At 63.7% G+C, this 85,051-nt stretch carries 76 protein-coding genes, 1 tRNA gene and 2 pseudogenes (2 of these 79 only partly in view); 62 read left to right on the top strand and 17 right to left on the bottom strand.

Annotated elements, in window-relative coordinates; translation table 11 throughout:
• The 8 genes from E5222_RS12670 to E5222_RS12635 form a co-directional block, all read left to right on the top strand.
• On the top strand, window positions 1-1,143 hold the 3' portion of the coding sequence (locus E5222_RS12670; RefSeq protein ID WP_246021762.1) for an oligosaccharide flippase family protein. Its footprint begins 426 nt before the window's first position; only the last 1,143 of its 1,569 coding nucleotides appear in the window; the start codon falls outside the window, past its left edge; its stop codon occupies window positions 1,141-1,143.
• A complete protein-coding gene (locus E5222_RS12665) occupies window positions 1,140-2,336 on the top strand; it encodes a glycosyltransferase family protein (RefSeq protein WP_136694148.1) in 1,197 nt (398 codons plus the stop codon). Before E5222_RS12670 ends, E5222_RS12665 begins: the two co-directional genes overlap by 4 nt.
• A gap of 33 nt (window positions 2,337-2,369) precedes the next feature.
• Entirely contained in the window at window positions 2,370-3,323 is a 954-nt protein-coding gene (locus E5222_RS12660; protein ID WP_136694147.1) for a retroviral-like aspartic protease family protein, read from the top strand.
• A 75-nt stretch (window positions 3,324-3,398) separates the two neighbouring features.
• A complete protein-coding gene (locus tag E5222_RS12655) occupies window positions 3,399-5,228 on the top strand; it encodes an ABCB family ABC transporter ATP-binding protein/permease (protein ID WP_136694146.1) in 1,830 nt (609 codons plus the stop codon).
• A gap of 21 nt (window positions 5,229-5,249) precedes the next feature.
• The gene (locus E5222_RS12650; protein ID WP_169053586.1) at window positions 5,250-5,783 is read left to right on the top strand and encodes a cytochrome c; all 534 of its coding nucleotides are present in this window, start codon (window positions 5,250-5,252) and stop codon (window positions 5,781-5,783) included.
• A gap of 139 nt (window positions 5,784-5,922) precedes the next feature.
• Window positions 5,923-7,416, top strand: a complete 1,494-nt coding sequence (locus E5222_RS12645) for a SulP family inorganic anion transporter (RefSeq protein WP_136694144.1) — start codon at window positions 5,923-5,925, stop codon at window positions 7,414-7,416.
• 61 nt (window positions 7,417-7,477) lie between these two features.
• Window positions 7,478-7,981, top strand: a complete 504-nt coding sequence (locus tag E5222_RS12640; protein ID WP_136694143.1) for a hypothetical protein — start codon at window positions 7,478-7,480, stop codon at window positions 7,979-7,981.
• Complete coding sequence (locus tag E5222_RS12635) at window positions 7,978-8,523, top strand: hypothetical protein (RefSeq protein WP_136694142.1); 546 nt, start codon at window positions 7,978-7,980, stop codon at window positions 8,521-8,523. The genes E5222_RS12640 and E5222_RS12635 overlap by 4 nt, the downstream gene beginning before the upstream one ends.
• Here E5222_RS12635 and E5222_RS12630 read toward each other — a convergent pair.
• Genes E5222_RS12630 through E5222_RS12610 form a run of 5 tightly spaced genes read right to left on the bottom strand, consistent with a single transcriptional unit; the run spans window position 8,520 to window position 11,787 of the window.
• Window positions 8,520-9,182, bottom strand: a complete 663-nt coding sequence (locus E5222_RS12630) for a phytanoyl-CoA dioxygenase family protein (protein ID WP_246021761.1) — start codon at window positions 9,180-9,182, stop codon at window positions 8,520-8,522. The genes E5222_RS12635 and E5222_RS12630 overlap by 4 nt on opposite strands.
• Before the next feature lie 12 nt (window positions 9,183-9,194).
• The gene (locus E5222_RS12625) at window positions 9,195-9,401 is read right to left on the bottom strand and encodes a DUF1737 domain-containing protein (protein ID WP_136694141.1); all 207 of its coding nucleotides are present in this window, start codon (window positions 9,399-9,401) and stop codon (window positions 9,195-9,197) included.
• A 14-nt stretch (window positions 9,402-9,415) separates the two neighbouring features.
• Window positions 9,416-10,717 (bottom strand): ATP-dependent protease ATPase subunit HslU, encoded by a 1,302-nt coding sequence (hslU, locus tag E5222_RS12620; protein ID WP_136694140.1) that lies wholly within the window; start codon window positions 10,715-10,717, stop codon window positions 9,416-9,418.
• 14 nt (window positions 10,718-10,731) lie between these two features.
• A complete protein-coding gene (hslV, locus tag E5222_RS12615; protein WP_136694139.1) occupies window positions 10,732-11,292 on the bottom strand; it encodes an ATP-dependent protease subunit HslV in 561 nt (186 codons plus the stop codon).
• Between the two features lie 45 nt (window positions 11,293-11,337).
• A complete protein-coding gene (locus E5222_RS12610; RefSeq protein WP_136694138.1) occupies window positions 11,338-11,787 on the bottom strand; it encodes an outer membrane protein assembly factor BamE in 450 nt (149 codons plus the stop codon).
• Between the two features lie 229 nt (window positions 11,788-12,016).
• Here E5222_RS12610 and E5222_RS12605 point away from each other — a divergent pair, with 229 nt between their 5' ends.
• A complete protein-coding gene (locus E5222_RS12605) occupies window positions 12,017-12,535 on the top strand; it encodes a ubiquinol-cytochrome C chaperone family protein (protein ID WP_136694137.1) in 519 nt (172 codons plus the stop codon).
• A complete protein-coding gene (locus E5222_RS12600; RefSeq protein WP_136694136.1) occupies window positions 12,532-13,059 on the top strand; it encodes a YceD family protein in 528 nt (175 codons plus the stop codon). Before E5222_RS12605 ends, E5222_RS12600 begins: the two co-directional genes overlap by 4 nt.
• A 73-nt stretch (window positions 13,060-13,132) precedes the next feature.
• Here E5222_RS12600 and E5222_RS12595 read toward each other — a convergent pair whose 3' ends face one another.
• The 6 genes from E5222_RS12595 to E5222_RS12570 all read right to left on the bottom strand — a co-directional run bounded on the left by E5222_RS12595 (window position 13,133) and on the right by E5222_RS12570 (window position 18,444).
• Window positions 13,133-13,921 (bottom strand): hypothetical protein, encoded by a 789-nt coding sequence (locus E5222_RS12595; protein WP_136694135.1) that lies wholly within the window; start codon window positions 13,919-13,921, stop codon window positions 13,133-13,135.
• A 187-nt stretch (window positions 13,922-14,108) separates the two neighbouring features.
• Window positions 14,109-14,660, bottom strand: coding sequence for a single-stranded DNA-binding protein (gene ssb, locus E5222_RS12590; protein ID WP_136694134.1), 552 nt, complete (start codon window positions 14,658-14,660; stop codon window positions 14,109-14,111).
• 93 nt (window positions 14,661-14,753) lie between these two features.
• A complete protein-coding gene (gene feoB, locus E5222_RS12585) occupies window positions 14,754-16,601 on the bottom strand; it encodes a ferrous iron transporter B (RefSeq protein WP_136694133.1) in 1,848 nt (615 codons plus the stop codon).
• Window positions 16,598-16,837 carry a FeoA family protein gene (locus E5222_RS12580; RefSeq protein ID WP_136694132.1) on the bottom strand — a complete coding sequence of 80 codons (240 nt, stop codon included), beginning with the start codon at window positions 16,835-16,837 and terminating at the stop codon, window positions 16,598-16,600. The genes feoB and E5222_RS12580 overlap by 4 nt, the downstream gene beginning before the upstream one ends.
• Window positions 16,838-17,152: 315 nt before the next feature.
• Window positions 17,153-17,812, bottom strand: a complete 660-nt coding sequence (locus E5222_RS12575) for a COQ9 family protein (RefSeq protein ID WP_136694131.1) — start codon at window positions 17,810-17,812, stop codon at window positions 17,153-17,155.
• Complete coding sequence (locus E5222_RS12570; protein WP_136694130.1) at window positions 17,812-18,444, bottom strand: ankyrin repeat domain-containing protein; 633 nt, start codon at window positions 18,442-18,444, stop codon at window positions 17,812-17,814. Before E5222_RS12570 ends, E5222_RS12575 begins: the two co-directional genes overlap by 1 nt.
• Window positions 18,445-18,530: 86 nt before the next feature.
• Here E5222_RS12570 and E5222_RS12565 point away from each other — a divergent pair, with 86 nt between their 5' ends.
• From E5222_RS12565 to E5222_RS12540, 6 genes are read left to right on the top strand one after another with little or no spacing between them, the layout of a single operon-like run.
• Entirely contained in the window at window positions 18,531-19,139 is a 609-nt protein-coding gene (locus E5222_RS12565; protein WP_136694129.1) for an SCO family protein, read from the top strand.
• Window positions 19,136-19,567 carry a YcgN family cysteine cluster protein gene (locus E5222_RS12560; protein WP_425456258.1) on the top strand — a complete coding sequence of 144 codons (432 nt, stop codon included), beginning with the start codon at window positions 19,136-19,138 and terminating at the stop codon, window positions 19,565-19,567. Before E5222_RS12565 ends, E5222_RS12560 begins: the two co-directional genes overlap by 4 nt.
• A complete protein-coding gene (locus E5222_RS12555) occupies window positions 19,564-20,304 on the top strand; it encodes a M48 family metallopeptidase (protein WP_136694127.1) in 741 nt (246 codons plus the stop codon). Before E5222_RS12560 ends, E5222_RS12555 begins: the two co-directional genes overlap by 4 nt.
• Window positions 20,305-20,352: 48 nt before the next feature.
• Window positions 20,353-20,841 carry a hypothetical protein gene (locus tag E5222_RS12550; RefSeq protein WP_136694126.1) on the top strand — a complete coding sequence of 163 codons (489 nt, stop codon included), beginning with the start codon at window positions 20,353-20,355 and terminating at the stop codon, window positions 20,839-20,841.
• Window positions 20,825-21,796 (top strand): bifunctional diaminohydroxyphosphoribosylaminopyrimidine deaminase/5-amino-6-(5-phosphoribosylamino)uracil reductase RibD, encoded by a 972-nt coding sequence (gene ribD, locus E5222_RS12545; protein ID WP_136694125.1) that lies wholly within the window; start codon window positions 20,825-20,827, stop codon window positions 21,794-21,796. The genes E5222_RS12550 and ribD overlap by 17 nt, the downstream gene beginning before the upstream one ends.
• 14 nt (window positions 21,797-21,810) lie before the next feature.
• Entirely contained in the window at window positions 21,811-22,443 is a 633-nt protein-coding gene (locus E5222_RS12540) for a riboflavin synthase (protein WP_136694124.1), read from the top strand.
• Window positions 22,444-22,468: 25 nt separating this feature from the next.
• On the opposite strand, the gene E5222_RS12535 is transcribed toward E5222_RS12540, so the two are convergent.
• A complete protein-coding gene (locus E5222_RS12535; RefSeq protein ID WP_136694123.1) occupies window positions 22,469-24,133 on the bottom strand; it encodes a GGDEF domain-containing protein in 1,665 nt (554 codons plus the stop codon).
• Between the two features lie 409 nt (window positions 24,134-24,542).
• Between E5222_RS12535 and E5222_RS12530 the strand changes: the two genes are divergently transcribed.
• The 3 genes from E5222_RS12530 (at window position 24,543) to E5222_RS12525 (ending at window position 25,283) form a co-directional block, all read left to right on the top strand.
• On the top strand, window positions 24,543-24,794 hold the full coding sequence (locus E5222_RS12530; RefSeq protein WP_136694122.1) for a cold-shock protein: 252 nt from the start codon (window positions 24,543-24,545) through the stop codon (window positions 24,792-24,794).
• A 66-nt stretch (window positions 24,795-24,860) separates the two neighbouring features.
• Window positions 24,861-25,034, top strand: a complete 174-nt coding sequence (locus E5222_RS16580; RefSeq protein ID WP_169053585.1) for a hypothetical protein — start codon at window positions 24,861-24,863, stop codon at window positions 25,032-25,034.
• 39 nt (window positions 25,035-25,073) lie between these two features.
• The gene (locus E5222_RS12525) at window positions 25,074-25,283 is read left to right on the top strand and encodes a hypothetical protein (protein WP_136694121.1); all 210 of its coding nucleotides are present in this window, start codon (window positions 25,074-25,076) and stop codon (window positions 25,281-25,283) included.
• Window positions 25,284-25,555: 272 nt separating this feature from the next.
• Here E5222_RS12525 and E5222_RS12520 read toward each other — a convergent pair whose 3' ends face one another.
• On the bottom strand, window positions 25,556-26,734 hold the full coding sequence (locus E5222_RS12520; RefSeq protein WP_136694341.1) for an amino acid aminotransferase: 1,179 nt from the start codon (window positions 26,732-26,734) through the stop codon (window positions 25,556-25,558).
• 78 nt (window positions 26,735-26,812) lie between these two features.
• The gene (locus tag E5222_RS12515) at window positions 26,813-27,631 is read right to left on the bottom strand and encodes a DUF1134 domain-containing protein (protein ID WP_136694120.1); all 819 of its coding nucleotides are present in this window, start codon (window positions 27,629-27,631) and stop codon (window positions 26,813-26,815) included.
• Between the two features lie 268 nt (window positions 27,632-27,899).
• Here E5222_RS12515 and E5222_RS12510 point away from each other — a divergent pair.
• The 31 genes and pseudogenes from E5222_RS12510 (at window position 27,900) to E5222_RS12365 (ending at window position 67,336) form a co-directional block, all read left to right on the top strand.
• Window positions 27,900-27,991, top strand: a tRNA-Ser gene (locus E5222_RS12510).
• 113 nt (window positions 27,992-28,104) lie between these two features.
• Window positions 28,105-28,425, top strand: a pseudogene (locus tag E5222_RS16890) (Arm DNA-binding domain-containing protein); the annotation flags it as partial.
• 12 nt (window positions 28,426-28,437) lie between these two features.
• Window positions 28,438-28,965: a tyrosine-type recombinase/integrase gene (locus E5222_RS16775; protein ID WP_246021757.1), complete on the top strand. Its 528-nt coding sequence runs from the start codon at window positions 28,438-28,440 to the stop codon at window positions 28,963-28,965.
• Window positions 28,966-29,579: 614 nt separating this feature from the next.
• Window positions 29,580-29,699 (top strand): annotated as a pseudogene (locus tag E5222_RS16770) (Arm DNA-binding domain-containing protein); the annotation flags it as partial.
• A 239-nt stretch (window positions 29,700-29,938) separates the two neighbouring features.
• Complete coding sequence (locus tag E5222_RS12490; protein WP_169053584.1) at window positions 29,939-30,661, top strand: LuxR C-terminal-related transcriptional regulator; 723 nt, start codon at window positions 29,939-29,941, stop codon at window positions 30,659-30,661.
• Between the two features lie 228 nt (window positions 30,662-30,889).
• Window positions 30,890-31,246 carry a hypothetical protein gene (locus tag E5222_RS12485; RefSeq protein WP_136694118.1) on the top strand — a complete coding sequence of 119 codons (357 nt, stop codon included), beginning with the start codon at window positions 30,890-30,892 and terminating at the stop codon, window positions 31,244-31,246.
• Between the two features lies 1 nt (window position 31,247).
• Complete coding sequence (locus E5222_RS12480) at window positions 31,248-31,838, top strand: Pvc16 family protein (RefSeq protein WP_136694117.1); 591 nt, start codon at window positions 31,248-31,250, stop codon at window positions 31,836-31,838.
• Window positions 31,838-32,920, top strand: a complete 1,083-nt coding sequence (locus E5222_RS12475) for a hypothetical protein (RefSeq protein ID WP_136694116.1) — start codon at window positions 31,838-31,840, stop codon at window positions 32,918-32,920. Before E5222_RS12480 ends, E5222_RS12475 begins: the two co-directional genes overlap by 1 nt.
• 63 nt (window positions 32,921-32,983) lie before the next feature.
• Window positions 32,984-35,050 carry a phage tail sheath C-terminal domain-containing protein gene (locus E5222_RS12470; protein ID WP_136694115.1) on the top strand — a complete coding sequence of 689 codons (2,067 nt, stop codon included), beginning with the start codon at window positions 32,984-32,986 and terminating at the stop codon, window positions 35,048-35,050.
• A gap of 13 nt (window positions 35,051-35,063) precedes the next feature.
• Window positions 35,064-35,513, top strand: a complete 450-nt coding sequence (locus tag E5222_RS12465) for a phage tail protein (protein WP_136694114.1) — start codon at window positions 35,064-35,066, stop codon at window positions 35,511-35,513.
• Between the two features lie 12 nt (window positions 35,514-35,525).
• Window positions 35,526-37,862, top strand: a complete 2,337-nt coding sequence (locus E5222_RS12460; RefSeq protein ID WP_136694113.1) for a phage tail sheath subtilisin-like domain-containing protein — start codon at window positions 35,526-35,528, stop codon at window positions 37,860-37,862.
• A complete protein-coding gene (locus E5222_RS12455) occupies window positions 37,859-38,377 on the top strand; it encodes a phage tail protein (RefSeq protein WP_136694112.1) in 519 nt (172 codons plus the stop codon). Before E5222_RS12460 ends, E5222_RS12455 begins: the two co-directional genes overlap by 4 nt.
• 12 nt (window positions 38,378-38,389) lie before the next feature.
• Window positions 38,390-38,572 (top strand): hypothetical protein, encoded by a 183-nt coding sequence (locus tag E5222_RS12450; protein WP_136694111.1) that lies wholly within the window; start codon window positions 38,390-38,392, stop codon window positions 38,570-38,572.
• Window positions 38,572-39,297: a CIS tube protein gene (locus E5222_RS12445; RefSeq protein WP_136694110.1), complete on the top strand. Its 726-nt coding sequence runs from the start codon at window positions 38,572-38,574 to the stop codon at window positions 39,295-39,297. The genes E5222_RS12450 and E5222_RS12445 overlap by 1 nt, the downstream gene beginning before the upstream one ends.
• Complete coding sequence (locus E5222_RS12440) at window positions 39,294-40,592, top strand: phage late control D family protein (RefSeq protein ID WP_136694109.1); 1,299 nt, start codon at window positions 39,294-39,296, stop codon at window positions 40,590-40,592. The genes E5222_RS12445 and E5222_RS12440 overlap by 4 nt, the downstream gene beginning before the upstream one ends.
• Window positions 40,589-41,104, top strand: a complete 516-nt coding sequence (locus tag E5222_RS12435) for a phage baseplate assembly protein V (protein ID WP_136694108.1) — start codon at window positions 40,589-40,591, stop codon at window positions 41,102-41,104. The genes E5222_RS12440 and E5222_RS12435 overlap by 4 nt, the downstream gene beginning before the upstream one ends.
• A 12-nt stretch (window positions 41,105-41,116) precedes the next feature.
• On the top strand, window positions 41,117-41,887 hold the full coding sequence (locus tag E5222_RS12430) for a hypothetical protein (RefSeq protein WP_136694107.1): 771 nt from the start codon (window positions 41,117-41,119) through the stop codon (window positions 41,885-41,887).
• On the top strand, window positions 41,884-42,300 hold the full coding sequence (locus E5222_RS12425; RefSeq protein ID WP_136694106.1) for a GPW/gp25 family protein: 417 nt from the start codon (window positions 41,884-41,886) through the stop codon (window positions 42,298-42,300). Before E5222_RS12430 ends, E5222_RS12425 begins: the two co-directional genes overlap by 4 nt.
• Window positions 42,290-44,290, top strand: a complete 2,001-nt coding sequence (locus E5222_RS12420) for a putative baseplate assembly protein (RefSeq protein WP_136694105.1) — start codon at window positions 42,290-42,292, stop codon at window positions 44,288-44,290. The genes E5222_RS12425 and E5222_RS12420 overlap by 11 nt, the downstream gene beginning before the upstream one ends.
• Before the next feature lie 197 nt (window positions 44,291-44,487).
• Window positions 44,488-46,479 (top strand): phage tail protein, encoded by a 1,992-nt coding sequence (locus E5222_RS12415; RefSeq protein ID WP_169053583.1) that lies wholly within the window; start codon window positions 44,488-44,490, stop codon window positions 46,477-46,479.
• A gap of 7 nt (window positions 46,480-46,486) precedes the next feature.
• Window positions 46,487-49,030 (top strand): WD40 repeat domain-containing protein, encoded by a 2,544-nt coding sequence (locus tag E5222_RS16680; protein WP_211196150.1) that lies wholly within the window; start codon window positions 46,487-46,489, stop codon window positions 49,028-49,030.
• Window positions 49,031-49,043: 13 nt separating this feature from the next.
• Window positions 49,044-50,789, top strand: coding sequence for a hypothetical protein (locus E5222_RS12405; protein ID WP_136694103.1), 1,746 nt, complete (start codon window positions 49,044-49,046; stop codon window positions 50,787-50,789).
• 30 nt (window positions 50,790-50,819) lie between these two features.
• The gene (locus tag E5222_RS12400) at window positions 50,820-52,898 is read left to right on the top strand and encodes a hypothetical protein (protein ID WP_136694102.1); all 2,079 of its coding nucleotides are present in this window, start codon (window positions 50,820-50,822) and stop codon (window positions 52,896-52,898) included.
• Window positions 52,899-52,900: 2 nt separating this feature from the next.
• Window positions 52,901-54,571 carry a hypothetical protein gene (locus E5222_RS12395; RefSeq protein WP_136694101.1) on the top strand — a complete coding sequence of 557 codons (1,671 nt, stop codon included), beginning with the start codon at window positions 52,901-52,903 and terminating at the stop codon, window positions 54,569-54,571.
• Complete coding sequence (locus E5222_RS12390) at window positions 54,571-56,601, top strand: ATP-binding protein (protein WP_136694100.1); 2,031 nt, start codon at window positions 54,571-54,573, stop codon at window positions 56,599-56,601. Before E5222_RS12395 ends, E5222_RS12390 begins: the two co-directional genes overlap by 1 nt.
• 692 nt (window positions 56,602-57,293) lie before the next feature.
• Window positions 57,294-63,749, top strand: a complete 6,456-nt coding sequence (locus E5222_RS12385) for a hypothetical protein (protein ID WP_136694099.1) — start codon at window positions 57,294-57,296, stop codon at window positions 63,747-63,749.
• A gap of 5 nt (window positions 63,750-63,754) precedes the next feature.
• Window positions 63,755-65,014, top strand: a complete 1,260-nt coding sequence (locus E5222_RS12380; protein WP_136694098.1) for a hypothetical protein — start codon at window positions 63,755-63,757, stop codon at window positions 65,012-65,014.
• Window positions 65,015-65,415: 401 nt separating this feature from the next.
• Window positions 65,416-65,736, top strand: a complete 321-nt coding sequence (locus E5222_RS12375) for a helix-turn-helix domain-containing protein (RefSeq protein ID WP_136694097.1) — start codon at window positions 65,416-65,418, stop codon at window positions 65,734-65,736.
• Window positions 65,733-65,891 carry a hypothetical protein gene (locus tag E5222_RS16675; protein ID WP_211196149.1) on the top strand — a complete coding sequence of 53 codons (159 nt, stop codon included), beginning with the start codon at window positions 65,733-65,735 and terminating at the stop codon, window positions 65,889-65,891. Before E5222_RS12375 ends, E5222_RS16675 begins: the two co-directional genes overlap by 4 nt.
• Window positions 65,885-66,316, top strand: coding sequence for a mobile mystery protein B (locus tag E5222_RS12370; RefSeq protein ID WP_246021755.1), 432 nt, complete (start codon window positions 65,885-65,887; stop codon window positions 66,314-66,316). The genes E5222_RS16675 and E5222_RS12370 overlap by 7 nt, the downstream gene beginning before the upstream one ends.
• A gap of 345 nt (window positions 66,317-66,661) precedes the next feature.
• Window positions 66,662-67,336: a response regulator transcription factor gene (locus E5222_RS12365; protein WP_136694096.1), complete on the top strand. Its 675-nt coding sequence runs from the start codon at window positions 66,662-66,664 to the stop codon at window positions 67,334-67,336.
• Window positions 67,337-67,457: 121 nt separating this feature from the next.
• Here E5222_RS12365 and E5222_RS12360 read toward each other — a convergent pair whose 3' ends face one another.
• A complete protein-coding gene (locus tag E5222_RS12360) occupies window positions 67,458-70,112 on the bottom strand; it encodes a TonB-dependent receptor domain-containing protein (RefSeq protein WP_136694095.1) in 2,655 nt (884 codons plus the stop codon).
• 123 nt (window positions 70,113-70,235) lie between these two features.
• Window positions 70,236-71,810, bottom strand: coding sequence for a hypothetical protein (locus E5222_RS12355; protein ID WP_136694094.1), 1,575 nt, complete (start codon window positions 71,808-71,810; stop codon window positions 70,236-70,238).
• A gap of 313 nt (window positions 71,811-72,123) precedes the next feature.
• On the opposite strand from E5222_RS12355, the gene E5222_RS12350 reads away from it, so the two are divergent.
• The 12 genes from E5222_RS12350 (at window position 72,124) to E5222_RS12295 (ending at window position 84,742) form a co-directional block, all read left to right on the top strand.
• Window positions 72,124-72,498: a tetratricopeptide repeat protein gene (locus E5222_RS12350; protein ID WP_246021753.1), complete on the top strand. Its 375-nt coding sequence runs from the start codon at window positions 72,124-72,126 to the stop codon at window positions 72,496-72,498.
• A 192-nt stretch (window positions 72,499-72,690) separates the two neighbouring features.
• Window positions 72,691-73,326 (top strand): lytic transglycosylase domain-containing protein, encoded by a 636-nt coding sequence (locus tag E5222_RS12345; protein ID WP_425456257.1) that lies wholly within the window; start codon window positions 72,691-72,693, stop codon window positions 73,324-73,326.
• A 2-nt stretch (window positions 73,327-73,328) separates the two neighbouring features.
• A complete protein-coding gene (locus E5222_RS12340) occupies window positions 73,329-73,625 on the top strand; it encodes a TrbC/VirB2 family type IV secretion system protein (protein WP_136694093.1) in 297 nt (98 codons plus the stop codon).
• A 7-nt stretch (window positions 73,626-73,632) separates the two neighbouring features.
• Window positions 73,633-73,917 carry a VirB3 family type IV secretion system protein gene (locus E5222_RS12335; RefSeq protein ID WP_136694092.1) on the top strand — a complete coding sequence of 95 codons (285 nt, stop codon included), beginning with the start codon at window positions 73,633-73,635 and terminating at the stop codon, window positions 73,915-73,917.
• A 51-nt stretch (window positions 73,918-73,968) separates the two neighbouring features.
• Window positions 73,969-76,392, top strand: a complete 2,424-nt coding sequence (locus E5222_RS12330; protein ID WP_136694091.1) for a VirB4 family type IV secretion/conjugal transfer ATPase — start codon at window positions 73,969-73,971, stop codon at window positions 76,390-76,392.
• Window positions 76,389-77,591, top strand: coding sequence for a TrbL/VirB6 family protein (locus E5222_RS12325; RefSeq protein ID WP_246021751.1), 1,203 nt, complete (start codon window positions 76,389-76,391; stop codon window positions 77,589-77,591). Before E5222_RS12330 ends, E5222_RS12325 begins: the two co-directional genes overlap by 4 nt.
• On the top strand, window positions 77,588-78,370 hold the full coding sequence (locus E5222_RS12320) for a TrbG/VirB9 family P-type conjugative transfer protein (RefSeq protein ID WP_136694090.1): 783 nt from the start codon (window positions 77,588-77,590) through the stop codon (window positions 78,368-78,370). Before E5222_RS12325 ends, E5222_RS12320 begins: the two co-directional genes overlap by 4 nt.
• Before the next feature lie 11 nt (window positions 78,371-78,381).
• Complete coding sequence (locus tag E5222_RS12315; RefSeq protein ID WP_246021750.1) at window positions 78,382-79,518, top strand: TrbI/VirB10 family protein; 1,137 nt, start codon at window positions 78,382-78,384, stop codon at window positions 79,516-79,518.
• Between the two features lie 12 nt (window positions 79,519-79,530).
• Window positions 79,531-80,571 carry a P-type DNA transfer ATPase VirB11 gene (virB11, locus tag E5222_RS12310; protein WP_136694089.1) on the top strand — a complete coding sequence of 347 codons (1,041 nt, stop codon included), beginning with the start codon at window positions 79,531-79,533 and terminating at the stop codon, window positions 80,569-80,571.
• A 111-nt stretch (window positions 80,572-80,682) separates the two neighbouring features.
• Entirely contained in the window at window positions 80,683-82,830 is a 2,148-nt protein-coding gene (locus E5222_RS12305) for an RNA degradosome polyphosphate kinase (protein WP_136694088.1), read from the top strand.
• Window positions 82,827-84,353: a Ppx/GppA family phosphatase gene (locus E5222_RS12300; RefSeq protein WP_136694087.1), complete on the top strand. Its 1,527-nt coding sequence runs from the start codon at window positions 82,827-82,829 to the stop codon at window positions 84,351-84,353. The genes E5222_RS12305 and E5222_RS12300 overlap by 4 nt, the downstream gene beginning before the upstream one ends.
• A gap of 101 nt (window positions 84,354-84,454) precedes the next feature.
• A complete protein-coding gene (locus E5222_RS12295) occupies window positions 84,455-84,742 on the top strand; it encodes a hypothetical protein (protein ID WP_136694086.1) in 288 nt (95 codons plus the stop codon).
• 19 nt (window positions 84,743-84,761) lie between these two features.
• Here the strand turns inward: E5222_RS12295 and E5222_RS12290 are convergent, their stop codons facing one another.
• Window positions 84,762-85,051: the 3' portion of a nuclear transport factor 2 family protein gene (locus tag E5222_RS12290; RefSeq protein ID WP_136694085.1), read on the bottom strand. Its footprint extends 265 nt past the window's final position; 290 of the gene's 555 nt are visible here — the last part of the coding sequence; its start codon lies beyond the right edge, outside the window — the gene reads right to left on this strand; its stop codon occupies window positions 84,762-84,764.

The raw sequence follows: 85,051 nt of genomic DNA, 5'->3' as shown, positions 1-85,051 counted from the left end.
CTCTTCCTGCCCATGTCGGTCGTACCGCTGGCGCTGATGGCGCGGAGCATGCGCTTCACCGGGCACTTCGCGGTCAATGTGGGCGGAGCGGCGGTGCATGGCGTGGTCGCATTGTCGCTGGCGTGGTGGGGTTTCTCCGCCTTCTCACTCGCCTGGGCGGTGCTGGCGACGGGGCTGGCACGCGGGGTGATCGCGCAGGTGATCCAGCCGGCGAAGACCTTCCCGCTGCGGCTCGACGGGCTGAAGCCGGTGCTGAGCTTCGGCGGCAAGGCATCGACACTCTATATGACCGGCGCGCTGGGATCGCGCTCTCCAGACATGATCGTGGGCAAGCTGGTGGACCTGTTCGCGGTCGGCCTGTTCAGCCGCGCCACCTCCTTGGCAGAGCAGTTCCGCGCACTGATCGCGGGCGCGATCGGCGGCGTCTTCTATCCCGCCTTCGCTCGCCTGCGCGACAATGGCGAGCCGCTGGCCCCCGCATACCTGCGCGTGGTGGCGGGCTATACCGCGCTGGTGTGGCCGGGCATGGCCGGCCTTGCGCTCGCCGCGTGGCCGCTGGTGATGCTGCTTTATGGCGAGGTCTGGATCGAGACCGCGCCGCTCCTCACCATGATCGCGCTGCAAGCCGCCCTGCTGATGGCGCTGCCGCTGGTGAGCGACTTGCCGATCCTGCTGGGGCGGATGAACCGGCTGCTCGCGCTCAACATACTCGAGACTGCGGTGTCCATCGCGCTGCTGGTGGCGGGATCGCTGCTGGCAGGAGCATGGGGCGCGGCGGCATCGCGCCTTATATATGCGCTGGCGTTCATGGCGATCTATCTCGGCTTCATGCGAGGGCTGGTCGGCTTCAGCTGGCGCGGCTGGCTGACGATCCTGGCGAAGAGCCTTGCCGTGACTGTTGCCGCGCTTGCTCCACTGGCGCTGACATATCTCTACTGGATGGGGCCGCACGAGATCACGTTCCCGGTACTGCTGCTGGCCGTGGCTGGAGGCGCGCTAGGCTGGCTTTGCACCATGTTCGGCACCCGTCACCCCGCGCTCGACGACCTTTGCCGCATGGCCGCGCCGCTGGTGAGGCCCTTGCTGCCGCGTTTGGGTGCTTGGCTGGAGGGTGAGCGCAAATGGGCGGGCAAGGCGCCATGACGATCACCCTGTCTTCGGTCACGCTCGATCCGGCCACCGGCCTCAAGCGCGATGCCGCACGCCCCGCGCATCTGCGGAACGAGAGCTATGCAGAGCGCTATGACTGGGACACGCTGTTCTACGACGTCTATCGCGCCGGGAAGCACGTCGTCTTCCAGGGTCCGCCTTTCCTCAACCTGCTGGAGCCGTTGCGGCAATCCGCGCCCTTCAAGGGAGCCTTCGGCCTGCCCTTCTTCCGCGCGCGGCATTTTGGCGAGAAGAAGCGCGGCGAGATCTGGCTGCGCAGCGATGCAAGCGAGATCGCGATCAACGGGCCGATCGGGCGCTACAATATAGACGTGCAGCCCGACATGGCGGAGAGCTTCGCCGGTCGCCGCGTGATCACCACGCTCTCCAAGGACAATGACCTGCGCTGGATCGCCGACTGGGTGCGCTTCCATGTCCGCATCCACGGCGCGGATGGCGTACTCTTCTATGACAACCGCTCCACCGCCTATGCGCTGGAGGAATTGCAGGCCACGCTAGACGAAGCCGCTGGGCCGGACGTGCGTGCCGTCGCTGTGAGCTGGCCTTTCGCCTATGGCCCGCAGGGCGGTTTGGCCGGAGCAGTGAACGGCGTCGAAGCCGATTGGGACAGCGACTTCTGCCAGACCGGATCGCTGCAACATGCGCGACACCGCTTCCTGAGGCATGCGCGCAGCGTGCTCAATGTCGATGTGGACGAGCTGGTGCTGGGCACGAACGGCGAGTCCATCTTCGCCGCCACCGAAGCCTCTCGCGCAGGCTTCACCAAGTTTCCCGGCCGCTGGATTTCCGGCCATACGGATCATCCGGTCACCCGCGAAACATGCCGCCATGCAGACTTTATATATAGGGACGCTGTGGGAGACGGGGGCGAGGACCTCACCTGCCCGCCAAAATGGTGCGTGGTGCCGGGTCGGGGAGACCGGCTGCGCGATAGCTGGAGCGTCCACAATCTCTTCGGCGCGAAAGCCAACCTGCGCTTGAGCGACCAATTCGTCTATCGTCACATGCGCGCCATCTCCACCAGCTGGAAGGAACAGCGCTGGGAAGGCGATGCGGCAACCGATCACGGGCCGCGAGACGAGGAACTTGGGGCCGCTTTCGCCGCCGCCGGCCTGACTACCTGCGAAGGTCCCGTTTTGGCGGAAGGCGCGCGCGTGCTATTATAATTCTGTGGCCGCAAGTCGGCCCGGGAGAGAAATATGGCCTGGATGAATTTCGCGGGCGCACTGGCGCTCCTCGCTTCGGCATCACCCACAACCGTTGGACAGGCGGAAATCGCCGCCTCGGCAGAGGAAGCGGCGTCGGAAATCCTGCAAATGGAGGATGAGCGCTATCGCCGCATGACGGTGCCCGTCAGCATCAATGGCGAGGGGCCGTTCAATTTCATGATCGACACGGGCGCGCAGGCGACCGTGCTCAGCAATGTGCTGGCCGACCAGTTGCAGCTGGGCGAGCGGCGCACGGCGACGCTGGTGGGCATGGTCAGCAGGCGGCAGGTGCAGACTGCGATCATCCCCGAACTGACGCTTGGACGGCACAGCCTGTTCGATGCACGGGCGGCGCTGGTCGAAGGGGCGAATATCGGCGGGGCGGACGGGATTCTCGGCCTCGATTCATTGCAGGACCGGCGCGTGCTGCTCGATTTCGAGAACCGGCTGATGGAAGTGGTGCATGAGGACGATGATGCCAGCAATCGCGGCTATGACATCGTCGTTCGTGCACGCCGCGTCGGCAGCCAGCTGATCATCGCCCGCGCACAGCTGGATGGCGTGCGCACCGCGGTGGTGGTGGATACGGGCGCGCAGGGATCGGTCGGCAACAGCGTGCTCTATGATCGCATGCGCCGTGCGCGGGAAAACATCGCCTCGCAAATGACCGACATCAACGGGGTGGAAGCAACCGGCACGGTGCGCGTGGCGCGCAGCCTGGAATTCGGGCGCGCGCAGGTGACCAATTTCCCGGTGACCTTCGCCGATACGCCGGTCTTCGCAGCGCTGGGGCTGGAGGATGAGCCGGCCCTCGTGCTCGGGATGAACGAGCTGCGCCTGTTCGACCGCGTGGCGATCGACTTTTCCAGCCGCCGCGTATTGTTCGACCTGCCCGACGGGTCGCGCGTGCCCAGCCGCGACGCTTTCGGGCGGTTGGGACACTAGCTCCAGCGACCGGCTTGCAGCGCTGAAGCGCGAATTGCATTGCGCCCGGCGCGGTGAGGCCCCACCTGACGATGCATGATCCGCGGGACCGGCAGGCAATATGAAGGCGAGTTGAGCGAACAGGCGGGCTGGGCCACCGTCCGCCGCTTCCTGCCCTATCTCTGGCCCAAGGGCCGTCCGGACCTGCGCCGCCGCATCCTGATCGCGGCGCTGTTCGTGATTATCGCCAAGGCGATCGTGCTCTCCATCCCCTTCGCCTATGCCCGCGCGGTGGACGCGATGGCGGCAGAAAGCACCGATGAGGCGCTGTGGGCCGCCCTCGCCCTGGTCGTCGCCTATGCCGCCGGGCGCTTTGCCACCACCTTCTTCGACCAGACGCGCAACATGGTTTTCAACCGCGTGGGGCAGGATGCCGTGCGCGACCTGTCCGAGGACGTGTTCGAACGGCTTCACAAGCTCAGCCTGCGTTTCCACCTCTCGCGCCGGACGGGGGAGATCACCCGCGTGATCGAGCGCGGCACGAAATCGATCAGCAACATGATCTATTTCCTGCTGTTCAACATCATGCCCACCGCGATCGAACTCGTGGTGGTGGCGGCGATCTTCTACGCGCTGTTCGGCTGGGAGATCGTCGCGGCCACGGGCGTTACCATCGTCGCCTTCATCTGGATCACGCAGGCGATCACCGAATGGCGCACGCGCCTGCGCGCGAAGATGAATGAGCTGGACGGCACGGCCATGGCGCGCGCGGTGGATTCGCTGCTGAATTACGAGACGGTGAAATATTTCGGCGCCGAAAAGCGCGAACGCCGCCGCTATGCCAGCGCCGCCAGCGCCTATGCCGAAGCGGCGATCCAGACCGACAATTCGCTCGGCCTGCTCAATATCGTGCAGGCTTTCATCCTGCAGCTGATGATGGGCGGCGCGATGGCCTGGACCGTGTGGGGCTGGAGCCAGGGGCGCTTTTCGGTGGGCGACCTGGTGCTGGTGAACACCTATCTTCTGCAGCTCTTCCGCCCGCTCGACATGCTCGGCTGGGTCTATCGCACGATCCGGCAAGGCCTGGTCGACATGGCGCAGATGTTCCAGCTGATGGACACCAATGTGGAGGTGGAGGACACGCCGGGCGCGCCCGCGCTGGTGGTGAACCGCCCCACCCTCGCCTTCGAGGACGTTCATTTCGGCTATGACAAGGATCGCACGATCCTCCACGGCCTGACTTTCGAAGTCCCGGCGGGCCAGCATCATGCGCTGGTCGGGCCGTCGGGCGCAGGCAAGTCCACCATCGGGCGGCTGCTGTTCCGCTTCTACGATCCGCAGCAGGGCCGCATCCTGATCGACGGGCAGGATATCGCCAGCGTCCAGCAGGAAAGCCTGCGCGCGCATATCGGCATCGTCCCGCAGGACAGCGTGCTGTTCAACGACACGATCGGCTACAATATCGGCTATGGCCGCGAGGATGCGAACGAGGAGGAGATCATCCGCGCTGCGCGCGATGCGGCGATCTGGCCGTTCATCGAGAAGCTGCCCAAGGGCCTCGAGACCGAAGTGGGCGAACGCGGGCTGAAGCTGTCAGGCGGCGAGAAGCAGCGCGTCGCCATTGCCCGCACGCTGCTGAAGAACCCGCCGATCCTGTTGCTGGACGAAGCGACCAGCGCGCTCGATACGCGGACCGAGCAGGACATCCTGACTACGCTCCACCGCGTGTCCGAAGGGCGCACCACCATTTCCATCGCGCATCGGCTTTCGACCATTGCCGATGCCGATTTGATCCATGTCATTCAGGATGGCCGCATTTGCGAGCAGGGTCATCATGCCGAATTGCTGCGTCGCGACGGGCTTTACGCCGAGATGTGGAACCGGCAATTGAGCGAAGAGGCGGAACTGGAAGACGCCGCCGAGTAAAGAGGATCGACTCTCATGCGCATGACCATTGCCCTCGTATCCCTTGCCGCCCTCGCCGCTTGCGCCGTGCAGGCCGAAAGCGCCTCGACCACGGCAAGCGCCGCTGCCGAACCGCTCTATGTCCGCCATGCCATGCAGGCTGAAGTGAACCCGGCGATCGTGGGCATCTGGGAGGTGACCAATAACGTCTATACCGATGCGGGCGAGCAGGACGCATCGCTGATCACCGATGCGCAATGGGCGAGCCTGGCCGAGAATGCCGGTACGCTCGCCAGCGTGGGTGAGCGCATGGCGGCAGCGCCGGTGATCCATGCCGCCTCTGCCGGGAATATGGCCACCGACGAATACGAGGTGGCGATGGCGGATGTGCAGCGTTTCATTGACAACGATCGGCAAGGCTTCCGCGACATGTCGGCAAGCTTTGCCGTCCTTGCTCGCAATCTTGAGGCGGCGGCCATGGCGAAGGATGGCGATACGGCGCTGGAGCTGGTGGGCCAGATGGATGCCGAATGCTCCGCCTGCCATGCGCAATTCTGGTATGCCGAGGCGCAATAGCGCGACCGTAGCCCCTCGGGGCTCACGGCAAAATCTGGGACCGCCCCCTTGCCCTTACGCGGCAAGGCGTGGATAGGGGCGCGCGAAGCACAATTCGTTGCATTGCAACATTGCAGCGCCAATCCACGGATCACAAACCATGTTCGATACTGCAGCGCTCCGGCGTGACTGGCTGGCCAATCCGCGCAAGGACATCCTTGCCGGCATCGTCGTCGCCCTCGCCCTCATCCCCGAAGCCATCGGCTTCTCGATCATCGCGGGCGTCGATCCGCGCGTGGGCCTTTATGCCTCTATCGCGATTGCCATGGTGATCGCCTTTACCGGCGGCAGGCCCGGCATGATCTCCGCCGCGACTGCTGCCGTCGCCGTGGTGGTGGTGCCGCTGGTGCGCGATCATGGCGTGGAATACCTCTTCGCCGCGACGATCCTGATGGGCATTTTCCAGGGCATTGCCGCGATCATGCGGCTGGACCTGCTGATGCAGTTCGTCAGTCGCTCCGTCATCACCGGCTTCGTCAACGCACTGGCGATCCTGATCTTCATGGCACAGCTGCCCGAGCTGATCGGCGTGCCTTTCATCACCTATCCGCTGATCGCGGGCGCGCTGGCGATCATCTACCTGCTGCCCAAGCTGACCACGGCAGTGCCCAGCCCGCTGGTGGCCATCATCATAGTAGGTGCGATCACCATCGGCATGGATCTCGACGTCAATACGGTGGGCGACATGGGCGAGCTGCCCGAGGGCCTGCCCTATTTCGTGTTGCCTGATGTGCCGCTGACCTGGGAGACGCTGCAGATCATCCTGCCCTATTCGCTGACCATGGCCGCTGTCGGCCTGCTCGAATCGTTGCTGACCGCGCAGATCGTGGACGACATGACGCATACGGACAGTAACAAGAAGCGCGAATGCGCCGGCCAGGGCGTGTCCAATGTGGTCGCCGCGCTGTTCGGCGGCATGGGCGGCTGCGCGATGATCGGCCAGTCGGTGATCAACGTCACTTCCGGCGGGCGCGGACGCCTGTCCACTTTCACTGCGGGCCTGACGCTGCTGGTGCTGCTGGCCGTGCTCGGCCCGATTGTCGGGCAGATCCCGATGGCAGCGCTGGTGGCGGTGATGATCATGGTCTCCATCGGCACGTTCAGCTGGAACTCGATCCCCAATCTGCGCCATCACCCCTGGCCTTCCAGCGTGGTGATGCTGACGACAGTGGTCGTCGTGGTGGCGACGCACAACCTCGCCATGGGCGTGCTCGCAGGCGTGCTGCTGTCGGGCATCTTCTTCACCGGCAAGGTGCGCCAGATGTTCAGCGTGGAGCGCGTGCGCGAGGCGGAACAGGCCGTCTATACGGTGAAGGGCCAGATCTTCTTCGCCAGCGTCGACCTGTTCGAACGCGCGCTCGGCCCCGAAGGCAATTACGAGGACGCTTCGGATCACGTGGTGATCGACGTGACCGGCGCGCATTTCTGGGATATTTCGGCCACCGCCGCGCTCGACAAGGTGGTGGAGCGCATGCGCCGCCACGGTCGCAGCGTGCAGGTGCGCGGGCTCAACACCGCAAGTGCAGACCTGGTCGACAAGTTCGCGCTGACCGACAAGACCGGCGTCGAAATCGGCCTTGCGCCCCATCCCTGAGACGAAGGCCCGCCTGAAACTATATCGTCATCATCCGCTTGCGTGCTAATCGCCGCAGCGGATGATGGATGCCCTCGCCTGGATCGAGCAGACCGGCCTTAGCCGCTTCGTGCGGGAGGATTTCTACGCCTATTTCGTCCTGCTGATATTCCATGCCTGGGGCATGGCGCTGCTGGCGGGCGGCGGCGTGGCGGTTAGCCTGCGCGTTCTGGGCGTGGCCAAGCAGACCCCGCTACCGCGCTGGCGGGCGGTCTTCCCGTGGATGTGGCTGGGCGCGGCGCTGGCGATTATCTCGGGCCTCGGTCTTCTCGCCGGCTATCCGGCCAAGGCGCTGACCAACTGGGTCTTCGCGCTGAAATTCGCCTGCCTGTTCGGCGCGAGCTGGCTGGTGGTCCACATGGCCAAGGTGAGCTTCAACAAGGGGATCGAGCCGGTCGGCCTCGTCAAATTGCAGGCGGGCCTTGCCCTGCTGCTGTGGCTGGGCGGTATCGCGAGCGGCAAGCTGCTGCTCTACACGAATACGATGTTGATGACCTCCGACGTTCTCGGGGGTGTGATGCCATGAGCGCGGCCTATCCCACCGACAATGTCCTCGATCCCGTCGCCATAGTGAACTTCGCGATCGACACGGGGCTTTTCGATATCGCCTATTCCGCCTGGGGCTGGCCGATTGCCGAGATCGTCCATTTCACCGGCCTCGTCCTGCTGATCGGCACGGTGGGCGTGGTGGATTTGCGCATGCTCGGTTTCTTCCGCGGCATGCCGCTCAGGAACCTGCACAAGCTGATCCCCTTTGGCGTGCTGGGCTTCATGCTGAATGTGCTGAGCGGGACGGTCTTCGTCGCCAGCTCGCCCGACCAGTATCTCTACAACCCGGCCTTCCAGATAAAGATGGGGCTGATCGCGCTGGCGGGCATCAACATGGTGCTGTTCTACACCACCACCGCGCGCAAGCTGCGCCAGCTGGGACCCATGGACCGCGCCCCGCAGGCCGCGAAAGTCTTTGCCGCGGTGAGCCTGACCAGCTGGATGCTGGTGATCGCCGCCGGCCGCGTGATCACCGCCTTCCGCCCGCCAGCATGGTTCTGGTGCGGGTGGTGTAGTTAAACACCTCGCCATTCAAGACGGTCCGGAAGATCGTCAGCGGAATAGTCGACCTGCAGGACTCGCCTGTGACCATCTGACCGGGAACGGGCTGAGCGGTGCAAGATGGGCGTGCGATAGACCCAGCAATCACCCGAAAGCGCCGGACAGCTTACGACGGGGCCTTCATCGACGATCCGTTTCACCTCTCTCTCGGCGATACGGCCTCTCTTGTGCGAGCCGGGGATAACCTCCAGCACGCCATTACTCTCATCGACTGGATCGAGGTGGATGCGAACCGTAAGCATTCGCTCCAACAAGCGGAATGGCGGCTCCACATGCACGATGCCTTGCTTGACGTTCCATCGCGCGAAACCGGCGACTTCGCTTCTTTCCTTTACGGCAATGGTGCGGTCCTGATGCCAATCGAGCCCCCAGTTGGCGTGCGGATTCTTGTCAAACAGGATGGCTCGAACGGAGCGAGGCGTGGCACCCATCTTCTCCGCAACAACCGCCCCTATCGCGTAGTCGACTGACAGAATATCTGCGATAACAGGTTTATCGGCGAGCCGCGTTCCGGCGCGGTCCATGGGGATTCCGGCAAGAGCATTCTCAAGCTCAGACAACATGCTCGATGCAAGTGCAGGAAAGCGCTCAGCACCATCCCGATCGAGCTTGAGCAACGTCGATAGCCCTTAGTCGTTGGTCGTCTGGTATCCCGGCCAGACCACGGCTTGCGCTACTTTCATCACGCCCTGCTCGCTGTCGAAGGCCAGCGATGGTGATCCGTGCAGCCGCCAGCCTTCCTCAAGAGCTTGCGACACGCGTTCACAAAAGGCCTTGTCGTCCTTGCCGGTGAGGCAGCGGTAGATCAGCTTGCCGTCAGGTGGCGTGTTCGACATCTCTCAGTGCTCCGTCACAGGATATATTTGGACAGGTCGGTATCCTCGGCGAGGTCGGTCAGCTTGTCGCGGACATAGGCCGCATCCACCGTCACGCTCTCGCCCTTGCGGTCCTCGGCATCGAAGCTGAGTTCCTCGAACAGCTTTTCCATCACCGTCTGCAGGCGGCGGGCGCCGATATTCTCGACGCTCTCATTCACCTGCGCGGCGATCTTGGCGACTTCGGCAATGGCGTCTTCGGTCATGGTGACCGTGACATCCTCGGTCCCGATCAGCGCCTTGTATTGTTCGACAAGGTTGGCCTTGGTTTCGCTGAGGATGCGGACGAAGTCCTCCTCGGTCAGGCTGCGCAGTTCGACGCGGATCGGCAGGCGGCCCTGCAATTCGGGCAGCATGTCGCTGGGCTTGGCGACATGGAATGCACCGGACGCGATGAAGAGCACGTGGTCGGTCTTCATCGGGCCATACTTCGTGGCGACCGTGGTTCCCTCGATCAGCGGCAGCAGGTCGCGCTGCACGCCTTCGCGGGAGACGGAGCCGCCGCGCACGTCGCTGACGGCGATCTTGTCCACCTCGTCAAGGAAGACGATGCCATTGGTCTCGGCATTCTGGAGCGCCACGCGGGCGACATCTTCCTGGTCCATGCGCTTTTCGGCTTCTTCATCGACCAGCTTGTCCCACGCATCGGGGACCTTGAGCTTGCGCTTCTTCTTCGGCGGGCCGCCAAAGGCCTTGCCCATCATCTCGCTCAGGTTGATCATGGTCGCCCCGCCGCCGAGGCCGGGAATGTCCATCTGCGCGGCAGGCGCATCGGCGACTTCGACCTCGACCTCGGTATCGTTCATCGAATTCTCGACAATCCGCTGGCGGAAGCTCTCGCGCGTCGCGGCAGAGGCGCTGGGGCCGACGAGCGCATCAAGCAGGCGGTCCATCGCCGCCTGGCTCGCCGCTTCGCGCACCGCCTCGCGGCGGCGGTCCTTTTCCAGCCGGATCGCCTCTTCGGCCAGGTCGCGGGCGATCTGCTCCACGTCGCGGCCGACATAGCCGACTTCGGTGAACTTGGTCGCTTCCACCTTCACGAAGGGCGCTTGGGCGAGCTTGGCCAGCCGGCGGCTGATCTCGGTCTTGCCGCAGCCGGTGGGGCCGATCATCAATATGTTCTTGGGCGTCACCTCGTCGCGCAATTCGGGCGCAAGGCGCTGGCGGCGCCAGCGGTTGCGCAGCGCCACGGCCACGGCGCGCTTGGCGTCCTTCTGGCCGATGATGTGCTCGTCGAGCGCGGCGACAATCGCCTTCGGGGTCAGGGTATCAGTCATGTCGTTCCGTGAAATCAGATCGTTTCCAGGGTGACCTGGTCATTGGTGAAGACGCAGACTTCCGCCGCCACCGCCATCGCGCGGCGGGCGATCTTTTCCGCATCATCCTCATAATCGGAGAGGGCGCGGGCGGCGGCGAGCGCATAATTGCCGCCCGATCCGATCGCGGCGATACCGCCTTCGGGCTCCAGCACGTCGCCATTGCCGGTCAGCACCAGCATGACTTCCTTGTCTGCCACGATCATCAGCGCTTCGAGGTTGCGCAGGTACTTGTCCGTGCGCCAGTCCTTGGCCAGCTCCACCGCGGCGCGCAGCAGCTGGCCGCTATGCTGTTCCAGCTTGCGCTCGAGCCGCTCGAACAGGGTGAAGGCATCGGCGGTGGCCCCGGCGAAACCACCGATCACACTGCCGCCATCCCCGATCCGGCGAACCTTGCGGGCATTGGGCTTCATCACCGTATTGCCCATGGAGACCTGGCCATCGCCGGCAATCACCGTTGTCCCGCCGCGCTTGATGCCGACGATGGTGGTGCCATGCCACTGGACCAGGCCGTGGCCGTTATTCGTATCAGTCATGAGCGGCGATATGGGACCACATGCCGCGCTGTGCAAGCAAGCGGGTCAGCGCGCCCCGGTGCCCGGCGCTCCGACAGTGCCGATATTGCCGAACAGGTCCTGCAACAGCGAGCGGTCGCGGCCCAGCGTCGGCGTGGCATCGCCATCGGGATCGAGCCGGACAACCTTGTCCATGCCAGTACGCTCGGCCGTTGCAACATTGCCCGCCTCGTCGAAACGGATCGCCAGCACCGAATGCGCATTGATGCGCGGCGTGGTGAAAGGCGCCTGCGCCGTGCGGCTGGAGATGTAGTACCACACCGGCTCACCAAACTGGCTGGTCAGCGTGGGCCGGCCCAGCGTCTGTTCCACCGATTCGCGATTGTCGATGCCCGGCTGGACCGATGCGACCAGCACCTCGTCCACCAGATAGCCGCGCGAATTCCGGATAGAGGAGCAGCCCGTCACCAGCGCCAATGCGCCCAGTACCGCTGCAATCCGCATAGTGGCATGCATCTGTCAAACGTCCTTCAAACCTGGCCGAAGCGTGGCGCACCCGCGCCCTGGCGATATTGCGGCAATCGCCCCACTTCCTATATGTCTTGGGCAATGCCTTACGGGCTGGTGCGCCCCCATGCAATCCCGCGTGCCACGCGCTTGCCCACAGGGCGTTGAATGCCTGCTTAACGATGCCCGCGGCCCTCGCGGGCGGATACGACCAACAGCGCCGGAACCCTTAGCAACCATGTCCTTCCTATCCCGCCTTCTCGGCCTCGAGGCCGATCCGCGCGATGCGCTTCGCCCCCTATGGTTCCGCGTGGTGGAGATCAGCCGCCTGCCCGAATACTACGCGAAGAGCGGCGTGGCAGACAGCGTTGACGGGCGTTTCGACATGGTGGTCCACGTGCTCGCCATCATCATGCTGCGGATGGAAAAGAGCCGCGGCCTCAACCGCAAGAGCGCGCATCTGACCGAGCTGTTCGTGGAGGACATGGACGGCCAGTTGCGCGAAAGCGGCGTGGGCGATGTGGTGGTCGGCAAGCATATGGGCCGACTGATGGGCGCCCTCGGCGGCCGCATGGGCGCGCTGCGAAGCGTCTTAGGCACGGGCGATACCGAACAACTCGCCGAAGCGCTCGAACGCAATGTCCATTGGGGCGACAATCCCGATCCGCAGAGCCTCGCGACGCGGTTGCAGGCACTCTATGACGACCTGTCCCGCCGCAGTGACGAGGACGTGCTGGCAGGACGGATCGCGCAATGAGTGCGGAGAACGGATCGCCCGAATTCCGCCGCATGATGGACCGGCGCGAGATTTCGGACGGGCCGGTTGCGCTGGAAGCGAACGAGGCGGAGCGCGCGGCGCTGGCCGAACGCTTCGGCCTGATCGCCATCCATGCGCTGACAGCGGAACTCACGCTCGAACCCGAGGGCGATCGCATCGCCGCCAAGGGCACGCTCGCCGCCGATATCGTGCAAAGCTGCGCCATTTCGGGCGACGACCTGCCGCAACGGATCCGCGAGAATATCGCCTTCACGTTCGTCCCCGACATCGCGCCTGCCGCAAGCGAGGAGGAGATCGAGCTGGAAGAGGGAGAGCTTGACGAAATCCCCTATTCCGGCATCGCCTTCGACCTCGGCGAAGCCGTGGCGCAATCGCTGGCGCTGGCCATCGATCCCTACGCCACCGGCCCCGATGCCGATACCGTGCGCGAAGAACACGACCTTGCCGAAAAGGCGCCGAGCGGCCCGCTGCAGGACGCGCTGGCGAAGCTGAAGAAGGGGTGAGCTTCCGTAATGCTGCAATTGAATCTCGTGTAAGTCGCCCTCGTCGGGATGCAACCACAGCGCTTCTTGTCACTCATTCCAAGTGTATCTGAACATCCGTCTCAGTTGGTTCCTTCGCCCGGATTGAGATTCCCCTCATGCTAGGCACGCTCAGAAGCTCGAGCCAGACAGCTTCCTCTGACGAACCGCCAGCGCCCGTCATCGCCATACCCTCTGTAAGGAACCCAACGCCCATTAGGTTACGACCAATGACCGTCACCCTAACCTTTGAAACCATGCCGGGGTTCGTAACACGCATTTCCAGATCTTTGTAAAATGCACCATCTCGTTCATACCATGGGGAATGACGCCCTTGCTCCACGCTCGGCTCCGCCTGATTGACATAAAGGCCAGCAGTTACTCCGCCACTTTGGTTATTGCTTGTCACATGAAACTGCCTGTTCTTGGCCATGTCTGGGCTATTGAATTTGCTATTCGTCACTGAAACATCCTGCCCATCAATCTGCATCGGTTGTTCAAATCCGTCGAAATCGCATTCATCAATCCAAATTCGACTTGCACCTGGCCCCACTCCAATTGCCGGAGCTGACAGTTCGGATTGGGAGATAGGTTTTTTCTTCTTCATATAAAACTTATCCCAAATCCACGAAAAGAAAGCAAAAATACCGATAACTGCGAATGTGAAACTTGCGATCGCTAATGTATTGTCAGCCGCAGATGTCGCCAAGAACTGTGGGGGATCGTCCCAACCCAACCATTGAAGGTTAGTCGCTAGGATTCCATCAGCCTCTTCAATTGTGTCGGGAATTGAGTTGGTTGCAAACCAAAGCGTCCCTGCTCCTATAGTGCCGCCCAGCATCATGGCGAACCGAACGTGCTTCCTCATGCCTTCTTATATCAGTGACGTCCCTTTGTGAGGAGTCTGGTGCTGTGGACACGTAGCAAGCGGATTAGCCGCAAGTCTCTTTTACATTCTCGCCCTTTCGCGCAGAAAAAGCCCCGGAGAATCGCTCTCCGGGGCCCTTGAAGTTCGCGAAATTGGCGAAGGCTCAGAACGGGATATCGTCATCCAGATCGTCGCCGAAGCTGGAGCCGCCACCTGCACCGCCTGCGCCGCCGCCTGCAGAGCCTCCGCCGCCCTGGTTCCAGCTGGAGTCACCGCCCCCGCCGCCTTGGCCGCCACCGCCCTGATCCCAGCTGCCGCCGCCCTGGCCGCCGCCTCCACCGCCGCCACGGCTACCACCGCCGCTGGCACCGTCGAGCATGGTCAGCGTGCCGTTGAGGCCGCGGATTACGACTTCGGTGGAATAGCGGTCATTGCCCGACTGGTCCTGCCACTTGCGCGTCTGCAGCTGGCCTTCGACATAGACCTTGGAACCCTTGCGCAAGAAGCGTTCAACCACGCCGACGAGGCCTTCGGAGAAAATGGCCACGGTGTGCCATTCGGTCCGTTCCTGCCGTTCGCCGGTATTGCGGTCCTTCCACGTCTCGGTAGTGGCAAGGCGCAGGTTCGCCACGCGGCCGCCATTCTGGAAGCTGCGGATTTCCGGGTCGGCGCCCAGGTTACCGATAAGCATGACTTTGTTGAGGCTGCCGGCCATCGAATCTCTTTCCTCTAATGGTGTTCGGCCAAGAGGCTTATCGGATGGTCGGTCGAGTCGCCACCTCGCAAGGCGGCTTTCCACCGTTTGCGGTCAGAGCCCAAGCGCCGTGGCCGTCCAATAGGTGATGCCGGCAAAGATATAGGCAAGGCCGAAGAGGTATCCGACCATCACCAGCGGCCATTTCCAGCCATTGGTCTCGCGCCGCGCCACCGCGATGGTGGACAAGCATTGCGGGGCGAAGACGAACCAGGCGAGGAAGGCGAGCGCGGTGGGCAGGCTCCAGCCCGCCTGCAGGCGCGGGATCAGCCCTTCGGCCTGCGCATCCTCGTCATCGGCATCCACGGCATAGGTAGTCGCCAGTGCGGAGACCGCGACTTCACGCGCAGCCATGGCCGGGACCAGCGCCAGGCTGATCTCGCGATTGAACCCGATGGGTTCCATCACGACATGCAGCCCGTCGGCAATCTGGCCGGCGAAGCTCGCATCGACCTGACTCTCGCCCGGCTCTGCCTTGGGGAAGCTGAGCAGCAGCCACAGCACCACCGTGGCCATGAAGATGATCGTACCGGCGCGGCGCAGGAACACCCAGGCGCGCTGCCACAGGCCGATGGCAAGGTCGCGCAGCGGCGGCCACTGGTAGCGCGGCATTTCCATGATGAAGCCCGATGCCTCACCCTTGGTCACCGTGCGGCGCAGCACCAGCGCCGCCAGCATCGCGCCGACAATGCCGAACAAATAGAGGCCGAACAGCACCAGCCCCTGCAGCCCGATGCCGGGTCCGACAGTGGTTGCGGGGATGAAGGCGCCGATGATCACCGCATAGACGGGCAGGCGCGCCGAACAGGTCATTAGCGGGGCAATCAGGATCGTCGTCAGCCGGTCCTTGGGATCGGCAATCGAACGCGTCGCCATGATGCCGGGAATGGCGCAGGCGAAGCTGGAAAGCAGCGGGATGAAGCTGCGCCCGGACAGGCCGACATAGGCCATCAGCCGGTCCATGATGAAGGCGGCGCGCGCCATATAGCCCGATTGCTCCATCGCCAGGATGAAGGCGAAGAGGATCACGATCTGCGGCAGGAAGACCACGACCGATCCGACGCCGGTCAGCAGGCCCTGCGTGATGAGGTCGCGGACGAAGCCTTCGGCCATGGTCGCCTCGACAAAGCCGATTGCCGCCTCGATCCCGCCTTCGATCAGACCGATGAAGGGATCGGCCCAGGCAAACACCGCCTGGAAGATCACGAACAGCAAGCCGAACAGGATCACGGGGCCGAGCCAGGGATGCAGCAGAACCTTGTCGAGCTTTGCATGCAGCTGGTGCGCCGCACTTTCGGTGATGATCGCCCCCTTGGCGATATTGCGCGCTGACAGACGCCGTTCGGGCAGGGTCAGCCGCGCGACCTGGTGGCGGGCGGACATGTCCTGCGACCCGGCACCTTCCATCGCTTCGGCGAGCGGTTCCAGCCCGCGCTTGCGCACGGCCACGGTGGGGACAACCGGAACGCCAAGCGCATCGGAAAGGGCGGCCGGGTCGATGACCAGCCCGTCCCGCTCGGCCAGGTCGACCATGTTGAGCGCGATGATCGTGGACTTGCCGAGGCCGATCAGCTCCTGCGCGAAGACGAGATGCTGTTCGAGGTTCGCCGCATCGACCACGATCACGAAGAGGTCGGGCGTTGCCTCGCCCTCGAACTCGCCCATCACCACGCGGCGGGTCACTTCCTCGTCCGGGCTGGACGGGTCGAGCGAATAGGAACCGGGCAGGTCCACCAGCTCCACCGGCTCACCCGAAGGCAGGACCATGCGCCCGCTCTTCCGCTCCACCGTGACGCCGGGATAGTTGGCGATCTTCTGCCGCGCGCCGGTCAGCGCATTGAACAGCGCGCTCTTGCCCGCATTGGGATTGCCGACCAGCGCGGCGGTGCGCAAAGTGCTCATACTTCCTTCACCGTCATGGCCTGCGCATGCACGCGGCGCAGCGCCACCGTCATCCTCCCGATCATGATCGCGATCGGGTCCTTGCCCAGGAAGATGCCGCGATGGGCAATGGCGACGCGCGCGCCTACATCGATGCCCAGCGCGCGCAGGCGCTTGGCCTCATCGGGCGCGAGCGTATCCCAGTCGACGCTGGTGATTTCGGCTCTGGTGAGCGGGGGAAGTGTATCGAGTGTCATGGGCTTTCGAATCTGTGGCAGGCGGTGCCAGAGACGAAAGCTAATTGCAACTGGTTCTCAATATTATTGCCTCAGGCGCCGGCGGCCCGTTTCCAGTGCAATTCTCTCTTTCGTCATTGCGAGCGAAGCGAAGTAATCCAGGGCGGGATGGCACGGCCCTGGATTGCCGCGTCGCTTCGCTCCTCGCAATGACGGAGATTTGAAGTCACGGCAGTCATAGGCCGAACGGCCGCCTGCAGGTGCCCCGCACCCTGAGCTTGTCGAAGGGGGAGGGAATAGCACCGAGGACGCTCGCCCGGATGGGCGAGCGAAACATCAAGAAGAGGGATACCGCAGCCGCCCCAGAAAACGCGCCACGTCGAAATGCTCACGCTCGCCACCAAGCCATTTGGCCTTGGCCTTCTCGAACTTCATCACACCTTCGATCCGGCGGTCGAGGAAGGCGCGGCTGTCGGCCTTGCCCTCGCTCTCGTCATTGACGAAGACCGCCAGCGTGGCGGCATAGATCGAGGCGAGGATCGCGCGCTTGGTATAGTGGTTGTAATCGGTCGCCGTATCGCCAGCGAGGCGCCACATCCTGTCCGCGCTGGCCCAGCCCATTTTCAGCGCACGCGCGACGTTCTGCGGCATGGCCTGGATGGCGAGTGCGCGGCTGAAGGCTTCCTCCAGCCCCATCACCTGTTCCAGCCGGAACCAGACGAGGTCGCGAATGCGGTCGCGAATCTTCACATTGTCGAGCGCGCCATTGCCGAAGCGCGCTTCCATCCTGGCATCGACGCTGCCAACCCAGGCCTCGATCATGTCCATTGCGCCGCCGGGAAAGGCGAGCCGGGCGAGCGCAGGATCGACGCCCTGCGCCTTGGCGGCAGCGAGCAATGCATCGTCACTCCAGCCATCGAATACGGCGGACAGCGCGATTTCGGGTGCGAGCCGCAGCCGCAGATCGTCCAGCGTTTCCTCATCCGCCTGCGCCATCAGAAGCTCGGCCCGTAAGTCGTGCCGCTGCTCGCGCGCTCTCCCTCGGGACGCTCATAGCGGGTGATTGTGCCATTGGTGACGTCGTTCGCACCGCGCAGTCGCGCATAGTCGCGCGCCGAGCGGCCCGAATTGTCATAGCGGTCCGGATCCGCCCCCGCTTGCAGCAGCACGCGCATCAGCTCCGTATTGCGGCCATGCACGGCATACATCAGCGGCGTTTCGCCGGAGGAGTTGGTGACATCCACCCGCGCGCCATGGGCGATCAGCTTCTCCACCCCTTCGACATAGCCGAGCTGTGTCGCCAGCATCAGCGGGGTCATGCCGTCATTGTCGGCGATGTTCACATTGGCGCCTTGCTGGTAGAGGAAATCGATCCACGTACCGTCGCGCCGCGCCACCACGATATGCATCGCGCTGCGCCCGGTGGAGAGGTCGCGCGCATTGACGACGGTGGAGCCTGGCGCGTCGAGCAGCTCGGTCACCTTGGTGCCGTCCTTTTTCTCGACCGCTTGCAGGAACTCGTAGCCGTCCGAATAAAGCTGCGCCGCTGCCGGCATGGCCAAGCCGATGGACAGGCCGGCAAGGCCGGTGAGGATGCCGGTGCGAAGAATCGTTCGAAGAGGAGCCATGTCGCCCCGTGCCCTCCTTGAAAAACGCTGGGGACAGCACAATTGCAGCCCCGCTTTCACTCTTGTCGCCTGCCCGTTAGCAGAGCATGAACCGGATTGTCATGTCCATGCGCACCATTGCCCGTATCGCCGCCTGCCTCGCACTGCCGCTCGCTGTCGCCTGTCAGGAGGCTCCAGCCGTGCCGCCGCCGCTTGAAGGCGCGGCCATTGGCGGGCCGTTCGAACTGGTGAACAGCGCGGGCGAGACCGTGCGCTGGAGCGATTTCGACGGAAGCTATCGCATGGTCTATTTCGGCTATACCTGGTGCCCGGACGTGTGCCCCTTCGATCTCAACCGCATGATGTCGGGCTATCGCCAGTGGGCGGAAGGCAATCCGGATCTGGCCGCCCAGGTCCAGCCGATCTTCATCACCATCGATCCGGAGCGCGACACGCCCGAGAAGATGGCCGAATATACCGCCAATTTCGGCGATAACCTCATGGGCCTCACCGGCTCGCCCGAAGCGATCGCCGAAGCGGCGCAGAATTTCTCCGTCTTCTATGAGCGTGGGCCGGATGACGCGAATGTCGGCTACCTGATGCAGCATTCCAATGCCGGTTACCTGATGGGCCGCAATGGCGAGCCGATCGCGCTGCTCTCGGTCGACGAATCGCCCGACATGGTCGCCGCCGAGCTGGGTCAGTGGGTGCGATGAGGGAAGGTTTCTGGGACCTCCCCCTCGATGCGCTGACGCGCGAGGAGTGGGAGGCCCTGTGCGACGGTTGCGGCCGCTGCTGCCTGCACAAGCTGGAGGATGAGGATAGCGGCGAGATTGCCGAGACCAATGTCGCGTGCAAGCTGCTCGATACCACCACTGCGCGCTGCAAGGACTACAAGCATCGCAAGGCTTTCGTGCCCGATTGCCTGCGCCTCACCCCGGCGCTGGTGAAAAAGGTGCCATGGCTGCCGAAGACCTGCGCCTATCGCCTGCGCGCAGAAGACAAGCCGATCCCCGAATGGCACTATTTGCGCACGGGCAGCCGTGAGGCCATGATCGAGGCAGGCATCAGCGTCGCCCATCGCGTGATCAGCGAGGACGATGCGGGTCCCTTGGAGCATCACATGGTGGAATGGGGTATATGATCGACTGGCTGCGCGCCGATCTCCAGAACCCCTCGGTCACGCTCGATGATGACCGCACCCTCCCCATCGCAATTCGCCGCCACTCACGCGCCCGGCGGCTGGTCATGCGCCTTGCGCCCGACGGCAGCGAGCTCAGGATAACCCTGCCGCCATGGGGCCGCACGCGCGATGCGCTGGTCTTTGCCGAGGCGCGCAGGGAGTGGATTGCCGCGCAGCTCGACCGTATCCCGGGCCGCGTCTCTATCGAGCCGGGCACGCGCCTGCCCTATCGCGGCGCACCCGTGCTGATCGACTGGCGCGAGAAGGCGCCGCGCCGCCCGCGCCTTGCCGAGGACAGGCTGGAGCTTGGTGGCCCCGAACATTTGCTGGAAGGCCGCGTGCGCCGCTGGCTGGAGGGCGAGGCGCTGTCGCTGATGCGCGCGGACCTCGCCTTCTATTGCGAGCAGGCCGAGCATGACGACGTACCCGAACTGCGCCTCAGCCGCGCGAAAAGGCGCTGGGGCAGCTGCACCGGGGAACGCGATACAGGCCGCACCATCCGCATCAACTGGCGCCTTGTCATGGCGCCCGACCATGTCCGCCGCTCGGTCGTCGCGCATGAAGTCGCCCATCTCACCCATTTCGACCACTCGCCTGCCTTCCACGCGCTGCTCGGCGAATTGTTCGAGCATGACATCGCCAAGGCCGACCATTGGCTGAAGCATGAGGGGCGCGGGCTCTACGCTGCTTTCGGCTGATCGCGGCAGGGCTGGCACTTGCGCCGCCCAGCGCCTATCTAGCCGCCCATGAAGCAATTCCTGCGCCGCATTTCCCCCAAGCGTGCCCTTGTCGACCTGTGGCAGGTATGGACCGCGCCGGAACAGTCCCACCGCTGGCCGGTGCTGGGCGTGAGCATTGCGCTGACCTTTGCCATGTTCATGCTGTTCATCCCCGAAAGCCAGCGGATCGAGCCGCGCCCGCCGGAGGTGACCTGGATCTCCACCTTTTCGGAAGACCGGACCGAGCAGCAGATCATCGCCTCCAATTGCCGCAACCAGCAGTTGAAGGATGCGTTGCAGGCACGGCTGGACCAGCGTGCAGAGATCCGCCGCGATTTGTGGATGGCGCTGGGCCGCGCGACCTTCATCGATGTCGATGCAATCGAGGCGGAGGCCGAGGCGACGCGCGCCACCGCGGAGCAGTCTGGCAACGCTCCGATCCGTTCCGATTCGCCGCTCGCTGCGCTGACGGTGGAGGAATATTGCGCCAGGGCCCTTGATGCCGCGCTTGGCTGAGGACAATCGCTGGCTCGACGCCGCGGCCAGCATTGCCACCCGCAGCAGGGCGCTGAGCGCGCCCAACCCTGCCGTCGGCGCGATCATCGTGAAGGATGGTATCGTCGTGGGTCGCGGCTGGACCGCCGCCGGGGGTCGCCCGCATGCAGAAGCTATCGCGCTGGAACAGGCGGGAGAGGCCGCGCGCGGCGCGACGCTTTACGTTACGCTGGAACCCTGCGCCCATCACTCCGAACGCGGCCCGGCCTGTGCCGATATCGTCACCGAGGCTGCTCCCGCCCGCGTCGTTATCGGTTGCGGCGATCCCGATCCGCGCACCAATGGGCGCGGTATCGCGAAACTGCGGCAGGCGGGTATTGCGGTAGAGCTGATCGACCATGCCGCCAGCTGCGAAAGCCTCGCCGGTTTCCTCACCCGCCAGGTCGAGGGCCGCCCGCATGTGACGCTGAAGCTGGCGGTGAGCGCGGACGGCTTCATCGGTCCGCTATCGGGAGAGCCGGTCACGATTACCGGCGAAGCGGCACGCGCGCATGTCCACCGCCAGCGCGCTTTGTCCGAAGCCATCGTGGTGGGTGGCGCGACCTTGCGAAACGACGCCCCGCGCCTCGACGTGCGGCTGCCGGGGCTGGAGGACCGCTCCCCCCGCCGCTTCGTTCTGACGCGCGGGAAAGCTCCCGAAGGCTGGGGCAAGCTCTCCAGCCCGCAGGCCATTCGCGGACTCCTGCCGATGCAGCATGTCTATGTCGAAGGCGGCGCGGCCACCGCCAATGCCTTCCTCGAAGCAGAGTTGGTCGATTGCCTGCATGTCTATTGCGCCGATCACGAGTTGGGCGACGGCATTCCCGCCTATGGCGCGCTGGGTCCCGCTCCGGATGGCGCAGCCCCGCCCGGCTTTACCTGCGTTGACCAGCGACGCATTGGCGGCGATAGGCTGTTCACCTACCGACCGGACTAATCAGGGGAACACGGATGTTCACCGGCATCGTCACCGCCATCGGCACGATCGAAAGCATCGAACAGCGCGGCGATATGCGCGTGACGATCAGCTGCCCGTGGGATCCCGCCACCATCGATATCGGCGCCTCGATCGCCTGTTCGGGCGTCTGCCTCACCGTGGTGAAACGCGCCCGTCGACAGGCTCAGGATGAGCGGGGTGGAGCCTCCTTCACCGTAGACGTCTCGGCGGAGACCGTCTCGCGCACTGCCGCCGGCATGTGGACCGAAGGCCGCAAGATCAATCTCGAACCCTCGCTGCGCATGGGCGACGAGCTGGGCGGCCATATCGTCACCGGCCATGTCGATGCGGTCGGCCGCGTCCTCCATTGGGAGCCGCGCGGAGATTCGCACCACGTCACCATCGAAGCCCCGAAAAAGCTCGCCCCCTTCCTCGCGCCCAAGGGATCGGTGACGGTGGACGGCGTCTCACTGACGGTAAATGCGGTCTTCGACCAGCCCGACGGCAGCGTCCATTTCGACCTCAACATCATCCCGCATACAGCGGAAGTCACCACGCTGGGTGACCTCGACAAGGGCAGCGAGGTGAACCTCGAGATCGACGTGGTTGCGCGCTATTTGCAGCGGATGGCGAGCTTGCGGGGGTAGGCAGGCTCAGCCCGGCACCCCACGGTCAGGCAGCTATCGCAACTCTGTTGCGGCCGTGCTTCTTGGCGGAATAAAGAGCAGCATCGGCATCGCGATAGGCCGCCGCCATACCGCGCTCATCGATCATGCCGATCCCGAAACTTGCCGTGATCCTGTGACCTTTGAGGTCGATTTCGGCATTGGCGCCAAGTTCGATCTGCGCCCGGACAAGGTCCGCCTGGCCTTGCGCGTCGGATATCGTCGCCGCCGGCAGCAGCAGGGCAAATTCCTCTCCGCCGATACGATAGGCAGCACAGTGATCGACGGAGCTCAGTACTTCGTTGAGTATCCTGGCGACCGACCGCAACACATCGTCGCCTGTTTGATGCCCGTAAGTGTCGTTGATGGACTTGAAGTGATCGAGATCCAATATTGCCAGCGCGCGGCCTGACGCAGGAGGGTCGACATCATCGAAGGCACGCCGGTTCAACAGCCCAGTCAGGCCATCCCGCTCAGCCAGGCGAATAAGCTTGGCCTCCTCTTCCTGCGCCCTATCCCGTTCCCGTCGCAGGGTCATGAATCGATCTGCCACACCCAGGGAGGTCACGATAATTTCAATGCATAATGCGATGTACATCATGTCATCCAGCGCTGCTGGCGCTTCGGAAAGACCCAGCCCCCGGGTGGCCCGCTCGAGACCGGCGAAGACAATCCCCGCCCAGCCCGCGACAAGGAACTTCGCTGAACGGCTTCCCTGCTTAAGCGCCGCGGAAATGGCGGCAAACAAGACCGCAACCACCGGAACATAGGAAATAAAGTAGAGTTGGTTGCCCCAATATCGGGTTGCTTCGCCGCCAAGATCGACAAAAGCCGTGACACTAACCAGGAAGACTGCGGTGACGGCCATGGAGCGCTTCATCCAGCGCCCCAGCAATCCCGGCTCGATAAAAGACCGGGCAAACATCATTGCCATGGCAACGCAAATGGCGAAGCCCCACAAGCTGATGGACCAGCGTGTGCGCAACGCAATTTCCGGCAGCAGGATGAACAAGAGGCCAGACGAAGATGAAACATAGGCGACCATCGCCACGGCCATACCCAGATGGAGCAGGTTGAAACGCTCCTTCAGCACATAGAAGAACAGGCAGTCGTAGAGAATTGGCAGAAGGAGCAATGCCAGCATCAACATGTAGAGCAGTGACCGGTGATAGTGCAGTTGATCCGCCGTTTTCCGGTCGACGATCCTGGCAGACGAGAATGTCGCCCGCGCCTGGGCTCGATCGAAACCAAAGGCAATGCCGGTCAGTCGCGCATCGCGATGAGGGATATCGACGCCAAACCTGGTTCCGGCAAACCAGTTCGCAACCGCGATCCGAGGGCCGTATTCCTGGCGAATGCGTTCACCGTCCGCGTATTCGAATACTAGCGTCAGTCTTTCAAAACTTGTCGGGTCCGCTTGCCAGACGAGCGGCCCATCGGGCAGCGACGTTGAAGAAAGGTCGGAATATGACCACACATGCGCCGATCCGTCAGAAAAGCGATCATCGCCGCAATTCAACGTTCTCTCGCTAGCCTCAACCCAGGAAATTGGCTGGTTGCTGCCCACGGTACAGGCGATCGGGCCGAGGGGAAGGCTTTCGCCTGGCTCTGCATTGAAGGAAACAGGTGCAGCGGCAACCGCGTTCGCTCCAAACAACGCAGCCAAAAGCATCAGAAAGACAAGTATTTTACGAGTTAGTGCTCTCACTTGCCCCAAATCCCAGCCCGCCAGCAGGTTCCGGGTTAAAAGACCTTGGTTTCTTTTGAGTTAAATTAAATATATTGCCGAATATAGAGATTCGAAGTCTTTATTGGCGCACCAGCCGGGCAGACGCCATGGTCATCGCGCAGGGCGAAGATCTTCTGCAAGAAAAGCGGCAGGATGGCGATCAGGCTCCGTGGAAAGAGCACTTCTTCGCTGACGCTTGTAATCACCGCGCGGCGTCACCATCTTTATATGAGCTACCAGTCGCAACCGACGGTCTAAGCGCTCACGATCGAGCGCCCTTTCCTTCTCTTTCGCCTCTTAGCCGCGGCCCTGGCCAATCCCGGCAAGCTGCACAGAAGGAAAGGAACGGGAAATGACCTATCTCGGTCACATCAAGTCATACGACAACAGCAATGGCATCGGCCTGATCAGCCCCGACGATGGGGGCGACGATCTCCCCTTCAAGCGGGCCGACCTCCAGGAACAGGAACGGGCCCCCGTGACCGACCAGCGCTTCTGCTACGAAACCAGCGAGGTCAATGGCGCCAACAGGCGGGCGATCAACCTGCGTGAACCCGACGGCGCCCGGATCAAGATGGAACAGGCCCGCAGCCAGCGCGGATGACGGGAATCGGCAGCTGCGTGTCCTGACACGGGCTGCCGCATCCTTGAACTCAAGAGAGGCACCGCAATGGACATGAACCAGTTGCTCTACAATCATGAGTTGGCGAAGCTGAATGCGAAACGGGCCATCCTGCTGGATGATCGCAAGACCTATTTCGACCTCGTGAATCACTATGCCAAGCGGATTGCCGAATACCGCACCGCCCGGGGCTTGCCCCGAACCGGCTGGCCCGAAGAATAGCGTTTTCCCTCATACCCGGATTCAAACAGGAGCAAATGCATGACCGATGGCCCAGTTCGTCCCTTCCTGATCACCAAGGACGAAAGTGGTGCGTTCCGACTGACCGTGCGCGACACCCGCTATAATTCGCAGGATTATCCCGTCGTGACGTCGCATCTGCAGGACGAGATCTTTCCCACGGCAGGAGCGGCAAAGGCCTTCGCGAAAGAGAAGTTCAACGCGAAGACGGGCGAATATGCGATGAAGTAGACCTTGCGCGGCAACCATGCGCTGCGCCGCCCCTCTCCCGTCAACGGAACGTCTTCGGAGCTTTCCTACACTGTGACTTATCTGGCGCAGATGCAGCCATGTCGCCGCATCCGTCCTTTACGTCCGGGCCTGTCACGGCCGTCTCAGACCGCGATGTGCGGTTCGCGAAAGGTCACACCCCTTCGCTCCGAAAGCACGCGCGAAGCTGCCTCCCGCGCGGGATTGGCGCGGAAGGTCACAGTCGCCTGAATGCGCTCCCGTGTTCCGCGCGGTCAGCCGCTGACGGCTGCGAGCGCGCTCACGAACTTGTCGATATTGCCCATGGTCAGGCCGGCCACGTTGATGCGGCCCGATCCTGCCATGTAGACGCCATGGTCCTCGCGCAGGGCAAGGATCTGCTCCTTGGAGAGCGGGAGGATCGCAAACATGCCCTGCTGCGTGCCCAGCGGGGCGAGGTTGACCGCGCCTGCATTGGAGCTGGCAGCCAGCTTCTCACGCACCTGGCGGATGCGCGCGCGCATGGAGTCGAGTTCATCGGTCCACTGCTTGGTCATCGCCGGGTCGGTCAGCGCCAGCCGCACGGCGGACGCGCCGTGATCGGGCGGCATGGACCAGTTGGCGCGGGCGAGCGCATAGCCGTTGGACATGGCCTTGGCGGTGTCCTCTGCATTGGCGGTGAGCACGTAGAAGGCGCCCACGCGGTCGCGATAGAGGCCGAAGTTCTTGTCGCAGCTATAGGCGATCAGCACTTCGGGAACGGCGGCCACGACCTTGCGGGTGCCATAGGCGTCCTCCTCCATGCCATCGCCCAGGCCCTGATAGGCGAGGTCGACGATCGGCAGCACGCCGGTCTCCGCCAGCAGGCTGGCAATCTCGTCCCACTGATCGTTGGTGTAATCGACGCCGGTGGGGTTGTGGCAGCAGCCATGCAGCAGCACCGCATCCGTGGAACCGGCTCCGCGCAGTGCATCGCGCAGCGCATCCATGTCCGCCGTGCCGTCCGCCTTCGCATGGTTGAAGCCGACCATCTCGACGCCAGTGTCTGCGAGGATCTGCGCATGGTTGGGCCAGCTGGGCGTGCCCATCAGGATGCGGGTGACGCCGGCCTTGCGCGCCATGGCGACGGCGAGGCGCACCGCGCCCGTGCCGCCCGGCGTCTGCATGCCATCGATCCGCCCGCCCAGTGCCGGGTCGGACCCGCCGAAAATATGCGGCATCAGAGCATGGACGAAGCCCATATCGCCTTCGGGGCCGAGATAGGCCTTGGTGTCCTGCTCCGCGACCAGCTTGGCCTCCGCCGCCTTGATGCAGGCGAAGACCGGCGTGCCGCCTGTCGCGGTGCGGTAGACGCCCACGCCGAGGTCGATCTTGTCCTCCCTCGGATCGGCATCGTGGAGCTTGATGAGCGCGAGCAGCGCGTCGGCGGGTTGTTGTTCGAGTCTGTCCAGCATCACGGCGCGCTCAATGCCGCTGCATGCCTCCTACCGCAAGATGGAATGTGCCGTAGCGGACGGCTTTTTGCGCAATCTTCAGAAAGGCAGCCAGCGCTGCTTGTGCGAAAAGCGCATGTAACCGGCATTCACGCCAAGGCGCAGGCCCGCGCCCACGCGGATCGGGATCAGCACCGTATTGCCCTTGCGAAGGTAGGATGCGTTGAAGCCTCCGACGAGGTAAGCTTGTCCCTCACCCGCCGGGAAACGCTCATAGAGCTGCTCGGTATCGTCGACATTGTAGACGAGGACAAAGGTGTTGCCGGCATTGGCACCCGCATCGAAGCCGATGGAGGGGCCGGTCCAGTAGATCGGCTGGTTGCCCTCGATCCGGTGGTACAGCGTGCCCGAGCCATAGCGCACGCCGAAGACGAAGGCGCCGCCGCCCTCGCGGCCGACGATATAGGCATCGGGTTCGCCCTGCTCTTCGAGGATGTCCTCGATCAGGCGGGCAAGGCCTTCCGCGCCGCGCCCGAACAGCCCCTCTGCCGCACCGATCAGGTCATCCTTGGCATAGGTGGTTTCGGACTGCGTGGTGGCCGGGACCGGCTGGGGCGCCGCAGTCGTCGCCGAGACTGGAGCGGGATAGACTTCCGGCGGAAGTTCGTTCGACGCATCGGGATAGGTGGGCGTGGGCTGCTGCGTGTAGCGCGCGGAGGGGCCATCGACCTGGTAGGGCGTATCCGCCGTCGCACCTGCACGCGAGGATGGCTGCACAAGGTCCGCATCAATCGCCATGTCGGGATCAACGGTCTCGATCTGCTGCGCGCTCGCACCGGCCGCGCCGGTGACGGCAAGTGCTGCGGCAGCAAGCGCCACGACACCCTTGCGGCAGATATCGGCAAAACTCTTCGGCATGTCGGCCCCCTCTTTCCACGGGCGGATTGGCTTGGTGTCCGGCATCGGGCGCGAGGCGCAGCGCGCGGACCACTTCTGCGGCAAACAGAGTCCTCTGCGCGTGAAGCGGCAATGAACGCGCGGCAAGGTGAGTCCGTTTTGCGGCGAAGCGAATCGGAAAGCGGGGCAAAACGCCGAAATGTGGCAATTTCCGGTGGCTACTTGCGGCGGACCGACACCCCCGTTATAGCGCGCCCCGTTCGCCCCTTTGGCACATTGGGGCGAACGTGGAGACGTGGGTGAGTGGCTGAAACCAGTTCCCTGCTAAGGAACCATACCTCTATCGGGGTATCGAGGGTTCGAATCCCTCCGTCTCCGCCACCTCACCTTTCCCAGAAAGTCTGATATAGTCCCAAAAACCCCGGAATTGCGGGACTTTTGGCCACACTACTGTCCCAGATCTTCCCAAGAGTTCTTGCTGATTACCACACCACTTGTGGGGCTACGCGTGGGTCAGAAAGGAATCGGGATTGGGAAACTTGACCGCATCGGGAATCAAAAACCTGGAAAAGCCCAGCCGATATTCGGATGGTGACGGTCTGATCCTGAAGTTTCGTGGGTCTGGGAAGGGCAGCTGGATCCTTCGGGTTCAGAGGCAAGGCAAGCGCCAGACACAATGGATAAGAACCCTGGAAACCTATGCCTTCCCCAAGCTGGGTGACCGATTGGTCTCGGATATTGGGGTTCCATTGATTCGGGATACGCTCGCTCCGATCTGACTTACCAAGCCGGAAACCGCTCGCCGCGTGCGGCAACGGATAGGTTCAGTGCTGGACTGGGCGCGTGCCAAAGGGTTCAGAGACTCAGAAGCTCCGATGCTCTTGGTCATGAGAGGGCTCCCGCGCCAGCAAAAGAAACCCAAGCACCATGCAACAATGCCCTACCCCGAGATTCCCCAGTTTCTGGTTTCTCTACGAAAACGATCTTCGGTTGGACGATTAGCGCTGGAATTTCTCATCCTGACAGCGGCGCGATCAGGTGAAATGCGTGGCGCAACCTGGAACGAGATTGATCTTGCAAAGAAGCTTTGGACGGTCCCCGCGGAAAGGATGAAGGCAGGCAACACTCATGTTGTGCCGCTCTCGCGCTCAGCGATTAATGTCCTCCGGCGTGCCAAGCAATTCCGATCCCCCCGCAGCGATCTGATTTTTCCCGGGCAGGTCTCTCGAAGACAAATGTCAGATATGACCTTGCTCAAGATTCTTCGGGACAAGGGTGAGGATTTCACAGTTCATGGCTTTCGTTCCTCGTTCCGTGACTGGGTCGCAGAAAAACTGACTATCCAGGAGAGGTAGCGGAAGCGGCTTTGGCTCATACGATCGTAAATCGGGTCGACGCCGCATATCGGCGCACCGACTACATCGGCAAGCGCCGCCCCATGATGGAGGAATGGGCCGAATTCTGCGGCGGCAAATAAGCGCTCGTCAAGCAAACCATACGCGAGTTCGACGAAGCTTGCCTTGCACCTGCGCCAGTCCTTTCGCCCGACAAAATCAGGGCCATCCGCGAGGCAGAGCATGTCTCCCAGCCTGTGTTCGCACGCTATCTCAACGTTTCGAAGAACCTGGTGTCGGACCGGGGGCGCGGGGGAAAAACCGGGAGGTTCAGCACTGCGCCTGCCGTCGATAATCCAACGCAATGTGCTGGACGCTGTCGCTTGAGTAGGCAGCTGCGGCGGGGTCGACCCATGTGTCGCATCGGCTGTGTCCGAAAAATGTAGCAGAATTTCGGACAAGGGCCGGGAGCGCGATCATTGTTGGCTGCGAAACCAAGGAGCTGGAATAGCCGAGAACTATAGTCGATCGTGCAACGGCTAGTATTCCCTTCTGAAAGCGAGTCTGCGTTCGGTCCGGTCAACAGCACCCTTGTCTGGTCCCGTTGCGCATGCACCAGATAAAGGTCTGAAATCATGGCGCTAACAGAGGTTGCAATTCGCAAGGCTAAGGCTGGTCCGAAAGACTACAAAATGGGCGACTCGTTAGGCCTATTCCTTTTGGTGCAGCCAAGCGGCGGAAAACTGTGGCGGATGACCTAGAGCAAATCCTCCCTTCGTCCCGCAGTCTATGCAATCCGGCGCTTTCGGTTCCGAAAGACCATTGACGGAACAAGCAGATTCGTGGGAGTTTTACAGAACAGCAAAGTAATGACTCTCGCGATTCGTTAACTAACGGAATAACCGCGAGAAAAATTCATTCAGATGCGAGTTCGCGGGTCGCACTGGGAGGATGGCATCAGATGCTTCCTCGCAATCGGCAGGCCGGAGACTCGATGATGCAATCAGACCACTTACGGTTACCCGAACTCACTTTGGGTTCGCGCGAAAAGCCCGCCTCACACACTGTTCTGATCGCCAGCGAAGTGGCGCTGGTTTCCGAAGGCCTCAGTCTCCAGCTCACCCGAACCGGGACGGTTCAAGTGCTGGGTCACGGCAAGCCCGACAGCGCCATGCTCCATCGCATTCTTGAATTGCAGCCCGATGCGGTGATCCTCGATTTTGGTTCGCGCAGCAGTGGTCTGCTTGCCGAACAGCTTCGTCAGGCCCAACTCTCACGCCGCATCGTAGGCGTCGCAATTGCCAATGGTGCGATCGAGGTGGCGGACTGGGCGAGACTGGGCGTGGCGGGGTTCGTCGATAACGAAGGCACTGTCGAAGATGTCATTACTGCCATCGACCTGGTGGCGAGGGGTGAATTCAGTTGTTCGCCCCGTACCGCTGCCCGGCTGGTCTCGCGATTGGTTTGCAACAACGGCCCGCGCGCCAATCTCTTGCAGCGCCCGCATCTTGGCACCGAAACCGACCTGGGCCGATTGACCCCGCGCGAAACCGAAATCCTGTTCGATCTCGAACGCGGCGCGACCAACAAGGAAATCGCCAGGCGGCTTGGGGTGAGCGTCTCGACAGTGAAGAACCATGTCCATCACGTGCTCGAAAAACTGAACGTCGATAGGCGGCAACAGGCTGGTGCATTGGTCCGCTCGGTCGCAGACTGACGCGCCGCATTTCCTTCTGATATTGTCGGACTGTGCCGCGACCCGGCGGAATCGATACTGCTGGGCGCGGTGCTGAGTCGGTCGGATCAATGGTCCGGGCCAGTTGGCCAGAAAGCGATCTAGATCCTGGCGGTTGGGGTTCAGATCACATTTGAACCGTTCGGACCATTTTCAGAAGCATCTCCAGCAAAGACAATCCGAACCTCGTTGAGACGGAGGCAGGACGATATGGAAGAGGTGCGGGTCCTGGCCGACAGCATTCTCCCCATGCGCTGGGGCCTGGTGGCGGAAGCGATCGACCAGTGCCCGCAAACCCGCATTGTAGCGCACGGAATTTCTCCTGAAGGCATTCCCGCGGCGATCGAGCAGCATCGACCGCAAGTGGTGATCCTGGGATCGCAGGAGTCCCTTTCCCGCGGCAACGACTTCGCGGAAACCCTCGGTCATCTGGTCAGTGTGCGACGCGTCATCACCCTGTTCGATCGGGGCGGAGTAGCGCAGCTGCGCGAGTGGCGGCAATCGATCAACACGATCGAAGAACTATCCATCGAGAGCCTGTGCGCAGCCATCAGGGGGAGCCACTAGGATGGCGGACTCTGCCGGGATTGGTCATGTGACGCAGAGCCTTGAGGGTGCTTTGCGCGCCGCGGTTAGCAATTCCGGGCCCTTCTCGGGGACAGTGATCGACCTTCGTTGCCCCACCGAAATCGACACCCCGGCTGCGGGGGCGATGACCCTGTCGCTGTGGCTTTACCGTGTGCGCCGGTTTGACGACATGGAGAACCGCCCGCCCAGCGTCGATGCCAACGGGCGGCTGGTGCCCGCACCCCTGCCCCTTGTTCTGCATTACCTGCTCACTCCCTTTGCAGCCGGAGAGTTGGCCCGGCAGCGTTTGCTCGGTCACGCGATGCAGGCGATGCACGCGCAGGCGCAACTCGGAACCGAATTCACCCGCGCAGCCCTTCTTGGACCTCTCGATAGCGCGATCGGGATACATCTCGAACAACAGAGCTTCGAGGAAGCAACGCGTGTCTGGCACGCGTTGAACGAGGTCTACCGCCTGTCTGTCTCCTACTTTGTCCAATACGTCCCGATCGAAGCGTCCCGCAGTTTTGCCCAAGGCAGCCCGGTGCTCGACCGCAGCTTGCGTACGGCAGCAATCGAGGAGGTCCTGTGATGGACGCGCAGATCTCTGCCGGTGGCCGAACCTATGCAGTTTGCCGCGACGGGGAAGGACGCCGACTCGCCTTTGTTGTTGGCCAACTACTCGACGATGCCGACGGTACGGGTCTTGCCCGTCAGGCAATCCTTTCCTGCGACGAACCATTGCTGGGAATTGCCCAGTCGGACAAGGAATATGCGCTGGCTGGTGAACGCGGGGTCGCGCTGGTTGACGAGAGTGTTGCGCACAACTTGCCAGTAACGGTGCGCGTTCCCGGATACCGCGACGCGAGCACGACGATCACGGTTCCCGCGTTCGCTGCCCGTCCGATACGCCTCGATCTGGCGCTGCGCCGACGCCCACAAACCATCCGCGGAAGGGTGTTGGGCCATGGAGCCGGGGCCAATCCCCCGCTGCTGCCGGTCGCGGGGGCCAGCCTGACCATTTCCGGACCATCACTGCCAGGCGGCGAATTGCCGCTGTTGCTGCGGCAGCCTTTGCCCGTCGACCCGGCTCCCGGCGCAACGCTGCGAAGCCGCGCACTGGCTGCGCAGCCGGAACTGTCGCTGATCGAGCCGGCGGAGCGCGATTCACAGGCGATCTCGATCGCCGATCCTCAGGCAGCAGGGCCAGGGACGATAATCCGCTTGGGTCCGGCCGAAGGCGGATTCTGGGCAGAGATTGCGCAGTTGGTTGCCCACCCGGACCGTGCAGCACCTGCGGTTCTGGCCCTGCTGACCGCCCCCTTGACTGGATCGGCCCCGAACGGATCGACCATCGATGCCTTTTCACTGGCGGGATACTCTGGGTCCGTTGCGACGCCGCAGGGCCCCTGTCACGCGGGCGAGGCAGTCATCTGGGTCAACAGCCTGCCCGCAGCAAGCGCGGTGCTCGTTCTGCGGCAGCCGGGACAGCCGGACCGATACTTTGACCGAGATGCCATCTCCGGCCCGCTCGGGGACTACACAATTCACGGCTTTGCCCGGATGGATCTGCCGGAGCTACGCGTTTCTGCCGCGGGGTTTGCGACACAAAGCCGCACTCTGCCGGTCGCACGCGCGCTGTCCGGCGACCTGGACTGGGTCCTGGCGCCATGACCGTGCGCTTCACCCCCAACCCGAAATCGTACCGTTCACGCTTTGCTGAAAGGACCGCTGACCATGGCTGAGTATCTCGCACCCGGGGTCTATCTGGAGGAAAAGGACCTCAAGGCTCCTTCGATAGAGGCCGTCAGCACCAGCACGACCGGGATGGTCGGCCATGCCCAGCGCGGCCCGACCAACGGTCCGCCGGTGCTGGTAACCAACATGCTGCAGTTCCGGCAGCACTTTGGGGGGCCTCTGCCCACCACGACGGCGGATTCGGAAATGTTCTATGCCGCGCAGGGCTACTTTGCCAACGGTGGACGCCGGCTCTATGTCATCCGCGCAATCGGCGGCGGGGCCGGAGCAACCCAGTTCGCCACGCAAGGCGGCATCATCACCCGGCTTGCTGCGGGATCGGACGCAACGGTCGACACTCCGAACGCCCGGCTTGCCAGCACCCTTGGCCTTCGCGACGGGACCAACCTGACCTTCTCCTTCGTGCAGGAAGGCGTCACGCACACCTCGAGCGCGCGTGCGATTGCCGCCAACGGAGTGAATTCGGCGACCGGCGATATCACCCTTACCGCCAATCTCGACGTTTCTCCGGCAGGACCTGCCGTCTTTCCCGCTCGTGCCACCGCAGTTGCGACCGGCATTGGCAGTCTGAACGCGGCAGGCGTTCCCACCAATGCAGGCCGACCGGCCAGCGTGACCTTCGCAGCGGTCGATCAGGGCAGTTGGGGGGACGCCATTGTCATTACCACGCGGCACGTCGCACCGGCCCGCAGCACCTCGGTTGCTCTGGTTGGACCAGGCGCGGTGGACAACAACCGCCTGCGCCTCGCGTCCGCCGCCGGCTTCTATCCGCTGGCATGGGTCCAGATCGACAGAGGGGCGGGTGCGGACAAGATCTTCCGCCAGGTCCTCGCGGTCAACGGCACGATAGTGACACTGTCCGGCCAGGCGATGAACGCGGCGTCGATAGCCCCCGCAGCACCGGCTACCGAGACAGTGGTTTCGGTCTGCGAATTCGCCATGACAGTCAGTTACGACGGCGTGACGGAAACGTACAATTCGCTCACCCTAGCCAACGTTCCCGGCAAGTTCGTGATCGACCAGATCAACAATCGCTCATCGATCATCACCGCGCTTGCCGCATCACTGCCCGCGCAAACGCACCCGATCAATTTCCCGGTCGGCGACGACGGTCTCAATCTCAGACCGACCACGGCCGGAGTGGATGCCGCGCCGAATGCTGCGGCGATCCGCGGTACCGATGCAGGTCCGGGCGCAAGGACGGGGCTGCGGGCGCTTGAGGAAGTGGAGGACATTTCGATCATTGTTGCACCCGGGTGGGGAGACGCGAGCGTGCAGGCCGCCATGATCGAACAATGCGAGCGCCTGCGTTACCGCGTGACCTTGCTCGATCCGGACCTGGTCGGCGGTGTGGCCCCGACCTTGCCCCAGATCCAGGCGCAACGACTGCGCTACGACACCAAGTACGCAGCGATCTATTATCCCCGCATCCTCGTCCGCGACGCGAATGACCAGCTCCGTGCAATTGGCCCGTCGGGTCACATGGCAGGGCTATGTGCCCGGATCGACAACGAGCGCGGGGTATTCAAGTCGCCCGGCAACGAGACGATGCGCAATGTCGAGGAACTGGAAGCCATCGTGACCAAGGGCGAGCACGAAGTGCTCAACCCACAGCCCAACAATATCAACGTGATCCGCGATTTCCGCCCTAACGGGCGTGGTATCCGCATCTACGGCGCACGGTGCATCACGAGTGCCAGCGACTGGAAATATCTCGCCGTGCGGCGGTTGTTCATTTTCATCGAACGCTCGATCGACATCGGCACCCAGTGGGCCGTGCTGGAACCCAACGACCAGCGGCTTTGGGACCGCCTGATCGATAGCGTGGATGGTTTCCTGACAACCCAGTGGCGAGAGGGAGCCTTGCTCGGGTTCGAAAAGAGCGATGCCTTCTACATCCGCTGCGGCACCAGCACCATGACCCAGGACGATATCGATAACGGCCGGTTGGTGATGGAGATCGGTATCGCGCCAGTGAAGCCAGCCGAATTCGTCATCATCCGCATCAGCCAGACGGCGAGCGGTTCCTTCGCAACCGAAGCTTGAGAGGGGCAGAACCATGCCTGACAGAAATCGTGCCGATCCTTTCCGCGGCTACAACTTCCGCGTGGAATTCGACGGGATCACCAGATGTGCCTTTCGTGAAATCTCCGGCCTGACATTCGAAGTCGATCCGGTCGAATACCGCGAAGGTGACGAGCAGTATCTCCACGTGCGCAAGCTGTTCGGGCTGCGCAAGTTCACCAACCTGCAGGCGAAGCGCGGGATCACGACCGACCTTCAGCTCTACAAGTGGTATCACGAGATCCTGCGCGGCGGCGCCCGGCTGCGCGATGGCGCAATCATCCTGACCAACGAACTGCAGCGTGACCAGCTGCGCTGGTCGTTTCGCAACGGCTTCATCTGCAAATGGGAGGGGCCAAGCCTCAATGCCACATCCAATGATGTAGCTATCGAGATGATCGAGATCTGCGTCGATCGCGTCGAGCTTGCGGCTACGGTCCAATAGGAGCGACGCAAGGTGGCAACCGGCCTCAATCCCGGCGCTCACGCCAGCTGGCAACGCAAGGAGGCTCCGCCCCAGGTGCGGATTGACGTGCCGGCGTTTATCGGGATCGCCGAGCGCGGGCCGCTCGGTGCGGCCGTATCGGTCGAAAGCTGGCTTCAATTCACGGCCGTGTTCGGAAGCTTTCTGCCGAACGCGTTTCTTGCCCAAGCGGTGCGAGCCTTCTTCGAGAACGGCGGGGAGCGATGTTTCGTTGCCCGCGTCGCCGCTGGCGAGATTGCAAGCCAGACTGCGGGGGTTCAGCCAACCGACCGCAGTTCGAGCGTTGTGGCAGACGCTGCAGGGTTTTTCGAAGGTGTCATCGCCACCCTGCGCCAGAGGGTTGAAACCGTAATCGCCGGACTCCAGCCCGCCGATCGCGCGACCAGCGTGGTCGCTGCGACCACCGGGCTTGTCCCGGGCGACGCCGTGATCCTCTTGCAGTCAGGTACCGCCCCCGTTCAGGCCACGATCCGGACGCTTGATCCGGTAGCCCAGTCGATCGCCTGGGAGCAGCCCCTTCCGATCACACTCGACCTGACGCAGCCAATCATTGTGCGCGCGGACGCTGTGGACGAAAGGGTGGTACAGTCTGTCTCGGGTTCGACTGTTCACTGGCATCGACCGCTGGACCTGCGCTTCAGCCTGGCTGCCCCAATCGACATCGCAATAGGCTGTGCCTCTGCTGCGGCCAGTGCAGTCGACGCCGAAGGCCGCGAAATTCTCTACTTCGGCGCGGCAAGCGCGGGTCGTTGGGGAAATCGCCTGACCGTAAGGCTGACGACCAGCCTCGATCCGGAAATCGCAACCCGCCGGCTCTCTGTTCCCGATCTGCCCGATCGACTGACGCTGGATCGGCTCGATCAGTTGAGGCCGGGCAGCACGGTTGAGATCGCGCAAGATGGCGCAACCACAGCCCGAAACGAGATCGCCGATGTCGACCGAACCGAGCTGCGGGTCAAGCTGCTTAACCCATTGATCGGCTTCGACCCGCTGGCGGCCGCGAACGGTACCAAACCGATCCGCGTCCGCCGTCTGGCTTTGACGGTGTCGGTGCGCGAGCGGGGCAGGCTGGTGGAAACGCACCCGGCCCTGGACCTGCCGCGCATCACAGAGCCGGACAACAGCCCTGTCAACGAGCGGTCGAGGTTCATTCGCATCCGGCGCCTGCCCGGCACTTCGTTGGGCTGGCCGGACCCGGATTCCCCGCTCATGCGGTTTGGAGAATTGCATCCCACCGGCGGGCGGGATGGTATTGCCTTGCTTCAATCGTCGGACTTCACCGGATCGGCCGATGCCTCACCCGTCGGCATGCGCCTGTTCGAGGATATCGACGAGCCCGCAGCCCTGGCGATGCCCGACATCGTGCTGCCTGCGATGGCTGCCCGCGAAACGCTGGCACCAGAGCCGGACCTTCCCGACCCGTGCAACATCTGCGCGCACCCCACACCGCCTCTTGCATCGCCGGCCGGGAGCGAACTGGTGGAGGCCACACCCGGGTTCGGCGAGTTCGAAGTCCTTGCCATACAACAAGCGATGGTGGAGCACTGTGAAGCACGAGGCGATCGCATCGCAATTCTCGATCCGCCGCTTTCGCCTGACCAGCGCGCGCTCGACTGGCCTAGGCTAGCGAGCTGGCGGCAGCGGTTCGATAGCAGTTACGCCGCGACCTATTTTCCATGGATCGGTGTGGTCGATCCCCTGGGCGGTCCGAATGCGGAATTGCGCTTACTGCCGCCCAGCGGACATGTTCTCGGTCAGATCGCTGCTGCAGACCGCGATCCAGGAAGCGGTGCCCCCGCCAACCGATGGCTCGCCTGGACATCTGCAGTGCAGGTCGATTTTGATGATGGGCGGCATGCGATCTTGAACGAAACAGGCATCAATGCGATCACGTCGCGACCCGGGCGCGGCATTCGTGTCATGGGCGCGCGCACGCTCGCCAGCAATTCGCTCTGGAAACAACTCGCCGTGCGACGGCAGTTCCTTCGGCTCAAGCGGCTGATTTCCAAGGCCATGGCCTGGACGGTTTTCGAACCTGCCAACGTGCATTTCGAACGCTGTGTTTTCGCCACCCTCGAAGGGTTGCTGGAGCAGGAATGGCAAAGCCGGCGCTTGGCCGGAAACAGGGCAGAAGAAGCATTCCGGATTGCGATCGCACGAAGCGCCGCAGATATCGATGACGGACGCTTCGTAGTCCACATCGCGGTCGCGCCAGTATTTCCGGCAGAGTTCGTACTCTTGCGGCTGGTGCGCTCGCATGATCGCCTGCAACTGGCGGAATCCACTGCAACGGGAGGCTGGCCAACATGACCCGCCCGAGGGATCCCGCTTTGGCCTACAACTTCTCGATCTCGCTGGCCGAGAGCGCCGGCACTGGAGCGTTGATCCAGACGACCGTAGGCCTGCCGCCGCAAGGTGGGTTTTCTGAGTGCGCGGGACTGGAACTGACCATTCCTGCAGAAACCTACGCCGAGGGTGGCAACAACGGCACATTGCTCAAGTTCACCGGTCGCGCCGCATGGTCGAACATCAAGCTGAAGCGCGGCGTGGTGACGTCGGCGGACCTGTGGCGTTGGCACTATGACTACATCGAGGGGCGCGGAAAGCGCCGTGACGGCGTGATCGCTCTGCTGGACGATCGGGGCAAGGCCGTGCGCAGTTGGCGCTTCGTGCGCGGGCTGCCGGTGCGCTGGGCGGGACCGGGGCTTGATGCGTCTCAGTCACGGGTCGCGATCGAGGAGATCGAGATCGCACACGAGGGGTTGCGACAGACCGGCGCTGGCAGCGGCTCGCTCGCCGATACCGTTTCGAACCTGTTCGGATGAGGAGCTGAGCGTATGGAAATCGAGATTGGCGAAGTATCCAGCGATGTCACCGCGATCGACCTTGCAGCACTCAAGGCCGAACTGGTCGACCAGATCATGCGCCAGATTGCCGAAGATCGCCGACTGCAGGACCGGATCGATTCCGACCGCCGCTTGCGCAACAGCGCCACCAACCGGCCAGAGGATTTGGTCTGATGCAGTGGCTCGCCAAAGCTCAGGTTCAACGGCTTCGGGCGGAAGGCACGCCGGCAGGAAACCCGATCGACGTGTTGTTCAACCCAACCGAATATACGCTGGCAAAATCGGCACAGTTTGCCGAAATCCCCATCCCGGGCCTGGATTCCCCTCTGCTTCAGTTTGTCCGCGGGCAAGCGGAAACGTTGACTGTCGATCTGTTCTTCGACACCACAGATGCCAAGGGCACCGGTGCGGATGCCGAGCCCGTTACGGTCAAGACCGACGCATTCTATCAGCTGATCAAGATCGAGGCCGAGAGCCATGCCCCGGCGGTTATCCTGTTCAGCTGGGGCGGCGAGGCGTTTCCGGGTCATCGGACCTATGAAACCCTCGCAGGTCAGAACCGCTACGGCTTCAAGGGCGTTGTGGAAAGTGTCCGGCAGCGCTTCACCATGTTCTCGTCGCTGGGCGTGCCCTTGCGGGCCACACTGTCGCTGACGATCAAGGAGTACAAGACCCTCCACGAACAGATTGCCGAGCTCAATCGGCAATCGCCCGATCGCACCCGGATGCATGTCGTCGCCCAGGGCGAGACAATCACCCGGATCGCCGAAATCGCCAACGATCGCAGTGCCGACTGGCGCATGATCGCCCTTCACAATGGCATTGCCAACCCGCTCGCTCTCGAGCCCGGGCAGGTTCTCGAAATCCCGCCAGTGGCCTCGATGAGGGGGCGGCAATGACTGCGGAGATCATCCAGCTTTCGGAACAGCGCAACGCCTTTTATGCGCCGGCGTTTGAAGTGTTCATGTTCGGAGAAGCGCCGCCGCCAGACGTCAATTCCGATAGCCCGAACTACCCGCCCGACCTGTCGGGGGCAGTCCGCAACATCGTGGAGGTAAAGTACGAAGACGGTCTCGAACGGATCGACGGCTTTACGCTGACGGTCAACAACTGGGACGCGGAACGGCAGGTGCCGATCTATTTCGGACACGGCGAGGCCCGCCGCAATGCTTCGGGCAACCGGATTGCCGGCAGCCGGGAGCACCCGGATGTATTCGAACCGGGCAATGAGCTCGTGCTTTCGATGGGCTACACCAACGATACGCGCACCATGGTGATCGGCATGGTCACTTCTGTGGACGTGCAGTTTGCCGAAAGCGGCCATTCGAAACTCGTGGTCAGCGGCCTCAACGTGCTCGAGAAGCTGCGACGCCAGCAATACACCTGGTCATGGCCCGATGATGGATCCGCCGATATCCGCGACAGCGACGTCGCGCTGCTCCTGTCTCCGCCCGCCGACGAAACGCAGCACAAGCCAGGTTTGGGAATCCGCGTGGCTGTGGATGAGGCTGCCCAGGGGCGCGAGCCGCGTGTCTCGAACATATTCATGAATAACCAGTACCCGATCGTCTTCCTCATGCAGCGCGCCCGCGCGCGTGGTTACCAGGTCGTGCTGCGTGACAGCGAAGACTACGACGACGCCGGAAACCCGTTCCCCGAACTCTATTTCGGCCCAACCGATCTGGAACGCGAGATCACATACGTGCTGGAGTGGGGCAAGTCGCTGGTCTCGTTCCACCCGACCTATTCCAATTCGCGCCAACTTTTCGCGGTGAAGGTGTGCGGCTGGGATCGCGCAGCCAAGCAGTCGATCGAGGTGCGCAAGACGCTGGACGACCTGCCGGAGACAGACTGCCCAAACCGGGATCATATCGCCGTCGCACGGCTGGCCAACCGCGAAGAAGTGATCGCCGAACCGCCCGCCCGGACAGTGGCGGAAGCGACAGAAACCGCGCTGCGGGCCCTGCGCCAGAACCACGAACGGATGGTCGAAGCTTCCGGCGCATGCGTGGGGCTGCCCGATCTCAGGTCTGGCAAGACCGTCCATATCAGGGGGACAGGCTGGCATTTCGACGGCATCTATACCGTGCTGACGACCAGCCACGTCATCAACGAACAGGGCTATCGCACGAGCTTCACGGCGCGGCGCGTGAACCCGTTGCCGCCCGAACCGGCCTCTGGAGGTGGCGCATGAGCACTAATCCAGGCCTCCTCACCGGTCTCGTGGTCGATGTCGACGACCCCTCGCGCATGGGCAGGGTAAAGGTCGATATCCAAGGGCTGCCCGGGCGTACCCGCACCGACTGGGTTCCAGTTGCATCTCCCATGGCCGGCAACGGCCGGGGCATGTTATTTTCGCCTGAACTCGATGACGAGGTGGTGCTGGGCTTTATCGGCGGCGATACCGAACAGCCCATCATCATCGGTTACACCTGGAACGGCCAGGATCGCCCGCCCACCGAGCACCCGCGCGAACGGATCATCCGTTCGTACAACGGGCATACCATCCGCATGATCGACGAAACACCCGGTGCAAACGGATCGGGATCGGTCAGCATCGAAGATGCGAATGGCAACGTCGTTTCGCTATCGAACGGCAAGATCCGGCTGGATGCGGTGGCCGTGATCGAGCTCAATGCGCCAGTCATCAAGTTGTCCGGCCCCGGCTGGCAGCGTGTCGTCAGCCCCACGGCCACACCCATCTAAGGCGCGAGGACCATGCTTCACGAAGACACCATTCCGGTTTCAGAAGACCTCCAGAAACTCTTCGCAATCCCGGCCTGCGCAGAGATTTCCTTGCCGCAGGTGGGTGAACTCAAGCTCAATCTGCCCAACGGCGCAACGCTCAAGGCCATCCCTGATCTGAGCAAGGGTATTCCGACAGATTGCTCGCTGGCGACCAACCTGCTTCTCCAGCTCGCGCCGTTTCTCGCCAGCATCGAATGCCTGCTCAAAGTCCTCGCGCTGCTTAAGCCGCTGATCGACGTGGTCAACTCGCTGGGCCCGCCGCCGGATCCCATCAAGCTGCCCCAGGCGATCGCAGACTTCGGGAAAGCAGCGGCGGACCTGCTGCCCTGTTTCGGCATGATCATCCCAGGACCCACGATCTTCCTGTTCATCAAGGATCTGCTGAACATCATCATCAAGATCATCAAGTGCATGATCGGCCAACTCAAGACGATCCTGGGGATCATGCAGGACATCGGGCTGCGGATTGAAGCCGCTGAACAGGCGGGCAACACCCAGCTTGCCGAAGTTCTCAAGTGCGCGCAGGAAAACGCAACGTCTGCGGCCCAGCACGCGCAGGCCTCTCTCGGGCCGGTCACCAATATCATGCCGCTGATCGCCAGCTTTCTGGAACTCGCGGGCGTATCCTTCGAGTTGCCGGAGCTGGGCGATCCCAGCGACGCCGAAGCGCTCGCAGCAACGATCCAGACACTCGAGGATACGATCACCACGCTCGAGTCCATCATCGAGACGCTGCCATGAGCGGGTCGCGTCAATTCCTCGGATCGGGCTTTGCCTTTCCCCTGCGTGTCGATCCACGAGGTTCGATTTCTCGGGCAAGCGAGGAACAACTGGTCCAGCAATCGATCTGGGTGATCCTTGCCACAGCCAAGGGCGAACTGCAGCGCAACCCAAGGTTCGGCTGCGGAATTCACGACTTCGTTTTCGCCGCGAACACACCGGCAAACCGCGCACAAATCGCGCATCAGGTGCGGCAGGCCCTGCTGCAATGGGAAGCGCGGATCGACCTGATCGACGTTCGCGTGACCGAAGGCGAAGCGCCGACCCAGCTTCTCATCAGCATCGATTATCGCCTGCGCGCAAACCACGCGTTCGGCAATCTCGTCTATCCCTTCTACCTCTTCGACCAGGGGAGTGCCGGCAATGCCGCTTGAAGCCCCCACTCTCGACGACCGCCGGTTTGATGACATTGTCGCCGAGGCGTTCCAGCTGATCCCGCGTTTCGCGCCGGAATGGACCGACCGCAACGACAGCGATCCTGGAGTCGCCCTGACCAAGCTGTTCGCCTGGATGAGCGAGCTGACCCTGTTCCGGCTCAACCAGGTGCCGGAACTCAATTACATCCGCTTCCTCCAGATGGTTGGGATCGATCGCATTCCTGCCTCCGCCGCACAGGCAATCGTGACCTTTGCTGCTTCGCGGACCGATGTTTCCGAGATCTTTGTACCGCAGGGAACGCAGCTCGCCGCGCCGCCAGACGACAACGGTCAGATCATCTTCGAAACGACGGAGGCCGTCAGCGTACTCGGGACCGCCCTTGCCGCGCTGCAGGTTTGGGACGGTTTTTCCTACAGCATCGCCACCAGCGCAGCCGCCGCAGACGGCCAGAGCTTCCATGCATTCGGTCCGCGCGCACGCGAAGGTGCTGCCTTGATGTTGGGTTTCGCTGGTCCCGCATCCATGACAGCCGGACCCATCAGCCTCTACGTCCGGATGGCCGAACGGCGAGGTGCGCCGCCCCCCGTGAGCCGCGCCGACCCTGCCGCCGAGGCGAGTCTGCCCCCGCCTGCCAGGCTCGTCTGGGAATACTGGGACCTGGCAAACTGGCAGCCGATGACCGTTTTGCGAGACGAAACCTCTGCAATGACGCGGTCAGGCCATGTTCGCTTGCGCGGCCCCGGCAACACAGCGCGCCTTGCGATCCGCGGAGATGTGGCCACGCCGCTCTACTGGCTGCGGTGCCGGGTCGAAACGACGGCCTGGGAAGCAACGCCTCGGGTGGACGCCATAATCCCCTCAAGCGTCCCGGCCATTCAGGCAACAACGCAGCGCGATGAGGTTGTCGGGCGAAGCGACGGAACGCCGGGACAGGGTTTCACGCTGGCACTGGCCCCGGTTTTGCCGCTGCCTTCGGCGGATACGCTCATGGCAAGCGATGGCCGCGCCGTTACGCTTCATGCAGTCCATCTGGAGGTGGACGAAGGAAGCGGGTTCGAGCCCTGGCAAGAAGTCGAGGATTTCCATGCATCGGGCAAGGACGATCCTCACTTCACCCTAAACCGTGCAACGGCGACGATCCGCTTCGGCGACGGGGTCAAGGGCCGCATCCCCGCTGTATTCATGCCAGCAGGCGGGCGGGGCAATATCGTTGCCCGGCGCTATCTCAGCGGGGGCGGGCTCCGCGGCAATCTGCCCGCTGGTGCCATTGCCACGATCCAGGGTTTCTTGCCGGGCATAGCAAGCGTCACCAACCCGTTCGCTGCCACCGGGGGCGCGCAGGAAGAAACGGTAGGCGCCGCCAAGAAGCGCGCTGCCGCCCATATCTCGGCCAATGGCCGTGCCGTAACCGCGACTGACTTCGAAACGAATGCACTCGAAGCGGGCGTAAGGCGAGCCAAGGCATTGGCGCTGACGCACCCGCGTTATCCGGGCGTCAGCATACCGGGATCAGTCACCGTCATTGTCGTTCCCGACGGCGACGAGCCGAATCCGATGCCGAGCGACCACACTTTGGCCAGCGTAGCGCTTCAGCTTGACCAGACGCGGCTCATAACAACCGAAGTCCACGTCGTCGCTCCAACATACAATGAAGTGTCTATCGAAGCCGACATCGTCGTCAAACGGACGGCTGCGCCGGAGCTGGTCCGCGCCGATTTGGAAGCGCGCCTCAATCGCTTCCTGCATCCGCTGACGGGGGGAAGCGAGGGGCTGGGGTGGCCGTTCGGCGGAGATATCTACTACTCCGACATCTATCGTCTCGTCATCGAAACGCGCGACGTGGTACGGTTGCGCGACGGTCAACTGGGATTGCGGGTCAACGGGGAGCTCGCACCATTCTGTCGCGACGTAACAATCTGCCCAGGCGAACTGGTCTTCGCCCGCACGCATCGCCTGGCGTTCTATCCGGACGGCAGCGTGCCATGACACGGCAACGCGCCTATCGGCTCGACGGCCGTATCGGCTGGCGCATTGCCGGGAGCACCGGCGTCATGGCTGCCCGCGATGCCTTGCGCCTCGCCCCCTTGCCCGGGGCGGCCCGACCGCTCACTGCCCCCAGCGGAGATTTTGGCGGCCATGCATTGCCAAGGAAGGTGGCGACCGGCCCAGGGGGTCTCGTCTTCATGATCGACAACGCAGGCACCATCCTGCGGTTCGATCCCTGCACCGAACGGTTCGAACCACTGGCTTGTTGGCAAGCGCAGCCACGCGTCATCGGATTGGCTGCCCCCATCGCATTGGCTGTCCATCCTGATGGACACCTGCTGGTGCTCGACAGCGAAGCGAGAACCATCTCGCTAATCTCGCTGCTGGATGGGAACCTCCGCCATCGATGGGGACCGTTTGCAGTGGACGGCATGGCTCTGGCCGCAAGCCCGATCGTCGCCAACATTGATCCGCTGACGGGCGCGCCAAGCCCCGGAGCCGCCCTGCCTGCCGATGTGTGGGAACCCGTCGATCTCGCTGTTCTGGCTGACGGTCGCCTTGTTGTCAGCGATTTCAGGTCAGGGGTGCTTCAACTGTTCGACCGGCGCGGATGCTGGATCGCTTCCTGGAGCGGTGAGACGCCCGATCAACCTGCGCTGGACCGGCCAACGGCGCTCGCAGCGAGCGAGGATGGACTGCTGTATGTGGTAGAGGAAGCCCGCCAAGCAGTGGCAGTGCTCGATCGCTGTGGGACGATCATCGCGCGTACCGCAGATGCTTCGCTTTTGCCCGATCTCGTCGAAGGCGCATCGCTCGCGACAGACGCGGATGGAACCTTGTGGATTTCCTCGCGCAAACCCGGTCCCGCCATGCTGTTCCGCTGCGATTGCGCCGGTATGGCACTGGGCGGCGAGGAAGTGCGATTGGTACCGGAACAATGCGAAATGCTCGCCTTTGCTTCCGACGGTACGGCAATCATGGCAAGCGGAATGGATCCATGCGTCCGGCGCAGCACTTCCATCGCTCGCCAGGAAGCCGGACGTGTCGCCTTCGAGCCTCTCGACAGCCATGTGACAGCGACCGTCTGGGACACCCTGCGGCTCGAAATTGACCTGCCCATGGGCTGCCGGGTCGTGGTTTCCGCCTTTGCCAGCGACGCCGCTCTGGGGCCCACTGAAGTCGAAGCGCTCGGCCCATCGTTCTGGACCGAAACGGAAGTCGCGGTTTCCGGCCCCGAAGTCTCGCTGGCCCTCCGCACGAAGCCGGGTCGCTATCTGTGGTTGCGCATCGCCCTGTTCTGTAACGGCACCGATACGCCCACTATTTACGGGTTTTCGGTCGGCTGGCCACGCAGGAGCTCGGCACGCTATCTGCCCGCTGCATGGCAGGCCGAGCCCACGCATGCCGACTTCCTCGAACGCTTTCTCGCCATTTTCGACGAATTGCGGCTGGACATACTTGCGCCCATCGAAACCATGCCCGCCCTGTTCGACCCAAAAGCCACACCCGCAGCCGAACAGGGCGCGATGGGAGAAGATTTTCTCGACTGGCTGGCCGGTTGGATCGGACTGGTACTCGAACGCAACTGGCCCGTAGAACGGCGTCGACAGCTCGTTCGCGAGGCACCTCGGCTGTTCCGCATCAAGGGCACATTGAAGGGGCTGGCCCGGCATATCGAAATCTACACCGGTATTGCCCCGAAGATCGTCGAGCACTTCCGGCTGCGCCGATTCTTGACTCTCGATGAAGCCACGCTCGATGGTCAGGAAAAGCTATGGGGCCCGGATATTGTTCGCCGCCTCCAGCTCGATGGCTATGCCGAGATCGGCCGGTTTGCCCTGGTCGACGGAGGCGACCCGCTGACCGATCCCGTAGCAGCGTTCGCTCACCGGGCAACGGTCTATGTCCCTGTCACCGATGAATTCGGCGATGCCGACCGCGCGGCGCTGGAAGAAGTGATCGCTGCGGCCAAGCCGGCTCATGTGGTTGTCGACATCCGCCTGATGCGCCCTCGCTTCGTCATCGGCTGCGACCTGTTGCTGGGGGTAAACACGGTAATCGGCACAGACACCCGCCTAGCCCAGACGGATGTTTCGCAACTCGGCGAGGACATTCGCCTGGCCGGTCCGCCGTCAGCCTTCACCCTTTCGCCCGGCCTCCGCCTGGGTCCGGACACCACCCTACCATGAGACTCGCATGAACAAGGAGCACGCCATGATCCACGGATGCGAACCGGTCGACTGCCCGACCTGTGATCCACCGCAGCTTGCCCGCAACACCCTGTTCGACGGCAAGCCGATGAGCGCGCGCGATTTCCTCGACGAGCAAACCTATTTCCTCGGCAAGCATCGGCGCCACAACCAGTACCTCCACGGCTGGGGAACTGCCTGCGGACTGGCCGTGCACCAGCACCCAAACCCTGCCTGCCGCGAGCAATTTGTCGTTGTTGAACCGGGTTATGCGATCGACTGTTGCGGTCGTGAGATCATGGTCCGCGCCCCCGCGATGGTGGACTTGAGGGACCTTGTGCTGACGGCCTGGCGCAAGCGGCATGGCGCCGATGCCGAGCCCGATGATACGCCGCACCGGATCAGCTTGGCGCTGCACTACGACGAATGCCCGACAGAGCCGGTTCCGGCGGTATTCAGCGGCTGCGGCGGACCCGAAAACGCCTGTCTGCCCGGAAAGCTGGTGGATGGATATCATTTCGAAGCGCAGATCGATCGCCCCGTGACCGAAAGCGGCCTCGGGCTCGAGCAGCTCGATTGGACCGCGACGAGCAACATCGACCGGACCGTGGCCGTCGCGGTCGATGGAGCCAACGATGCCGTCTACGCACTTACCGGTGATGCCCCTGCACAATTGTTGCGGATCGATCTCGATAACGGAACGATCGCGGGTGGCACGGGATTTGCGGGAAAACGGGGTCTGGGGCTTGCCCTTTCGGCCGATGGGACGCGATTGTTCGTGGCGCTCGCCCCGTCTGGCAGCGGAGAGGCGGAAATCGCCGTTCTCGACACCGCCAACCTCGCCGCAGCACCGATCAGAACGCTGGCATTGCCTGATTCGGCCGGCAATGCCCTGATGCAGATGCTGAGCGACGGTCGGTTGGCGGTGGCCATAGCGGCCACCAAGAAAGTGCTGGTTTGGGGTAGCGACGCAGGGGGCAGTGCCAGCCCGGCCGCACCCAGCGAAGTCACCCTGGTGCACAACCCGGTCGCGATGGTGGAAGGACAGGTATCGGCTCACCTCTACGTCGCGTTCGATGACATCGCGGAAGTGGCTGCAATCAGGCTTGCCGACCTGACGCTCGTTACCATGCCGCTCGCCGACACGGTCGTCCGCGCGTCGGCCCTTGCCGCCAGCGTGCGGGAAGGCCGCGACATGTTGGCCCTGGGCGACAAGGCGGGCGGCAAGCTGCACCTGTTGCTGGCGCGGCCCGAGGAAACCACACCCGCCAATCGCCTGGCCGATGCCGGTCCAAGCTTTGCCGACCTGACCGGTACGGCGACCGCGCTACAATTCTCGCCCGGCGGCAACTGGCTCTATGTTCTCTCTGCCGCGGCAGATGGCACTCGCACCGTGCGGATAGTGTCGGTCGCCCGACGGATCCTGGGCCATGAGCCGGCGATCAGTGCGGCAATCCCTGCTCCGCCAGGAGCATCGATGATTGCCCTTGCCAGTGATCGAAGACTGTTGGTGGCGTTTGCCGGGGATGATCCGACCGCCGATCCGCGCATCCCTGGGGGCGTTGCAAGCTATTCAATCACTGGCGATCGCTGCATCGATCGCTTCGCCGAGGTCTTGGAACCCTGCGACTGTTGTGGCCCGGAAGATGCGATCATTCTCGCCACAATCGCCGAGTTTCGCTGGGGAGACGCCTTCGTGGACGAATCCCTCGACAACCGCGCAGAACGCAGACTGCTGGTTTCCACGCAACTGCTGAGCGAAGTGGTCGCCTGCCTCGCCGACCAGACATGCTCGGGTGGGGACGGGGAACAGGGCGAGCCCGGACCCGCTGGTCCCGCAGGCCCCGCGGGCCCGGCCGGACCAGCCGGGCCGACCGGCGGAACCGGTCCCGCCGGACCGACTGGCCCAACTGGCCCAATCGGGCCGATTGGGCCGACGGGTCCAGCCGGACCGGGGCTGCGCGATGACTTACCACGGATCGTCGGTATCAACTGGCCTCACAACGGCGAAATCCAAATCGACAGTGATGAGTACAAGCGCCTGTTCGAGGATGGCATCGTCATCGCATTCGACAACCGGTTCCCGATCTCTGCCGATACGCTGACCACTCAGACAGTGCAGTTGCTGCGAGAAGCAGACCCCGACCCGGGCCCGGGCGGATTGCAGATCTATTCATATCCAAACGTGCTGGTGAGGATTGAAGGGCTCAAGATCGAAGCGCGATGTGGCGATGAGTTCGATGTACCTTCCGCTCCCTCGCGGGCGCGCGAGGTCACCGGTGTGCGGATGCGGCCCATCGGTCGGGACAACCGTGCCGTTCCCTTGCCGCCTGGGCTCTACCGGGTAATCCTGGAAGGCGACCATATCCTGGGCGCGCAGGAAATCGAGATCGAGGACATCGACCAGCCTGGCCAGAAGCGCAAGGTGCGCCCGGCGCTCGACGGCAATCACTTCGCACCCGGCCTTTCCGACCGTTGCCCGACCGGCGACCGGATTGAAGGCGGGCGCTTCCTAGGGTGGTTCACCTTGGGCCGCGAACAGATCGGATGAAGGAGCAGCAACCATGTTGACCACGAGCAAGACCCACACCGCGGATCCGTGTTGCTGCCCTGCCTGCACCGGTCTCGCCACGTTCGAACGGCCACTTTTTGCCACTGGCCAGACCCTGACGGCGTCGGATCTCACAGCGCTGCAAAGTTATGTTGCGGGCAAGAACCGACTGCACAATCGTTACCTGCATGGTTGGGGCGTAGTTTGCGGGTTGGAGGTTCTGTGCGACGACTGCGAAGGGTCGGTCAGCATCCATCCGGGATATGCGATCGATCCTTGCGGGGAAGATATCGTCGTGGGCGCCCCGACCCGGTACGACGTGGCGGCCGCCATCCGCGATTGCGCAGGCAAGGGAAGAAGTCGCACCGGCGATTGCGATCCATGGGTACCGCCGCCTGATCCGGGCTGCGCCGATGCACTCGCTTATTGGTGTATCGCGCTCAAATATCGCGAAGTCGAAACAGCGGTCAGCCAGCGGCTCACCACAGGTGGCAGCGCCTGTGTCACGATCGGCAAGGGCGCCGCGGGACCATCCTGCGGATGCGGTGGCAGCTGGGGCTGCGGGTGTGGCGGCGACGGCAATTGCGGATGCCAAGGCGCAAAAGCTTCGACCAGCTACGCGCCGAATACGATCGTGGCGAGCAATTCCTGTGCGCCGCGCCGTGTGAAGGAATGCTTCGACATTGTATTGATCCCATCCGATGAGCCGTGCGGCCCGCAGCTCAAGAATTTCCGCGGCAGCATGCGGGAAGACAAGAACCCGCTGGGCCTGATCGGCTGGTTGATCCCGGAGAAATCGCTGCTTCGCAACATCATCGACTGCGTCCTCAAGGACATCAAGGCGCTGACCGATGGCCTGAGCGACGACGAAGGACAGATCCTCGCCGCACTGGCGACAACCGAACCCGCCGCCCTTGCCGCTTCGACCCTGACACTCGATGATACCCATGCCGCTGTCTGCAAGTTGCGCGGATTGGTGCTGGGCCTTTTGCAGGGCGACGCAGGCACCACAAGGTGCCAGATGCTGCGCGCTGTGGCCGAAGCTACCCTTGCCCCGCCAACGCGCGGAAACGACGCAATGGGCATTCCGGCTGATGATCGGGCGACGTATTTCGCGAGAGCCAAGCAAGTGCTGCTCGATCTGCTGGCAGCCTGGCTGCAACTCGTACTGGACTGCATTTGTCGCGCATTCCTGCCGCGATGCGAGGACGACGCTTGCGATGATCGGGTCGAATTGGCCTGCATCACCGTCAAGCAAGGCAAGATCATCGACATCTGCAACCACAGCTGCAGGCGCTATGCCGGAGCCTTCCCCTCGACCTTCTACTGGATGTCGTTGATCCCCATCGTGCCATTGATTGCGCGCATGCTCGCGATGGTGTGCTGCCAACCCGCGCTCTTGCGCAAGAACTCGCCGCTCGTGAACGACCTCGTTCCGCTGCTGGCAACAGTGGACCCAAGCGGCCGCTTGGCCCGCGCCATAACGGACGATGACTTTGCCCTCCCACGCCGACTGGTCGGTATGGCAGCGAAGTTTGCCGAAACTCCGGTGGTGCCGGCGCTGGCAGCGAGGCTCAATGCGACCTCCGCCGAAAACTACGCTCCAGGGAAGCCACGTTCGACCAGCGCCGTCGAGGGCAGCGAAACTGCCGCACTGCGACAGGATGTGGCTGCCCTGCGCGAGGAACTGACCGCGTTGGCACGGAAATGCGAGGCAAGGCCGGCGGCCAAGCCGCGCAAGCCCGCCAAACCGAAATAGGACGTCGAGAACGATTCAACGGAGGCTGGCATGGCCGACAATGTGATTGAACGGATGAATTACTTCCAGTTCCAGCAGATCGGGGCTGAAGATTTCCGGATCGAGCAATCCTTCAATCGCGAAGCGCGAGCGCGGCACGATCTGGGTCCGCATTCCTGGGGCATTATCGAAGGCTGCCGGATCGTCGAAACGCCGCGCGAAGGCGACGCGAGCAGCGTGGACCTCAAGGTAACCCCCGGATTGGCCGTCGACGGCTTTGGACGCCGCATCGCAGTGCTTGAAACGATTCCGGTCACGCCCGAACTCTTCGCCGCCTTCGACAGTGAACGGGTGATCGAACTGTGGCTGCACTACGATGAGTACACCCGCCGAACCGACAACGACCGGGGCGCGATTTGCCTCGGCGATCCGGCCTATAGCCGCATCATAGAAAGCCATCGGCTGTTGGTGGGCACATTCATCCCCGAACACGATTCCCTGGTTGTGGAAGGGGTGGAGGCTCGCCCGGCCCTGGCCGATGGTTCCGCCGATGAAGGCGCTCCGATCCTGCCCGCCGATGTGACCATTGCAGCGCAGGACTTTCCCGAAGATCTGCCGTCCGCATTCTGGCCCATAAGGCTTGGCAGCGTGCGATGGGATGGGGCAGCCAACCGGTTTCGCCCCGTTGCTTCCCCTGCCGTCCTTGAACAAGGCCGCCGCTATGCCGGTTTCATCGGTGGTTCGTTGCTCGCCGAAGGACAATTGCTGCGCCTTGCACCGCGTGTTCCGGTTCTCGCCGGACCGGATGCGGAGGATTTCGCTACCATCGAGGGGCGTGTGCAAGTGGACGGGCGCATCATCGCCAAGAAGGACGTCTTGCTGCACGGCGGAATGCTGTCGTTCCAGTCGGTAGGGGGCAGCGACGAGACCGTCCCGCTGACCATGCGGCGTGTCCCCGACGCGGTCGGCAGCGGTGCGGACCTGCGGGTTCAGATCGGCGACAATCCCGCATCCAATGTTGCCCGGTTTACCGTTGCCACCGGCGTGCAGTCTTATGCCGCAGAAACAACCAAGGTGGTGGCGTCATTCCGTGCCGACCATCGCATAGACATCCCCAATGGCCGGCTGCGGTTCCCCGGGACCGCCCGCCAGGCCATCGATCTTGGCGTCGCAAGCGATGCTGACCCCAGCGTCTGCGGCATCGGCTGGCAGGGCAGCAGCGTGTATCAGCGATCAGGCGCGGCATTCTACTGGTACCGCGACGGAAAACACGATCCCACTCCCGGCGACCCCGGAACTGGGGGTTCGCAATTGATGCGGCTCTCGACGGGGGGCAGCCTTTATTTCGGCAATGATTACCGACAGGTGATCAACTTCGACATGGACTCCGGCCAGTCATTCGGGCTCGGAATTCAAAACAATACCCTGTACGCGCGCAGCGCACAGCATTTCGCTTGGTATCGGGGAGGCGGGCCGGACCCCGCCGCCCTGTCGCCCGGCGGAGGCGCCAAGGCGATGGTGCTCGACAACACCAGCCGTCTCACAGTCGAAGGCGGCATCACCTCGCGCGGCCGGGTGGAATTGCACGGCGTGCCGCTGGACTTTCGCATGTCGGACGGATCCAGCGACACCGATGTGCTGCAAATTGCGCGCGATAACCGCGGCGGCGACCAGAACGACCTTCAGGTTGTGATCGGCGACAATCTGAGCGGTGATGACCGGTTTGTGGTCGGGCCGCGGGTTTCCGGGTCGTTTCAGGAAAAATTCGTGGTTGCCAACGACGGCACAACCCGCGTGGCAGGCGACCTGTTCGCACGCGGGCACAATGTCTTAATCGACATTGTCGCAGGCGAGTTCGAATTGAACCGGCTCAGTGCCGGTTCCGGGACACAGCCGCTTGAACTTTCCTCCAGCAGGATTGCCAACGTGCGCGATGCCCAGATCATGGTCGCGCTCAGTCACATCCACAATGAATTCTCCGCCAACGACGCCCGGTGGAAGGTAAGCTATGCGCCGAATTCGCGGATCCTGCTGGGCGGCAACCGTGTGCGGTTCCCGATTGCGTGGGAGGTCGGCGATTCCGACGGTCACCTGCACACCTTCTCCTACATCGCCATTTTCCTCGCTTAGCGATGCCGATCGAAGCCGCTCTCGAAAAACCGGCAAATGGCAGCCGCATCGCATTGGGAAAGGTTCGGCTCAATGTTCGCCATTTCTCGGGGCGGTGGCCCCCCGCCGTTCCCGACGAAGGAAAACTGGCACGATCGCTGGGCCGAGCCTTCGATCGTCTGGCAGATTCCGGCGACAGCTCCTTCTGGGTCATCCGCCATTTGCGCGCCAGCACCAGGGTTGCCGGCGATATCGACCCGGATGGGCTTGCAGACGCAGCTGCCGCGAGCCTCGCAGAGGCATTGCGCAAGGTGCTGCGGGGTGAGGTTGTGGTGGGCGTGCGCCGTTACTCCAATCGCGCCGCCTGGCTGGCGGACCTGCTCATCGATCATGCCAGCGGCCTTGCAAGCGGGCACTGGGCCTACGCCCGACATCGCCAGCTCGAGGCTCTGCCGATCCGCTTCATCCCGCGTCAATTGCTCGCAGCCGAACCGTTCGATGGGCCAAAAGCTTTCGTGCAGCTTGCTGACGATGGGCGGTTGCCGGCGCTGCTCTTTCGACTGCGGGAAGATGGCGCAAAGGTGCTATGGCAAACCTTGGCCGATCTGGCGCCGCGCGAATTCCGGCCGGCTTCTACCGAGAGATTCGAGGCGATCTTGCTCCAGTGCCTGGCGCGAGATCGTGCTCGCCCGCATGCCGCGACGGTGATGGCGCTCACCACGGTCCTTGCAGAAAGTGGAATTGCCGGTCTGCCTGCGCCAAACCGCACACGCGCCATTGTCGCCAACCGACTGGTGGGCCCGAGGCGCAGTGAATCCGCCGTCGTCGACGCCAATCCACGCACCAATCGGCAAGTCCATGAGCCAGGGCCGTTGCCGCCGGATCGTCCGCCACCGAAAAAACCAACAACGGACGAAGACCATTCTGATCCGCAATCACCAATCCATCTTTCCGGGATCATCGAGACACCCTTCGCCGGCGTATTCCTGCTGTGGCGGTCCGTGGTAGAACTCGGATTGGAGGCGATCTTCCCTCCGCATTGCGACCGGGGTGCTGCGGCTCTCACGCTGGCGGCAGCGCTCACAGGACCTGCGCGCGAAGACGCTTGGCACGATCCGGCGCTTCACTGGCTTGCCGGCTACTTTCCTGCTGACACCGATAAACCGCTTGCCGCCGATGGCGGAATGTCTGAGCGAACGGTGGATTTGTGGACACAATGGCGCGCTCCACGCCGGGTTGAAACCTGCACCGCGAGGAGTGGTCGACTCACCTTGGTTCAGGATGTTGGGACGGAGGACTGGCTCGCCTGCGGGAGCTCGCGGGAATGTGCGGTGGCGACAAGGCGGGTGCCGCACCCTGCGACGGGCAGGCCCGTCGGAATGCGCGACCCCCGTGTCGACATCGATTGGCTTGGAGCTCGCAATCGGACCCATCGACCCTGGGCTGTGTTGGCCAGGCTGGCCTATGGTGATTTCGCCCGCCGGCTAAGCGGACTTGAGCGCTCGAGCGCCTGTTGGCTGTGGCCCAACCTCCTTTCAGGATGGGGAAGCCTGGAAATTTCGGACCGATCGACCGCATCGCTTGCGCGGGTACCGCTCGACCTCGTGCTGAGAATGGCCGGCGTGGACGGGATGAGCGTTACCAATGCGGGCGGTGAAGCCTACCATATTCGGCTCCCCGGAGGCTTCGGTTGATGCGCCTCGATACGATCCCTCGCATCGGTTTTGCCGATCCAGCGGAGCATTTGCAGGCCGAGTTTCACTGGCTTGAAGCGCGGCTCGCCGATCACATCCTGCGAATGCGGGACGACGGCCGCTTTACAGACGATCCGATGCGCGGCCTTTTCCTGTCGGAGCACGAAGTCCTGGCCGGCCTGAGTGGCTTGCCGAGGCAGCCGGAAGCACATGATCCGCTTCGCGGGATAATCGACTTGCGGGTGCAGGCCGGCCAGCCGCCCCCGCTTTATCGCGTGGCGCAGGACTTTGGTCTGGATGTGATATCGCGCGATGCACTTATGATTGTGGTCGCCGCTGCGCTCGATCGCCGCTTCCAGAACGCGATTGGCTTTGCGCACAATGATGTTTCGCGCACTCTTCCCACGATCGGGCTGTTGCTGGATCTGCTGGCGCCCGATGACAGGAACGCGGCACTTGGCCTGTTCAGCCCGGAAGGCCTCTTGATCGACAATGGCTTGCTCCGCGTAGCTGACGGCCAAAATGCAGTGCCACTGACTGACCGGATTCTGTGCGCTGGCGACCGGATCGTCTTCGCGATAGCTGGTCAGGCCGGCGGCATTGAGCCAGCCCTCCGGGCGGCATGTTCAACGCTCGATCATTCAATCGAGGATTGGGCAGCAGACCTCATGCCGTTGCATCTGCCACAGAGCCGCATTCTGGTTATCGAAGGACGCGGCGACATCGGCCAGAGAGCCTACGCGGCACGCCGCGCCAAGACCGGGGGGCTTGGGCTCATCGCAGTAGATTTCGAACGGGCGCAATCTTTCTCCAAAGACATGCATGAACTCGGGACCGCGCTTGCTCGCGAGGCTCGTCTAGAGAGCTGCGCACTCCTGGTCGAGATCGAAAGCAGCGAGAGTGGACATGCCGAGGGTCTGATCGAGCGATTAAGCGACTTGGGCATCGAAGCGATCTTTGCCGTTCCTCCCAATCTGCTCGATTTGCGGCGAACCGCCGCAGCCGATGTGCAGCGCTGCGCCCTGCCAGAATGGGAAGCTCCCGATCGCCGGGGGCTGTGGCAACGCGCCTTAGGAACCCGCAGCGGGGCCGACCCAGCGCGTTTGGCCTGGTCGACCCGGCTTGGCCCGGCGGCGATTGCCGCGGTGCGCCAGCTACCACCTGAGAACTGGGAAGCCGCCAGCATGGCCACTGCGACGCGCCAGCTTCCAGCGATTCTAGAGCTGGTCAAGCGCGCATGGCTGCGTGACGACCTGCTCGTACCGCCGCGCGTGGCCCGCGAGCTTGATGAACTGACGGCAACCGTCAAGCACTGGCCCAAAGTTGTCGGCGAGTGGGGGTTCGGGGCGGGAAACCCGCAGGCACGTCAATGCCTGGCACTCTTTTCCGGTCCATCGGGAACGGGCAAGACCATGGCCGCTGGAATCGTGGCGAACGAGGCAGGTGTCGCGCTTTACCGCGCCAACCTTGCCAGCGTGTTCGACAAGTATATCGGCGAAACCGAAAAGCACATCGACAGGCTCTTTTCTGCTGCTGCGGATGCGGGTGTTGCCTTGCTGTTCGATGAAGCAGACGTCTTGTTTGGTGCGCGTACCGAAGTGCAGGATTCGCATGACAGATATGCCAATCTGAGCACCGCCTATCTGCTGCAAAGGGTCGAAACCCACGAAGGTCTTGTCATCCTTTCCAGCAATATGCCGTGCAACATGGACGACGCATTTGCCCGGCGCCTGACCTGCACAATCCATTTCCCACTTCCAAGTTCATCCACGCGGCTTGCGCTTTGGGAGCAGGTCTTCCCGCCACAGGCGCAGCGGTGTCCTGACCTCGATCTCGCGGAAATAGCGGCCGTGTTCGAACTGTCTGGCGGCGCTATCCGAAATGCTGCGCTTTCGGCCGCCTACCTCGCTGCGAGCCAAGGCACGTCAATCGGCATGCCCCACCTCTTGCGCGCAATCGAGCGCGAACTGGAGAAGACGGGCAGGAACCCGATACCGGCTGATTTCGGTTCGCTGGCAACGGCGCGGTAATTGCCATGGCGAGCCGCCCGCCACGCGTTCGTGAAGCGCCCGGCGAAGATGGCTCGGCGTTCGCGCCCGACCCGGTCAGAGGTCCATCGCATGGCAGGCTGACATCTGGCGCCCTCATGCGAATACTCACCGACCCGAGGCGACCGGGTCGTTTGCGCGAACTGGCCGGATCGACAGCCCCGATCACCGCCCTTGCCCGGGAACTGCAGAGCACTGCGGGCAATCGGGTGACAGCGGATTTGCTGGGCAGTTCAGAAGCCATCGACGAGAGGCCGGTCGAGGGATCTGCCCCGCCCTTTCCTCAAGAAGGCTCTGACGCCAGCCCAGACAATAGGGAGCCTCCGGATCCCGATCGTCCGAGCGCTGCCGATCCGGCCAGCTCCACCGCAACGACAGAAGGCGAAAGTTCCGCCCGCGCCGCCGCGACACCTGCCGTTCCGGCTCATGGGCCGGGTGGTTCTGCTCCTTCCAGCGCATCTGGTCCGGCCAGCCCAACTGGCAATCCTCTCCCGACAGGGCCTGTGAGCCTGCCGGGAGAGGCCACGGCGGAATCCGTTTCTGCCAGTGCAGCCGCAACCGCCAACAGCATCGCCTCTCCTCCCGGTGCAAGCCCGCGCGGATCGCGAGGCGGCGGTGGCGGCGGTGCGAGTACGGCTCCCGGCCGCGCACCTGCAGCACCCGGCGGTCGCGCGATGGCGGCGCCAGCTCGCCGCAGCGCCGCAAGGCGCATTCCCGGTCCCCCACCGGTACCCACGGTCGAACCAAGCTTTGCCGATATCGAGGACCCGATCCGCCCGGCGACCGAGCGCATCCATGAAGTTGCTGGGCGCTTGCTGCCGGATCAGGCCTTGCCACCGGTCGAAGCCAGTCCTCGCGGGCACATGCCCGTCATTCCCGACCGTCCCATCACCCCCGCCGAACGCCGACTGATCCTGCGCGGCGATGCGGGAATGGATGAAGCTGGGTTGTCTAGGGTCGGGGATCCACCGATACCAGGCGATCCCAACGACCCGGGTGCAGAAAGGACCCGCCTGACCAGGCTTCGCGAGCAACTTCTTGCCCCGCCCGCTGCCACTACCGATGGCACCCCGCCGGCACCGCTCGTCCCGCCGCCGATTACCGTCACCACCCGGCCGCTGCCTCCTGCCGATCTGACCGTTGCGGAGCAACAACTGCTTACTTCGGTCCTGGCACGGGTTATCGCCGATCCGGCCGAGACCGCCACGCGGGTGTTGCGCGACGTCAAGAAAGACATGCGCGAATACCCCAACGACACCTTGAACAATACCAATCAGCCGACGCTGGACGGCCTCGGCTCAAGCCTGCGCGACGGCCTGCAAACCCGCCTGGGCGACCGTGTGAGAGCGACTGCCCGGATCATGGGTTCCGCCGGTGCGATGCTCGACAATGCCGTGTCCGCGCGTCGAACCGAACTGGCGGATATCGCCGCAGGGCGCACCCGCGACGCTGCAGCGAGCGCCGCCGATAGCACGTCCGCTGCGGCCAGCACCGCCACCACACGGCTCGGCGATGCCGCGACCGCCCGAACAGCCGGGGCGGATGCAAGGCGGCGGGCGGGGGCTGCCGGGAGACCGCCGCGCCCGGGCTTTCGCCAGATTGCCGAGGCGGCCGTACAACGGATCCAGGCCAAGGTTTCCGAAGCCATCGCCGGCTTCCAGTTTCAGGAACGCGAGCGCCGGCGCGAACTCGATACAGCGCTAGCCCGGCTGACCTCTGCCTATGAACTGGCAGCGACGGCCGATGAGATCGTAGCGCAGCGGGAAAACAACCTGGCGCCGGGCCAGACCCCACCCACGGACGTCACACAGCTGCTCGCGGCAAGGCGCCGCCTGAGCGACGCGATTAACCGGGCGCGCGAATGGAAGGAGGGCCGGGTGCGCGCCGCGACTGCTCAGGTTCGCCAGATGAAAGCCGATGTGACCGCAACAATTGCGGCCAATATCCGCGATGTCGAGACCGAAGGGGCCACCGCCTTTCGCGCCCTGCGCGATTGGGGCGCAACGCAGGAGGGTGCAAGCGAGCAGTGGTGGACCGATACAGTTACGGACCTCAATCGGTGGGCCGACAATGCCCACGAAACCGCGACGACCTGGGCCGATACAGAGGCCCGTCTCGCCCGGCTCGAGCTCCAGGCGGAATTGCGCCGGATTCGCGACCAGGTCGAAGCGCAAATCAATGCCGACGCCGATCAGGCGGCTGGATACGCGCGGATGAGCGAAGGTCAGAAACGCGATTTCATAGCCGGGATAGCAAGTGGATCGCGCGGCGGAGAGGCGCTTGGCGGGATCGCCGACTCGATCATTTTCCGTCAGATCGAACTCGAAAAACCGCTCATCGAGACGACTGTCCAGAGCGAACTGGACGCTCTGCCGAATTCCGCATGGGAAGCCGTGGAGTTCGCGGCAAAGGCCAAGAATTCGGGTTTCAGTGCCAGCGAGCGGGCCAACGCGATCTACGCCGCCGGCGAAGACAAGATCGGAACCGACGAAGCGACGATCTACCGCCAGTTGGAAGGACTGCGACCGATCGAACTTGCGGCGGTAACCAAGTGCTACAACGACCGTCATGGCAACAATGCGCTCTATCGCCATCTCGATAGCGAATTGTCGGGCGACGAATGGCGTCGCGCGCAAGATCTTATGCGCGGCGACGCGGGGGCAGCCGCGGCTGAAGCCATCCACGATGCAGTGTGGGGACCGGGCACCAACGAAGCGCAGATCATGGACGCGCTGCGGGCGCTCAACAACCTGCCAGAAGATCAGCGCGCCGCGGCACGCGCGCGCGCCAATGCCATCTACCTCGAGCGCTATGGTGAAACGCTCGACAGCGTGCTCAGCGGCGACCTTTCCGGCTCGGAATTGGGACAGGCGCGCGCACTCGCCGAAGGGCGCATGGACGACGCCAATGCCTATGAAATGGACTATGCGCTGCGCGGCGGCTGGGGGCGGGATGCCGGGGCTGCGGCCGCAGTCTACGAGCGAATCCGCACAGAAGCCATTGCCGAGGCCCGCGCCAACAACTGGACCGCCGCCGAATTCGATGCGGCGGTCGCTGCCCGCAATGCTGCCATGGACGCGAGCTTCGGTCGACATTTTGCGAACGTCCCCAACTACAATTGGGGATCCGGCAGCACGCTGGAAAATGCAGTTGGCTACACCTTCGCCTTCGATCGCGGCAACCGCGACATGCTCAACGCCTTTGCCAACAACGATCCCGAAGGGATCGATGCCGGGCGGATGGAGGCCGAGCGACGCGGGGTCTATGCCGACGACGAGGTCATGGGCGGGGTTGTCCGGGCGCAATACACCCGCGCACTCGACCGCGCTCAGCTCGACCGCGGTCCGGAACTGCGAGCCGGCGTAGACGCCTGCCTGATGCGCGAATTCGGCGGTCCGGCCGAGCGGGCGCGGCGCCATATCTCCGAAGAGACGGTTGAAAATCGCCGGATGGAGCTGCAGCGCGAGATGGATGCCACGCTGGCCGACGATGCCTTTGATCGTTCGCGCGCTTCGGTGGCTCGGCTCGATAGCCGTTTGCAGGACCGCTACGGCATCACGCTCGATACCATGCTGTCGAGCACCATGTCGGACAATACGTTCGGGCGGGGCGGGGCGCTGAGCGACGCGCGCGGGCGCCTGGCCATCATGCGCCGCGATGCCAACGATCCGGCGGCCCGGCGCGAGCGACGGTTGGACTGGGCCTACGCCCGCGTGCGTTTCGGCATCGAAGGCGTCGGTACGGACATGGGTGAACTGCGCGGCGGTATGGAAGGCCTCACCCGCGAAGACATGCGTGAGCTCAACCGGCGCTGGCAAAGGGACCATCCAGGGGAAACCCTGCGCGAAGCGATCCAGGGAGACACCAGCGGGCGGGAGGAAGACGACCTCGTCGATCTCTACGATCGCGGCGCCCCGGCAACCGTTGCCGAACGCGTCGACGAGTTACGCCGGCGCTTGCGGCGCGACGAAGCAGGGGTCGGCGCTTGGGGCGCATCCGCTTCGCGCGCCGAATCCGCGGAATCGCACCGGTCGCTGGAACGGCTCGAGGCGCTGCACGCCCGCATGCGCGACCCCAACCTTCCACCGCGCCAACGCGAGGGGCTGGTCGATGTGTTCAACCAGCGGGTCGACAATGCCCGCTTCGCGATCGAGGCTCAGCGCACCCGGGTCGATAGCTTTGCCGATACGATTACCACGATCCTGCAGTACGTGGTTGGTGCGATCGCGATCGTGGCCGGGGCCATCGTCTCAGTCGTCTCCGGTGGAACGGCTCTGCCCGCAGTTATCGCCATCCTGGGATCTGTGCTGGGCACGATTTCCGGCATGGCAGCCAAAGCAGCGATCAAGGGCAGCGCATATGGAGCCGAGGAGATCGGAACCGACATTGCCGTTGGGGTGGTCGATCTGGCCGTCACCATGGCGACGCTGGGTCTCTTCAAGGGAGGTATTGGCAGGTTCACCACCAACGCTTCGACCATGATGCGAAGCGCGGGTCTCCAGATGAAGGAAGTAGCCCGTATGGGTCTGCGCAACGGACTGCGCACAGCTGCCCGTCAAGCCACCACCAGTGCGGCCGAACAGGCGGTGGCAGCAGGCTTGCGGGGCTCGGCGGCACGCCGGTTTGCCGGCAGGGCGGCGGAATTTGGACGCAACTTTGCCGTTGAACAGCTGCGCGACGTGGGCCGCGCGATCCCGACAGTGGTTACCGCGAACCTGCTCAACGAGCAGAACTGGCGCCATGGCAACTTCGCCGCCAACATGGCTCGTGGGGTGTGGGAGGGGAGCCTCGAGAACCTGAAGAACGGGGTGATCATGGGCGGGGCCGGTGCAGTGGTCCACGCCGGGGTCAGTCGCTTTGCGGTGCCGCCTCACCTGACTCCAGTGGAAGCACGCGCGCGCGAATTTCGCATGTGGCAGGATGAGAACCCGGGCGGCTCGCGTGCCGAATTCACCGCAGAGATCGAAGCCCGACAGACCGCCGAAAGCGCCCGTGCTGATGCCATGCTGGCAGCAACCCGCGAAGCTCGACGATCGCTCCTGTCCGACATTCCGCCACGTGAGCGTGGCGCGATCTCCGATGTCCCGATCCTGCATGTCGATGCCGCTCAGTTCCGTACCCTCAACGGCGGCAACATCGGCGATGCAATGGTCTATGTGCGCGACGGACAGGCGGTGATTGTCGTGCGCGAAGGCGCTCCGCCTTCATCCCTGCGCGGGCTGGCAAGCCAGGTTCGCGAGGTGGTCGCGCCGGGCACGGCAGGGCGCACCGTCAACCCGGCGGATTCGCTGCCGCCGCGCCTGCGCAATCGGGTGCCGGTCGAAGTAGTGAACGATCCCGGGTTCGGGCTGGACGAAGTTCGCGCAGTGCCGCACCGCGATGCCGACGGCAACATCATAGGCGTGGCCCTGCAGGTGGGGCCCAACGCGCGTGCGGCCGATATCCAGAACCACATCGCCACGGTCGACGCGATGCGGCGCTACGCGGGCGTTGCGGGCCAGGCGCGGATGCTGCTGGGTGATATGGCGCGGGCGGCTGGCATTGACGTCCTCAACCCGCGCGAGCGCGGCAGGTGGGAAGCATCGCTCGAAGTCGCAAAACTGCCGCGGATCATAGAAGAACGGATGCTGCGCCTTTCGGAAAGCGGGCTGGACCCTCGGCGCCGGGCGCTGGTCGAACAGGAAATCGTCGCATTGCAGAGCCAGTTGGCCCGCGAGCGTGCGCGCTTGGCGCTGGGTGTCGATGCCGCCGAGCGAGGCTACATCGCTGCCGAATCCGGCGGCCGAAAGGCACCTCGGCGCAGTGAAACGTCGGCAGAACGGGCAGCGCGCGCAGCCGAGGAATCGAATGCTGCCCGGCAACGCGCAGAAGCGATCGCGGCAGCTCGTGAGGTGCGCGACCAGTTGAGCAAGGCCACCGACGTCGAAACAGAGCTGCGGCGCGCGGTCAATGCGCTCGACGCGCCCTACGAAAACCTCGAGCGCCTGGTGGATTTTCACGTATCGCGCACGGGGCCCACCAGGCTCTTCCCTCGCGACATAGAGGTCTTGCGCCAGGCGGACCAGCTTATAGCCAATGATCGCCGTGCCGACGCCATCCGACTGATAGAGGAACATTTCGGCGAACGCATGCGCAGCCTGCCGCCCGGGCAGAGCGACGTCGCGGCAGGTGCCTTGCTCAAGGCCGCCGAAGCGGCAGCTCGTATGGAGACGGTGCGGCAGGAACAGATGCCCGAACTCGCGCGTCGCTTGCACGAGGCGTCCGAACGAAGGGCAGCGCTGGAGGCGCAATGGCGCTCGTCCCGGGTGTTCGACCCGAGCAACCCGGCAAACCTGGGCGATCCGGTGCGGATGCCCTGCCTTGCTGCCGAAACCCTTGTGCAGACAGACGTCGGTCTCCGAACCCTTGAATCCCTGCAATGTGGCGAGCGCGTTGCGGCGCGCGATGGCCGGTTCCGCCCGGTCGACGAAGTTCTGGAAGGAGTGGCGATCCACCAGGTGGTGATTCAAGTCGAAGGTGGAGAAGAGATCCTTGCTACCCGCAACCACCGGTTCCGGACGGCGGACCGAAAGCCTTCCTGGCGACCCGCCCGCATGCTTTATCCCGGTCTCCTGCTGCAGACCATGCGCGGGACAGCACAGGTCAAGGCTGTGACAGTATTCCAGTCGAGATTTCGCACCCGCAATCTGATCGTTGGCCGCGACCATGTCTTTCATGTCGGCAAGGTCGGAGTCCTGGTTCACAACGGACCGGGCGACAGCTCGGGCTGGACCGTGACCGCAAGGCGCATGTCGCGGATCTACATCGTCTATGCCAAGGACAATCCCAACGTAATCCTGTATGTCGGCAAGACTGTGCGTCCCTCAGTCGCCAACCGCTTCGATGAACACCTGCGGTCCGAGTCGAAACAGCTTGAAGACGTGAACTGGACTGACGCGACACACGAAATCAAGGAAGTGGCAAGCGGGATGTGGAGCCCATACGAGACGGCGATCTGGGAAGAGCACTTCATCCGTCAGCACGGGGGGCTGTCGAAAGAGCATCCGGAGTCAAGCCTGATCAACGACGTGCACGCCATCAAGGACGAGAACATCACGGCCTACGCTGCACTGCACGATCCCTGCCGGTAGCCGCGATGGGCTGGTGGCGGAAAAACGGGCTGGCGCTGGGAGACGATCCCGCCGATGCCGTAGGCGATTGCCTCGACCGGATTCTTCAACGGCAGCCGACAATACTCTCGGAATTGTTGGGCGCAATCGATGCAGCACTACGCCGAAACCCTGGCGAGTTCGTCAGCGACCCGCTGCCGCGCCTTGGCAGTCTGGTGGCAATTGCGGACAGTCGCGCAGATCCTGTATCCGCTCAGCCTGCGCCGGAATGGATGATCGACGAGTGTCACTCAGCGCTCGAAACCATCGCCATGCATTACCGGGACAGCGGGCATGATCGTGTGCCGACGCTTGCCGAATTGCTCGAAACGTTTGCCTTTGTCCTGCGCCCGCTCGTCCCCGTAGCGGTGCTGGCCGAACCCGGCTTCGCCCTGGCGAAACTGGAATATGGCGATGGCGCAACCGAGGTCCGGATCGCCGGGGTCGGGTGGCGCGGCCTGGAAGCGGTGCTGGAGCAATGGCAATTGCGCCGCGACCCCGATGCAGTGCCGCAGGGCGCGGATCCGCCAGCCTTCGCCAGCTGGACCCGCCAGCCCGACCTGGGCCTTGAAGTCGACTGGCACGCCCCGCCAGCAGAGCCACCGTGGATCGAGGTTCGCGGTGCGGCAGCCGGCCAGATCGCTGCCGCGATCGCCGAACATCTGGGCGGGCGCATCCTGCCAACGGGGGAAGCGGCGCTGGCCGAACTGCTGACTATCCCCACTGCCCGCAAGGGACCGGTTTCGCCGCGCAACGCCGAAGACCGGTGGAGCCTGGTCGCCGCGATGGCGGCGACACCGGAAGCGCCCGAGCCCACACTTGCCCGCCCGTTGGTCGCCGCGGGCCTGGTGGATAGCGATTGGCGCGTGCGGATGGTGGCCGCCTGGGCGGTGGGGCGGTGGCGCTATGGCGAGCTGGCCGATGCCGCGCAGTCAGCCGCACTGCCTCCACCGGACTTTGGCGGGCTGAACGGCGAAGACCGCCACACTCTGCTCGCCCTGCGCGACTGTGCGGCGGCCCGGGCACGCGGAGCGGGCGTGCCGCACGGCGCGGACCCGGCCAAGCAGGCCTTTCTCGACCGGATCACGGCGCTGCTGGACGGCCTGCCCCATACTCCCGCATCGCGCAGCGAGGCGCTGCTGATCGCGCTGCTGCGCCGCCCCGGCATTCCGCCCGACAAGGTGCCGCGCGCCTGGCAGGCATGGTACGCTCCGCCGCCGCCCGAACAGCCTCCGACGGAGACCTAGCCCGCGCTCTAAATACATTGGCGGAGCAGGAGGTGACAAGTTGGGCAAGTCAAGCACTTGTTCTCAAGCAGGAATGTCGCTCTCGCTAGGCAGCTGCTCCCCCCAATTCTCCCACAGGAGCAGCGCATTGGCGCGACCAAGTCCGACTGTTTGACTATGGGGCAGGCATGTGCCTTCCTCATAGTTCGATATAGGGAGTTCTAGAAGTCGAAGGACACGTCGACGCTCACCTGCCTGCCCTTGCTTACCTAAGAGTTCAGCTGAAAGCGAACGATCGCAGTCTCGTGGAACGAAAGGCAAGTTCCGGCACCATCCCGACAAGATCGGAATGACCGCTATTGGGGCGCAAAGCTGCCTAATCGCTTGCGGCCTGCGCGGTCGGATTGATGCCAGTCGGCCGAATGGTCGGGCGTACCCGCGCCAATATCTCGGCTGCCGAACGCTCTGAACAAAATGACCGCATCACACTCCAAACGATGCACAAGCTGGCCGAGGCGATGGGGTGTAAGTTCGTCTACGCCATTGTTCCGCAACAAGGCAGCATTGAAGACGTACTCCAACGGCGGGCACGAGAGAAAGCTCATAAGATTGTCTCGCGCGCCAGCACGCACATGGCACTGGAAAAGCAAAGCCTGACGCTCGACCAGATCGAAGACCAGATTGAAAGAATGGCGCTGGAACTGCTGCGCGATCCACCTTCCGACTTCTGGGAAAATAAATGACCGGCATTAGCGAAGAGCCCGATGGTGCAACGCCGCCCGATCCCGATGAACTCGAAGGGTTGAAATTCAGGCACATCACCACGCGAGGTGAAAGCAGGTCAATGTCGAGAGCGGCCTGCAAAGGCTGCAACGCCGCCGAAAACGGGACGTGCTAAGCGAGGAATTCGTACGCGAACTCCACCGTCGGCTATTCGGCGAGGTGTGGGAATGGGCGGGAACCTTTCGCCTCACCGAAAAGAATATCGGTGTCGATCCGATTCAGGTCGGGGTGCGACTGCGCGCCTTGCTGGATGACGCCCGCTACTGGGCCGAGCATGGGGCCTATCCACCGTTAGAGGCCGCGGCGCGATTTCATCACCGGCTGGTTCAGATTCATTGCTTCGCCAATGGCAATGGCCACCACGCGCGTATTATGGCTGACGAATATCTGCGCGATCATTTCGGCCACCCACTGATTGACTGGGCGGCAGGCAATGACCTGAGCATGGTAACGAAAGACGCGACGCCTACATCGCCGCGCTGCGCAGATGGACACGACCATGGCCCGATCCTCAAGTTTGTAGGGACCGCTGGAGGATAGCCAAGCGCAGCGGCCGATCAGAAGGCCATGAACTCGGCATTCAATCGCGCGCCCTGCCCCTCAATTGAGAGATTTGGTCGAACTGACCGGTAGATAGGCTACCTTTCTGTGTATCCAGGGATCGAACTTGTGGGACTGCATGGAAACATAGGTGGAATTATAATTATTTAATATCAAATATATAAGTTCACAGTTCCGAATCCCTCCGTCTCCGCCACTTTGCCGCGGCTGACATCTCCCCTTCGGAAGAGTTCGTCCAAGCACGGTAATCCGTGCCGCATTTCGTCATATACGAGTCACATCGCGATGGCACCTGACGCTGACACCGGCAGGGGAATGCATGCGATGAACCGCGTAAGTATCGTCACCACCAATGCAGATGCGGCGCGATACGCCCCCTTTTCCAATGGCGACAGCGAATTCACTTTTGGCCTGCTCACCTCCGAAGGTCCGCAAAAGCTGATCGAGGGCAGCGTGTGGGCGTTCGTCGATTGGGTGATGGACGATCTTTCCGGCCTGGAAATGTGCCGCCGCCTGCGGGCCGATCCGCGGCTGAGCGATGCACATGTGACCATCGTGCTGGAGGCAGACGATGCGGAGGACCGCCGCCGCGCCTTGAAGGCGGGTGCCGACGATTACGCGGTGGGGCCGCTCGACCGGCAGGCCATGCTCGACAGGGTGCTGGCGCTGCAATGCAATGGGCGCAGGCCCGCTGGCGTGCAGACCGTCGATATTGGCGAATTGCAGATCAATGTCGCGGGTGAGCAGGCGCGCTGGAAAGGCGCCCTCATACCCCTGAGGCCCAACGAGTTCCGCGTACTGCGCTTCATGGCCGAGAACGCCAATCGCATCCTCTCCCGCCAGGAACTTGTCGATGCGCTGGGCAAGGCCGGCGATCCCGAATACCTTCGCACCGTCGATGTGTGGATCAAGCGCCTGCGCTTCGGCATGCGTGAAGCGGGCGCGGGAAGCCTGCTGCGCACGGTGCACGGCAAGGGCTACGTGCTCGACCTGCCCTGAGCAGGCACCTGCTCACACTCACTGACAGCCACACAAAAAAGGACCCCGTCCCGCGAGGGACGAGGTCCATTCCAGTTTTGTCCCGCCGGCCTTGGGGAGGCCGCAGCCGACGGCGCAGGTATCAGAAAGTGAAGGAGATCGAAGCCGACAGCTCGGTCCCCACGTCATAGGTGTTTATCTCGGCCCGATCGGTGCCGTTGGTCTGGAATTCCTCGTTCGGACGGCCGAAGATGTTGCGCGCTTCGAACTGCAATTCGCTTTCCACCCCGAACAGGTCGATGCCCTGGCGGAAGACCAGGTCGACCTTCAGGCCCGGATCCTCGACGATATCGGGCAGGCCGGACGTACCACGGCTGGTCACGCGCTCGCTGGCATAGTTCAGCATCACGGTGAACTGCTGCAGCTGGTCGATATCCTCCAGGCTCATCTGGAAATTGACCAGGTGGTCCGACTGACCGGTAAGCGGCCTGCCATCCGCGAAGAGGTTCGTCGCCGCAGTCTCACCATTCGGGAACAAACGGGCGACATCGCCATCCTGCACGCTGATGTCCGACTGGGTATAGGTATAGTTGGCGAAGACCAGCAGTTCCTTGCTTTCAAAGAAGCCGCCCAGGTTGAACAGATCGAACGTATATTGCGCATCGGCTTCCACACCCCACAGCTTGGCACTGGGAGCATTGGCGAAGCTGGTGATCTGCTCGTTGTCGGAGAAGCTCGAGAAAGCCTCGATCGGGCTGTCGATGTCCTTGTAGAAGCCGGCCACCGCGATGCGGTCCGTGCCACCGAAGTAATATTCGGCGCGCACTTCATAGTTGGTCAGTTCGCTGTCGGTCAGCAACGGGTTACCCACGAACTGGCGGTTGGTTTCCGGATCGTAATAGGACTGGAAGATCAGCTCGCGGAACTGCGGGCGGGCGATCGTGCGGCTGGCGCTGGCGCGCAGCTGCAGCTGCTCCATAGGCTCGATGGTGACCGTCGCCCCCGGCAGCCAGTAGTCATTGGCGAGCGAGGTGGCGCTGCCCGAATTGGTAGGCGTGTTGAACACTTCCACCGGGTCAACGCTCTGCGTCGCATCCTCATAGCGCACGCCAAGGTCGATATTGACCATGTCGTGCGGCTGCAGGTTCACCTTGCCGTAGCCGGCATGGATCTCCAGCGCAGCCTGGAAGGCCGGGTCCGACTGGGTGGATTCGATCAGGCCGATATTGAAGTAATCGATGATCGCGTCGCCCAGCAGCAGGTCCGGCCGCAGCAGGCCCACCGCATCGGGAAAATCGGACGGTGCGTTGAACAGGAATTCGCGCCGCTCCGAATAACGATCAGTGTCGCTATAGGCATAGCCGACGGTCAGGTTCGCCCAGTCGAGCACCGGGTAGCTGAGGTCGATACCGCCGTACCACAGCTCCTCCTTCAGCTCCGAGAAGACCACCCTGGCATCGCCGGTCTGGCGATCGAGCACGTTGATGAAATAATCAGACAACGGCCCCTGCGCGTTGTCGCGCACATAGGTGAAGGTGTATTCGTACGGCGCCTCGCGCTGCGTCTGCGCATAGCCGCCGCGCAGGTCCACACCAAGCTTGCCGAATTCCATTTCCGCCACCAGCTGGCTGTCGATCAGCTGGCGTTCGTACCAGGCGGTCTGCTGCTGCTGGATGCTGTCGTCGTCCTGGAAATCCTCACCCTGGCTGAGGCGCGCCTGCTTTACCGTGTCGCGGATGAAGAGGTTGGTGAAGCGGAAGACGTGGTCACCCGCTTCCAGGCCAAAGCCGAGCATGGCGTTGGTGAGGAGGCGGTTGTCGGTGACGAAATCGTTGAAATCCTGGTCCAGCGTGAAATCCGCCAGCACCGCTTGCGAGGTGATGTCGCGCGTGCGCCACTTATTGCTGATCGAAGCCGTGGCGACCACGCCAAGGCGGCCATCATCGAAGATGTCGGTCGCGGTGCCGGCGGTGATGCTGGCGGACCAGTTGGCCGGGACGTCGCCCAGTTTCTGCAACAGGATCAGGTTCGGATTGCCGAGGTCGCGGGCAATAGCCTGCTGGTCGACTTCGAGGTCGGTCATGCGGTTGCCGCTATCGAAATAGGCCTGGACTGCCGGGGCGAGGTCGCGCGTGCCGTCATCGAAGCCGAACCAGTCGAAGTCCGAACCGTAATAACTGAGGCCATTGTGGAAAGTCGTCTCGGTATCACCCGAGACGCTGCCGCCGACCTTGAGGAAGCTCTCATCGGGAATGGCGCGGGTGGTCAGGTTGATCACGCCACCGCCGAATTCGCCGGGAAAGTTCGCCGAATAGGTCTTCTGCACCAGCGAGCTGGCGACGACATTGGTCGGGAAGATATCCAGCGGCACCACACGGCTCAGCGGCTGCGGCGAAGGCAGCGGCAAGCCGTTCAGCAGTGCCAGCGAGTAGCGGTCGCCCAGGCCGCGGACATAGACGAAGCCCTGTCCCTGGACCGAAAGGCCGGTGACGCGGCCCAAGGCGCCGGCAATGTCGCCTTCGCCAGTACGCGCAATCTGTTCGGTGGAAAGCACGCTCACCACCTGGGTGGAGGCACGCACCGGATCGCGATTGATCCGGCCGGTGACAATGATCGTGTCGCCGCCGGGCACCGAGATATCCGGCTCCTCGAATTCGTCCTCGGGTTGATCTGCGCCATCATCCATTGCTTCCGCCGGATCGGCGGGCGCATCGGAATCTTGAGCAAGAACCGCGCCCGGAAAGGTGAGCGCGGTGGTGAGCAGAAGCAGCGCTACAAGCTGCTTGCCAGTGTTCATGGTGTCAGATTCCCTCATGACTTGGTTCCGCAGGATTGGGCGGGGCCAAGCTCCCGCACATATTAGAAGGCAGGGAGGGGCGCCGGGCCTTCTGGCCATGCGCCCCTCCCCGCTCACAGGCCCTTAGTTAAAGACCGGGATGGCGCCACAACTGCCGGTATTGTTGGTGAAGGTTATGGCCGCGGAATCGCAGGTCCAACCCTGGGTCCAGTCATCGCTCGCGGTAACCGCACCGATAAAGGTGGAAGCCTCGAAGAAGCCGCCCGGCAAGGTGGTCACGTCGAAGAGCGGGATGAAGTCGTCTTCGTTCGGACCGTTGAGGTAGCCAGAAGCGATCGTGCTGGTGAAAGCCTTGTCGTTGCCGACGCCCAGGTCGAACAGAGCCTCTGCTTCGGCGGCGGTCGGACCGCCATCGCTGCCGTCGCGGAAGTTGGTGGCGCAGTCGAGCGCGACCGAGTTGAAGACCGGCGGGCCGTTCTCGTCGGTCGGGGCGTCAGCCGGTTCGGCGGTTTCGGCCTGGTCGATGCGGATGCACGGCGTGGCAGCGCTGCCCTGATCGATGATGACCGAGTTGTAGATGCCATAGTCGGCAGCACCGCGGATGCGGACGACCTGATCATCGACCTTGCGCTGGATGAGCGTGGCGTTGACCAACTGCGTGTCCTGGCGCGGCAGGTCATCATACAGGCCGTTGTTGGAGTCGGCCTCGATGATAGCGTCGCCGATGTCCTGGCGCTGGGCGACCAGCACATACTGCATGTTCAGCTTCACACCGGTGTCGCTGTCGAGCGAGTCGTCCTCGGCGCCGGCGACGATAATGTTCTTGGCGTTCACAACGCCGCCGAAGAACTCGATGCCGTCATCCGAAGAATTGACCGACTGGATGAAACTGATGTCGGTTCCCGAGCCAATGCCACCGGTGGTCAGCGACTGCAGTTCGTCGTCGCCCGAAAGGACAAAGCCGGAATAGCGGATCTGCATGTAGCTGACCGAGCCTGAGCTATCGTCCTCAAGCTCACCGCCAAAGTAGGTGTCCGGCGTCGCGCCTTCGACGCGTCGATAGCAGTCGTTCGTCCCCGGCGCTGCAGCGGGCAGGAAGCAATCGGTGACCGGCGCACGGCCTGACAGGACCAGGCCGCCCCACTGGCCGGAGGAGTTGGCGTTGTTGAGGCCCAGCACGTTGTCGCGGCTGGTCATGATGATCGGCATGTCCTCGGTGCCGTTGGCATTGATCGAGTTGCCGCGCGTCACGTTCAGGAAGGCCGCGCCGCTGGCATAGATGATCACGCCGGGCTCGATGGTCAGCTCGACATCCGTATCCGCGCTGGTGGGAACCGCACCGCCATCGGTGCCGACGTCGACGCGGCCGGGCAGGCGGTAAAGCAGGCCGGGAACGCGGGGCAGCGTGGAGGAAACGTTGATCACGTCGGGCAGCGCGCAAACGCGCCATTCGCCCTCGGGACCGGTGATCGTGTCTTCATCGGTCAGGCCCTGCGGGTCGGCGATGGTGGGGCAACCCGTGGCCGGCGTCACCAGCGTGCCGCCGGTGGAAGTCGGCGTCGGGGTGGGAGCCGGCGCGGCGGGGTTGTTGATGGTCACATTGCCACCGGTGCCGGGCGAAGCGATTTCCTCGGGGCCGCAGGCGGAAAGCGCCAGAATCGAGCAACCAAGGACAAGAGAACGGGAAAGGTGTGTCACAGCGTGCGGTCCCCTCAAAAAACCGAGAATCGAAAAGAATGCGAAGTCATGTCGCGACTCGCCAGCTAGGGACCGGGTGTGACAGTTTGCGGACTGTGTGACGGTGATTTGTCACAATCCACAGCCTTCCTCTCCCGAGGGGGTGTGACCCCTGCGGGACAAAATTGAGTCAACCGGAAAAATTGCTGGAAGAACCCGCAGCGCAGCTCGGGAAGGGGCAATATTGCGCTTTTGTGACATTATGACGGTTTTGTTGCGAAATCGTCTTGTTCGGCGCATCTACGGGGCCAAGAAACAAACAAGGAGAGATGCCATGATGGCCAATCTGGTGATGGGAGCCCTGCTGTTCGCGCAGGCCGGTTCGGTGGCGATCATCGGTGCACCCGAAGGTACCGAGACGACCGAAGTCGCTTACGAGACGCTGGCGGCTGGCCAGGCACGAGAAGCGATTGCCAACCTCGAAGCGCTGCGCGCCGAAAACCCCGGTGACCCTGCCCTGCTGATCAATCTCGGCAGCGCCTATGCCGAGCTGGGCGATACCGAGCGCGCCGCTGCGCTCTATCGCGAAGCTGCGGAAAGCGACATTCGCTACCAGCTCGAACTGGCAGATGGGAGCTGGGTCGATTCGCGCCGCGCCGCGCGCACCGCCCTGCGCCAGCTGGAAGGCAATGCGCTGGCAATGAACTAACTGCGGCCCGGTTCCAGCGCCCCCTATATTATAAAGTCGCACAAAGTCCCTTTGGCCCCAATTACCTCCGGGCCGCATTCGGGGATCGCAAGAAGGGCCCGGCGGATTGCTGCCGGGCCTTTTTGCTGCTCCACTGTCACGCGCGTGTCATTTGTTGTACGCAAATGCACGGGATTGGAGGCTCCGACCTAAGTGATTCTGCAACGCGCCCTCATTGCCGTGCTCCTTGCCGCACCCGTGCTGCTGGCCGTTCCCGCGCATGCCGATGTGTTGGAAGTGGGCAATGGCGGCGAAGCGCGCTGGGTGTCCGGACCCGGCGTCGCTGCCGAGGCCGCCGCTGCGGTGATGGCCGCGGAACTGGTCGAAGTCCCCGAACACATGCAGGCCCTGCCCGATGCGGCGGTGGCCGATCCCGCGCGCCATACAGGCGGCATCCCCGAACGCTATGCCCCGCTGGTGGCGCAGCTTTCCGCCCGTTATGACCTCAGCCCCGCATTGATCGAGGCGGTGGTCTGGCAGGAGAGCCGCTGGCGCGAAAACGCCGTTTCGCCCGCAGGGGCGCGAGGCCTCGCCCAGCTGATGCCGGGCACCGCGCGCGACCTGGGCGTGAACCCTGACGATCCCGCCGCCAATCTCGAAGGCGGCGCCCGTTACCTGCGCGAACAGCTCGACCGTTTCGACGGCGACCTCGAACGCGCGCTTGCAGCCTACAATGCCGGACCCGGCCGCGTTCAGCGCGCGGGCGGCATCCCGCGCATTCGCGAAACACAGAACTATGTCGGCTCCATCATGGGCCGGCTATCGAACCATTCCCGGAGTACCCAATAACAATGTCGCTTACTGCCCGCCTGCTGGCGCTCGTCGCGCTGTTCCTTCCCGCCACCGCCCATGCGCAGAGCACTGCCGGATCCGGCCCGATCGAGGCTGCCGTCTTCTGGATGCAGGGCACGCTGCTGGGCAATATCGCCACTGCGGTTGCCGTGATGGCCGTGGCCGCAGTCGGCTTCATGATGCTGACGGGGCGGATGAACTGGCGCTTCGGCGCGACCGTGATCATCGGCTGCTTCATCATCTTCGGCGCTGCCACCATCGTGGCCGGCATCCAGAGCGCAGCAGCGGTGGGCTGAGGGAAACGTGACGCAGCTGACCCGCCATCCCGTCCACCGTGCGCTGACCCGCCCGCAGATGTTCGCCGGGGTGACATATAACTATTTCATCATCAACATGCTGGTGACGACCGAGGCCTTCCTGATCCTGAAGAGCCTGTGGATCATCCCGGTGCCGCTGGTGATGCATGCGATCGGCTATTTCGCTTGTCTGCGAGAACCGCGGATTTTCGACCTCTGGATCACCAAGGTCAGCAAGTGCCCGCGCGTGAAGAACTACAAGCGCTGGGGCTGTAACAGCTACACCGGCTGACAGCGGGCGCGAACCGGAACCGCCGCGTATACGGCAGGGAGTGAAGTGATTATGAGCAAGTGGCTGGGAGCCGCGGCATGGAGCGCCAAGGAAGCGCATGCAGGCGAGCGCCTGCCCTATGCCCAGCTGGTCGACAGCGACGTGGTGCTGCTGCGCGACGGATCGCTGATGGGCGCGCTGCAAGTGCCCGGCCTGCTGTTCGAGACCGAGGATACCGAAGCGCTCAACGCCCATGCGGCCACGCGCGAGGTGATGCTGCGCTCCAACCTCGATGCGCGCTTCGTGCTCTATCACCACGTCATACGCCGCCGCGTGTCGGTGGAGCTGGAGGCGAGCTTCGACGATCCGCTTTCCGCCCATATCGATGCGCGCTGGCGGCAGAAGCTGTCCAGCGGCTCGCTGTTCGTCAACGACCAGTTCGTCACGTTGGTGCGCCGCCCGGCGCGCGGCAAGGCTGGCTGGGGCGAGAAGCTGTCTAAACTGGTCAAGGGCAGGGCTACGGAGGCCGAGGAGGTCGATCCCAAGGACCTGCGTTCGCTGAGGGCGGCATTGCAGGCGCTGGCCGCATCGCTCGGCGAATATGGCGCGCAGACCCTGGGCGATTACACCGGCCCCAGCGGCCATGCGAACAATGAGCTGCTGGAGTTGCTCTCCGCACTCTACAATGGCGAGATGCGCCCGGTGCGCCGTCCCGACGACGCCACCGATATCGGCAAGATGCTGCCCTATCGCCGCGCCAGCTTCGGCATCGATGCAATGGAATTGCGCGGGGCCGGCGGCGCCGATTTCGCCTCCATCCTCAGCCTCAAGGATTACCCGGACGCGACCAGCCCCGGCCTGCTCGATGCGATGCTGCGCCTGCCGCATGAGATGGTCGTGTCCGAAAGCTTCGCCCCGCAGGAACGTCAGAGTGCGCGCGAGCGGATCGACCTCGCCTTGCGCCGCCTGCGTTCCGCCGATGAGGAAGCGCAGGCAGAGCGGGCGGACATGTTCTCCGCGCGTGACGAGCTGGGCGCCGGCTCGGTCGCTTTCGGCGATCACCACCTCTCTGTGCTGGTGCGCGAAAGCACCCTCGACCGACTCGACGATGCCACCGCGCGCATTGCCGCGGCGCTTGCCGATACCGGCGCGATCGCCGTGCGCGAGGATACCAATCTGGAGCCCGCTTTCTGGGGCCAGTTCCCAGGCAATGAGCAATATCTCGTCCGCCGGGCGATGATCTCCACCGCGAACATGGCGGGCTTCGGCTCGCTCCACGGCTTTGCGCTGGGACAGGCGGACGGCAATCACTGGGGGCAGGCGGTCACGCTGCTGCAGACGACCAGCGCCACGCCCTTCTTCTTCAATTTCCACCATGGCGACCTCGGCAATTTCTCGGTCATCGGGCCGTCGGGTTCGGGCAAGACCGTGGTGATGAATTTCCTCGCCGCCCAGGCACAGAAGTTCAGCCCCCGCACGATCCTGTTCGACAAGGATCGCGGTGCGGAGCTGTTCATTCGCGGCATCGGCGGCAGCTATGACCGCGTGCGTTCGGGCGAGCCTTCGGGCTTCAACCCGATGGCGCTGGAAGACACACCCGCCAACCGCGCCTTCCTGCGCGACTGGCTGGGTGTTGTCCTGAAGGTCGAGGGACCGGAGGAAGAGGCAACTATCGCCCATGCAGTCGACGCGGCCTATGCCAACGACGCCTCGCTCCGCCGCCTGCGCCACTTCAAGGAGCTCGTCTCCGGTTCGCGCCGCCCGCAGCCGGGCGACCTTGCCGATCGCCTCTCCGCCTGGATCGAGGATGGCGAGAATGGCTGGCTGTTCGACAATGCGGAGGACAAGCTCGACCTGTCCACCCGCGTACTGGGTTTCGACATGACCGCGCTGCTGGAAAACCCCAAGCTGCGCACGCCGGTGATGATGTACCTGTTCCACCGCATCGACGAGCGGCTGGATGGCCACCCGACGATGATCCTGATCGACGAGGGGTGGAAGGCGCTGGATGACGAGGTTTTCGCCGCGCGGATCCGCGACTGGCTGAAGACGCTGCGCAAGCGCAACGCGCTGGTCGGCTTCGCCACGCAGAGCGCGCGCGACGCGCTCGACAGCCGCATCTCCACCGCGCTGGTCGAACAGACCGCGACGATGATCTTCATGCCCAATGCCCGCGCACGGGCGGAGGATTATTGCGAAGGCTTCGGCCTGACCGAGCACGAATTCGCGCTGATCAAGAGCCTGCCCGCACATAGCCGCTGCTTCCTGGTGCGCCAGCCCGATGCCAGTGTCGTGGTCCGCCTCGACCTGTCGGGCGCGCCCGAAGTGCTCACCATCCTCTCCGGCCGCGAAAGCTCGGTCCGCAGGCTCGATCTGCTGCGCGAAGCGGTGGGCGATGATCCTGCACAGTGGTATCCTGCGCTCACCAACCGCCGCTGGCCGGGCACGCCCGCCAGCGACGGCGATATCGACGCAAACTGGGAAGCCGCCGAGTGAACGCTGCGAATGCCTCGATGACCCAATGCCAGGGCGCGCTGGAAGGCGTCGGCGCTGGCATTGGCGCAAGCCTGCGCGCGATAGACTGCGCGGCGAGCGAGATGTCGCAGGCCGCCTTCAATCGCATTTTCGGTGCTGATGGTGCCTTCCTCCTGCCGCTGCAGGCACTGTTGGTGGTATTTGTCGCCTTGCTTGGCTTCGGCCTGATCACCGGGCGGCTTCGGATAAGTCTGTCATCGCTGACACCACAAATGTTCGTGCTGGTCGCGGTAGTGAGCTTCGCCACCAGCTTTGTGCTGTTCCAGACGGTCTTCTGGAATATCCTTGTTTTGGGACCAGATGAGATCGCCGGCGCGCTTATGGGCACCGATGGCTCTGCCACCATCATTTTCGCCGACAAGCTCGACGTGGTGATGTATTCGCTGATGGAAGCATCGGGCGGCGATGCCATGGGCGAAACCACCAGCATCTTCTCACCGCCCGGCCTGCTATGGAGCGGCGGCACCATGCTTCTGCTGGGCACGGTCGGCGTGCTCGCCACCTGCAAGATCGCGCTCGCCGTGCTGATGGCGCTGGGGCCGATCTTCATCGTCATGGCGCTGTTCAAGGGCACGCGCGGCCTGTTCGCCGGCTGGCTGAAGGCTGCGGTGCTGATGGCGCTCGCCCCGCTTTTCGCCGTGCTGGCGGGATCGCTGATGCTGGAACTGGCGACCCCCGTGCTTGCCGCCTTGATGGCAACGCCCGGCAAGATCGATGTGCGCCCGGCCATGGCCTTCTTCATGATCGGCGCGGTGCACCTGGCGCTGATGTTCATGGTCACCAAGGTCGCAACCACAATGGTCAGCGGCTGGACCGTCTTCGGCATGGCCTCCGGCTCCGACCGCACCGACGATGCACGCGACCGGGCATTGGCGCCCGACCGCGCACCCGCTCCCGCGCTTACGCAATCGACCGCGCAGCAGCGCCAGCAGCAGGTGGCCACCGCCGCGTCCCGCGATATTCGCGTGGCGCAGGCCGCACCCGTGGCGGCCAATGATACCGGCTCCTCCACCCGCGAGATTTCGCGTGAGACGACGGTGATCGCCGGACAGGCTTCATCCCCCGCTCAGGCGGGAGGTTCCACCCCTTCACGGACGCGCGGCATTGGCAGCCGCTTCAAGTCCGCCCCCATTCGTTCGACGGAGAAACCCAAGCCATGACCCGCGCCCTTCTCGCCGCGGCCCTGTTCGCCACCAGCGCCATCGCGCTTCCCGCTGCTGCCGAAGGCGATCCGCGCCTTGTCACCCGCGATTATAGCGATGCCGAAGTCTTGCGCGTGGAAGGCCGCGTGAACGTGCAGGCCACCATCCGCTTCGGCGAAGGAGAGGCAATCCAGAACGTCGCCATCGGCGATTCGCAAAAATGGCAGGTGACCCCCAGCCGCAGCGCCAACCTGCTATTCGTGAAGCCGCTGGCCGAACGCGCCGCCACCAACATGACCGTGGTGACCGATCGCCGCGTCTATTTGTTCGACCTCGTCGCCAATCCGGCGCATCGCAACCCGCTCTACGTGCTGAACTTCCGCTATCCGGAGGAAGAGGCCGCGCTGGCCGAAGCGGAAGCCGAGGAACGCGAACTGGCGAACGAGACCGAAATGGCCGCCGCCAATGACGATCTGGCGGTGATCGATCCCGCCACGCTCAATTTCGACTGGAGCAGTGACGGCAGCGCCGAACTTCTGCCCGAAAGCATCTATGACAATGGCGAAGCGACTTTCATCGCCTGGCCGGTGGGCGAGCCCATGCCTGCCATATTGGTGAAGGATGAGTACGGTGTCGAAGGCCCGGTGAACTTCGCCGTGCGCGGTGATCTGGTGATCATCGATGCGGTGCCGGTGGAAATCATCCTGCGATCGGGCGATGATTCCGCCCGCCTCTTTTACAATGGCCCGGGCCGGGCAGAGCGCGGCGAGCAGCAGACCTCGCTCGCCGGAGCATAGGAGACAGGCCCATGAAACTGGCAATGCGTCTTCCCGAAAAGAATGGCGGCTCCGCCGCCGATAGCGATCCGCGCGAGGATGCGACGACCGAGATCATCGATCTCGCCAGCCGCACTTCTTATCCGGCGGTCGCCAATCGCAGGGGCAAGTCCGATGCGCTGGGCCTCACCGCCGGCATCGGTTTCGTGGCCCTGCTTGGTGCGGCCACGCTCTATGGCCTCAATGCCAGCCGTGGCGGCGAGGAGGCAGCGAACGATGCGGTGCCTGCCGCCGTGCCGCCGCAGCAGACCGCCGTGGCCACGCCTCCGCCTGCGATCGAGGGCCTCCCCAGCGCCAATGCCGGCGCGCCGCAGCCTGTCGACGCAAATGCACCTGCCCCGGTGCTCGCGCAGTCGCCGGTTGAAGGCTACCAGCCGGTATCCAATCCCTATTCCTCACCCGCCGTGGTCTTCGATGCCGGTGCTGCTCCCGGCGCCGCGCTAACCGGGCCTGCTGCAGCGGCCGCCGCAGCGGCAGAGGGCGGTCCGATCCCCGGTTCGAGCTCGGCAGGCGACTTCGCCGCGCGCATCGGTGGCGTGGGCGGTGGCCCCGCCACCGCGCGTGTCGACATCAACCCGACGACCACGGTCACGCAGGGCACGATGATCCCCGCCGTGCTGGAAACCGCGATCAATACCGACGTGCCCGGCTATGTCCGCGCCGTGGTGAGCCAGGACGTGCGCAGCTTCGATGGCAGCCGCATCCTCGTGCCGCGCTCCAGCCGCCTGGTCGGCCAGTACCAGTCCGGCCTGCAGCAGGGGCAGAAGCGCGCCTATGTGATCTGGACGCGGCTGATCCGGCCCGACGGCGTGTCGGTCAACCTCGCCAGCCCGGCGGTCGGTTTCGACGGCACGACGGGTCTTGCGGGCGAGGTGGACAGCCACTTCTTCCAGCGTTTCGGTTCGGCCATGCTGCTCTCGGTCATCGGCGGCCTCACCACCATCGCCAGCGGGGGTGCCTCGATAATCATGGGCGGCGGGGAGAATGCCGCCAGCGCCGCGATCCAGCAGGACGGCCAGCGCCCGCCCACGGTGCGCGTGCGCCAGGGTGAGCCGATCCGCGTCTTCACCGCACGCGACCTCGATTTCAGCCAGGCCCCGCGGCTCTAAAGGCACGATGCGATGAGTGCGGAGATCCACAGGCTGGCGGGCGAAGAGCCGCAATCGGACGAAGCTCCGGTGGCAGCCGGTGCGCCCGAAGCGCCGCCCGCGGTCAGCGGCTCGGTCTATCTGGACGCCTATCTCGCGCCTTTCCGCGAATGGCTGGACCGCGACACGGTGACCGAAGTCCTCGTCAACGGCCCCGGAGAGATCTGGGTGGAGGATGCCGCAAGCCCCGGCATGCAGCGCATCGAAGCGCCGCAGGTCGATGACAAGCTGGTGCAGCGCCTTGCCGAACAGGTCGCCCGCGTCAGCCACCAGGGCATCAATCGCGAACACCCGCTGCTCGGCGCGACCCTGCCCGACGGTGCGCGCGTACAGTTCTGCGGCCCGCCCGCCACGCGCAAGCACTGGGCCATGGCAATCCGCCGCCACCGCCGGCTGGACCTGCCGCTAGACGCCTATGATTCCGGCCCGCTCGCCGGCCACGTCGAACCCGTCATGCCCGATCCGGTCGAACAGCCGATCGACTTCCTGCGCGCCGCGATAAGGGCGAGGAAGACCGTGCTCATTTCCGGCGGCACCAGCACCGGCAAGACGACCTTCCTCAACGCCATGCTTGGCGAAATCCCGCGTGAGGAGCGTGTGGTGCTGGTCGAGGATACGCCCGAACTGAAGCTTCCCGGCGCCAACGGCGTGGGACTTGTGGCGGTAAAGGGCGAGCTGGGCGAGGCGAAGGTCAGCGCCAACGAGCTGCTGCAGAGCGCGCTGCGCCTCAGGCCAGACCGCATCGTGCTGGGCGAATTGCGCGGGCAGGAGAGCGTCTCCTTCCTGCGCGCGATCAATACCGGCCATCCGGGCAGCTTCTCGACCATCCACGCCAACAGCTTGCGCGGCGCGCTGGAACAGCTGAGCCTGATGGTGATGCAGACCGGCATCGGCCTCACCCGCAGCGATACAATCGCCTATGCCGCCAGCGTGATCGACGTGATCGTGCAGCTCGACCGCAGCCAGGGCAAGCGCGGGATCTCCGCCATCGCGCAGGCGAAGGACTTGCTCTGACAGCCCGATCCGGGCCTGTGACACCTCAGGGCTTTTCCTTGCGCCAGATCAGGGAAACCACCACATTCTCTGCCACATTAGGCAGGCAATCACAGGGATAGACAGCAGGCGATGGATACCGCCACCAGCACCGACGCGCCCGATCTGACGGCCCCCGAAAACCGCTATTTCAACCGCGAGCTTTCGTGGCTCTCCTTCAACGAACGCGTTCTGGCAGAGGCGCGCAACCCCGCCTACCCGCTGCTCGAACGGCTGCGCTTCCTGTCGATCTCGGGCAGCAATCTCGACGAATTCATGATGATCCGCGTTGCTGGCCTGGCGGGACAGGTCCGCACCGGCGTCGGCCGCGTGTCGATCGACGGCAAGACGCCGACCCAGCAGCTCGCCGCGATCAAGGCCAAGGTCAGCGAGCTGGAGCGCATGCAGCAGGCCGCACTGTCCGAACTGCGCCAGCTGCTGGCCGCCAACGGCATCCATATCAAGGGCAAGGATAGCCTCACGCCCGAGGCGGACAGCTGGCTGCGTGCCTGGTTCCTCGACCATATCATGCCGGTCATCACCCCGCAGGCGATCGACCCGGCGCATCCCTTTCCCTTCGTCGCCAATGGCGGCATCGGCGCGCTGTTCAACCTCGTGCGCGAGGAGGATGACAGCCGACTGGTGGAGATGGTGCTGGTCCCCTCCATGCTGCCGCGCTTCGTGCGCGTGCCGGGGGAAGAGGCAACCTATGTCGCGATCGAGCGGCTGATCTGCCGCTATGCGCAATTGCTCTTCCCCGGCTTCAGGATCGAAGGCGACGGCGTGTTCCGCGTGCTGCGCGACAGCGATATCGAAGTGGAGGAAGAAGCCGAAGACCTCGTCCGTTATTTCCGCAGCGCCATCCAGCGCCGCCGCCGCGGCCAGGTGATCATGCTGGAACTGGACGAGAGCTTCGATCCGGCGGCGGAGGAGTTGCTGCGCGACAAGCTAGGGCTGGAACAGGCGCTGGTGAACAAGACGATCGGCATGATCGGCGTCTCGGGCCTCGCCAAGGTGGTCGACGAGGATCGGCCGGACCTCAAGTTCACGCCCTATACGCCGCGCTATCCCGAACGGGTGATGGAGCATGATGGCGACGTCTTCGCCTCCATCCGCGAGAAGGACATCGTGATCCACCACCCCTATGAGAGCTTCGAGGTGGTGGTCGATTTCCTGCGCCAGGCGGCGGCGGACCCGGCGGTCGTGTCGATCAAGCAGGCACTCTACCGCGCGGGCCAGCAGTCACCGGTGATCAACGCTCTTTGTGCTGCAGCCGAAGCGGGCAAGTCGGTCACCGCCGTGGTAGAGTTGAAGGCGCGTTTCGACGAGGAGCAGAACCTCAAATGGGCCGCAGAACTGGAACGCGCGGGCGTGCAGGTGATCTACGGCTTCATCGACTGGAAGACGCACGCCAAGATCAGCATGGTCGTGCGCGAGGAAGAGGGGGGCTATCGCACCTACTGCCATTTCGGCACCGGCAATTACCACCCGGTGACAACCAAGATCTATACCGACCTGTCCTACTTCACCGCCGATCCTGCCTTCGGGCGCGATGCCGCGCGGCTGTTCAATTTCATCACCGGATATGTCGAGCCGCAGCAGACCGAGCTGATCGCGATCAGCCCGCTCAACCTGCGCGAGCGGCTATACGAACATATCGATCAGGAAATCGCCAATGCCGAAGCGGGCAAGCCGGCGGCGATCTGGGCCAAGGTCAATTCGATCACTGAGAAGGGTATTATCGACCGGCTGTACGAGGCGAGCCAGGCGGGCGTGCATATCGTGCTGGTCGTGCGCGGCATCTGCTGCCTGCGCCCGGGCGTTCCGGGCCTGTCGGACAATATCAGCGTCAAATCGATCATCGGCCGCTTCCTCGAACACAGCCGCATCTGGGCCTTCGCGAATGGCGAGCCACTGCCGAGCGACCGCGCGCGGATCTATATCTCAAGCGCCGATGCGATGAGCCGCAACCTCAATCGCCGGGTGGAAACGCTGGTCCCGATCGTGAACCCGACCGTGCATGACCAGGTGCTGGAACAGGTGCTGCTCGCCAACTTGCTCGACACGGAGCAAAGCTGGCTGCTCGACGGGGAAACGGGGGAATATGAGCGGGTTGAGGATGACGGCGAGCCTTTCAACTGCCACGATTATTTCATGACCAACCCCTCGCTCTCCGGCCGTGGCGGCGCATTGAAGGACAGCCGTGTCCCGCGCCTTAGCTTGCGCAAGGGCGGCGCGTGACGCGCAATTCCGCGTCGGGCAGCAGCTCGGTCCGGTATGACAAGGCGGACCGGGCGGTAATCGATATCGGCTCCAACACGGTGCGCCTGGTCGTCTATTCGGGCACGCGCCGCACGCCCGATGTCTGGCTGAACGAGAAGGTGACAGCCAAGCTGGGCCGCGACCTGGAGGCAACCGGCAAGCTGCCGGACAAGGCGATGGACATGGCGCTCTCCAGCCTCGCCCGCTTTGCCGCGATCCTGCGCGACCTCGAAATCCGCGACGTGCAATGCGTCGCCACCGCCGCGGTGCGCGATGCGAAGAACGGCGCCGCCTTCCTCGACAAGGTGCGCGCGCTGGGGCTGGAACCGCGCCTGCTCTCCGGCGAAGAGGAGGCCAATATCGCCGCCATGGGCGTGATCGGGGCTTTCCCCGGTGCGCGCGGCGTGGTGGCGGATCTTGGCGGCGGCAGCCTGGAGCTGGTCGCGATCGGTGATGGCACCTGTCATGACGGAATCAGCCTGCCGCTGGGCACGCTCCGCCTCGGCCCCATGCGCGAACAGGGCGAGCGCGAATTTCGCAAGGCCGTGGCGAAGGAGCTTTCCGCCGCCGCCTGGGCCAAGGGGCAGGCCGGGGAACAGGCGGGCCCGCTCTACCTCGTCGGCGGCACCTGGCGTGCCCTCGCCTCCTTCGCCATGCACCGGACGAAATACCCGCTGACCGATCCGCATGCCTTCCGCCTTTCGCGCGAGGATGCGGAGAAGGTGGCGAAGAAACTCGCCAAGATGAACCCCGACCAGCTCACGTCGATCGACGGCATATCGAGCTCGCGCGCGGCAGGCCTGCCCGATGCGGCGGCAATGCTGCGGGTAATCCTCTCGACGCTCAAGCCCGAGGGGCTGGTGGTTTCCGGCTGGGGCCTGCGCGAAGGGCTGCTGTTCGATAGGCTGGAACAGGCCGCGCGCGACCAAGACCCGCTGCTGGCCGCCGTTACCCATTTCACCGCGCCACGCGGTGCCTCGCTTCCGCACGCGACGATGATCGCGGGATGGACCGCGAAGGTGGTAACGCCCAATGGCGGGGGGACAGAGCGGCTGCGGCTCGCCGCGATCATGCTGGCGCAGGCGCAGCGGCGGCTGGAGCCGAACATGCGGCTGAAGCACAGTTTCGACTGGGCGATGGACAAACGCTGGCTCGGCCTCGAACACCGCGAACGGGCGCTGATCGGCGCGGCCCTGCGCGGGGCCTGCAACCGGCCCGAGCCAACGCCGGAGCTGCTGCAGCTCGCCAGCGAGGATGCATTGCGCGAGGCGGCCGGCTGGGGCCTCGCCTTCCGCCTGTGCCGCCGCATCGGTGCAGGCTCGCGCACCTCGATGCTGACAAGCCACCTCTCGCGCGAGGATGGGCAGCTGACCTTGTGGCTCGACAAGAGCCGCGCGGAACTGGCCTCGGAGCATGTGGTGTCGGACCTGAAGGCGCTGGCGGATTGGCTAGGCTGTGCGCCCGACCTGCGGATCAGCGAGGATCGCGACTCGAGCGATTGAGGCTCGGCATCAATTTGACACTTTTGTGACTATCGTCCTCTGAACTTGCGGCGATCGAGCTTCACGGCCAATTGCCGTCAAGAGAGATTGAGAGGAAGACAATGGCCACAAGCCAGACCAAGACACCTGCCCCGGCAAACGATGCCGCCGATGCGCCGATCGACCAGGATGCGCTGGACCTGAAAGCGCTGGCGAAAGGCGTTCTCGCGCGCGACTTCCGTCCGCGCGTATCCTCGGTGCGCCGCCTCGCTGAAGCTGTGCTGGGGGAGCCTGCGGCCCCCGCCAAGGCGAAGAAGAGCAACAAGAAGAAAAAGGCCAGTGGCAAGAAGTCCGGAAAGAAGCGGCTGGCCAAAATTCCCGGCCAGAAGTCCGGCAAGAAGAAGGCCTAAGGCCCCTCCCAGCCCCGCGTCAGAACGGGTCCCTTGTCTGCTCGTCGAACGGGCGCGTATCGGCGGGCGGCACCTGGTAGGGCGGGCGCTGGGGTAGCGTGCGATCACCCTTCCACGGCACCTGGTCCACTTCGGTCCAGGCATTCACGTGCAGGCGCCAGAACTTCCACCGCCCATCCTCGCGGATCAGCTTGTCGTCGCGCGTGCCGATGCCGAAGACGAAATTGGTCCGGTAATCGGCATTCCACTGGATGATCTGGAAGAAGCAGCGCACCCGTGCGCCCTGCTCCATCGGGTCCATGATGAAGT

Source organism: Alteraurantiacibacter aquimixticola (genome assembly GCF_004965515.1).
In the GTDB taxonomy this organism is placed as follows: domain Bacteria; phylum Pseudomonadota; class Alphaproteobacteria; order Sphingomonadales; family Sphingomonadaceae; genus Alteraurantiacibacter; species Alteraurantiacibacter aquimixticola.
Note: the sequence above shows the minus strand (reverse complement) of the source record. Positions and strands in the feature narration are given on the sequence as shown.

What these genes read in the sequence shown, in the direction of transcription:
- E5222_RS12665 (WP_136694148.1), top strand. Translation starts at nt 1,140, where the DNA reads ATGACGATCACCCTGTCTTCGGTCACGCTCGATCCGGCCACCGGCCTC.
- E5222_RS12660 (WP_136694147.1), top strand. Translation starts at nt 2,370, where the DNA reads ATGGCCTGGATGAATTTCGCGGGCGCACTGGCGCTCCTCGCTTCGGCA.
- E5222_RS12655 (WP_136694146.1), top strand. Translation starts at nt 3,399, where the DNA reads ATGATCCGCGGGACCGGCAGGCAATATGAAGGCGAGTTGAGCGAACAG.
- E5222_RS12650 (WP_169053586.1), top strand. Translation starts at nt 5,250, where the DNA reads ATGACCATTGCCCTCGTATCCCTTGCCGCCCTCGCCGCTTGCGCCGTG.
- E5222_RS12645 (WP_136694144.1), top strand. Translation starts at nt 5,923, where the DNA reads ATGTTCGATACTGCAGCGCTCCGGCGTGACTGGCTGGCCAATCCGCGC.
- E5222_RS12640 (WP_136694143.1), top strand. Translation starts at nt 7,478, where the DNA reads ATGATGGATGCCCTCGCCTGGATCGAGCAGACCGGCCTTAGCCGCTTC.
- E5222_RS12635 (WP_136694142.1), top strand. Translation starts at nt 7,978, where the DNA reads ATGAGCGCGGCCTATCCCACCGACAATGTCCTCGATCCCGTCGCCATA.
- E5222_RS12625 (WP_136694141.1), bottom strand. Translation starts at nt 9,401, where the DNA reads ATGTCGAACACGCCACCTGACGGCAAGCTGATCTACCGCTGCCTCACC.
- hslU (WP_136694140.1), bottom strand. Translation starts at nt 10,717, where the DNA reads ATGACTGATACCCTGACCCCGAAGGCGATTGTCGCCGCGCTCGACGAG.
- hslV (WP_136694139.1), bottom strand. Translation starts at nt 11,292, where the DNA reads ATGACTGATACGAATAACGGCCACGGCCTGGTCCAGTGGCATGGCACC.
- E5222_RS12610 (WP_136694138.1), bottom strand. Translation starts at nt 11,787, where the DNA reads ATGCATGCCACTATGCGGATTGCAGCGGTACTGGGCGCATTGGCGCTG.
- E5222_RS12605 (WP_136694137.1), top strand. Translation starts at nt 12,017, where the DNA reads ATGTCCTTCCTATCCCGCCTTCTCGGCCTCGAGGCCGATCCGCGCGAT.
- E5222_RS12600 (WP_136694136.1), top strand. Translation starts at nt 12,532, where the DNA reads ATGAGTGCGGAGAACGGATCGCCCGAATTCCGCCGCATGATGGACCGG.
- E5222_RS12595 (WP_136694135.1), bottom strand. Translation starts at nt 13,921, where the DNA reads ATGATGCTGGGCGGCACTATAGGAGCAGGGACGCTTTGGTTTGCAACC.
- ssb (WP_136694134.1), bottom strand. Translation starts at nt 14,660, where the DNA reads ATGGCCGGCAGCCTCAACAAAGTCATGCTTATCGGTAACCTGGGCGCC.
- feoB (WP_136694133.1), bottom strand. Translation starts at nt 16,601, where the DNA reads ATGAGCACTTTGCGCACCGCCGCGCTGGTCGGCAATCCCAATGCGGGC.
- E5222_RS12580 (WP_136694132.1), bottom strand. Translation starts at nt 16,837, where the DNA reads ATGACACTCGATACACTTCCCCCGCTCACCAGAGCCGAAATCACCAGC.
- E5222_RS12575 (WP_136694131.1), bottom strand. Translation starts at nt 17,812, where the DNA reads ATGGCGCAGGCGGATGAGGAAACGCTGGACGATCTGCGGCTGCGGCTC.
- E5222_RS12570 (WP_136694130.1), bottom strand. Translation starts at nt 18,444, where the DNA reads ATGGCTCCTCTTCGAACGATTCTTCGCACCGGCATCCTCACCGGCCTT.
- E5222_RS12565 (WP_136694129.1), top strand. Translation starts at nt 18,531, where the DNA reads ATGAACCGGATTGTCATGTCCATGCGCACCATTGCCCGTATCGCCGCC.
- E5222_RS12560 (WP_425456258.1), top strand. Translation starts at nt 19,136, where the DNA reads ATGAGGGAAGGTTTCTGGGACCTCCCCCTCGATGCGCTGACGCGCGAG.
- E5222_RS12555 (WP_136694127.1), top strand. Translation starts at nt 19,564, where the DNA reads ATGATCGACTGGCTGCGCGCCGATCTCCAGAACCCCTCGGTCACGCTC.
- E5222_RS12550 (WP_136694126.1), top strand. Translation starts at nt 20,353, where the DNA reads ATGAAGCAATTCCTGCGCCGCATTTCCCCCAAGCGTGCCCTTGTCGAC.
- ribD (WP_136694125.1), top strand. Translation starts at nt 20,825, where the DNA reads ATGCCGCGCTTGGCTGAGGACAATCGCTGGCTCGACGCCGCGGCCAGC.
- E5222_RS12540 (WP_136694124.1), top strand. Translation starts at nt 21,811, where the DNA reads ATGTTCACCGGCATCGTCACCGCCATCGGCACGATCGAAAGCATCGAA.
- E5222_RS12535 (WP_136694123.1), bottom strand. Translation starts at nt 24,133, where the DNA reads ATGCTTTTGGCTGCGTTGTTTGGAGCGAACGCGGTTGCCGCTGCACCT.
- E5222_RS12530 (WP_136694122.1), top strand. Translation starts at nt 24,543, where the DNA reads ATGACCTATCTCGGTCACATCAAGTCATACGACAACAGCAATGGCATC.
- E5222_RS16580 (WP_169053585.1), top strand. Translation starts at nt 24,861, where the DNA reads ATGGACATGAACCAGTTGCTCTACAATCATGAGTTGGCGAAGCTGAAT.
- E5222_RS12525 (WP_136694121.1), top strand. Translation starts at nt 25,074, where the DNA reads ATGACCGATGGCCCAGTTCGTCCCTTCCTGATCACCAAGGACGAAAGT.
- E5222_RS12520 (WP_136694341.1), bottom strand. Translation starts at nt 26,734, where the DNA reads ATGCTGGACAGACTCGAACAACAACCCGCCGACGCGCTGCTCGCGCTC.
- E5222_RS12515 (WP_136694120.1), bottom strand. Translation starts at nt 27,631, where the DNA reads ATGCCGAAGAGTTTTGCCGATATCTGCCGCAAGGGTGTCGTGGCGCTT.
- E5222_RS12490 (WP_169053584.1), top strand. Translation starts at nt 29,939, where the DNA reads ATGATGCAATCAGACCACTTACGGTTACCCGAACTCACTTTGGGTTCG.
- E5222_RS12485 (WP_136694118.1), top strand. Translation starts at nt 30,890, where the DNA reads ATGGAAGAGGTGCGGGTCCTGGCCGACAGCATTCTCCCCATGCGCTGG.
- E5222_RS12480 (WP_136694117.1), top strand. Translation starts at nt 31,248, where the DNA reads ATGGCGGACTCTGCCGGGATTGGTCATGTGACGCAGAGCCTTGAGGGT.
- E5222_RS12475 (WP_136694116.1), top strand. Translation starts at nt 31,838, where the DNA reads ATGGACGCGCAGATCTCTGCCGGTGGCCGAACCTATGCAGTTTGCCGC.
- E5222_RS12470 (WP_136694115.1), top strand. Translation starts at nt 32,984, where the DNA reads ATGGCTGAGTATCTCGCACCCGGGGTCTATCTGGAGGAAAAGGACCTC.
- E5222_RS12465 (WP_136694114.1), top strand. Translation starts at nt 35,064, where the DNA reads ATGCCTGACAGAAATCGTGCCGATCCTTTCCGCGGCTACAACTTCCGC.
- E5222_RS12455 (WP_136694112.1), top strand. Translation starts at nt 37,859, where the DNA reads ATGACCCGCCCGAGGGATCCCGCTTTGGCCTACAACTTCTCGATCTCG.
- E5222_RS12450 (WP_136694111.1), top strand. Translation starts at nt 38,390, where the DNA reads ATGGAAATCGAGATTGGCGAAGTATCCAGCGATGTCACCGCGATCGAC.
- E5222_RS12445 (WP_136694110.1), top strand. Translation starts at nt 38,572, where the DNA reads ATGCAGTGGCTCGCCAAAGCTCAGGTTCAACGGCTTCGGGCGGAAGGC.
- E5222_RS12440 (WP_136694109.1), top strand. Translation starts at nt 39,294, where the DNA reads ATGACTGCGGAGATCATCCAGCTTTCGGAACAGCGCAACGCCTTTTAT.
- E5222_RS12435 (WP_136694108.1), top strand. Translation starts at nt 40,589, where the DNA reads ATGAGCACTAATCCAGGCCTCCTCACCGGTCTCGTGGTCGATGTCGAC.
- E5222_RS12430 (WP_136694107.1), top strand. Translation starts at nt 41,117, where the DNA reads ATGCTTCACGAAGACACCATTCCGGTTTCAGAAGACCTCCAGAAACTC.
- E5222_RS12425 (WP_136694106.1), top strand. Translation starts at nt 41,884, where the DNA reads ATGAGCGGGTCGCGTCAATTCCTCGGATCGGGCTTTGCCTTTCCCCTG.
- E5222_RS12420 (WP_136694105.1), top strand. Translation starts at nt 42,290, where the DNA reads ATGCCGCTTGAAGCCCCCACTCTCGACGACCGCCGGTTTGATGACATT.
- E5222_RS12415 (WP_169053583.1), top strand. Translation starts at nt 44,488, where the DNA reads ATGATCGACAACGCAGGCACCATCCTGCGGTTCGATCCCTGCACCGAA.
- E5222_RS16680 (WP_211196150.1), top strand. Translation starts at nt 46,487, where the DNA reads ATGAACAAGGAGCACGCCATGATCCACGGATGCGAACCGGTCGACTGC.
- E5222_RS12405 (WP_136694103.1), top strand. Translation starts at nt 49,044, where the DNA reads ATGTTGACCACGAGCAAGACCCACACCGCGGATCCGTGTTGCTGCCCT.
- E5222_RS12400 (WP_136694102.1), top strand. Translation starts at nt 50,820, where the DNA reads ATGGCCGACAATGTGATTGAACGGATGAATTACTTCCAGTTCCAGCAG.
- E5222_RS12395 (WP_136694101.1), top strand. Translation starts at nt 52,901, where the DNA reads ATGCCGATCGAAGCCGCTCTCGAAAAACCGGCAAATGGCAGCCGCATC.
- E5222_RS12390 (WP_136694100.1), top strand. Translation starts at nt 54,571, where the DNA reads ATGCGCCTCGATACGATCCCTCGCATCGGTTTTGCCGATCCAGCGGAG.
- E5222_RS12385 (WP_136694099.1), top strand. Translation starts at nt 57,294, where the DNA reads ATGGCGGCGCCAGCTCGCCGCAGCGCCGCAAGGCGCATTCCCGGTCCC.
- E5222_RS12380 (WP_136694098.1), top strand. Translation starts at nt 63,755, where the DNA reads ATGGGCTGGTGGCGGAAAAACGGGCTGGCGCTGGGAGACGATCCCGCC.
- E5222_RS12375 (WP_136694097.1), top strand. Translation starts at nt 65,416, where the DNA reads ATGGTCGGGCGTACCCGCGCCAATATCTCGGCTGCCGAACGCTCTGAA.
- E5222_RS16675 (WP_211196149.1), top strand. Translation starts at nt 65,733, where the DNA reads ATGACCGGCATTAGCGAAGAGCCCGATGGTGCAACGCCGCCCGATCCC.
- E5222_RS12365 (WP_136694096.1), top strand. Translation starts at nt 66,662, where the DNA reads ATGAACCGCGTAAGTATCGTCACCACCAATGCAGATGCGGCGCGATAC.
- E5222_RS12360 (WP_136694095.1), bottom strand. Translation starts at nt 70,112, where the DNA reads ATGAACACTGGCAAGCAGCTTGTAGCGCTGCTTCTGCTCACCACCGCG.
- E5222_RS12350 (WP_246021753.1), top strand. Translation starts at nt 72,124, where the DNA reads ATGATGGCCAATCTGGTGATGGGAGCCCTGCTGTTCGCGCAGGCCGGT.
- E5222_RS12340 (WP_136694093.1), top strand. Translation starts at nt 73,329, where the DNA reads ATGTCGCTTACTGCCCGCCTGCTGGCGCTCGTCGCGCTGTTCCTTCCC.
- E5222_RS12330 (WP_136694091.1), top strand. Translation starts at nt 73,969, where the DNA reads ATGAGCAAGTGGCTGGGAGCCGCGGCATGGAGCGCCAAGGAAGCGCAT.
- E5222_RS12320 (WP_136694090.1), top strand. Translation starts at nt 77,588, where the DNA reads ATGACCCGCGCCCTTCTCGCCGCGGCCCTGTTCGCCACCAGCGCCATC.
- E5222_RS12315 (WP_246021750.1), top strand. Translation starts at nt 78,382, where the DNA reads ATGAAACTGGCAATGCGTCTTCCCGAAAAGAATGGCGGCTCCGCCGCC.
- virB11 (WP_136694089.1), top strand. Translation starts at nt 79,531, where the DNA reads ATGAGTGCGGAGATCCACAGGCTGGCGGGCGAAGAGCCGCAATCGGAC.
- E5222_RS12305 (WP_136694088.1), top strand. Translation starts at nt 80,683, where the DNA reads ATGGATACCGCCACCAGCACCGACGCGCCCGATCTGACGGCCCCCGAA.
- E5222_RS12295 (WP_136694086.1), top strand. Translation starts at nt 84,455, where the DNA reads ATGGCCACAAGCCAGACCAAGACACCTGCCCCGGCAAACGATGCCGCC.